Source organism: Oceanobacillus sp. FSL K6-0251, from assembly GCF_038004725.1.
Taxonomy (GTDB): domain Bacteria; phylum Bacillota; class Bacilli; order Bacillales; family Amphibacillaceae; genus Oceanobacillus; species Oceanobacillus oncorhynchi.
The window spans coordinates 545,687-661,029 of record NZ_JBBORS010000001.1 but is presented as its reverse complement, the minus strand read 5'-3'; the positions used below and the strand labels follow the sequence as shown (position 1 = coordinate 661,029).

The window sequence follows — 115,343 nt, the reverse complement described above, 5'->3', positions numbered from 1 at the left end:
CATAGAACCGATAAACTTAACTGCCTGCGGTCCATAAACACCATCAACCAGTAATCCATCTGCAAAAAGAGACATTGTCTTATTTACGGGACCACCAAAGTCAAAACTTGCCATCGCGCCAAGAATAGAACCCATAATAAAATTGGATCCACCTTCCATATTCTCAAGCATTGTTAATAATGTACCCTGCAAAGCAGATATAGGCTGTCCAATGATAGTAATCATTAGGAGCCCGCTGATAACGGTTGTAATTACTGGAATAATCATTACCGGCATCAGTCCAAGCATGCTTTTCGGTACTTTGATATATTTTTTGACCAAAAGGACGACATAGCCTACTAAGAAACCACCGATAATCCCGCCTATAAAACCACTTTCTATTTCATTGGCGATAAAACCGATGACGAGTCCAGGTGCAAGCCCGGGTCTATCTGAAATAGACATGGCTATAGCTGCTGAAATCAATGGAACCACTAACGTCATACCCCAACCGCCGATTTGATTTAAATAAAAAGGAATTGTCCCTTCCTTCTCTGCAACATCAATCCCGCCAAATATTTGGCCTAATGCTATACATATTCCCGCCGCTACGATAAGCGGAATCATATAAGATATTCCTGTAAGTAAATGCTTCTTGATTACAACACCAGCCTTTTTCACCATTTACCCTCCTATTCCGTCGCAGCATTTAGTTCATCTTCTATTTTCTTTACTAGTGCTTTAGGCGATTTCATAGCAATATGCGTAGGAATCTGGATTACTTTTTTGTCTTTAAATCTGTCTCTTCCTGTAATGCTGATGTCCGCCGCTATAATCACAACATCAGCTTCTGCAACTTCTTTTGTTGTTAACTCATCTTCAGTTCCAATTGTTCCCTGCGTTTCAATCTTCACGATGTGTCCAGCTTCTTCCGCAGCTTTCACCAGCTTTTCTTTCGCTAAATAAGTATGAGCTATTCCCGCTGTACAAGCTGCTACTCCAACAATCTTCATACATATGCCTCCTTGTGAATTAATCTTTTTTTAATAACTGAACAAGATTATTTTCTAGTTTTCTTTTTGCAAAGCACGAATAATTTCATTTGCATTATCGGCGTTCTTAACTTGATAACAAACGTTTTCATCTGCCAGTGCCCCTGCAATTTTAGCCAAAAGCTTTAAATGAAAGTTATTCTTATCATTTTCAGTAACCGCAAATAAGATAATTGTCTGAACAGGCTCTTCATCCAACGTTTCCCATTCCAAACCGTTCTTCGATCTTCCAATCGCTATGGAAGTTTTTTGGACACCTGTTGATTTCCCGTGAGGAATAGCAATACCATTGCCAATTCCAGTCAATCCTTGCTCTTCACGCTCAAAAACATCCTCCAAAAAAGTTTCCTTTGATTCGATTGCTCCGTTATAAATTAGCAAATCAGTCAGTTTTTCAATCGCTTCACTCTTTGACTGAACATCCATTTTTAAGTCGATAGCTGTTTCATCAATCAATTCGGACAAATCTATTTCCAATTCTTCCATCACACATAGCTCCTTTATAATTCGTTAGAATAAAATAGAAAAGGAATTTTTGTATTATTTTGCTCCTAAACAATAAAGAGAAGCCTTATTAGAGGAACCAAACAAATCCATTTTATTTCTTAATACTTCCTTCGCTGCCTTATTTGCTTCCGGGAATAGAATATCTGGCTCAAAATCATCTGGTTTTTCGGCTAATGTAGTACGCAGCTGATTGAAAAATGCCCGTTTCATGTCACTGGATAAATTAATTTTAGCAATTCCGTACTTTGTTGAGTTGCGTATATCCTCATCTGGATTATCAGAACCTCCATGTAGAACAAGCGGGATATCCAATTTATTATTGATTTTTTCCAAACGGTCTAATTGAATCTCTGGCTTTAAATTTTTCGGATAAAAACCATGCGAAGTCCCAATAGCAACTGCTAACGTATCGCAGTTCGTACGTTCTACAAATTCTTGCGCCTGATCAGGGTCTGTATATAAAATTTGGGCTGCTCCTCCTTCTGAGCTTCCTTCATTTTCTCCAATAGTTCCTAATTCAGCTTCTACCGAAACGCCTACTGCATGAGCAACTTCTACAGCTTTCTTCGTCAATTCTATATTTTCTTCAAATGGTAAATGCGACCCGTCAATCATTACAGAGGTATAGCCATTTCGAATCGCCCGCAGTGTCCCTTCAATGGTTCCGCAATGATCCTGATGAATGACAACGGGAACTTTCGCTTTATGAGCAGCTTCTCTTGCATAAGCAACAAAGTCATCTCCTACCAGATTAAGCTCATTGGGATGGATTTGAATAATTGCCGGTGAATTTTTTTCTTCGGCAGTTTCTATAATCGCTCTTAACAACTCACTGTTGGAAACATTGTAAGAACCCACTGCAAATTTATTTTTATATGCTACGTCTAGAATTTCTTTCATTGTCATTAACATTTTTATTCCTCCAATATATCATTGTAAATTTTCCATAAATTCTTCATATGAATTTGTAGATAATAGATTTTCAACTGTTGATTTATTTTTCATTAATTGATAGATTTCTCGATAAATATATTCATATTTCAATTTATCTTTTTCGCTTAAAATGAGTAAAAATACTAAACGAACAGAACGTTCTCCCCAGGCAATTCTTTGCTGATTTACTCCAATATAAATGTAAGATTCTTTTTCATTTGTTGAAAAAAGCGGATGTGGTAATGCAATTTCATTACCGATATCTGTAGGAGACAGATTCTCCCGATCCAGTATGCCATTGAAGTAACGCTGCAGGCGAAAATAATCAACCATCTTCTCTAAAAAAGCCTCTTTTGTTGACTCATTGAGATAGATTAATTTTTCCTCACTCACCCTATCTTTTAATATACCGAAAGTGATATTTTGCTTGATGGAGGCCAAATCATCTGCCTGCAGAAATTCATTGACTACGATTACTTTTTTATTGATATTTTTAATCGGTAATTGGGAAATAACCAAGGATACATTTTCAGGCAGCTTGTGCAGTTCATCGATAGAATAAATGTCAATCACTTCAATCTGTCTAAAGTGGTTTTCAATCTTCTGTTTACTTAGTGTAGCCAGAACGTGATTTTCTTTGAAAATAACAGCTGCCTTGATTTTCAGATCATTCATCCTTTCAATAGCTGCTTCAATATGAAGCGCAATATACCCCACCTCGTTTTCAGGAATATGGACAGAAACTCGGCTGCTTATTAACTTGGAAAAAACAACAGCCATTTGATAGGCTTGGATATATTCTGATTTAATAAAGGATAAAAACGGATTATTTATTAAAGCTTTATATGTTAATGGATAGATTATTCTTTTTATATGAGCCTGCAAACCATTAACCAGCTGGTGATCTTCCCAAAAATCATACCCATATTTATCACCTAAAACAGCTAGTGATTCATTAATTTGTAAGTCGATATTTCTAAACAGAAGATTATCCTTTATCCCATTGGAATCAGGAAATACCTTCCACCCTATTAGTTGAACCGCTAGAAATGAAGATTCTCTTAAAAGTAGTTCGCCATCTGGCATACCTTCTTTTTTCAAAATAGCTTGGGCTGCAGAATTCTCTTTCAATGATTGGTCGTCTTGACTCAGGTCTAATTCAAATTTAGAAATAGCTTTTTGATTTAAACGATATTTTTGTATTAAAACTGCCACAATCAGCATAGACTTAACTTGTATATTTAGGGATACACCATATTGTTCCAAAACCTCGTCTAAATGCGCCATGGTCTCGTCAATTTGTCTTTCTTCAAACCACCATTTTGTAAAAAGCTCTCTTAATTCATGTCTTAATTCATCTTTTGTCGCAAAATCTCTTTTTACAAAATGAGCTAATAATAAACGTTTATCTATTTCATTCCCAATCATACGTATGCCTGAGAATGTCTCTGTTTCAAGCGTAATCTCAAGTTGCTGACTGCTTATCAACTCAGTGATTCGATTCAAGTCAGAATTAATCGTCTGTGCAGAAACATGTAAACAATCCGCTATTTCCTGATAAGACATCCAAGAATCCGCTTCCATTAACAATTGGACAATATAAAAAGCACGTTGATTAAACTCAAAATAATCCTGTTTCTTAAAAACCTCCATTTTTCCTTCAAGCTTATAGCCCAGACGGTTATTTGAACTTATTTCCGCATCTGCAAGGTAATTTTCATTTAAATACCGAATATCACTTCTTATTGTCCTCGTGCTTACTCCCAACTTTTCACTAAGCACGTCTCCACCAACATATTTCCCCTCCTGTTCATACATTTTTAATAACTGGAGTAAACGGGCATGACGCTCCTTCACTTAGTTCGCCTCCTAAATTCATTATAAATACACCTTAATTTCCACCGCTATACTGAATCGTTTCCTGACTATTAAGGAAGCGTTTTCAACAATTACAAATATACGCTTCGTCAAATAAAAAGTAATTAGATAGTGTAAATAAAGGTTGTCGTATTCTATTTTGAATGATATAGAAATAAATTGAGAAATAAATTGTGCGCAGACTGAGAAGGTAAGCATTTCCACATTGCTCGTCTAATAGAGAAGATTATCAGGATTTCTATTAACCGGCGTATTTATCTGAATACACGACAGATATAAAAAGACATCCCTTAGGGTATCTCTCCTAGGAAAGTTCTTTCATTTACTATATGTGTAACTACAGTCATTTTTTAAGTTTTTCAATACTAATATCTCTTTCATATTCTTTCTTTTATGAATAGTATACTTAAATCAGTAACTAAATAAGCAAACCTGAGTTTCCCTCAAACTCGGCACATTAAAGTGCAACTATGCATCTTTTCTTATCTATGAAATAGACTATTTCCTTAAAATCAATTTGCTTTAATGTTTCCTGTACTTCCAAGTAATCATCATTTACTCTGGAAGGTACATGCGAATCGGATTCGGAAGGGATATCAATACTGGAATGGCATGCTCTTTCTAATATTTCATGGGAGGAATACCAGCCGCATCAATCCTTATTTTTACCAGATGTATTCACTTCAATAGCAATTACCTTTAATGTTTCTTCTACAACTGGTGTTTTGACATCATGAAACTCAAAGATATACTTTTCTCTAATGAAAAAGAGGCCATTTAACAATTTGCTATGCAAATTCTTAAATGGCCTCTTTACGTTTTATGATAATACTTTCCCGGTCATTTCCTCATAATCATTACGCATTATTTCCCATGATTTTTCAATATCTTCATTTAGTCCAAATAAACCGCTTCGACCTACAATATAGATATCAGGACCAGCCGCATCAATTCTTTTAAATGATTTACGATTAGATGAACCATCCATTTCAATGACGTATTGATAACCTTTTTCTTCCCGTAATTCTCTTAATGCCACAATTTTATCTAAGGTGCTTTCGATAAAACGTTGCCCTGCAAACCCTGGATCAATTGTCATAATTGTAATCTTATCGACTAACTCAATATAAGGGTTAATGGCATCAATTGGGGTTTCCGGATTCAGCACCACTCCTGCTTTTAGCCCAGCATCATGTATTTGATCAATTAATCGAAATGCTAAACCATCAAGTACTTCTGCATGCATACAAATCCATTCACACTTCATATCAACTAATTGTTGCACCCAAAAGCTTGGATCTTTTACCATAAGATGAGCAGACATAGGTAAATCACTTATTTTACGCACTTCTTCGATAAACCATGGAGATAGCGTAATATTAGGTACATAATGGCCATCCATAATATCAATATGGTAAGAGTCTACATGATTATTTAAAAAAGTAATTTGTTCTTTAAATTTATCTAAGTCCATCGTCATTAGTGACGGTGAAAATTCTACTTTTCTCATATTCTACTAATCCTCCGTTTATTTACGATTATATTGAAAAGTTCTCCAGTATCCCTTTAGTCTCTATAGCTTTTTTCAGCGTTTAGAAAAAGTTTCATTATTATATTAATAAATTTTAATATCATCTAAATCAATCTCTTCTTCTTCCACTTCTGTTTCTACGCTCGCTTCGTCTTTAGATACATCTTTCTTGATTAAAGCCAATGTTACTCCCGTTACAAGAATATTGACTAATAGTGCAATAACTCCCGACATCGGATTAGTCATCGTTGGTAACATTAATACTCCGCCGAATGGTACTGTTGCATCAGCTCCTAACATCATCGATACTGCTCCACCTGCAGCTCCGCCAACAGCTGTTGCAATCACACAACGAATGATATCATTCATAACAATTGGAATGACACCTTCCACAATATTAATAAAGCCCATTGGAACTGCCGATTTTAACGTCTCTGTTTCTAAAGGTTTATAGATTTTTTTCCCAAACAATTTTGCTATAAAATATGCTAATCCAAAACCGACCGGTGTTGCTGTGTTTACTAATTGTAATGCTGTAATCGGGCCATTGAGACCCTCTGCCTGCATGGTCAATACAAAGGCAAATACAGTTTTATTAATTGGACCGCCGTAGTCAACCCCGCTCAATATACCTACAACGCCACCAAATGCTAATAAAGAAGAAGATCCTAAATTATTTAAAGCACTCGTTAACATTGATGTAAAAGCAGCAATCGGTACACCAATAATGTAAACCATGATTAAACCGCCAATAATAGAAGTAAAAAATGGAACGATTAACGTCGGCATTAATCCTTTAGCCCACTTAGGCACTTTAAAGTATTTTAAAATACTTATAGCAAGATAACCTGATAAGAACCCGCCTAAAATTCCGCCAATGAAGCCAGCTTCAATGGCATTAGCAGTTAAACCGATAATAAAACCTGGAGCGATCCCTGGTTTTCCAGCAATGGAGTATGAAATCCCTGTAGAGATAACTACCGGTAATAAACCGAGACCTGCTCCTCCCATTGTTGCCAAAGCATCCCAAATAGAAAACTCACCTTGTACCAATATATCCTGGCTTGTACCTCCAAATCCCATACCAATTGCTATTAAGAAACCTGCTCCACAAACGATTGGAATCAGATATGAAATTGCCGTTAATAGATGACCTTTAAGGTTTAATTCTCTAAAAAATTTCTTCATTTGCCACCCTCCTATACCATTCATTGATTACTTTATCCAACAACTTCTTTTGCTTTTTCAATTAGTTTGTTTGGTGACTTTACAGCAATCTCTGTTGATACTTGAATAGTTCGCTTCCCCTCAAAACGTTCTTGCCCAGAAACTTTCACATCCGCTGCTATAATAACAATATCAGCTTCTGCAATCTGTTTCGCTGTTAATTCGTTTTCTATTCCAATAGTTCCTTGTGTCTCTATATGAATTTGATGCCCTGCTTTCTTTCCGGCATTTTCAAGTTTTTCTTGTGCAATATACGTATGAGCAATCCCTACAGTACATGCTGCAACTCCTACAATTTTCATCCTTTTCTCTCCCTTATATTAATTACTAAAAGCTTCTTTCGCTTCTTCCCTCTTTGAAGCATGGAGTAATTTTTTGATTACTTCATCATTACCTAATTTTCTTGCAAATAAAGATAATAATTTCAGATGATTTTGCGCACCTTCATTGTCGTTTCCTACAGCAAAGAGAATGATTCCTTTCACGCCATTTCCATCCAGTGTTTCCCATGGAATTTCTTCTTCACTAATTCCAATAGCCACTCCTAATTTCTGCACAAAATCACTTTTTCCATGAGGAATTGCAATGTAATTTCCGATTCCTGTCTGTCCTTCTGCTTCTCGATCATAAATATCTTTCATAAATCCTTCTATATCTGTGATATACTCATTTTCTAAAAGTAAATTTGCCAATTCTATTAATGCTTCTTCTTTACTTTTAGCATTCATATTTATTTTGATCGTATTTACATCTATAATGTCTTTTACATCCATACTTTCCCCTCCATTTAATAAAAAGTTTATTGATTTTTATTTACTACCTCTTCTGCTTTCTCAATAAGTTTATTTGGTGATTTCACAGCAATTTCTGTTGGTACTTGAATGGTTCGTTTCCCTTCAAAACGTTCTTGTCCAGAAATTTTTACATCTGCTGCCAAGATAACAATATCAGCTCCTGCAATCTGTTCTGCTGTTAATTCGTTTTCTGTCCCAATAGTTCCTTGTGTCTCTATATGAATTTGATGCCCTGCTTTCTTTCCGGCATTTTCAAGTTTTTCTTGTGCAATATATGTGTGAGCAATTCCTACAGTACATGCTGCAACTCCTACAATTTTCATCATGTTTCCTCCTCTAAAATGTAATGATTTCTTTATATAAACTTGATGGTTCTTCGGCATTTAATAAACGGTTTAAATAATCTTCATCTGCTAAAGATCTTGTAAATAAAGAGATTTTTTTCTTTATTTCCTCTTGTTCATCTGCCTTTAATAAGATAATAATGATTAGTCGAATATCTTCTATATTGTTATCCCAACACAATATTGGCTTTGTTAATCTAAGAAATACAATTTGACTTTCCTCAAGCAGATTACTTTCCATATGCGGCAGCAAAACATGTTCTGCTATTAATGGGCTTCCAACCTTTTCCCGCTCGTTCAATTGATGAATAATAGCTTGTCGTTGCTGATAAGAATGATGCGGACAGGCGATGGTAGAAATAAAATCATATACCTGCTCTTTCGTTTCTAAAGTACTATTGAAATAAACTTGGTAAAATGAATTATCGTTCATGATAAATCTCCTCTATTTTACTTTGAAGCCTTTTTTGGTCATCCATTGTAAACATGGCACTTACTAATAAAGAGTGAACACATATTGGGTCTCCAATATGAACCGTGCTTAGAATCAGTTCAATATCAGCATATTTTTCTTTAAACATTTGCATATTTCGGGAAGCTACGACATCTACAATTTCTAATTCAGGAAATTTTTTAGCTACTTTTGCTTTTAAGAGTTCTGAAGTTCCAATTCCTGTTGTGCACATGATAAGCGTTTTGATAGGGTGCTGATGCTGGCTTGTCTCAATAATTTTTGCGAAATATAGCGTGATAAAACCATTTTCATCATCATTTATTACCGGCAAATCAAGCTTCTCACTTACTAGCTCAGAAACTTTTGTTACCCCTGCGAATATTTCTTCATAGGTTATTTTAATTTGACTTAACAAATTGTTTTTAATTCTAATTTTATGTTCTAATCTATTCAGCATTGGTTTAATATGGTTAGCCAAATCTATAAAAATCGATTGGCTATCTATATTTATACCTAATTTGGTGCCCATTTCATCAATATACAATTTAGTCACTTTAATAACTTCTGAGGAAAAAGTTGACGTGGAACCAACAACCCCTTGCATTCTCGATGACACCAAGTATTGATAAAGGAAATAAATTTCAATTTCCGGCAATGTATTATTCAAATATTGTTCAATATGATGGACCGTAGTCTTCGCAACCTGATATAAAATATTATTTTCTCTCATATTCTCTATTTCTTCAGGGGATACCGCATCTGGAAACAATAGATATGGATTTTTCCTTGAACGACTTAGCAAGATATAAAGATGCGAAAAAATATTTACGTTATATGGATAAGGGATTGTTATATTTAAATCTTTTTCAATGCTCCTTATTTGGTCTAAAATAAATAAAACGTCATATTTATTAAAATTAAGTTCCGGGTTATTTTTTAAATCATCAATATCAATAATATTAAATATTTCAATAATGTCCTTAATTGCCTTTCTAATGTTAATTTCTTCTCCTAATATAGCCAGCTTTCTATTTTTTCGTTCTAACACCAAGCTGTACTTTTTAAGCTCTTCACTCATTATTTGTTCATCATTCGATACAACGGAGTCTCCCACATAATAGTTGCTATACAAGTGATAGATATTTATAGGTTTCGGAGAAGACAATAACAATTCTTCCATAATTCGTTTACGCCTCTCACGAGGAGAAAAAGCGTCTGCTTTGTATTGTTTATTTCTTTTTTGATAATTAATAAATTTTTCGTAATCCAGTTTGTAGCCTCTCCCTTTCTCAGAGAGAATTAAAGAACCGCTTTCATATTCATCATTAATTTTTTTTATTAAACGATAAACTGTTTTTTGAGAAGCGTTTAATATTTTAGCTATATCATCTGATGTAACGTAATCTTGATTTTTGGAAAGAAACAGTAACAGTTTTTGTTCACGATTATTTTTTGAACTCACAGCACCCCTCCTTGTCATATTTATATTAACTTAATTTGCAGAAAACGCTTTACTGATAATTGACCGTTGCAACGGTCAGTTATCTGACATCCTTTAGAGTTAAGGTAAATGAAATCAGCATTAAATAGAGGCAAGGAAGGATTTCCTTGTCTCTATTATCGCTATTTTAACCAATATTATAAGAATCCATAAAATGGGTTTTATTGTAAAGGGAAATACAATAATTAAAAAATATAGGATAATTAACAATAATTTAGTTTTATTTTAGAGGGAAAGGTTATCATATTCTATTTTGAATGATATAGAAATAAACTGTGCGTAGAATAAAAGGAAGTATTTCCACATTGCTCACATCATATAGGAGATTATCATAATTTCCATTAACCGGCATATCTCTTTTTATGTACTCTCTCTAAGTACCCGCCAGAAATAAAAAAAGACATTCCTTAGGAAATTTCCTTCCCAGGAATGTTCTTATGTCCAATTACTATCATATTCTTTCCTTTTGAATAGCACACTTAAAATTTATCATAAAAAACCATGTATAGAAGCAAACGTCTCCTTCCACTCCTCATCAATCTTTCCATTCGTACAAGTGAAATTCGGAAATTCAAAGCGAACATCACTTCCATCCAATTGGTAAACACTTCCCCCTGCTTCCTCGACAATCAATCTGCCTGCAGCAATATCCCAAATATTCACACCCCATTCCCAAAATGCATCCAAACGTCCAGAAGCAACATAAGCACAATGCAAGGCAGCTGAACCGAAAGTACGGACATTTCGAGTCAACGGAGCAATTTTCACATATCCCTCTAAGACATGATTACGGTCACTTTCATATTTAGCTGGGACTCCTGTTGAAACAAGGCTTTCAGCTAAAGAATTCTGTCCGCTGACATGAATTGTTTCTCCATTTAATGTCGCTCCTTTTCCACGTTCAGCAATAAATAGTTCATTTGCAACGGGATCATAAATAATGCCAAAAGCAGCTTCCCCTTTACGATATAAAGCTACTGAAATCGTATATCCCGGCAATCCGTGTACATAATTCGTCGTTCCATCAATGGGGTCAATTACCCATAGATTAGGGTGCGTTTCTAACATTTCTAGCATTTTATCATGACCTATCTCTTCCACTGTTTCTTCTCCAAAAACAGCATGCTCTGGGAAATCCCTCTTTATTTCCTCGGTTATATATTTTTCTGTTTTCTTATCCATTTCTGTAACTAAATCCATATCGCTACCCTTTGTTTCAACAGTGAATCTAGAATTCACCTTTTCTACCAGTTTTCTCCCTGCTACTATGACGATTTCACATACCTCTTCAAACATGACATCACCTTCTCTTCAGAATTTGAATTGTATCAATAATCTACTTTTATCACTTTAAAGCAACAGAATGACTTATATCTTCTATAATGCTTTGAATAGCATGATGCTCATGATGAACGGTTTCCCGAAAGTTCTGCTGCTTCAATAAATCAATGGCATTTTCAACCACATAGGCTGTATCAGCTGTTTGTAACATGGTCAAATCATTTTCATGATCCCCGACACAAGTGGTATGTAAGTCGGTTCGTTCTATATATTTGAGAAGTTCTTTCACAGCGTTTCCCTTGGAAGCATCCTTTGGTAAAATTTCTAAATAAATTTTATCTGAATAGACCATATCACAAGAAACATCACTGGATTGTACTAGCTGTTCACATTTTTTTAAATTAGCAGAGTCATTTGAAATAACAAGAACTTTTGTCACATAGCTTGTATCAAAATCAGCATCTATTTCCTTAACCTTCACTTTATCTTTTATCTCATTCTCTTTAACCAATTCATTGTAATCTAGCGTATAGGCTCTTTTATTTTGATAATAATTTATTCCAATTGAATAATCTTCACTGAATGTTTGTAATTGGTCAAATAATGGTGTGAATTGAGTAATCTTTTGTTCAAATATACGCTGTTTTTTCTGATAATCATAAATAACAGCTCCATTATACAAAATAACAGGAAGTGCAATCCCTAATTCTTGCATATAAGGATAAACAGATTCTTCAATCCTTCCGGTAGCAATGGTAAACAATCCGCCGTTCTTTATAAATTGCTTGATAGATGTTTTATTCTCCATACTTATTTTCTGCTTTCCATCAAGTAAGGTGCCGTCTAAATCAGAGATTAATAGATGATTTTTCATTCCATCGCGTCCCTTCGTAATTCTTTTTTACTAGACTATTTTATTTTTATCTTCATCAAACAGATTGAATAGGACATCTTATATTCTTGAACGATAACATCCTAATTTTAGAAAAACCCACATCCGCTAAAGAATGAGCGTATGCGGGTTTCTTCATACTCCACACAATTAAAGTGACACCGTACATCTTTTCTTGTTAACAAAATAGACCATTTCCTGAAAGCCAATTTGTTTTAAGGTTCCCTGTACTTCTAAGTAGTCATCTCCTACTCTAGAAGGTACGTGAGAATCTGAACCAAAAGATATATCCACACCGTAATGGCATGCCCTTTCTAATATTTCATGGGAAGGATACCATCCGCCGCAATCCTTATTTTTACCGGATGTATTCACTTCAATAGCAACACCTTCATCTGCAATGACTTTTAATGTTTCTTCTATCACTGGTGTTTTGACACCATGAAAATCTAATAAATATCCTTTCATCGCATCAATATGTCCCAAGACTTGAAACATACCGCTTTTGGCAGATTGTTGAATCGAATGGTAGTAGGTTTCTTTTTCCTCCAGACGCTCTCCTTCTGATAGCTGATCCCATCTGCCTTTTTGAAAAATACTTTTTTCGTGAACATGGTGCACGGAGCCGATGATATAATCAAATGGATATTTTTTATAAATATTCCTGTACATAGCTGCATATTCCGGAAAATAATCACTCTCCATCCCAAGTAAAACGTGAATTTTATTCTTATATTTTTCTTTCAGCGTCAATACTTCATTTACGTATTCATCCAGTTCACTCTTCGCCATGGCGATTCCTGGATACAGCTGGTCTTCCTCTGAATAAAAATAAGGAGAGTGATCGGAGATTCCAATATAATGTAAATTATGCTCTATTGCCGTTCGAATGTAATCCTCTATCTTACCTTCTGCGTGCCCGCATCTATCATGATGCGTATGTAAATCAAAAATAATATTTGTCACAATACATCTTCTCCTTTACTCTCTGTATTTGATAACCTCTTTAAAGTCTGATATTAAATCATACCGATGCTCGACTGCTTTTTTCTCATCGATAGGTATAATCAATAATTCATCCAACGATACGGACTGTGGCGGATTTACTGCATTCACATTGGTCAGCATATGATAATTTCCTATTCTTTGTCCTATTTCCTGTGCTTCCTTTGTTAATGACCAATCAATAAACTCCTGTGCAGCCTCTTGGTTTTGGGCATCTGTCGTCATAGCGATTGCTTCGACTTCATACGTTGTCGGTTCTGTCGGGTAGATAATATTCAACTCATTAAATCCTTCATTCTTCAGGCGCATGGCATCGTGAGCAAACATAATCGTTGCAGCACTTTCCTTATAACCTATAAACCTTCCAGTTGAATCTTCTGCCAAAGTGTAATCAGTCACATTTTGATTAATATTTTGCAGCACACTTCTTGTTCGCAAATCTCCATATAATTCATCAAAGAGAGCAATCGTAAGGTACCCTGCTTCTGTTGATTCTGGATTTGGCAATGTCAGCCAGTTCTTATATTCTACCCGTTGCAGATCACTCCACCGTTGCGGGTTACTTACCCCTTGTTCCACATGCCATTGACGATTGGTTACAATGGCCAAGACCCCTACACTAATTCCAGTCCAATACCCTTCTTCATCCTTATATATTTCGTCAATTTCTTCTCTATAGTCCGAAATATATGGTTCCAAGAGTCCTTGCTGTTTCGCCTCTTCCATTAAAAAAGACGAACCACCATACCAAATATCAAATTCCTCTTCTCCATTCTCCAATGATTGAAGAATTTCGAGATTACTTTTTCTTTGAAAAGAAATATGGATACCCGTATCTCGTTCAAACTGCTCTGCAATTCGGATCATATAAGCTGTATCCATTCCAGTATAAACCTGTAATACTTCTTTTTGCCCAGCCTTGCTGCAACCAGAAAGAAGGAGAAGGACTACGAACAATAGCATTGTTATTTTTCGCATAGCATCTCTCCCCTCCTTCTATTTAACCTTATGCCGGTACAACATGCAACGAACGTTGTGAAAATGTCAGGTTCACACTATCGCCGTCATAATAAACTTCTTTCCCGCCTGGATCAGCAACAACCGCATGCAATTGAATACCATTAAAATCTAACTCGTACTCTTGTATCTGTCCCATAAATACACTTTTTAGAACTTTCGCAGGCTCTGTTCCTTCCTTACTAAGATTGATTGCTTCTGGCCGAACAACAACAGAAACAGATTGCCCTTCATGAAATGTATCTGCATCCTGCTGTAAAACTTCGATGGTAGTTTGTTTCGTTTTTACAAAGAGACGATCCGATTCTTTCTTATCTACAACGCCTTCTAAGAAGTTTGCTGTCCCAATAAAGTCTGAAACAAATTTTGTTTTTGGTTTTTGATATACTTCCATTGGCGGTCCTACTTGTTCAATATGCCCCTCATTCATAACAACAATACGGTCACTCAAACTCATCGCTTCACTTTGATCATGTGTGACATAAATTGCTGTAATGCCAAGTTTTTTCTGGATACGGCGTATTTCATCACGCATCGTAATTCGTAGTTTCGCATCTAAATTGGATAACGGCTCATCGAAAAGTAGCACTCCAGGCTCCATTACCAATGCCCGGGCAAGCGCAACACGCTGCTGCTGACCGCCAGATAATTGGTTTGGCATCCTGTTTTTATTCACATGTAAGTTCATAATATCCATGACTGGTGTCACCCGTTTTTCAATTTCACTTCTACTTAACTTTTTTAGTTTTAATCCATAGCAGATGTTGTCATACACGGACATATGTGGAAACAATGCATAGGATTGGAACACCATTGTGCAGTCTCTTTTATTTGCAGGGATATTTTGAACATTATCCTCTCCAAACATAATTACACCATTCGATAGTTCTTCAAATCCGGCAATCATACGCAGTGTAGTTGTCTTTCCGCATCCGGAAGGACCTAGTAGTGTTGCAAATTCTCCTTTTTCAATATGCAAACTGACATCGTTAACTGCTGTCATTGTCTTTCCTTCATCATCGGTAAATTGTTTCGTTACATTTTCTAGCTTTACGGATTTTGCTGACATATGTTATCCCTCCACGTATTTAAGTCGTCACAGAATCTTTTGAAGCAATCTCTGCACCTGTTTGTTGATCTTTTCTTAGCTTCCACTTACCAGTAAATAAAGAAGTTAATCCATTTAAAATTAACATCGCAACGATCATTAAGATAATCAATAATGTACAATACGCACTTGCAACGCCAATTCTTCCTGACTCTACTTGCGCTAAGATAGAAGCGGTAATCAGGTTATATTTTGCAGAAACCAGGAAGATCACAGCGCTCATCGCTGTCATACTTTTTACGAAAGTGTATACGATTGAACTGAAAAATGCCGGTCGAATCAAAGGCAGTACGATTGAAAAGAAGGTCTTCGAACCGCTCGCTCCCAAATTTGTTGCTGCTTCTTCTATCGAAGGATCTATCTGCTGAAGGGAAGTAATACCGGACCGAATCCCTACTGGCATCGCACGAACAATAAATGCAGCAATAATAATCAATGCAGTACCGGTAATTGCTAATGGCGCCTGGTTAAACGCCAAAATGTAGGAAATACCGATTACAGTCCCTGGAATGGCCATGGAAAGCATGCTGATCCCTTCCATTAATTTTTTCCCTGCAAATCTTTTACGAACAATCAAGAATGCAAGAATCATTGCAAATAATCCTCCAATTGGCGTCGCAATAATGGATAGTCGTAACGTATCTGTCACTGCTTTTTGACCGATAGAAAACACATAATTATAATGATCTAATGTAAAGCTGTAATTGACGCCCCATAGCTGAATAAATGATCCGATTGGAACTAAGATATAGAATAAAATAACCGTTCCCGATAAACCGAAACAAATGGTAATCATCACTCGGCGAAACATACCTTGGGAAATCATTTTCCGAACTCCAGTCGGTTTCCCGGTAACGGTGACATAATTCTTCTTCCCAATCCAAAAATTCTGGAGTACGTATAAAATAACTGTTGCACTAAGTAAAACCATTGCAAGAGCTGCCCCAGCCTGCATATTATAGCTTCCGACTGCCTGCATATAAATCTCTCTTGCTACTGTATTATAGTCTCCCCCAATGGTCATTGGGTTCCCGAAATCAGCCATCGACTGAATAAATACAAGTAAAAAAGCATTTCCGATTCCCGGAACAGATAATGGCAACGTTACTTTCTTAAATGTCTGCCATTTCGTAGAACCAAGATTATCACTTGCTTCCTCCAGAGAAGGGCTAATCGATTGTAACAGCCCTGCCAGAACTAAGAAGGCTACCGGGAAATAGGTCAGGGTTTGAACAAGAATCAAACCATGTAATCCATAAATATTTGCTCCCTCTATTCCCAGCAATGTCTCAGAAATAAATCCTCCTCTTCCAAAAAGCAGAATCGCTGATAAAGCAATAACAAATGGAGGAGAAATAACTGGTAAAATTGCAATTCCATTAAATAATTTCTTAAATGGAACCTTGATATAAGCTAATGTATAAGCAAAGAAATAAGCAATTGCTGTTGATAAAATAGAAACAATGACTGCTAAAACCAATGAATTCGTTAAAGCACTGGTTAACTGTCCGCCAGCAAATACCCTTTTATACCCTTGCCAATCTATTTCACCATTTGATATAAAACTGGATAAAAAGATTTGGAAAAGCGGATAGACAATAAAAACAATGAGCGTCAGCATAACCAATACAACAAGTAATAACAGCATTGGCTGTTTGACTAATCTGCGTATGTTCTCCTTCATAAAAAGCTTTCACTCCTTTTATGTTGAAAAGGGAGCTGACAGCCCCCTATTTTCAACGTTTTCTATCTCTAGTTATTTACTTCATTATCCCAACGGTCAAGAATTTCTTGACGACGTTCTCCAGCCTCTTTCGGGTCTGAATCTAATAGGTTAATCTCTTCTAAATCTGGAGCTCCTTCAGGCGGAGTTGCATCGGGATGTGTAAGGCTCTGGAAATTATCTGTTTCTTGACCAACTTCCTGTGCTCCCGGCCCTGCAGCCCAATCTATAAATTCTTGCGCAAGCTCTTCATTTGGAGCTCCCTCAATAATACCTACCCCTCCAATTTCAAATCCTGTTCCATCATCCGGGAAGGAGAGAACAATATCGTCAAATCCTTCTTCTTGATATTTAACAATATCATGTGCAAATAGAATTCCTGCTCCTACTTCATTTAGTCCAACCATTCTGCCTGGCGCAGAGCCACTAGTCGTATATTGCTGAACTTGTGGGTGAAGTTCTTTTAAGTATTCAAATCCTTCCTCATCTCCGCCTTTCGCACGCAGAATGGAATATAATGCTGTATAGGCTGTACCTGATGAGCTTGGATGCGCCATTACTATTTGGTTTTGATAAGCAGGGTCTAACAGATCCTCCCAGCTTGTCGGTGCTTCCAGACCATTATCATCCAGGAAGTTCTGATTTGTTGCAAAACCAATTGCACCTACATAAACGCCTGTCCAATAGTGATCCGGATCTTTATACTCCTCTGGAATATCTGCTGCTACCGGCGAATCATACGCATGTAACAAGTCTTCCATTTTAGCAGCCTCAAATGTATCTGCCGGCCCGCCGTACCAAATATCTGCCTGCGGATTATCTTTTTCCGCACGTACCTTTGCCAAGATTTCTCCAGCTGACATACGAACCATATCGACATCAATTCCTGTATCCTGTTGGAACCTTTCAATTGCAGCAATCGCATGATCCTCTTGGAATCCAACATAAACTGTTAATGTTCCGCTTGGACTATCTCCGCCTTCTGCCCCATCTGAATCATTTGATCCGCACGCAGCTAGCAGAAAAACAGCTAATAATATAAATAATAAATTTATAGATTTCTTCAATGTTACTACCTCCTTTTTTCTTATGTCTTAAGTTTATGTGTATGCGCTTCCACATTCAACACCAAATGAATTCCTTTTGAAGCGGTATAGAATTGGTATGGAGAATTACATTTAAGATTCATATTTTATGGGAAATACTAACGCAGAGTAGTAAAGCTATAAACAAAAAGAAATCCGGCCTGCTTCTAAAATTTTTAATAGAAGTTTGAAGCAAGTCGGATTTCTTTTAATTATTCATGCTATTAACATTTTAATTATTCACTTCGTTATCCCAACGATCTAGGATCTCTTGACGACGTTCCCCAGCTTCTTTGGGATCTGAATCTAATAAATTAATCTCATCTAAATTTGGAGATTGTTCAGGTTGATTTGCATCCGGATGTACAGGACTTTGGAAATTATTTGTCTCTTGCCCTACTTCTTGTGCTCCTGGACCTGCAGCCCAATCAATAAACTCCTGTGCCAATTCTTCATTTGGCGCCCCTTCTATTATTGCAACTGCTCCAACTTCAAAACCTGTACCATCCTCTGGGAATGAAATAACAATATCATCAAACCCTTCTTCTTGAAATTTAACAAGTTCATGTGCAAATGTAATCCCTGCTCCTACCTCATTTAGTCCAACCATTCTTCCTGGTGCTGAACCACTGGTTGTATATTGTTGAACCTGTGGATGAAGTTCTTTCAAATACTCAAACCCTTCCTCATCTCCACCTTTCGCAAGAAGAACGGAATACAATGCTGTATAAGCTGTACCTGATGAATTGGGATGTGGCATAACTAATTCGTTTTCGTAAACCGGATCTAACAGATCATCCCAGCTTGAAGGTGCTTCTAGATTATTTTCATCTAAGAAATTTTGATTCGTTGCAAAACCAATTGCCCCCTCGTAGATACCTATCCAATAATGTTCTGGATCTTTATATCCCTCTGGAATATCTGCTGCTACCGGTGAATCATACGCATGTAATAAATCTTCCATTTTAGCTGCTTCAAATGTATCCGCTGGACCGCCATACCAAATATCTGCCTGTGGATTATCTCGTTCAGCACGTATCTTTGCTAATATTTCCCCTGCTGACATACGAACCATATCGACATCAATTCCTGTATCTTGTTGGAACCTGTCGATTGCAGCAAGTGCATGATCTTCTTGAAATCCGACATAAACCGTTAACGTTCCGCTTGGACTCTCTTCTTTGTCCGCTCCATCTGCTTCATTTGAATCATCAGAATTATTCGCCCCACATGCAACAAGCAGTAAAATAGCCAATAGGAAAAGCAATAATAGTAATGATTTCTTCAAAATAATCTCCCCCTTTTTTATGTTCTCATTTTATTTGCAACCGCTTACATTAACAACACCAAATATATTCCTTTTGAAACGGCATAGAATTGGCTTGATAATATAAATCATATTTTTATAATCTGATTTTGCATAATTGTTGGCTAACTCCAGTCACTTAAAGTCTAGATAAAAAATGAATTTTCATGCTTTCCTCTTGAAATAGTTATGTTGTCTTTTTTATTATGATTGTAACCGATTAATAAAGTCCGCAAAAAAGCCGAATAAATTCAACTTCAAAAATAAGAATGCTGAACCATTCGACTTTACTCACATAGAACTATGATATGTTTTAATTATTCACTTCATCTTCCCAACGGTCAAGAATCTCCTGACGACGTTCTCCTGCCTCGATTGGATCTGAATCAATTAATTCAATTTCTTCCAAGTCAGCTGCTTCCTCCGGCTCTACCGCATCTGGGTGAGTTAAATTATTAAATGCATTTGCTTCCTGACCCACTTCCTGCGCATTCGCACTTACAGCCCAATCAATAAATTCTTGTGCTAATTCTTCATTTGGAGTACCGTTAATAATCCCGACTCCGCCAACCTCATACCCTGTTCCTTCTTCCGGAAAACTTAAGACGATATTATCAAAGCCTTCTTTTTGGAACTTAATGATATTATGTGAGAATAGAATTCCAGCTCCTACTTCATTCATCCCTACCATTCTCCCTGGAGCTGAACCGCTCGTTGTATATTGCTGAACCTGATTATCCAGATCTTTCAAATAGTCAAAACCAGCATCATCACTGCCTTTAGCACGAAGAATAGAATAAAGCGCCGTGTACGCCGTACCTGAAGAGCCTGGGTGAGCAACGACTACCATATCTTTATATGCTGGATCTAATAAATCATCCCAGCTTGCAGGTGCCTCCAAGTTATTTTCATCTAAAAAGTCCTGGCTTGTCGCAAAACCAATAAGCCCTAAATAAATCCCTGTCCAATATCCTTCTTCATCCCGGTATTCTTCAGGGATTGCTTCTGCCTCTGGGGATTGATATGGCTGAAGTAAATCCTCTTCTTTCGCAGCAACAAATGTATCTGCTGGACCGCCGTACCAAATATCTGCCTGTGGATTTTGCTGCTCAGAGCGAATTTTAGCCAATATTTCTCCTGTAGACATACGAACCATATCAACATCAATTCCTGTATCCTCTGTAAATTGATTAATTGATGCAATGGCATGCTCTTCTTCAAGACCGACATAAACAGTCAATGTACCATCGTTTTCTGCTCCACCAATTTCTTCTGTATCATCAGAACCGCATGCAGCAAGAATCAATCCTAAAAATAAAAATAGCGGTATTATCTTTTTTGTAGTTTTCATACGATGAATTCCTTTCTTTCATTTTCTTTACTTTAATTCACAACTCCAAGCTTCTTCAGTCCGTTAAAAATGCCATTCTCCTCAACGGTTGTTGTTTGAAAATCTGCATATGGAACAAGCATCGAGTCCGCATTTCCCATTGCCACGCCTGCTCCAGCAAATTGCAGCATTTCCTTATCATTCATTCCATCACCAAAAGCAATCACTTCAGAAGGTGACAGATTCAAATGGGCTATCATTTTTTTAACTGCTTCTCCTTTATTCACGGAAGTACGAATTAGATCATAGGACTCTGTAGAATGTTTGATATTAACTTTAGACAGCTGATAACCTTCTATTAAACTAAAATCTCCTTTGCTGTCAAACACATTGATTGCCGTCGCAGCTACAATCTGATCAGCAACATCTTCTGTAAACAGTTTAAATTCCTTCATTTGCGAAACTTTACTAAAATAAATAACGTGTGCATCCTTTAGAGAAGTAAAATAATTATTTTCTGTGGTATAAAGCGCAAGTTCACTTTCTCCTTGGTAGGAGATAGAAATCATTTTCTCGACATCCTCTTTACGCATCGCAGCTTTAAAAATCATTTCATTCTCGTGCATTGCATAGGATCCATTATAAGTAATCGATGAGGTGATTCCAAAGTCATTTGTCAAATTAACAATATCCATTAAAGGTCTGCCAGTACATAGAAATACTTCTATACCTGCTGCTTTTGCTTGCCGAATGGCTTCCTTGGTTGAAGCATCGTAAGTGTGGTCTGGCTTTATAATCGTTCCATCAATATCTAAAAAAATTGCACGGTAGCTCATTTTGGCCTCCTTTTTTAGTTCCTTCCTCTAAAAGATAGATGAATTCTTATGCTCTTTTCTAATTATTACTATACTTTAAGACTATAATCATTTCATGGAACGCTCCACACCAAATTATTTCCGTTTAAAATGGTAGAATTTTAGCTTATGAATATTGCATCAAACATTCAGATAAAATTTCTAATAAGATATAAAGCAATGTCTTTGAGTGATTAACTTACATTTTCTTTATATGACTATTGATCATAAATTTCATTCTCCCATTTTTGAATAATCTCATCACGTGATTCTGCCGCATCGCTTAAAACAAAATCTATTAAATGATAATCTGAAAGTTCTATAGCTTGTTCCGCATCCGCAGCTTCTGGATGGGTTACATTATTATAGTTTCCAAAATCTTGTGCTGCTTCTTGCCCTGCTGGTCCTAATACCCAGTCAATAAATGCCTCAGCCAATTCAGGGTTAGGAGCATCTGCGATCTTAGCTACTGCAAATAATTCATATCCTGCTCCATCAACCACAGTAGGCTCTAAATTATCAAATCCTTCTTCCATACTTTTAACAGAATTATAGTAGAATAAGATCCCTGCTCCCGCTTCTTCCATTCCCACCATCCTCGCCGGAGCGACCCCGCTAGTTGTATATTGTTGTACTTGTCCATCCAATGCTTCCAAATAATCATAAGCCTCTTCTTCATTATCAAAGTACTGCAATATATTATAAAGTACTGTATAAGCCGTACCGGATGAAGCTGGATGAGGCATAACGATTTCCCCTTCATACGCTGGATCAAGTAAATCTTCCCAAGCTGTAGGTGCTTCTAGTCCATTGGCATCTAAGAAATTTTGATTAACTACAAAACCTAAAGGGTTAACTAACATTCCAGTCCAATATCCTTCATCGTCCTTGTATTCATCTGAGATATATTCCGCTGTAGGCGATACATATGGTTCAAGCAATTCCTCTTCCTTAGCTACTTCAAATGTTTCTGCCGGTCCGCCAAACCAGACATCTGCCTGCGTGTTCGCACTTTCCGCACGAACTCTTGATAGAATTTCCCCAGCAGATAACCGAACCATATCAACTTCAATTCCTGTTTCTTCTGTAAAAAGGTTCATTGTTTCGATAGCACGCTCTTCATCCGAACCAGCATAAACCGTTATTTTACCTTCTAACTTATCATCTGGCTCATCACTAGAATCGTCACTTCCACAAGCGGCTAGTATACTTACGATTAATAATAGAGATAACCTCCAAATACTTTTTCTCATTACGTCCTCCCTCCCTATATATTCTTTAAATATTGTTTTAATATGTATTCTTTGTTTAGAATAGCAGTCTATTAAATGGTTTATTGCTACAGGATTATGCTAAAAGCCAAAGCTTCAGTTACCTCATACCTTTACTTCCAATAACCTATCCACTCTTCCGCTCTAGCCATTAAATTAACTCCCTTGTTTTTCATTACTTCCTTATATTATGTATATAACTCTATATGTACACGCTTACACTATCAATAGTAATTAATTTCCTTTTTAAATGGCAGTAAATTGGTATTGAATATTTACTATAGACTATGTAATTTAAAATAGATGCCTTAAGGTATACAAAACAAAAAATCCTCTTTTATTATGCAGGTTAGAAATTTTCATCATTTTTCTCTGCTTAATAGAAGAGGACATATTAAATTCAGTTATTACTGCACCAGCCACCCAATCAAAATCCCAATCAACTGCAAATCCGTATCTCCAAACGTCGTCCGCGTATAACCTAAATCCCGCAAATAACTTAACAATGGAATCGGCAAAATAGTAATAACCATCCCATGCACGATACTCATACAAACCAGCGCCTTGATTCCCCGTAGCTTATAAGCAATTACCCCTGCAGCACCACCGGAGAAGAAATGTGGGATAACGCCTGGAATAATAATCGTATACTGCACTGCGGCCATGCCAAACATTACACCAAGTCCGCCCAAAAAGCTGAGGATAAATCCAACCATTGCAGCTAATGGAGCGTAATTAAATAATACCGGCGCATCTAACGCTGGGACAGAGCCTTTGATCCATCTGCTTGAGACTCCTTCAAACGCCGGCAGAATTTCTGCAATCATCATCCGTACACCGGTCAGAATACAGTACATTCCAGCTGTAAACCACAAAGATTGCACAATCACAAAAATGATAAAATTTTGATCATTAAACAAGTATTGAATCGCATCTCTTTGCGCAAAAATAGCCGCAATAAAAAAGAGCAGAAATGAAAATATACTAATGATCAGCACATGATCATACATAAAAGGCTCCAGTTTTCGGATGAATTTCGGAAAATCTGCTTTTTCTTCTTTTCTTTTAAATAGACTGGTGCTTAACATACCTGTCATAAAGTAGCCAACACTGTTAAAATGACCAATCGCAATCGAGTCATCCCCTGTCACACGTTTGACAAACGGCTGAACCAGCGCAGGCATGCAGGACATCATCAGCGCTAACACGAAGCCGCCGAAAATATACAGCCACCAGCCATATTGCGAAGCATGTAAAACAGCAACAATCACTGCGGACATAAAAAGGACCTGATGTCCTGACAAAAAGACATACTTCAATCTTGTAAAGCGTGCTATTAATAGGTGCCCGACCATTCCAATCGAGATGGTTATCGCAATTTCTCTTCCGTAATTAATCTGTACTAATGCCGTTATCGCTTCATTATGCGGGATCATGCCAATCATATTAAAGCTGTCTTGAATCATCACTGCTAAATTGGAAAGGGACACATTGGCAGCAGATGCTCCTATCTGTAACAATGTCACCCCTACCATGACTTTCACGGTTCCGCTGAGAACCCGAAAAAAACCTGCTCTGGCAAGTAATAGTCCAATACATGTTATCGCTCCTAATAAAATCGCAGGCTCTCCGATAAACCCCCTTGTAAAACTTTCAAAGATATTCATACACGTTCACGCCACCGCTTCACAGTATTTGCATTTTCCAAGCTTTCTTTTACTAAGGCTCTATCTGCAATAAAGGAGAGCCCAAGGATTTCCGTTTCTTTTACCTGCAAATGCTGTACCACCTGCTTTGCCCCGATAATCAAATCTGCTTTCATGAAGGAGGCAGCACTTACATCCGATTGTTCCACAATGACGTCATCTAATTCCCATTCTTGAAAATGCTGTTTTACTTGAAGCTTTAACACAAGGCTTGTCCCTAAACCGCCTGAACAAACAACTAGCACTTTTTTCATTTGCTACCCTCCTCGTACTCCAACATCCAATTCCATACCACGTCGATATTTCTTTCATGGCGCAGCTTGTCTAATAACTCCTTCGAATTAACAACCTCCAGCATCATCTCCACTGCAGTGACATGCTGGATTTTATCTTTGGCAGCAAGCAAAATAATCCACCATACTTTTTCCTCTGTTCCGCCGAAAGAAATCGGTTCCTCCAATGTCATAAAAGCAAAACCTGTTTTCTTAATCGCTGTACTGCTCAAATGAGGAAAAGCAACGCCTGGCGCCACGATAAAATGATGCTCCTGTTCATTGATGATTTGAGCCACTTCCGTTTCATATGTATGCTCCACGACATCTTGTTTTACTAAAGATTGATTCAATATAGATAATGCTTCTCTCCAATCAGAGACTTTTTCTCTTAAATGGATACACGAAGGCGCCGTTAATGAAGTAACCTCCGAACTCATTGCCCCTTGATTCCCGCTGAAATACCGGTATAAATCATTGAACAATTCTCCCTCATTCAACACCACCGTGTGCTTTTTAATAGACTGATAGATAGTCATTACTGTCTCGACAATCGGCAATTCGGTGTTTGCCTGATAGGTTCCTCTTCCAATAATCCGCTCCAGATTTTGCTGATCAGCTATCGACAATAACGGATTTACTTTCACATGATTGACTTGCAGCTGCTGGGTAAATGGAACTGTTGTAACAATCAAATCAGCATCTTTATCTGTCAGCCCATACGCCTCCTTTACGGAAAATTGCCCTGTTATAAATACTTGCGGGAACAGTCTTCTTACTGTCCGTTCAAGCAGTCTGGATGTTCCGAGGCCGGAGCTGCAGACAATCGCAATTCGTTTACTCGGCAGAAACGGTTCCTGCTCCAATCCGGCACATAAGTGAACTACAATAAAACCAATCTCATGTCTATGAAGTGTCGTTAAACCCCAATGCGGATTTTTTTCAATAAACGCTTTTACTTGTTCAATATATTTACGATATTCTTTTTCCAGATTATCGAAATAAGGATTATCAATATGAATATGATACTTCATGCGATACATCGCTGATTGCAAATGCGTCGACAGGCCAATAATAATATTCTCCCGATTGCTTAAACGAAAGCGGTTCGCCTGCTCGAAGGTCTCTACAATCTCCCGCGATAGCGACTGGCACTTCAGCCAATAATCTCCTTCCCCGCTTAAACGCCTTGCCCCCAGCAGATGCATGGATATGTAAGCTAATTCATTGGAGAGCTGAAGAGATGCATCTTCCAAGCCCATTAATCGCCTAAACTGTTCTCGTACTACAGTAAACTTTTCATCCTCAAAGATTTTTAATTCATCATCTTTATCAAAGTCTGCAATAAATTGCCCCGATTGGATTCTTTTCCATTGAACAGCGCAATTCAGAAACAGCTCGTATTTACTTGCATCGATAAAAGCAATCCCGCTTAGCTCCTCCACCTGCTCAATCCAAGATGCAATCCCATGAACATCCACATCTGCAATCATATCTTCTAAATCCGTTTCATTCATGGAAGCGGAGATTCGCCTTGTTACATACAGCTCCAGTATCTCCTCCTCTGTCCACTGTTCTTTCAAAAAATCTAAAAATAACATGCGTTTATTGTTCTCTTCCCCAACCAGCGAAATTTGTTTATTCTCTCTGGACAGCATTAAATGATAATCTTCCATTTCCGTCTTTAACTGATTATAATCATTCTGGAGCGTATTCATACTAATCTGGTAATCCTCACATAATTCTTCCACATGGATAGATGAATTTAGTAATAGAAGCTTTTGCATATCTTGCCGGCGCTGCACTGCACTTAAATAATCCTTCTGCTTGTACATTGCCTCCTGAAGCACCTGCTTCTGCTTCTCTCCTAAAATCAGCCGTGCCCCATACTTGCGATGTCTCTCCAGGCTAAACCCTGCGCCAATGTCCATCAGCCACGTCTCGATTTCAAGTAAATCCTGCCGAATCGTCCGCGGCGAAAGCTGATAGGCTTTATTCAAGTCAGCTAAGGAAACAAACGCTTCTTCTTCAATTAACCGTTCTAAAATTTTCTTTTGTCTGGATGAAAGCATGTTATCCCCTCCACATCACCGAAACCTCTCCAGCTCCTATGTACATTTGATTTAAAATTCCGAAAAAATAAAGAGATAATCTCGGAAATAAAATGAAACCCCTATCATTATTTTTGATAGTATATCATTTTTCGACAAGGAAATCTATATGATAACTTTTAAGTCAGAATGGTTTATACCTGGTGTGAAAGTGCCTGGGAAATAGGATTTCTATCATTAAAATCCCTCCTGAATAAGCTATTAAGTTGAATAGTTTATGCTGCTATCCCATGCTGTTCGCTAGAAACATGGCTTTTGTAAACATTATTTTCTTAAACAAAGGAGCTGTCTTCCCATATAAACCATTCAGTTAGCGACAGCTCCTTAAAAAACGTCCATTGATTTATTCACCGCTTCTTTATCTATAACCTGTCCTTATGTGCGATTCCAATCAAAACCATTCTCAAGTATAAGTGCTAAAATAATACCTACTAATAACCCGCTGCTTAACAACGGACGAAGAAAGTCAGGCAAGGTATTGAAATATGAAGCAGGGAAGGTCATAATAATGATACCGACAAATAAGGGAACAGCCGACCGATAAATATTGAGCGTATTAAATTCAACCTGACGAAAGAAACTTAATGATGAATTGAACAGCTGTAAATAAGAAACAAATAATACTGCACTGCCTATACTCAACGGCAGCATAGAAAAAAAGTGCCCGATTGGTGGAATAATGCCCATTAAGAAGAACATGAAACTGCCGAGAATAAAAGGTAACCGCCTAATAATCCCTGTCTGATTCAAAAAACCAATGGAAGAGACATACGGCGCATACGGGACAAGCTCAAGCACCCCAGACAGCCCGGTAAAAATCCCTGTTATCGTAAATGAGGAACGGTATTGGGAATCGCTTGTCTCTGCACGATAGATACTATCCGTCCCTTTTAACGCTCCAAACTTATTCGCTGTATTCAGCAGTCCAGCTAACACTGTCGTTATAACAATACCCGTATCCCACGTTGGTTTACCCAGCGGGAATAATGCCATACTCGATGAGGCAGTTTGGCTAACCGCTCCCTGTTGCTCAAAAGTGAGATTAAATGCAATCCAACCAATAACTATTCCGATTAATAACCCGTAGCGTCTAATGCTTGCTGGAGCTTTAATACTAATAATAGCCACTATGATTGCAATCATAATAGACAACAGCGAAATAGCTAAATCGATTTGGGCATTTTCGGCTTCGTTACCAAAAGGAATGCCCAGCATACCTTTTAAAAATATCCCGATTAATTGGCATCCAATTGAACTACTCCCACTTATCAACCTTAAAGGTTGCTTGAAGCAGGAGATTCCTAAGAACACCAACCCATTGGTCAGTTATGGATTAGGCTACCCCCGCAGTCCCTGCGGTTATTCGTAATGCTTCCTTGCGAAGATTCCTACTTGCGTTAATATCTCTTTGATGATGGCATTGACAGCTATCACACGTCCATGCACGCAAAGCGAGATTTTTAACGTCTGGGTTTTGGTGTCCGCAATTGGAACACAGCTGACTGGATGGATAGTTTTTAGCTACCGTAACAACCTGCTTTCCATACCAGGCCGCTTTATATTCCAGCATCGTTTGGAACGCTGACCAGGATACATCGCTAATTGATTTTGCAAGATTATGATTTTTCAACATGTTTATCACAGACAAATCTTCTATCCCGATAATATCGTGGTTTTTGACTATCTCGGTGGAGATCTTATCTAACATGTCTTTTCTTTTATTAGCGATTTTTTCGTGAATCTTGGCTATATTTCTTTTTTGTTTCTGCCAATTTGCTGAGCCTATTTGTCGTCTAGACAGAATCACCTGCGCTTTTGCCAGTTTCTTTTCTAATGTCCGGAAAAATTTGGGGTTTGCATACACTGTCCCATTGGAAAGAGTTGCAAAATCAGTTATTCCAACATCGATGCCTACTGAGGAACCTGTCTTTTCATAGTGCCTGACTTCCGTTTCAACTACAATCGAAACAAAGTACTTGCCTGAAGGGTTGCGCCGGATCGTTGCATTGATAATACGTCCTTCCACTTCCCGACTTTTGGCAAAACGAACCAATCCGAGCTTAGGCAGTTTGATATGTTTATCCAATACCGCAATGTTTCCATTGACATGTTTCGTGGTATACGATTGAACAGGATTCTTTTTTGATTTAAAACGAGGTGCCTTATTCTGCTTCTTATAATAGCGCGTATAGGAATCATTCACGTTTTCAACGGCTTTTTGAAGAGCAATGCTATCAACTTCTTTGAGAAAGGGATGCGCTTTCTTCAATTCTGGAACCGCTTTGATTGCCTTATTTTTATTGAAAAATTCGCCCTTCCAATTATGTTGAAGAAGCTGGCCGTTTTGTACCATTTCATTCACCGTATGCCAATAGCGGTCTTTTTCTTTTTGTTTTCCTGTAAAATAGTTGTAGACAAAACGGGAGCAGCCAATTGTCTTATGGATGAAGGTGATTTGCTTTTTGTTCGGATAGATACGAAAACGAAATGCTTTTTTTACTTTCATAGCTTCTTACCTCCTCCTGTCCATTATATCAGAAGAAGGATGATTTTGGAACGTTTGTTCGATTTAGTGTTGGACAGTCGAGACACTCCAAAGCAATCTTTTGTGTATTGGAGATTCATCTCCCCCTTACCTCTACGCGCTTGAAGAGGGAGTTTTCTCTCCTGTTTTTGATAAAAAAGAGCCATTGAAGACCCGAAAACCAATTGCTTGATTTGAATAACTCCTTCATCTTTAGTCCTGCCTTTCCTGCATTAAATAAAACAATTCTTATCCATATCCTTTTTACCGATAGTTTGGTTATACTCTTAACCCTATCAGAAATGGGGTTCTTTTTTCATTAGGCTATCATCATTTATTACCTATCTTCACCAGTTACTTGGCAGATAGATATAAGTTATTTCGTTTTTCTCTGAACAAGAGATTTGTCAGTCACTCATCCTCCAGTAAGATAACCCATGTTACAATGTAAAAAAATGAAGGAGGTATTTCCTTGTATAAAGATATCAGCCACAACTCATATGGATTTCGTTTTCAAAGAGCTTATCAAGATAACGTAGCAAATTTGCATGCGATTGGCTTCGAACATCATCAAAACCCCGCTAATTACAGCTGGCATGGGCTGGAAAGAGGCGAAAAGGATATTATTATCTTTCAATATACGCTGCATGGGAACGGTGCAATATCCATCGGGGATACCACGCATGAATTAACAAAAGGAGATGCTTTCTTTATTGATGTTCCGAGCGATCATCGGTATTATCTCCCTGCTGATGCAGAGGAATGGGAATTTATTTTCTTTACCATTACTGGTACAGAGGCAGCGAAGTTATATCAGCAAATAACGAAAAAGCATGGTCATTTATTCCAATTGTCCATTCATTCAAGCCCCGTTAATTATATTTTTAATACCTTAAAGAGAATAGAAACGGCAGGGATTTCTCATGGCTACGAGGCTTCCTCCTGCGCCTATTCTTTTCTGATGGAATTTCTCGGATACTTAGAATATAACCAGCAGCAATCTAAAGCAATCCCCCCTTCTATCTCGAAGGCAATCGACTTTATAGAGAATCATTATAGTGAAGATATTACATTAGATGAAATCGTCAGCGTATCCGGCTTATCAAAATATTATTTCACACGCCAATTTGTAAAGTCCATAAATGAGACACCAATCCGTTACCTGACAAAAATCAGAATGAAAAAGGCGCTTCACCTATTAATCTCTGAAAAGAAAAGTATCGAGGAAATTGCAACAGAAGTCGGGTATACATCCAGTAATTATTTTAGTAAAGTTTTTAAGCAAACCATTGGAGAAACCCCAAGTAATTACCGGCAAAATACAGATACCATGCCAGTCAACCAGTTATTTACGGATTAAAAAAGAGCAATATATTACTCATTTTCAATTTATTTTACGATTGAAAACGCTTTATGCATCTATTAATATGTACATAAGCAATAGCAATTTAATCGTACTCAAAAAGAGACCTTGTTTCTTTTTTTACTCTTTTTCAGTAAAAGTATTTACTAAAAAGAAAGCAACTATGTATTCAGTAGAAAGACATTCTCATATTACATTTTGATTCTACTTTAGGAGGAAATAGCTTATGTCCAAAATTACATTTTTAGGTGCGGGAAGTACCGTTTTCGCAAAGAACGTATTAGGTGACTGCATGACAGTCGATGCGTTGCAGGATTTCGAATTTGCTTTATTTGATATAAACGAAGAACGGCTTCAAGATTCTGAAATGATGTTAAATAACCTGAAGAAAAGCTTGAATGCTACAGTTACGGTAAAAGCGTATCAGGATCGTAAAGAAGCATTACGCGGCGCAAAATATGTTATTAATGCGATTCAGGTAGGCGGTTATGATCCTGCTACCATCACAGATTTCGAAATCCCGAAGAAATATGGATTGCGTCAGACCATTGCAGACACCTTAGGGATTGGAGGTATCTTCCGTAACTTAAGAACCATCCCTGTCATGCAGGAGTTTGCACGTGATATCAAAGAAGTTTGCCCGGATGCCTGGTTCCTTAATTATACGAATCCGATGGCTGTTCTAACGAATATCATGCTGAAGGAAGGCATTAAAACAGTCGGACTTTGTCACAGCGTACAGGTTTGTACTAGAGAACTGCTGGAGTCTTTAGAAATGCCGACAGATGATGTGCAGTGGAAAATCGCCGGCATCAATCATATGGCCTGGCTATTAGAAATCACGCGGCACGGTGAAGACCTCTATCCGGAAATTAAAAAACGTGCAAAAGAGAAGCAAAAAGAAAAGCATGATGATATGGTTCGCTTTGAATTAATGGATAAATTCGGCTATTATATTACAGAATCTTCTGAACACAACGCCGAATACCACCCATACTTTATTAAGAGTCAATATCCTGAATTAATCGAACGATTCAATATTCCATTGGATGAGTATCCGCGCCGTTGCGTGAATCAGATTGAAGATTGGAAAAAAATGCGTGATGACTTAGTAAATGACCAAAACCTGACACATGAGCGCTCTCGTGAATATGGCTCTTATATTATCGAAGCGATGGAGACAGACAAACCTTTTAAAATTGGCGGAAATGTATTAAATACAGGACGTTTAATCAGCAATCTGCCGGAAAATGCAGTCGTGGAAGTGCCTTGCTTAGTAGATGCAAGCGGGATTGCACCAACGTATGTAGGTGATTTGCCGGAACAGCTCGCTGCATTAAACCGGACAAATATCAATACCCAATTATTAACCGTGGAAGCAGCGCTAACGAGAAAGAAAGAAAAAATCTATCAAGCTGCCATGCTAGATCCGCATACATCCGCGGAACTATCCATGGATGACATTATCTCATTATGTGATGATTTGATTGAAGCGCATGGAGATTGGCTTCCAGCGTATGAATAAGTTAGATTCCCTCTCCTTGCTGTTGTGAGGAGAGGGAATCCTAAAAGCTTTCGTGTAGTATACAGGCTGACTCACTTTGTTTTTCCAAGAACATCAATGGACGCTTTTTTCTATTTATATTCCATCTTATTGAAAGCGTTTTACTCACCTGATAGTATATTAACATAATAAAGTTTAGTAAAAAAAGGTGGGGAACCTATGGCAACAATCAAAGATATCGCAAGTAAATCAAATGTCTCTATTGCAACTGTATCAAGAGTATTAAACCATGATGCATCCTTATCTGTAACGGAGGAAACACGCCAGCGGATTATCGAGGCAGCTAAACAATTAAATTATCAAACGATTCGCGGCAGGAAAAAACAGCTTCAAAACTCTAGTCCGACACATAAATTTGGAATACTAATGTGTCAGTCCCTTGAGGAAGAACTTAGTGACCCGTATTTTCTATCGATTCGACATGGGATTGAAAGTCAATGCAAGCATTTCAATATCGAAGTCAATGAAGTTTATCGGATGAGCGATTTCCATTTGCACCAGCTGAATGTTCAGTTAGATGGACTCATTATTGTTGGAAAAATCGATGAAGGAATTATAGAAACAATTCATGAGCAAATCAAGCATCTGGTCTTTGTCGATCATTCTCCGGATGAAAATCGTTTCGATTCTATTGTTATTGATTTTGAGAAATCCACTTGGATTGCTTTGGACCATCTATTCTCTCTGGGTTATACCGATATCGGTTATATTGGCGGGATGCAAGGAAAACATATCAAAGCAAATGAAAAGCGGGAGATAGATGATGAACGCTATGTATTTTTCACAAAGAAAATGAAGGAATTGGGTAAATATAATGATGCCCATGTATTTGTAGGAGAATTTACGATGTCTGATGGCTATCGGTTAATGAAAGAAGCTGTCCAAAAAGGAAATTTACCGGAGGCGTATTTTATCGCAAGTGACCCGATGGCAGTAGGTGCATTAAGAGCTTTGCAGGAAGCAGGAATAAATGTCCCAGAAGATGTCGCTGTTGTCAGCTTTGACAATGTGGAAATGGCTCAATTTGCCAGCTGCCCGCTGTCCACTGTTCATGTTCCGACAGATACGATGGGACAAACCAGCGTGAAGCTGCTGCTTGACCGATTACAAGGAAGAGACATTCCGCTGAAAGTGAACGTCCCTACGACGTTTATTCAGCGCAAAAGCTGTGGTGCACTAGCAAAAACACGACATGTTCAGAACTAGCTCTCAATATATCACGTGAATTTCTTTTCTATCAAGACGTATTTTTCAAAATTTGTACACAAGCAATAGACCTAGAATCGTTTTTGGCGGAACAGCTCTAGGTCTATTGATAGCATACCGATCGTGCAAGCGTACGCTATTTCATCTATTATAGGAAATATTTCGTACTCCTTGCAACTGTACCGATTCAAATTACTGATAAAAGGAGTATCCTTATGCGATTATGTCTTAAAACATTTCTGTTATTGATGCTAATAAGCCTTATTTTAGCAGGCTGTTCGAATGACGATGCTGAAAATGAAATGGGCTCAGAGGAGGAGAGTGCACAACCAGGAAATCAAGTCACGTTAACACACTTCTCTACTGCATCCAATGAAGCTGAGCAAGAAGCGATGCAACAGGTAGTCCGCGATTTTGAAGCAGAATATCCTGACATCCATATTAATTTAAATATGCCGGGACAAGATTATGAAAGCCAGCTCCGTATTCGAATGGCAGCAAATGATTTGCCCGATTTATTCGATACGCATGGCTGGGCTCAGAACAGATATGGAGAATATACCATGGATTTGCGGGACATGGACTGGGTAGACGACATGGATCCTACACTGGAACAAAATTTTGTAGATGAAGATGGCAAGGTATATGCCTATCCGCTCAATCAAGCGATGGATGGATTAACCTATAATAAAGAAATCCTTGATGCGTATGATATTGAGGTACCAGAAACATTCGATGAATTGATGGAAGCTTTAGAAACAGTAAAGGAAAAGAGTAACGGAGAAATCGCACCGCTCTGGTTCGAAGGTTCTAATGAAAATGCTTTTGGACAGTACTACGATCAATTTGCCAGTCCATTGCTCATCACAGATCCAGACCACGATTACAGTAAGGAATTATTAGACGGTACCTTTGACTGGGAACCTTATGATTATCTATCCGAAAAATTGTTAGAAATGCATGAAAAAGAGTTATTAAATATAGATGTGCTCACAGCCAGGCCTTACGAGAAAAATCAATTGCTCGCCCAGGGAAAAATTGCTTTTGTTATGCAAACCGTACCTATCCATGTCATTCAAGAGTTAAACCCGGATATCGAATTGGGCATTATGCCTGTCCCAGCTATTCATGAAGGAGATGACCCAACCTGGATTGGCGGCGAACGCCATACGGTTGCCATATGGGAGGATACAGCGCATCCCGAGGAAGCAAAAAAGTTTATTGAATTTTTAGCCAGACCTGAGAATGTAAAAGCTGTTGCAGAGGGAACTTCTTTAGCAGCAGGACTTACTAATGCTACTGCTGATATCTATTATCAGGACTACTATGAGCAATATGATGACATTGAAGTAGAGCCTTATTTTGATCGGATGTATTTACCGAACGGCATGTGGAAGCCGATGGGAATGAGCGGACAAGAATTATTATCCGGTGCCCTTTCTCCTGAAGGCGTCTCTCAAAAAATGAAAAATGAATACTTACGTTTAATAGAACAGGCGGGCTTTGAATAATTTAATCAATTTGTTTTTATAGGAGTTGAATATTAATGGCAGTAAGCACGAAAAAAATAAAAAGAACGAAACAAAATTCATCCCTTTGGTGGATGTATTTGCCAGCCCTCCTCTTTGTTGTCTTTTTTATCGTATACCCTTTCCTAAACGGGATTCGTATTTCATTTACAAACTGGAACGGCTTTTCACAGACTTTCGATTATATCGGGTTTAGACAATATACTAGAATGTTCACCGACCCAGATACTTGGACGGTTGTCCGCAACACATTGATATATGGTATCGGCAGTACCATTTTCCAAAATATTCTTGGACTTGCCTACGCCTTATTATTAAATCAAAGCGTTCATTTTAAAACCCTTACGCGAACCATTGTTTATTTACCAGTTATTATCAGCCCATTGATTATGGGTTATATATGGTACTTCTTCTTTTCCTATCAAGGAGGAGCTTTAAACGATGTCCTTATCGCACTAGGGTTAGAAAGAGTTAATGTTCTAGGGAATATAGATATAAACATATGGATTATCGTTTTCGTAAATACTTTCCAATTTGTTGGTATTGCAATGATTATCTATCTGGCCGGACTGCAAAGTGTATCCAGAGATTTTTATGAAGCAGCAGAAATTGATGGAGCTTCTGCATTCCAGAAATTCAAAAAGATCACGTTCCCATTATTAATGCCGTCCATTACCATTAATATGGTTCTTAATATTATCGGCGGTCTCAAACTATTTGACGTGATTATTTCATTAACTGGCGGTGGACCTGGTAATTCATCGCAATCGATGTCCACATTTATGTACGATTTATATTTCGGAAGAGAAGATGCTGGCTATGCTGCTACACAAGGCGTACTGATGATGGTCATTGTTCTCGTCCTAAGTTTATCCGCATTGGTCTATTTCCGACGTAAGGAGGTTGAAGCATAATGGATTATAGCTCAAGAAGAAAAAAGACCGCTTTATCTACATTCGCCTTATTGATTACAGTGCTTCATTTTCTTCCTTTTTATGTTTTGATTACAACTGCGCTGAAAGATAAAAGTGACTTTAGTTCAAAGTGGGTCTTCCCTACCAATATCAGCTGGTCCAATTTCAGGGAAGCCTGGGAGGCTGCAAATTTAGGGAATGCCCTGTTAAATACAGGCATCATCACTTTCTTTGCAGCAGTAATACTTATCATTGTCGGTTCTTTAGCTGCCTATCCGTTAGCACGAAGACAAACAAAGCTGAATCGATTTATGTATATGTTTTTTATCGCTATTATGGTCGTGCCGCCTTTGGCTGCGCTCGTACCACTGTATCAATTGGTCGTAAATTTAGGCTTGATGAATACACATCAAGTGGCAATATTTAATAATGTTGCTTCTTATCTGCCTTTGACCATCTTTTTATACGCTGGATTTATCCGATCCACCATTCCAAAGTCGTTAGAAGAAGCTGCAAGAATCGATGGAGCAGGAACATTTCGGATTTTCTTTCAAATTGTGTTTCCGTTATTAAAACCGATTACTGCATCGATTTTGATTATTGCTTGTGTCTATATTTGGAATGATTATCAATTTGCGATTTTCTTCCTTCAAGATGAGTCCGTTCAAACTATGACGGTTGCTTTATCACAATTCTTTGGAGAAAATGCGAATAACTTAAACTTAGTTGCAGCTGCTGCAATTATTGCTACCTTACCCATGGCAATCTTATTCCTCCTTCTGCAAAAGCACTTTGTACAAGGACTTGCTGCAGGATCTGTAAAAGAATAAAAGAAAGCTTCTTGCGATAATTTACATCGTAGGGAGCTTTCTTCGGGATATCTATTTTCAATTGAAGAATTTTTTAATAGAAACATTTGCAGAATAAGAGGAAAAACTATAAAATGAACTTAGTTAATTAAATTAATAAAGTTGTGATACGAAAATGAAAAGATAAAATTCAGGAGGTCCTTATGACAAATCTAACACAAGCATTTCAACAGATTTTTGATACTTCAGAAGCCCCTCGTTACTTTTTCGCCCCTGGGCGAATCAATCTCATTGGTGAACATACGGATTATAACGGCGGTTATGTCCTGCCTGCTTCTATCTCATTTGGAACATACGCACTTGCCCGAAAAAGAAATGATCAAAAACTACGTTTCTATTCTTTAAACGCTTCTGAAAACGGAATAATAGAATGTGGTCTCGATCATCTTTCTTATCAGAAAGCACATGGCTGGGCGAATTATCCAAAAGGAATGGTCCAATATATGAAACAAGAAGGCTATGCCATCACGTCCGGTGCAGATATCTTATTTTATGGAAATATCCCAAATGGGGCAGGTCTTTCTTCCTCCGCTTCTTTAGAATTAGCGACCGGTGTATTGCTGGAAGGACTTTTTAATTTGGAAATAGACCGGCTTCAGCTGATTCAAATCGGGCAAAAAGTAGAAAATAATTATATTGGGGTCAACAGCGGGATTATGGATCAGTTTGCTGTCGGGATGGGAAAAACAAATCATGCCATTCTCTTAAACTGCCAAACACTGGAATATAGCTATGCACCAATGCATTTACAGGATTATGAGATTATCATTATCAACACCAATAAACAGCGGTCCTTGGCGGATTCTAAATACAATGAACGGTTTGCGCAATGCCGGCAGGCGCTCCATGATTTGCAAAAGGAGCTTTCCATCCAGCACCTTGGTGAATTATCGACGGAACAATTTGAAGCAGCGAAGCACCTGATCACAGATCCAGTCCATCAAAAACGGGCAAAACACATTGTATATGAGAATGCACGGACACTGGAAGCATTAGAAAAACTGCATGACGGTGACTTATATGCTTTTGGTCAGCTTATGAATGCATCGCATCTTTCGCTCCAATCGGATTATGAGGTGACTGGAGTGGAATTAGATACGATTGCAGCTGCAGCTTGGGAACAGGAGGGTGTCATTGGCGCACGTATGACCGGCGCCGGATTTGGAGGATGTGCCATCGCTATTGTCCATCAGGATGCAGTAACGGACTTCAAACATCATATCAAGCAAATTTATCAGGATAAAATCGGCTATGAACCAACATTTTACACTGCTTCTATTGCGGATGGCGCCAAAGAAGTAACCGAGGAGGAGATAAAATGAGCATACTCGTTTTAGGCGGAGCAGGATATATCGGCTCTCATGCCGTCTATCAATTAATCGACCGCGGCGAGCATGTCGTCGTCGTGGATAGTCTGGAAACAGGACATCAAGAAGCCATCCCCCCTGAAGCTTCTTTTTATCAAGGGGATATCCGAGATATCGATTTTTTACGTAGCGTCTTTGCAAAAGAATCGATTGATGCCGTTGTTCATTTTGCAGCCAATTCACTCGTTGGGGAATCCATGGAAAACCCGCTTAAATACTTTGATAACAACGTTTACGGTACGCAGGTGCTGCTCCAGGCCATGGTAGAATTCGGAGTGGATAAAATCGTCTTTTCTTCCACTGCCGCTACGTATGGAGAACCGGAAACGATTCCGATAACGGAAAATTCACCTGCCAATCCGACCAATGCTTATGGAGAAACCAAGCTGACAATGGAAAAGCTCATGAAATGGACAGAACATGCACATGGCATCCGTTATGTTTCCTTACGCTATTTTAATGTAGCCGGAGCAAGAGAGACAGCAGAAATCGGCGAGGACCACTCTCCCGAAACGCATCTGATTCCCATTATTTTAGAGACAGCTCTTGGGCAGCGCGAAGCAATCACTATATTCGGAGACGACTACGATACACCGGATGGCACCTGCATACGAGATTATATCCATGTCGAGGATCTCATTCAAGCACATCTTCTGGCATTAGATTATTTAAAAGAAAACGGGCAAAGCGATATTTTCAATCTCGGAAGCAATCAAGGATTTTCTGTGAAGGAAATGATTGAAGCTGCTCGTAAAGTAACTGGAAAAGCAATTCCTTCCCAAATCAGCAGCCGCCGTGCCGGTGATCCAAGTGTTCTTATTGCCAGCTCTGAAAAAGCAAAGGAAATATTGCATTGGCAGCCTTCCCGCACCTCGATTGAGAAAATTATAGCAGACGCATGGAATTGGCACAGCAGTAATCCAAACGGCTATGCAGGAGGAGACGATTTAAAATGATTTACCATGATATCCAAGGATTAATCAACAAAGCGATAGAAAAAGAATTAATCGAAGGCTCCGATGAAATTTATGCACGAAATCAAGTCATGTCCTTGCTAAAAATAGCGGATTTTCCGGATCAGACAGTGGAGCCGACAGAAGATTCCATCCCTAATCTGGTGGATAAAATCGTAGACTATGCGGTAGAAAATCACATCATTGAGGACGTTTTCGATGCGAAGGAAATCCTATCCGCTAATGTGATGAATTGCTTTGTCGCCCGCCCTTCTGTTGTAAATGCTATTTTTAAAGAAAAATATGCAGCATCACCAAAAGCGGCGACGGATTATTTCTATGCCTTAAGCAAAAATAATAATTATATCCAGATGAACCGCATCCGTAAAAATATTCATTTCAAAGCGGAAACAGCCTACGGCAATCTTGATATTACCATCAACCTGTCCAAACCTGAAAAAGATCCGGAGCAAATCAAAAGAGAACGGGCGCTTAAGCAGACGATTTCCTACCCTAAATGTCTCTTATGTATTGAAAATGAGGGATATGCCGGACGGACCGGTTATCCGGCAAGAGCAAATCATCGTGTGATCAAGGTTCCTTTAGGAGATGAAAACTGGTATTTTCAGTATTCGCCTTATGTTTATTACAACGAGCACAGTATTTTGCTCGCAGAAGAGCATCGAGATATGAAAATCAATAAGCAGGCATTTGAACGCCTGGTTACGTTTACGGAGAAGTTTCCGCATTACTTTATTGGTTCCAATGCAGATTTGCCCATTGTCGGGGGCTCTATTTTAAGCCATGACCATTATCAGGCTGGAAATTATGAATTCGCGATGACCCATGCTGAAAATGCTTTTTCATTTTCGATTCCAGACTTCGACCATGTTTCAGCAGCTGTGTTAAAATGGCCATTATCTGTGATTCGGCTGCAAAGCGAGAATAAACCATTCTTGCTTGATGCTGCCGATCATATTCTGCAAACATGGAAAAACTATTCGGATGAACAAGCAGCAGTTCGCGCATTTACGGACGATACATCGCATAATACCATTACTCCAATTGCCAGAATGCGCGAAGGCAGCTATGAACTGGACCTGGTATTACGCAATAACCGGACATCCAGCGACTATCCGCTGGGGATTTTCCATCCGCATGCAGATGTCCATCATATTAAAAAAGAAAATATTGGTCTGATTGAAGTCATGGGGCTTGCCGTTCTGCCGGCAAGATTAAAGGATGAATTGCAGGAGATCAAAAATGATTTATGCGGAAAGCCAAGTAATATCGCTGACTACCATCAGGAATGGAGCCATCAAATAAAAGATAAATACGGTACGGTTTCCAGCGAGGAGCAGGCAGAAGATATATTGCAGCAGGAGCTCGGCTTGAAATTCAAGCGGGTATTGGAAGACGCCGGGGTATTTAAAGAAAAAGCGGCGTTTGACAGGTTTATTGCGGCATTGAATAAGTAAAGAATGGATATAAAAAACGGACTGCTGGTAAAATGCAGTCCGTTTTTTCACATTGGATTAAATAATTCAATCAAAAGTAAGGAAATAGCTCCCAGCACCGTGGCATTATCATAAAGATTCGTCGCCTCAACCTGTGTTTCTTTTGCTTTCCCTGTCAAGGCACGCTGATGAATGGTTTGTTTAATAACAGGAAGAAGTATTTCCCGGCTGTTCATAACGCCTCCGCCCAGAATAATTTTATCCGGATTCAGAATATGAATTAAATTGGTCAAGCCAATGCCTATGATTTCCGCAATTTCTTGAAAAACCTCGATATATTCTTGTTCGCCTGCTATCGCACGTTCATAGATAGCTTCCGCTGTATCTGCTTCCTGAGAAGCACCTTTTATTTTTTTATGCGCATAAGCAGCGATTGCTGAACCGGTCACAAAAGTCTGTAAGCATCCTCTATTCCCGCAGGTACAGCGTTCTCCATGAAGATCGATGGTCATATGACCCAGTTCGCCGGCAATATCCTGTGCCCCATGATACAGTTTCCCATTGATAACGATACCCGCACCTACACCGCGCCCAAGGTTAATGGCTACCATGCTTTCCACATTTGCATGCCCGCCAAACCAGGATTCTCCTAAGGCCATGGCACGACCGTCATTTTCCACTTTAACGTTCAGGTTGAATGCCTCCTCCAGCTCTGCTTTTATTTGAATATTTTTCAGCTCCAGGTTCGGTGCAAATAAAGCGATTCCTGTTTCAACTTCGACTACCCCATGCATGGCTACACCGATGCCGATAATTTTATCCTCTTCCACAGAGGAGACTTGTAATACGTTGCGAATACCGTCTTTTAGCATCGTTATAAAGGCTTGATTGGTTATTGGCTTTTGGATGACGGCAGATGACTGCTCCAAAATTTCTCCGGATAAATTAGAAAGGATACATCGGATTGTTTCTGGCCCAGCATCTACTCCTACAACGTAAAACGCACTGCTGTTCACATAAAGCAAGGTTGGTTTTCTTCCACCTTGTGAAGCGCCCAATTCTTTTTCAATCACCAGTCCTTCCTCTATCAATTCTTTGACAATACTGCTGACGGTCGGCGGGGTGAGTTTTGTTTCTTTCGCTATTTGTGCTCTTGATATCGGTTCAAAGGTACGAATTTTATTTAAAATAAGTGATTTGTTTACCGATTTCATTAATTGAAAAGTGCCTCGCTGCATCCAGATTCTCCGTTCATCTTTTTAGAAATATCATACCATAGTTAATTTAATTTATTAAGTGAGCTGGCCCCATCTATTTGGTTGTACACCTTTCTTCTGGAATTTCTATATCTTAAAGTTGCGGTGACGAAAAAGCCTTGAAAGATACAATGAAACTGTACCATTCAAGGCTTTTCTCCCTACTGTCTTACATCATATAAAAACTTAATCGAATGATTATCCGGATCAATCATTTTCTGAAATGGTTCTTCTTTGACCTCCAGCGGGCTCACTTCATGAATTAAGGCTTTTACATCGATTTTTCCGTCCTTCATATATTGTAAAGCTGCTGTCCATTCAAATCCTGGAAAAGGAGCGGAATAGGACATCCAAGAACCGTATACTTTTAATTCTGCTCTTAGAATTCTTTCAAATACATCTGCTGGGAATGTAATCTCTTTTTTGGCTGTGCCAACATATACAACCTGGCCAAGCTTCTCCACTACACTCAATGACTGAACTTGAGTCTGTGGCACCCCTGCTGTTTCGACTACGATTTCCGGTCTTTGATTTTCTTTAAAATAATCATCTAAATCAACTTCTAATGAATTGACAGTAACTGTAGCTCCTAACGCTTTCGCCATTTCCAGCTTTGCGTTATCAATATCTATAACCGTTATCTCTCCTGCACCCTTTGCCTGCAATGCAAGCAGTGACATCATGCCGATTGTGCCTGCTCCAAAAACAACGGCGCTTGCCCCGGCGTGAATATCGACTTTTTCAATTCCATGGATAGCAACGGTTAACGGCTCAATTAATGCCGCTTCCTGATCTGTAATTTCATCCGGTAATGGCAGAATATTTTTGGCATTAACCGCAACGTATTCAGCCATTGCCCCCTGCTCTCGGGAACCAATAAAACTATAATTCTCGCAAAGCGCCGGATGGCCGCTCGCACAGCTGGAACACTGTTCACACGGAACTAATGGAGCTACTGCGACGCGGTCTCCCTCTTTTAATCCCTGCACTTCGCTTCCTGTTTCCGTAATAACACCTGAAAATTCATGCCCTAAAATGGTTGGGTAATTATGCACCTTCCCATCAAAATAACGGGCTAAATCGGAACCGCAAATTCCTACATAAGCTACTTTTACTAACACTTGATTTGGTTTAATAACTGGTATTTCCATATCCTTTACGGAGAAGTTTGCTTTACTTTCCAGCACTAACGCCTTCATTTCAACGACATCTCCTATCTAAAATTTTCCTCATATTTTCTCTCTTTTAAATTGAACGTACGTAAAAATAATACTGAATACATAAATTCCGCCAATAATCAACAATGGGACTAAATTTTGAAGCTGGAATAATTCTTTCAAAATAAATGTAATTGGTGCTCCGCCTTGGTCCAGAGAAGCAACTTGGCCGCTTGAAATATTTCCTGTATCTGTTGCCAGCTTCGTATGCACGCCTACCATCATATTCGCTATCCAGATAGTGATACTCATGATAAACGCTCCGGAAATAACCGTCCGGAATAAGTTTCCTTTATGAATCCCTACTGCCATCGATACAAAGAATCCAATGGTTGCCAAGTCACCAAAAGGCAGGACTTGGTTGCCTGGAATCAAAATAGCAATAACCAATGTTAATGGAACAAAAATCAAGCTTGCTGCTACTACTTGGGAATTACCTAATAGTAATGCTGGATCCAGCCCAATATAGTATTGCTGTCCTTGGAAGCGTTTGTCTAATATAGCCTGCGCAGCTTCTGCTATCGGCATTAAACCTTCCATAATAAATTTAACAACTGTTGGCATCAAGACCATAACAGCAGCCATTTGAATACCTAACTGCAGCACGTCTGATACAGGGTAGCCTGCCAAAAATCCAATGACGATACCTAATACAGCGCCAATAATGACTGGCTCGCCGACAACCCCAAAACGCTCTTCAATTTTACTGGAATTAATATTTACTTTTTTTACACCTGGAATTTTATCGATAATGGCATCAATGACAACTGCAAATGGAGCGGACCAGGTTCCGGAACCATGCGGAATCGCTATCCCTTCCAAACCAAAATGCTTATTCACTGTCGGTGCAAACCAATCACCCAGCTTGTAAACAAAGGCAGAGTGAACAACAACACCAACAATGGCAAACCAGAAGTTTCCGGTTGCAGCCAAAATGATGGCTCCTGTAAACGTCATATGCCAGATATTCCAAATATCGACGTTAACCACACGGGTCATTTTCGTTACAAGCATCAGTACGTTTACAAGAATAGCTACAGGAATAGCAATCATTGCAATCGTTGATGACCATGCCATCGGCGAAGCTCCCGGCCAGCCGACATCAACAACGGAAAGACCTAAATTAAAACGGTCCGCCATTTCTTGTGCAGCTGGTCCTAAATTATCTGTTAAAAGACCAATGACCAAATTAATCCCGACAAATCCGACACCAATGGTTATCCCGGAACGAAGGGATTTTCCAATGCCTTGTTTTAAACAAATTCCCAATATAAAAATAACTAATGGAAGCATTACGGTCGGACCAAGATCTAATATATATTGTAAGATTTGCATGGACGGAATTTCCTCCTTTTAATGAAGAGATCGCTCTACTGCAGAACCTCTAAAATTTCTTTTTTAGTTTTGTCTAACCCTACTCCTGAGATAAATGCCAATCCATGAATAACCGGAACGCCGTAATCCTTGTCCACCTTAGCTGTGGTTACAATCAAATCTGTACCGCTGACTTTCGACCCTAATTCACTTACACGGCATTGTGATACATCTGCATCAATGTTATTTTCCTTTAATAAAGCTCTGATTTTATTTGCTGCCACCGTTGACGTTGCTACTGCTCCACCACATGCTACTAATACTTTTTTCATTTTAAATTCCTCCAATTTTGGTTAAATAGTTTTTTTATAAATCTAAATTTGATTCCAGTAATTGATACGCTTCCTCTACTGTTTGAAGCTGTAATAGCTGATCTAAAAATGCTTGCTGCTGCACCAGCTCCACTATTTTTTGCAATACTTGAATATGCTCTTCTCCATCAGAGCATCCAAGCAGAAAGACGACTTTCACTTCAATTTCGTCAGAATCGCTTCCCATAATCCGAAAAGAAACGGGCTCCTTCAGCGTCATTAAACCGATTTTACTTTCATTCACATAACTTGCATCTGTGTGCGGAAGTGCTACCCCGATTACACCCGTCGGAACACCTGTCGGAAATTCTTTTTCCCTTGCTTTTAATCCCTCGACATATTCACTGTTGGCATACCCTTTCGTAATCATAACGCTTCCAATCTCTTCAAAGATGGCAGCTGTTGAATCTGCGCTGCTATTTAAAAGAATCAACCCTTTATCAAGATAATTATTCATCTTTATGACTTCCCTCCGCTTCTACGGTATAGACTTTCGTTTGCAGTGATTTGATGGTTTCTACTGCTTCTGCATCAGATGTTGTGTCTGTAATTAAAACATCGACTTCATCAATAGCAGCTACTTGGTTCATCGAAGTAGAATGGAATTTGGAGAAATCAGCCATCATAATTTTCAGCTGGCTATGTTTCATCATCAACCGGGATACTTCCGACTCTCCCATATGCATATTGGTATAGCCTGCCTGCAAATCTAAACCGCCAATTCCAAAAAATCCTTTATCTACAAAAAGCTTTTCAATCCCACGATAAGCAATTGGTCCAAATAAAGAGTTTTCATTTTTCCTTACATTCCCGCCGATAATAATGACATCAAAATCAGAATAATCGATGAGTTCCTGTGCAATCGGCAACGAATTGGTAATAATCGTTAAATCTTTCTTGTTATTTATTTCTCTGGAGAAGTATAAAGCAGTAGTTCCATAATCTATATAAATGGTATCTCCATCTTCTACGAGTTCAGCAGCTCTTTTGGCAATTGCTTTCTTTTCTTCTTCATTTACTGTTTTTCTCGTTACATACTTTGTTTCCAGATTGGCTTTATTAAGTATCGCTCCCCCATGAACCTTCCGAACAATACCTTCCTGTTCCATTTCATAGAGATCTTTGCGGATGGTTTCCCGAGTTACTCCTAAATCATTACTTAAATCTGCAATTCTCACGCTTTTATTTGTTTGCAGATACTGCATGATAATTTCTTGTCGATCTTGTGAGAGCATCTAAACACCTCCTAAAGGATAACTTGCAAACGCTTTAAATTGATTATAAGACATAAAACAAAATAATGCAAACATATTTTTATTGTTTTTTTGCTTTATTTTAATTTTTCTTTGCTTTTTTTTGCTTTAGGATTTATGATAAAGCTATCAAACATGAAAATGAGGTGATAGTTTGTTGCATGTTGTTTGTCCGAACCCCGCATTAGATCGAACGATTTTTTTAGAGAAATTTGATGTTAACGGTGTCAGCAGGTCACATCAAGCGAAGGAGCTATTAGGAGGAAAAGGGTTTAATGTGATTCGTTCTTTTTCTTTTCAAAATCCAAACAGCGCTTTCACAGCACACGCTTTTTTAGGCGGATATATTGGCAAACATTTGCAAACCTTGGCAAATGACCAGAATATCTCTACGACAGTAACACCTATTAAAGAAAATACGCGTATCTGTTCCATTATTGTAGATAACGAAAAAGGGCACGCACATTTAATTAATGAAAAAGGACCGGTTATCTCCACACCTGAAAAACAGGCATTTGAGGATACCTTACTTGATTCGGTAAAACCGGAAGATTATGTTGTCTTTTCCGGATCGCTGCCAGGTGGATTATCCTCATCATTTTATCGGGATTTAATTATTTCTTTGCAGGATAAAGGAGCAAAGTGCGTGATAGACAGCAGCGGGGAAGCTCTATCCAAAAGCATCGAAGCGAAGCCATGGTTGCTAAAAGTCAATGAATCGGAATATTTAGAGTTAAAAAACCAAACAGCGGATACAACGGAAAAAATCATTACCCTCTTAAAGAATGATACAGCACTGGAAAATATCATTATTACATTGGGAGGAGATGGCTCCATTGCAAAAATTCACGGAAAATGCTATCGCGTTACTTTGCCAAACATCACAGCAAAAAATGCAACGGCCTCCGGTGATATTTTTCTTGGAAAATTGTTAGAAGCGTTTCAATCGAATAAAGAAATCCAAACTGCCCTCATTGAGGCAAGCAGTTTTGCTGCTTCAAACTGCTTATATTGGTACCCGCATATTGATATGAACGATGTAAATGAAATAAAAGAACAGATTACATTGGAAGAACTATAAGAGGATGTTCAAAAAGTCCAATAAAAATGACACGGCGAGAAGAGGAACTTCTGTTAAGATCGTCCACGTCCTGTGGACAACACAGAAGTCATCACATCCTGTGAAAGTCCGTTCCTCAAAGCTGCGCCGCCTTGAACTTTCGACGCACAGGACGTGCTAGTGTCGGCGTTGCAACAGGACGTTGCGACCTTAGCCGACTGGTCCTGTTTATCAGACTTTTTGAACTCGCACTATAAACTAATGAGGAGAGATTTCAATGACTTTATACTCTACAACATCAATGCTAAATAAAGCAAAAAAGGAAGGCTATGGTATTGTCGCATTTAACGTCCATTCCTTTGACAGTATTTTTTGGGTAGTGGAAGGAGCAGCTCAATTACATTCCCCTGTTATTTTGCAGACAACGATGGGAACGGTCAAATCCTTAGGCGCAAAAAATATTGTTGAAGCAGCAACTGCTGCATCAAACTATTTTGATGTTCCTGTCGGCTTACATCTGGACCATTGCACAGACTATGAGCTGATCAAACAATGCGTCCGTGCAGGCTATACATCTGTTATGATCGATGCCTCGATGCATTCATTTGACGAAAATGTAACGCGAACCAAAGAAGTAGTGGATTTAGCAAAATCATTACATGTCAACATTGAAGCAGAGCTCGGCAAAGTAGGCGGCGTAGAAGACGATATCGTGGTAGACGAGAAAGACGCTCAAAAAGCAGTTCCTGAAGAATGTGCTGCCTTTGTAGAACAAACTGGCGTACCAACACTTGCTCCAGCCATCGGTACAGCACACGGAATCTATAAAGGGGATCCGGATATTGATTTTGACCGTATCCAAAAAATTTCTGCCCTTGTCGACGTACCCCTTGTATTACATGGCGGTTCCGCTGTACCTGATAAAGATGTCCGTCAATGTGTCTCACTCGGCATGGCGAAGGTAAATGTTTCTACCGAATTAAAAAACGCTTATTCCCAAGCAATTGCTGATCATTTTAAAGAAAATCCAGACCAATTAGACCCAAGACAATATTTACAAAAAGCAAAAGATGCAGCAATAGAAATGGTTGCTTCTAAAATCAAAATGGTTGGCAGTGAAGGGAAACTGGTAAAATCATTTGTTTGATTGAGCTGCCGTTTATTCTCAATGCTTCATGATGAAAATGGCCCTTCGAGATACCGTTTTTCACACTGTATTTCGAAGGGCCTTTTTTTCGTTTTACAAATGATTTTATTTTTAATTTCTCCTCTTCCTTATCTACATCTTCATCCAAACTTCGCTTCTCTTTATCATTTTTCAAAAAATAATGAAATCCTTTCCAGGCCTTAAAATGCATTTCACCTATTTCTAATAACCCATTGACATTTTTTCCAAAGAGGCATACACTAAAAAATCATAACAAACTAACTTGATAGGAATTAGAGGTGTTTTACATGTCTACATTGGCACAACCGGTTTCCGAACAACCAGCAAAAGTGGAAGATGCACCAAAATTAAATCCGCCGCAGAAAAAACTGGTTGCAGGCGGAATCATTGTTACATTTATTTTGACGATTTATTTAGCAGCCACACAACATGTCGTTCAGCCATTGTTGTTATTGATTGGATTACTGCTTGGATATACATTGTTTCATGCACGTTTCGGTTTTACTTCAGCCTTCCGGAGACTAGCTTCAGTAGGGAATGGCCAGTCTCTGCGGGCGCATATGTTCATGCTGGCTATTGCATGTACATTATTTGCACCTATTTTAGCATTCGGTTTTTCCTTTTTTGGAGGAACACCTGCCGGTAATATTTCACCGATCGGCATTAGCCTGATTGTCGGAGCATTCATGTTTGGCATCGGTATGCAGCTCGGTGGCGGCTGTGCTTCTGGCACACTTTACGCAGTCGGCGGCGGCCGGACTGTTATGTTTATTACCCTGTTATTCTTTATTGTCGGCTCAACTATTGGTGCGGCCCATTCCACATTCTGGATGGACGATTTACCAGCTGCAGAACCTTTTTCTCTGGCAACCTCAACAGGCCTTGGTTATGGTGGAGCATGGATTGTTTCTTTATTAATTTTTGCCATCATTGCCGGGATAACTATTCTAATTGAGAAAAAACGCAAGCCTCCTAAAATGGCGGCACTTCCTTCCGAGAAGGGCTGGAAACGACTTTTCCGGGGCTCTTGGCCTCTTTTCGCCGCGGGTGCTGCACTGGCTGTTTTAAACGCTCTTACGCTGCTCACTCGTGACAGCCCATGGGGCGTGACAGCTGCATTTACACTGTGGGGTTCAAAAGCAGCAGGAGCACTTGGCTTTAATGTGGAAAGCTGGGGCTACTGGGCGGGAAATACAGAAGCTCTCCATGCTTCTATTTTCGCTGATACGACAACCGCTCTTAATTTCGGTGTCATCTTAGGTGCTTTCATTGCTTCCGCAGCAGGAGGATTATTTAAGTTTACAAGAGTTACAAAAGGAAACACTGCCGCTTCCATTATTGGTGGTCTTCTGATGGGTTACGGCGCACGCCTTGCATTCGGCTGTAATGTCGGCGCATATTTCAGCGGCATTGCTTCCTTTAGTGCACATGGTTACATTTGGGGAGTAATGGCTCTTGGAGGTACCTTCCTTGCTTTATATTTGCGACCGCTATTCGGTCTTTCTGTGCCAAAACCACGCGATTCATTTTGCTGACAAAGACGCGGCGATACAGGGAGCTCTCTTCCTTGTTGTTAATAGAAAAAACACGGGAATCCCCCGTGTTTTTTCTATTTCAAGTATTGTTTGACATCTTCTATGGTTTCCAATTCATCTATATGATCCACTATTGCTTCCAGTGTGCTTATTTCCTGTTCGTATATCTTTTTCTTTATATCTTCTGAAGGTGGAGTTACGAATTTTGTGATTAATCGAATTGTGGTATTGGCTAATGCTTCTGCTTTGCCTTCTACTATACCTTCTGCTCTACCTTCCGCTTTTCCCTCAGCTTTCCCTTCCGCTCTGCCTTCTTCCTTCCCTTCATTCCGAAAAATCTCTGCTAATGTCATTGTCAACTCGCTCCCTTCTTGATAAGTGTTTCCTATATGGTCGATTATATCATAAAATTGTTTTTTGGTAAGATGCCGCTGGACACTGAAAATATAATAAAACAACGTCTCCAGATACGCTATTGCCCTTGTTTGATCCTGCAGCTGCCGCAGGTAATCAACTGCCTGATAGATGGTATTTACCACGGCGTGGATATCCTTTTTGCGGATATCCCGAAACACCATCAGAATAATTCGCAGGAACACATTCAATTGGACATTTTCGTCTTTATAACCAGATACATCGTATAGAAAAAATTCATAATCAGGGACGTATTTTTGCAGATTGGGCGGGAAATCCTTATACCCTTCCAGCAAGTGATGAAAGGAAGTGCCTGCATACCAATCTGTATCGCCATGATACAGCACAATCGGCATAATAATGGGCAGCTTATTTTCTTCTTTATTATCCCGTTTGATTTCCCATATCTCCACCATATATCGCAGTAACTGCAAAGCAGTATAGTAATCATGATAGCTTTTATGCTCGAATAGAAAATAGATGTAGGCTGGTTTTTCATGAATTTTTGTCTGGAATAGTAAATCGGAGAAATATTCTTGAAGGTCGTGAGTGACGAAGCTGTCTTTTGGGGGCTGAATGGATGCTACATCAATGGTTTCGCGAACGGAAGGCGGTAAAAAGTGGGTAATAAAATCCTTTGCAACATCCACATTTGAAAATGTTTCTTTAAAAATTTTGTCATGCGGGTTTTGAATCTGCAAGCTTATCAAGTCCTTTCATCGGTATCATTGAATGACTGAATCGAAAGCAAGTTCTGAATTATATTAACACAGCCTCCCAAAAGAAACAAATGTTCTAAATTTATTTTTTAGGTCAGAAAATCCGCTATTTCTTTAACTTTTCGTTAAAGACAGCTATTGAAATATCCAAAAAAAATCAAAACCTCCTGTATATTTTTCAAATTTAATCCCAAACTAAGTATCGTTGTTGATTCACATTCTAAATGGATAGGGATGATAATTAATGATGAATAATAAAAAAGGAATGACCACGTCACTGATTGCTGCAGGTGTAGCAGGTGCGGCAGCCTATGGTATAAGCATGGGAATGCAAAATGGTTCCTTTCAAAACATGTCACAAAAGCTTTCCAATTCCATGAATAGCTCCACCATGCAGGATATTGCTAAACCGCTTCAGGATATGCTTGCAAGCGGCGGCCAAGCAATGAATCAAGGTGCTAGCGGAGGACAGAATCAAACACAATCGTCTTAGATGCAGGTGCAGAAGCATTTACTTTTAAGATGACAAAAGGGATGACATCAGCTTCGATGTCATCCCTTATTAAATTGTTATAATTCCCCTTCTTCTTCCCATGACTGCAATGCATGCAGAGACTTTTCAATAATCAAACCTTGGTCATTATCCAAGGTTGCTACATGATAGCTCTCCTTCAGGGTGACGATCTCTTTTGAATTAGCAGATATGCTGTCCAATATCATCTGAGCATTATCAGGTGAGACAACATGGTCTTCTTCGGAACTAAAAATAAGTGCAGGACAGGTTATTTTCTCCAGATTCTCCTTTGTTTCTTTTATCAGGCTTTCTAACTCTTTAATTGATTTAACTGGTATTTTTTCATAAGTGATTTCCATAGCATCTGCCTTTTTGATATCTGGTCCATCATCCGCAATAAAACGCTCTTTGAGATTTTCATACATTGCAGGTAATTCCACTGCTGCGTTGACAGTAATTATCCCGGCAAGCGGGTACTTTGCTGCCGTATATAGCGTCAATGTACCTCCCATGGATAAACCGCAAACAAAAATTTTATCGCATCGTTCTTCAAGCCAGTTATATGCTTCTTCAACAGAAGCTATCCAATCTTGGTATGTATATTTTTCCAGATCCTCAGGAGCTGTTCCGTGACCCTTTAACCTCGGTCCACAAACAGTATACCCTGCGTCTGCGAAAGCTTTTCCAATCGGATACATCGCTTGAGGCGAGCCAATAAAACCATGGATTATTAGAACCCCTGCACGATTCCCTTCAAAATAAAACGATTCTGCTCCATTGATAATAGGATACTGATTGCTCATCTATTATACCTCCTCTTAACGTAAACTTTACTTCTTATTGGAATAATTCAAATCATAACACTATCTTTTGAATTATAACAAATTGATTTCCTATAATTTGATTTATCTCATGAAGAAGATTATCTAAAAAAACTTGGACTTGTATGGTAAATGTATTTTCTTTTTCCATCTTCGCTGTCCCTCACCATCATTTATTATTTCCTTCTTATATAGTAAAATAAGCAAAAGCCTTCACTACAATCCATTATATAAGAAAGAAGGATTTCCTTGAATATAAACCTTCGTAAAGAACAACCAACAGATTATCAAAAAACAGAAGCGCTCATTGAACAAGCTTTCCGAAACGAAGAGATGAGTGATCAACAAGAGCATTTACTTGTACAACGTATCCGCAGGTCCAATGCTTTTATTCCAGAGCTTTCTATCATCGCAGTAAATCAACAAAATAACATCCTTGGCCAAATTCTTTTTTCAAAAATAACGATTGAAAACAACGGACAAACAACAGCATCGCTGGCTCTTGCGCCCGTCTCTGTTCATCCAGACTACCAAAAGCAAGGGATTGGGTCTATGTTGATAAATGAAGGATTAGAACAGGCAAAGGCAGCTGGATACCCTTCTGTGATTGTGCTTGGTCATGCCGATTACTATCCCCGCTTCGGCTTTAAACCGGCCAGTTTATGGGGAATTCAAGCTCCATTCGATGTTCCAGATGAAGCCTTTATGGCTTTGGAGTTAACACCGGGTGCGTTAAAGGATGTCAGTGGTGTGGTTCAATATTCCGAAGCATTTTCTGAATAGCATACTGCTTCACCAGCTTTCCGATAAAGTGAAACTTCCTTCAGCGGGGGTTTTCTTTCATTCCCCACTGAAGGTTAGTTGAACGAATCGGGCCGTTACTGGTTGTTGGATCTCCCACTTAGAAATATAATTTTTTACTCATTTCTTGAAGGGGAGTCTTACAAAAGCCCTTCAATGGGGCGAGTAATCGCAATCCCAGTCCCAACCAGTTACACTGCGACAAATTGGAACGCATATTGTCGGGAAACAGCTGATTTCAATTGGTATCCTTAAAATGAGAAGAGGAGGTTATCACATGGATACGCTTGATTCCATGAATGCTGCTATCGAATATATAGAGGAGCATTTAGATAAAAAAATCAATTACCAGCAGGCGGCTCAAATTGCCTGTTTTTCGGAACATCATTTCAAACGAATGTTTTCTTTTCTTGCCGGTATCCCTTTATCCGAGTATGTACGCAGGCGTCGACTAACATTGGCAGCATTAGAACTGCAGGAGAATAACAAGAAAGTGATTGATGTAGCATTGAAATATGGTTACCAGTCCCCTGATTCGTTCTCCAGAGCCTTTCAGGAATTGCACCATACCTTGCCTAGTACAGTAAAGCAGACAGGAGTTTCTCTTAAAGCTTATCCACCGATTTCCTTCCAAATTTCTATTAAAGGAGATGTTGAGATGAAATATCGTTTTGTCGAAAAAGATGCTTTTCACATTGTAGGGCATAAGGAAGTCATGTATCCAGGGGATGGAGATTTTAACCCTACTCTTTGGAATACACTTACCGATGCAGATTATGCAAAACTTGGAACACTTGAGAGAGAAGATCCGAATTTAAGCGGCATACTAAATATCACCGTCAATACCTGCCACGGTCCAGAGCAGAGCGAAGAAGCCTTGGAATACTATATTGCTGTTGTAACAAATCAAACTGCTCCAGATCATCTCGCTGCGTTAGAAATACCTAAACAACAATGGGCCGTTTTTGATGCGGAGGGTGAGATGCCTCAAGCCTTAACAAGCACTTGGAGTAGAATTTACACAGACTGGTTTCCAACATCGGGATATGAACTTGCAGAAGCTCCTGAGATTGTAAAAAGCATCCATGATATGAAAACGGAGATTTGGATTCCTGTACAAAAAAAGTAAATTCGCTTTTATCTTTATAAAATAGCCGTTAGCTGTGATTTTTTATCGTACTGCAGCTAATGGCTATTTTAAAAACCTCACAAAGTCAAATAGTCAACTCTGCAAGGCTCTATATAAATAATGACATATTCTACTCCTTCAATACCTGCTTCGTAAAATCAATATCATCCGTGAAAATCCCATCCACTCCATACATCATGACACGCTGCTGTTCAACGAGCTGCGTACGCTCATCCGTAAAAAACACATGAACTTCCTTCCCTTGCTGATGAAGCGTATCAACAATGCATTTCGTCACATTTCTTGATTCGATTCCAATTACATCTGCATCTGCTTCAAGCGCATCCTCTAAATCAAATTTATCTGTGCCATATAACAGCGTCGAACGGATTTCCGGTGCGAATTCCCGCAATTTTTTCAAGCTCTCCTTAGAAAAGGATTGAAAGCTCACATATTTGGGATCCAGCAAATCATTTTCCTGAAGCAGGTTGATTAACGGTTCTTCCATTTTTGTATCGTCATCCACCAGGCGTGTCTCGATATAATAATGCTCTTCCTGTTTAAATGCCGTAACAATTTCTTCTAATGTCGGGACGGGCTCCTTATAGGTTTTCTGCCCGAACACGGCTACGGTATCGAATTGCTTGATTTCGTTCAACGTAAATTCTTCTGGGACGCCTGATCCTGTTGTTGTGCGATCTAAGGTCGTGTCATGAAGTGCGATTAATTCCTGGTCTTTGGTCATTCGTAAATCAATCTCTATCGAGTCTGCATCAGCCTCCGAAGCAATTTCGTAAGCAGTCAGCGTATGTTCATTAAAGAAATTATTCGCACCACGATGGGCGATCACCTCTAAATCAGTTGAAACTGCTTCAGGCCTTCCTGCTGCACTTGCATATAATGTCTCCGCACCATATGTTTCCGAATCCTTAAGTACCTGCGGCTTTGCTTCAAAAAATCCAGATATTATAAAGACGGCAATTACCAAAGTAAGTAAGATACTACGCCATGGCATAGCGCTCACACCGATAAAAGATGGCACGATCCGGATAATCGGTCACAATGGCTTTCACTTTCACGTCCAGCAATTGCTTCAGCGTATCCTTATCATTGACAGTCCAAACACGCAGCAGTCTCTTCCATTTACTCCAATGATAAATATGCTTTAAAAATGTATCCGCCTCAACATGCAGTGCCTCTAAACCCAAAATATCAATATAATCCTCCGGGTGAGAAATCGGCTGGTTAATAATCCATGCCAGGCGGGCATCCCGGTCATAATGACGTAAACGAATCAGTGTAGGCAGATGAAAGCTGGAGTAAATAACACGATGCTTTACATCCGGATATTTAGCAACGTAGTCTAGCAGCCTTTCTTCGATATTTTCATATAAGTTTTCACATGTTTTTAATTCAATATTCAATGCAACATCTGGATATGGACTAACCAGCTGAAGGACTTCTGCTAAGGAGGGGACCTTTTCTTCCTCCCAGCTCTTATCATAAGTTTGGAATGAAGACAGATAGGCTGGATTCCATTGTAATTCCCGAATTTCTGAAAAGGTATATTCTGCTATGGATCCAATTCCGTTCGTTGTCCGATTTAGTGCAGCATCATGCATTACCGCGAATTCGCCATCCTTTGTCATGTGTACATCTATTTCCAAACCATCCACTCCAGCTTCCAGTGCCTTTTCAAAACTTAGCAGTGTATTCTCCGGATATAACCCCATCATGCCGCGATGTCCATATACTTTTGTCAAGAAAATCCCTCCTGAAAATTGAGTTGTTATCATGAAGTATCCTTTTATTCAGCGGAGGCTTCCCACTTCTGTTCAGTCTCAAACCTCCGCTAAATAAATCCCTTTCCTTACATCTTGCTTTCCAATCCCTTACTCTCCGCGTGCTTTATTCGCTGTTTCAATGGCGGCATTCAATTGTTCGATTGCTGTCTGATACGTGGTATCTACATCTCCGCCATTAAATACGCTCTCCAATGCCGTTTCAATAATCTTACGTTCTTCCGGTATCATATCCATGACAGCCCCCTGTGTCGCATAAGAAGGGTTGGTTGCTTGCAGCTGTTCCACCGTCACCTTTAATTGCGGGTTTTCTTCATGCATTTCTACAGCCAGATCCTCTTCGTAGGCTGCCGGATTAATGGCAAAATAGCCTGTATCTGTATGCCACTGTGCCTGAATTTCAGGCGATTGCAGATACTTCATAAAATCCCAAGCTGCTTTTTGCTCCGCTTCCTCCTTGCCCTCACTCATCCAAAGACTTGCTCCGCCGATAACCACACCTTCCCGTTCCACATTTTCCGGATGCGGTAAAAACGCGACGCCTACCTCAAATGGTGCATTATCAATTAAATCACGGGAGTTGGCAGAGGATTGCAGGAACATCGATACATCTTCCGCTAAGAATCCAGCCAGCATATTATCGCCATTGGTGCCATAGTTTGCAAATGTTCCATCTGCATTCATCCGCTCTACCCACTCAAAGATTGATTTTCCTTGCTCTTCGGTAAAGCCGATTTCTGTTGCTACTCCTGAACGTCCATTATCTTCATTCAATAATAATGCTCCTTGGTTTGCCAATAATTGCTCAAATAACCAGCCATACGCCTGAAGCGCAAAACCTTTCATTTCAGGGTTAGACTCGACAATCGCTTTACTAGCTGCTTCCACCTCTTCAAATGTCTGCGGCGGATTTTCCGGGTCTAAACCAGCTTCCTCAAAAGCATCTTTATTATAGAACATCACCGGCGTCGAAGAGTTAAATGGCATCGAGTAGAATTGATCGTCTATTTTATAATAGTTGACGATATTCTCTTCTAAATGCCCCATATCATAGCCGTCCTCATCAATAAACTTTTGAATCGGCTCAATATGACCGCTGTTTACCATCGACATCGTGCCTATCTCAAATACTTGAATCATCGTCGGCGCACTATCTGTCCCTGCTACACTATGAAACTTCGTTAATGCCTCATCATAGGTTCCCTGAAACTCGGCCCGGACCTCTACCTCATCCTGCGATTCATTATAAGATGCGACAATTTTGTCCAACGCTTCTTGTGAAGCACCTCCCATGGCATGCCAAAAGGTGACGATTTGCTTACCATCTTCTGTCTCTGTTGCTTCACTGGAGCCTTCTGCATCATTAGAACTGCAGGCAGCCATAAAAATAGTCATACTCAAAACGACGAATAACAACATTTTCTTCAAAAAAATCGACTCCTTTTTCACATTTATTTTTATTTTAATGCTCCCTCTGTTAAACCACGCTGCAGCTTCTTCTGTCCTAAAAATAATAGAATCAATGTTGGAATAATGACAATGACCGCTCCCGCCATAATCACTCCCCAATCGTTCATCTGCTCTTGTGATTGCAATTGCCGCAGACCAATCTGTACGGTTCTGACATTGTCATTGGTTGTAGCTAGCAGCGGCCACAGATACATATTCCAGGACGTTAAAAAGCCATACACGCCTAAGGTGATCAGGCTTGTTTTCGCTACCGGCAGAACCACTTTCAAATAAAACTTCACATCTCCCATACCGGCAATCTGACTTGCTTCGCGCAGCTCCTTAGGAATTTGTTTGAAATTCTGCCGTAACAAGAACGTTCCAAAAGCCATCGCAAAGAATGGAATCGTCAGTCCGGTATATTGATCAATCCAGCCAAGGTCGCGAATCGTATGGAAGTTCGGAATAATCGAAGCTTCAAATGGCACCATCATTGTTGCGATAAAAAGATAAAACAAGAAATCCCGGCCTTTAAATTCTAAAAAAACAAAGGCGTACGCTGCTAAGCTGGCTAAAATCAGCTGGCCAATCATGATGGCAATCGAAACTAAAAAGCTGTTGATGACATAATGCAGCAGCGGAAATTGTTCAAATGCCCGACGATAGTTATCGAGTGAAAAAGCAGAAGGCAAGCTTCCCGTCATAATATCCTGATTTGTCATAAAGCTCATGACAACAGCCATCATCGTCGGTGTGAAAACAAGAAATGCTGCAGCAATCAATAAAAGATAGGTTACGATTTTTCGTCCGAAAGGAATTCTCATTGATAATGAACCTTCCTTTCTCCCAACTTAAATTGGATGATTGTCATTAATAGGATGATAATAAACAAGATGATTGCCTGCGCACTCGCCGAGCCAAATTGATAGTTAGTAAAGGCTTCCCGGTAAATCGAGTAGACCATTAAATTGGTTGCATTTTGCGGACCGCCCTGCGTTAAAATATCCACCTGCCCAAACGTTTGAAAGGCATTGATAATTGTTACCGTCACAACAAAGAACAGGGTTGGTGACAGCATGGGAATCGTAATCCTTCTTAATTTATAAAAATACCCTGCACCATCCACATCCGCACTTTCATAAAGATATTTATCAATCGATTGTAATCCGCCCAGCAATATCAAAAAGGTAAAACCGATATTCATCCATATGGTTGTCACAGCTACCGCAATCAGTGCCCAGGAAGGGTCTGTCAGCCAGCCAACCTTCTCCAATCCAAAGGTGTCCATGATAATATTTAAAAAGCCGATTGTCGGATGAAATAAGTACAGCCAGAATACAGATGCCGCGGCTACGGAGATTCCCATGGTAGAGGAAAATATCGTCCGAAAGAAGCCAATCCCTTTTAATTTTTCATTTGCAATAATAGCTAGAAATAAACTGATAACAATGGTCAGCGGCACTGTATAAAAAACAAATAGAAACGTCGATTTGATGCTTTGCTGAAAAATAGTTGATTGAAATAATGTCACAAAGTTATCCCATCCTACAAATACCGTTGTGGCCCCGCTCGCATCGGTAAGGAAAAAGCTTAAATAAATCGTCCGGAGCAGCGGATAGAATAAAAATACAGAAAAAAGAACAATGGATGGCAATAGAAATAGGATACCCTTGATAAATTGCTTGTAGCGCTGTTTCCGCTTCGTCCGCACAAATAAAGCTTGGTCCTCTTGTGTAATGACCGCAGTCATATTCGTCATATCGCCTGAACCTCCCCATGCCCGCTGAAGGAAGCTGGACGAATTAATGCTTCCGTCTGTGCATCAAAGAAACTCAGGTGCTCTGTCGATATATACACCTCCAGCTGGTTACCTGCTGTGATATCCCATTGCCCTGGCCATTTTGCTGTCCATAATTCGCCGCCGACATCCAAAGCGAGCGATGTCTCATTCCCTAACTGCTCTACATGAATCACTTCTAAAGAATGCGTTGCTTCCTGATGGATTGCCGGCTGGATATGCTCCGGTCTTATTCCTGCGATGATGTTTTTATGTACCTGAAACGCCTCCTGCAGCCTGGCATCTGCTGAAAAGGACAGTGTCTTGTTCACAAGAAAATTCGAGACATCCTTTATTTCCGTTTTTCCCATATTCATTTTGGGAGAACCGATAAAAGAAGCGACAAATAAATTGGCCGGCTCATTATATAATGTAATTGGTTTACCTACCTGTTGGATTTCTCCATCATTTAAGACCATAATCCGGTCTCCCATCGTCATCGCTTCGACCTGATCATGTGTTACATAAATCAAGGTTAAGCCTAATTGCTTCTGCAGCCTTCTAATTTCCACACGCATCTGCGCACGCAATTTAGCGTCTAAATTAGATAGCGGCTCATCCATTAAACAAAGCGGCGCTTCACTGACAACCGACCTGGCCAAAGCAACTCGCTGTCGCTGTCCTCCTGAAAGCTGACGCGGCTTCCTGTCTAAAAGCTCCGATAATCCCATCATTTCTGCTGTTTCCTTCAGCCTTTTCTGCTGTTCCGCTTTAGAAACCTTTTTCGCCTTCAAACCAAACAGGATATTTTGTTCGACCGATAAATGCGGATATAAAGCATAATTTTGAAAAACCATCGAAAGATTTCTGTCTTTCGACTGCAGGTGATTGACTACTTTTTCATTCATTTTCAATACGCCGTCTGTAATATCCTCCAGTCCGGCAATCATCCGCAGCAAGGTACTTTTCCCAGATCCGGAGGGTCCTACCAATACAAAGAATTCCCCCTTCTCGATTGTTAAGTTGATTTGCTCTAATATGTTATTTCCCGCATGATACGACTTCGTGATATCTTTTAACTCGATATAACTCATTCTTTTCCTCCCTTCATTCAAGTACATTAAAACATATCTTTTTCATGAAATCGGGAAATTTACCAAACCAATACCAATACTTCATTTTTCATTAAAGGAACTTACAATAGCTTAATAAAACGAACCTCCTTTGACGGAAGTTTCACTGAAAATAGTTCATGATAAAGTAAAGCTTATCCCAGGCTCTAAACCGCTAAATCCAGTAATATCCAAAACAAACCAAATTTCATAATGAACATCCAAAAAAAGCAAATAAAACCTACTTCAAGCGCAGGATAATAGTCTAATTCTTTATTTTTTATCCAATTTGCTTTGACTTTGACTGTTTAATTCGGTACGCTAATTTTACAAATAAATAGATTGGGGCAAATTTCATAATGAAAAAAAGAATTTTTAGAATTACCGGATTATTATTTTTATTCATTGCTATAGCTGGACTAATGGCTTGCGGGAAGGAAGAAACAGTAACACTTCAAGGGGAACAAATGGGAATGACAATGGAAGTAACCATGGATGCAAAAGATGATGAAATGACAAAACAAACGGTTAAAGCTAACATTCCTTATTCTATGGTAGGTGCCGCTTCACAGGAAGAAGCAGAATCGATGGATGAGCTTTTCCGTTCAGAATTTGAACCATTTGAGGATATCGATGGCATCGAATTTGATTTGGATTATGGTGAAGAAGAATTAACTCAAACAATTTCTGTTGATTTAACTGTTGCCGATATTGAAGAAATTAACAGTATTCCTGGCGCTAGTTTCCCAGACACTGGAGATGATGAGTATATTAGTCTGGAAGAAACAGTGAGCGATTTTGAAGAGCAAGGATTTGAAGTAGTAGAAGAATAGTTTGAGAGTAAAACCGTACCCGTGCGGAGGTACGGTTTTCGTTTGACTTTAATCGTTTAATTCGGTACGATGGCAACTGTATTAAAAAATGGATAGGAGCAATGACACAGATGAAAAAGAAAACTTTCAGAATTACTGGACTATTAGTTTTATTGATTGCTATTTTTGGATTGGCAGCATGCGGATCTAACGAAACGGTAACGCTTCAAGGAGAAGAAATGGGGCAGCAGCAGGAAATTACATTAGAGGCAAAGGGCGATGAAGTTCAATCCATGGCAGCTGAAATGACCATACCATATGCCTTAATCGGAGTCGAGTCAAAGGAAGAAGCAGAGTCTATGGATGAGATGCTTCAATCCGAATTTGAGGATGCAAATGAAGCAGATGGTGTAGAGGTTGAACTTACTTATGAAGAAGAAGAAATTGTGGTAGCCATCAATATCGATCTGACAACAGCTGGCCCAGAAGAACTGAACACGCTAGGCTTCGGTATCGATGAAGATGCTTTTGATGAGGAAGATTTAAGCTTAGAAAAAATGGTCAGCGAATTGGAAGATAACGGTTTAGAAGTAGCAGAAGAAGAATAGGAAGAAAGTAAAGCCGTATCTGAGCGCAGATACGGCTTTATTTTTATCTTTCCACTATTTTTACTAGTCTATTATTCACGAATTTCGATTTTGACTTTCCTATTCTAATTCGATACGATTAGCTTAATTACTCAACTTTCGCACCTAAGAATAAGCAAATATATCTTATATTCCAAGATGAACATGTTCTTCATTACCATGCTTGCATTTTGGTGAGGTGTTTTCCATGTACAGAATATCCTACTAGCGGAGGAAAAACACGGAGACTCCTATGGGAAAGCGCAATGTTCTTCGGTGGGGCGAGTAATCGTAGTCCCAGTGGGAAGACCCCGCAGAAAAAAGCGAACTTCTTTTTTTGAGGAGGCTGAGCGCAAGCCCATGGAAAGCGTAGTGTTTTTCCGCAGCGGTGCTTTACACTTCACCTTCTGTTCTTTGTCAAGGGTGTTATCGAAGGAACGATTGACTCCTGTTTCTATAGAGATAAAGTTACTTTTAATGTGCGAAAGTTGAGTTAATTACATAAGAATAGGAGAAACAAAGATGATACAGAATAATAACTTTAAAATGACCGGTTTTTTCGTCTTGTTGATTTCCTTTCTCACCTTGGCTGCCTGCAGCTCCGAACAGGAAACCGTAACATATAAATTAGAGGAAGACAATAATTCGATCGAAACAACCTTTGTAGCTGATGATGGAGAAATCATTGAACAATCCAGTCAGAGCATCACCTCTTATGATAGTATCGGAGGCATTGAATCAAAAGAGGATGCAGAGGCGCTTCTTGTCCCTTCTGCTGAACCATTACAAGGGATTGAGGGGCTGGAATATAGCCTCGCTTTTGAAGAAGATCATTTCACTGAAACAATTACCATTGATTTCGCCGTGGTAGATATTTCAGAGCTGCCGGGGCTTGATGAACTGCTAGAAAATGAAGAAGGGAATTTAAATTTGGATGATGCGGTAGAAACCTTGGAAGAACAAGGCTTTGAAAAGGTAGATTAATAACTTTAAAAGCAGGCTGTATCGAGACAGCCTGCTTTTATTAAATACACAACTATATTTTTCCTGTTACAAAGAAATCACTTTTTCCGTCTATCGTGACATCCTTCAAAATACCCTTTATCACTTCCTCGGTTAATGGTACTTTCCGCAAGAAATGAAGCTTATCAGCATGACAGGTCTTTTCTTCATCATGCGGATTAATCATATAAATGGTATATTCCTCATCTGTAAAACGAAGCATTCCTAACATATCATCGGTATGAAAAAGAACAAAATCACCGTATTTTAACGTACTGTTTTGTTTTCTTTCCGTAATCCACCTTTGACAATGCTTGAAAATATCCTGGTCGATATCCTCCCATGGGAAGAATTTACGGTTATCGGGGTCCTGTTCTCCTGTCACACCAGCTTCATCCCCATAATAAATACAAGGAATTCCCGGAGCAATCAATAAAAAGCTCAGCGCAAGCTTCAGCCTTGCCTTATCCTCTCCAAGAAATGTATAGATTCGTTTCGTATCATGTGTCCCGATATTATTTAAATTATTAAAAAGAATATCTTTGGGATAATTTTCGTGAAGCTGCGTTAATCGCTGACAGAGCTCTTTTGGCGTTTTTTCTAATTGCAGCAAATCTAAGACCGTGTTTCGGAACGGATAGTTCATTACACCATGCAAATGATTTCCCAGGATATATTGCCTGCGTTCGTCATAAGAAATCTTATTTGATGCGTCCTCCCAAACCTCGCCAATCAGCACTTTTTCTGGATATTGTTCCAGCTTATGACGGATGCCGGCAATAAATTCATCCGGGAGCTCATCAGCTACATCTAAACGCCATCCATCTACACCCAGTTTGCTCCATTTATCAATTACACTGCCGTCATCCTGATAAATATAATCTTGAAATTCTTTATTAAACTTATCCACTTCCGGCAGGTCATCAATCCCCCACCACGACGCATACTTATTCGGATAGTCAGTGAATGTAAACCAGGGATAATACGGACTCTCTTGATTTCGGCAGGCTCCCTCATCCTCTCCATACGTACCATCATAGTTGAAATAAATGCTATTTCTTCCTACATGGCTGAATACGCCGTCCAAAATGACATGAATGCCTTCCGCATGCAACTTTTCTATGATTTCTTTAAATAGCTTCTCATCACCGAGCATTGGATCGATTTTCATATAATCTGCCGTATCATAACGGTGATTACTTGCTGCTTGGAAAATGGGATTCAGATATATGGCATTGATTCCTAAATCCTTCAGGTAAGGTATCTTTTGCCGGATTCCTTCTAAATTCCCGCCGTAAAAATCCCAACGGAGAATCTCTCCTTTTTGACCGCGCACATACAGCGGTGTATCACGCGTATCCCCATATAGGAAACTATTCCGCTTTGGCGCATTTACTTGCCCGTCTGGATTGCCATTATAAAAGCGGTCAGGAAAAATCTGATAAAAAACAGCCTCCCGATACCAATCCGGTGTATTTTCTTCTTTTTCAAAGCAGGTCAGCTGGTAAGGAATCACCTCATGCAGATTATGATATAGTTTCCCTTCCCCTTTTACAGATGACGCACCCCAAAAAGCAGACATTTCCTCCCCTTTATCATCCTTCCACTTCACAGCAAAATAGTAAAAATAGAGACCCTTTCCTTCATGAGGCGCATAGCTATAAGAGAAACGATTATCGCCTATACCCTTCATTAAATAAGCTTTTTCATCATGCGCCCCATTTTCTTTTCGAACCATAAATTGTACTTCGCTTCTATGACTTTCATGGACATCCACTTGAAAGGTAATCTTTTCGTTCGGCTGTACCGCTCCAAATGGTTTTTTATAATCGCTTATCCATGAATTATAATAAACATGTGGCATAATACTATCCTTTCTCAGTAACAAATGAATCTTTTGACTCGATTTTCCAAATATCCTCTGCATAACGGCTGACCGTCTCATCAGAGGAGAATCTGCCGGCATTCGCAATATTGATGAGGCTCATTTTCTGCCAGAAGGTTTGATCTCCATAAGCTTTATCAATTTCTTCCTGCGCTTCTACATAAGAATCAAAGTCGCGCAGCAGGAAGTACTCATCATTATATTTTATGAGGGAATCAAAAATTTCACGTCCTTCATAAACAATGTTTGGAATCGTACCATCAATAAATGCATTTAATACACGGCGGATAACGGCATTTTCATCATATAGCCTTTGGGCGGAGTACTCCTGATTCTCATAATATTCATAAACCTCTTTCTCGGTGAGACCGAAGATATAAATATTATCATCGCCGACTGCATCTCTGATTTCAACATTAGCGCCATCCAGCGTCGCAAGTGTAATCGCACCATTCAGCATCAGCTTCATATTACTCGTACCCGAAGCTTCCTTTGATGCAAGGGAAATCTGCTCACTGACGTCTGCTGCGGGGATAATTTTCTCTGCTAGGCTGACATTGTAATTTGGCAGGAAAACAATTTTAATCCGGTCTTTGATATCCGGGTCATTATTAATTAGATTCGCTGTTTCATTAATACATTTAATAATTACTTTGGCATAATGATAGCTTGGCGCTGCCTTTGCCCCGAAAATAAACACACGCTTTTGCATTTCTAAGCTTGGATTTTCTTTTAAATCCTGATACAGCTTAATAATATGCAATAGATTTAACAGCTGACGTTTATAGGCATGCAGTCTTTTAATCTGCACATCAAAAATGGCATCTGCGGAAACCTCAATATCTGTTGTTTCCAAAATATAATCAGCTAATTTTTGTTTATTTATTTTCTTTGCTTCTGCCAGTTTCTCTAAAACGGCCTGATCCGATTGATAGTTCCTCAGTAATTTCAAATCGCCAGAATCCTGTCTCCATGTCTTTCCAATCGTTTCATCTAACACGTTTGACATCGGTTCATTCACAATTTGTGACCATCTGCGCTGTGCAATTCCATTCGTCTTATTATTAAACCGGTCGGGATAAATAATATAGAAATCATGCAGAACAACTGATTTGAGCAAATCAGAATGCAATTTGGCCACACCATTTGTACTATGGCTGCCAATAATAGATAAGTGCGCCATATGTACCTGCCCGTTACGGATAATCCGCGTACGTTCTACTAAATCATGCGGGTGCAGCTCCTGCATCGTCTGCACATAACGTGCATCGATTTCTTCCATAATTTGATACATCCGCGGCAATGTGCGCTGCATTAAATCAATGGACCATTTCTCTAATGCTTCCGCCATAATGGTATGGTTCGTATAACTCATTACTTTTACAGTAATATCCCAGGCCTGTTCCCAGGACAATTCTTCTTCATCAATCAAAATCCGCATCATCTCCGGCACGCATAAAGCAGGATGTGTATCATTGATATGGATAGAAACATATTCGCTGAGCTTGGAAATCGGTTTTTGAAACCACTTTTTATAATGACGGATAATACTTTGGATGCCTGCTGACACAAAGAAATATTCCTGTGTTAAACGGATTAAGCGTCCCTGCTCATTGGAATCATCCGGATAAAGAACAGCTGTTAAATCCTCCAATTCTCTGCGTCCCTGAATACTTTGGTATTTATCCTCTTCCGAATCAGGAATCTCTACTGCCCAGAGCCGTAGTGTGTTGACAACATTATTTTCATAGCCTACCATCCCGGTATCGTAAGGGACGGCCCGGAGAACTCTTTCATTCTCATACACCGGCTTTAATTTCCCATCGTTTGTCTCTGCTAAATAAACATGCCCGCCGACACGGACATCTACCGCTTTACTTTCTCTGCGAACTTCCCAGATATTCCCGCTCTGCAGCCACTCATCCGGAAGCTCTACCTGGTATCCATCTACGAAGCGTTGTTTAAAAAGCCCATAGTCATACCGGATGCCATTTCCGTTACCTGGAAATCCGCCAGATGCGATCGAATCCATAAAACAGGAAGCCAATCGTCCAAGGCCACCGTTTCCTAATGCCATATCCTTTTCCACTTCTGCCAGATCATCTAAATGAATACCAAAATCCGTTAAAGCCTCTCTTGCAGTGTCCAATATTCCCAGATTCAATAAATTACTTTTCAGCATTCTGCCAGGTAAAAATTCAATGGAAAAATAATAAACCTGTTTTTTATTTTTATCCACATAATACTTCCATGTATCTCTCCATGCATCCGAATAACGTGCTTTTACCAGCGCTCCTAATGTATAGAAAATCTCTTGCTCGCTTGCGTCCTCCAATTCCATTGCATAATTCTCTCTCAGTCTCTGTTTCAATTCTTCTTTGAAAATTTCCTTATCTAAAGCCATGTATTAAGCTCCTTCTCTGCATTATCTAAGTTTAGCTTAAAGTTCTTCTTCCCTGAAAATGTAATTACACACTACATTTTAGGGAAGAAGCTGCTCATCTCACTTAAACCGATGCGTTTATGTTTTGGGCCTATAAGAAGGTGTTCAAAAAACTCAATAACATGCATTATTTCTTGAGCTCTTTGAACACACACCGCTTCCTATAAAATTTCTTTATAAAGCAAATAGTACTGCTCACTGGACGTCTCCCAGCTGAAGTCCTGTACCATTGCAGACTGAATCAGGCTGTCCCATACATCCTTCTCTTCCTGATAGACATGGATTGCTTTTTTCAATGCTTCCATCATGTAGTATGGTGTAAATAAGGAGAAGCCAAACCCTGTCCCTGTTTTTTCAATCGGATTATATGGTTCTACCGTATCTTTCAATCCGCCTATTTCATGAACCACCGGCAACGTGCCATACCGCATGGAAATCAGCTGTGATAATCCACATGGCTCGAATTTTGAAGGCATCAGGAAGATATCCGCGCCGGCATAAATCTTTTGAGCCAGTGTTACATCGAATGTAATGTTCACTGCGCACTTATTTGGATACCATTCAGAAATCAGCTGGAATGGATGCTCTAAGGCTGGATCTCCGGTCCCTAACAGAACAAACTGGACATCATATTGTAATAGATTCTCCAGCTCTTCCAAAACAAGATGAAAACCCTTCTGATGTGTCAGACGGCTGACCACCGCAATGACCGGAACATCCTTCTTCACAGGAAGTCCCATTCGTTCCTGTAATTCTTGCTTACACTCTTTTTTGCCTGATAAGTCAGCGGAAGAATAGGTAGACTTGAGCGCCAGATCTGTTTCCGGATTATTTATCTCATAGTCTATCCCGTTCACAATACCTGACAGCTTTCCCTGCTCCTGTCTGAGAATGCCTTCTAAGCCATTGCCAAATTCAGCAGTCTGGATTTCTCTTGCATAAGAATGGCTGACCGTATTTACTCTGTCTGCATATACAATACCCGACTTCAGAAAATTAATGTCATCTTTGAAGCGAATGGTACCATCATGATATTTTCTGTCGCCGACTCCGAATAAATCAGACAGCACTTCCGGGTGATACCGACCTTGAAACTCAATATTATGAATGGTCAGCACGGTTCGAATGTTTTGATATGCTTCAATCCAATGATATTTTTCTTTTAAGAGAAATGGTACCATTGCTGTATGAAAATCATGTACATGAAGGATATCCGGAATATAATCAACTGCCTCCATCATTTCAATCAGAGCCATCTGAAAGAAAGCAAAGCGTTCCCCATCATCATAAAAACCATATAAATCATCGCGGTCAAAATAGTAGAGATTATCGATAAAATAATAGGTGACATGATCCATTTTTAAACGTTCGATTCCACAAAATTGACTTCTCCAGCCGACGTCTATCGAGAAGGACGTCACATGCTCTAAGTTCTCTCTATATGCAGCCGGCATTTTTTTGTGAAGCGGCAGTACAACTGCCACTTCCACATCTTTTTTTGCTAATTCTTTCGGGAGTGCACCAATAACGTCTCCGAGTCCGCCTGTTTTGAAAAACGGTGCACACTCTGCACTAGCAAATAATAATTTCATATTTTTCCTCCTATCTCTCTATATCGCCAACTGCTACCCCATTCGCAAGGATATCATTGGTTACGTGCTGATATTTTTCAATGACTACCGGATTTTCTCTTGTCCCTATTATTTGTACCCCTGGATCCACAACAACTTCCTTATCCAAGATAGCGTTTTGCACCCTGGCTCCGGCACATATTTTTGCACTTGGCATAATGATTGAATCGATGATTTCTGTCCCTTTATCTATCACTGTTCCACGAGAAATAGAGGATCCTTCTACTTTTCCTTCAATGATACATCCTGTTGCAAATTGGCTGTTATTCACCTCAGAAGACTCTGAGTAATAGGTTGGAACTTCATTTTTTAATTTTGTATATATTTTTTGATTAGAATAGAGAAGCGAACTGAATTTTTGCTGGTTCAGCATATCAAGTGATGCATTATAGTATGAATTGATATCAAAAATATTACTTAAATAACCCGTATGCTCGTAGGTAGAGCTTTTTACGGTATGGATTTTTTTACGCAGAAAATCTTGGATATCCGCGGGAGTTCCTTCCTGCTGTCCTTCTTTTAATTCCCGAATCAGCCAATCTGTCTGGACGATATAAATATCCATGCAGAGATTCTCCTGCTCGGATGTCTGCAAATGCTCCATATATGGGCGCACTTCGGTAATTTGGCCATTATCTGTCAGAGATAATACAGCATCTGTCTGGCATATTTTTTCAGATTCTACCTTTTTATAAACTACCGTCATTTCATTGTTTTGCTGCTGGTGAATTTTTAAAACAGCTCGCAAGTCGATATTACAAATCATTTTACTGCTCATATAAACCGTATACTCTGATTTTGATTTTTCAAGATAGTCGATCAGCGGACGATAATAGCTTTGGTTATGTGCTTTTAATTTCAAAAAGTCTTGATAGAGGTGGATAAAGAAACGATTATGCACGCCGTCTAAATTCCATTCTTTCCCTCCGCCGATATGATCAAATACAGATTGTGTTTCTCCTTCATTAAAAATCATATAAACCGTATTTATATTCGCATTGACAATGCTGGAAAGCGGAAAATCAATCAGTCTGTATTTACAAGCAAACGGCAAGGTTGCCAGTGGTCTCTCATTTGTTAATGGAAGTAAAGCATTATAGCGTTGAATATTCCCTAAAACCGCACAAATTTTATTAGCCCTCATCCATCGTCACTCCAATCACTTCAGAATAGCCTACTACGCCGACCTCTTCCGTTCCGTCAATTACTGTATTGTCACCCACGACCGCGCCTTCTCCAATAATTGCCCGATGGATGGTTACGTCCCTGCCGATACTTGCTCCCGGCATAATAAAACTATCCGTTATTTTCGAGCCTTCTTTTACCTGCACATCATTCGATAGAATACTATTTTCAATCTGCCCAGCTACATAGCATCCATCAACGATTAGAGAGTCTGTCACCGAAGCGGTATCTGTTAAAAAGTTTGGCGGTGAAATTGTATTTCTGGAATAGACACGCCATGATTTATCCCGGATATCCAGATTCATTTCAGGATTAATAAATTCCATGTTTGCTTCCCAGAGCGAATCAATGGTTCCAACATCCTTCCAATATCCAGCAAATCGGTAGACAAATACATTCTCCCCGCCTTCTAAATAAGAGGGTATAACGTGCTTGCCAAAATCCAGCATATGGTCATCTTTGGAATAGCTGCTTAACAGCACCTCCCGTAACCGGCTCCAGTCAAAAATGTAAATTCCCATCGAGGCCAAGTTACTTTTAGGATTTTCCGGTTTTTCTTCAAATTCTATAATCCGGTCATTTTCGTCTGTATTCATAATTCCGAAACGAGATGCTTCTTTTTCAGGGACTTCCAGCACGGCAACTGTTAAAGAAGCTTCATTTGCTTTGTGTGTCTCAAGCATCTCTTCATAATCCATCTTATAAATATGGTCTCCTGATAATACAAGTAAATATTCGGGGTTCATCTCATCGATATAAGCAATATTCTGGTAAATCGCATGTGCAGTTCCTTCAAACCATTTACCGCCTTCTGAACCAGCATAAGGCTGAAGAATCGTGACGCCGGAATTAATTCCATCCAGCCCCCAGCTTGTCCCATTGTCTACGTGGTTATTTAAAGCGAGTGGCTGATATTGGGTGACTACACCCACATTTTTAATCCCAGAGTTGGCACAATTACTTAATGTGAAATCAATAATACGATATCTTCCTCCAAAAGGAACAGCTGGTTTAGCGATATTTTTTGTCAGTTTTCCTAATCGCGATCCCTTACCTCCTGCAAGAATCATTGCTAGCATCTCATTTTTCATATATTCGGTGAAAGCAGCCTTTCACCTGTCCCCCTTTCGATTACTTCTTCAAAAATTTACGTTAAAAAGTAAAACCTGGTGTGTTTCTATAATATATTTTTAGAGGATACAAAAAATTCCAATAAAAATGATATTTCCCATGATGAAAAATTACTTAGCAGATGGACGTTTTCTTGGTATTTTTATTTTATCAGGCTGTAAGATCAACGCTCCCAATGCCGGTACAACCGTTTTAATACGATAAGGATATTCCTTAAAAGGAACTTCCTCCGTTAATTGGTCAGGATTATGCTCTTTCCACGTCCCGCCGAATTCTTGCATTTCTGTATTCCAAATTTCCTTGTAGCTCCCTTGGTATGGAACACCAATCGGAAAATCCTGACGCTCTACAGGGGTCATATTTAAAATAATAATCAGAAAATCCTTTTTCTTCTTACTTTTCCGGATAAAACTAACAACCGAATCATTTCGATTGTCGGCATCGATAATTGAAATCGTGTCATAGCTTTCCTCCAGTTCCCATAATGCCGGCTGTTCTTTATACAAAGCATTTAAACTAGTAGTAAAATGCTGCATGCTGTTGTTCATTGGATCATCTAAATCACGCCATTCCAATCCTTCATCGTACTTCCACTCTAAGAATTGTCCCCATTCACTTCCCATGAATAAAAGCTTTTTTCCAGGATGAGCAATCATATACGTATATAAATTACGCAATTGCGAAAATTGTTTATACCTGTCTCCCCACATCTTATGCATTAAACTCCTTTTTCCATGTACAACTTCATCATGAGAAAGCGGAAGGATATAGTTTTCCTGCATCATATACATAAAGGAGAAGGTGATTAAGTTAAAATGGTCCTTCCGAAAAGCTGGATCCATTTTATAAAAGTCCAGCACATCATTCATCCAGCCCATGTTCCATTTATAATCAAAGCCCAATGCGCCTGATTCAATTAATCCAGTAATCTGTGTGTCAGATGAACTCTCCTCCGCAATCATAATCACTTCCGGATGAGCCAGCTTGACAACTGCATTCAGCTTTTGCAGGAAGTAGTATCCTTCATAGTTACGATTCCCGCCTTCATGGTTCGGTTCCCAAGGCCCATCGTCATAATCTAAATAAAGCATACTGGAAACCGCATCGACACGTATTCCATCAATATGGTACATTTCTAACCAGAATAGAGCACTGGAGATTAGAAATGATTGTACCTCTGGTTTACCTAAATCGAAATTAACAGAGCCCCAGCGAATATTTGCTGCCCGATCCGGATTCTCATATTCAAATTGAGGTGTGCCGTCATATTTCGGAAGAGCATCATCATTAATACAGCAGTGACCGGGGACCCAGTCCACAAATACTCCTATATTTTCCTTATGACATGCTTCCACAAAATCTTGAAATTCTTCCGGCTTGCCGTAATAAGAGCTTAAAGCAAAATAACCTATCAATTGATATCCCCAAGACGCCCCGAGAGGATGCTCCATTAACGGCATAAATTCAATATGGGTATATCCCATTTTCTTGACATATGGAATTAATTCTTCCTTTAAATCCGCAAAGGAGTAAGGCGTCCCGTCCTCATGATGCTTCCAGGAACTGGCATGTACCTCATAGATATTTATGGGACGCTGAAAGAAATTAGAACGCTTCTTTCTCCCGTACCATAAACCATCCTTCCATTTTTTCTCCGGAACATGATGAATCACAGCTGCATTATCCGGACGCTTCTCAAATGCAATGGCAAATGGATCAATTTTATAAACTACTCTGCCGTCTGCCTGACGCACCTTGTATTTATACAAATCATTCTCGGAAGGCTTGCCGGTGAACACTTCCCAATAGCCATATACTTCATTTTTTTCCATTGGCAAGGATTCGTCCCAGTCATTAAACGTTCCTACCAACCATATCTGCTGTGCATTCGGAGCCCAGACACGGAAGACAAATCCTGTCTCCCCGTCCTGGTCTTCCTGGTGATATCCGAAAACATGCTGACTATAAAAGTTCTCACCCGAGTGAAATCTTTTTATTGCATCTTCTGTTTCCAATTCCAAATACTCATTCGTTTGCATTTCTTCATTCACCACCTATTGAAGTGCGTGTTCAAAAAGCTGCCGATGCTTTCGATTACTCCCCTCATCGAAAGGAGCTGATGATTTTTGAACATCCTCTTGAAGCTTGTCCCTGAAGTGATTTTCAGCTGGTTACATTGGTTATTTCCGAAATAGCTGCTGAAAAGGCTTTGATTTTTTCTTCAGCCGCTTCTTCACTCCCAGCTTTAACACCGATATAAAACTTAATTTTAGGCTCTGTTCCGGAAGGGCGTGCAGCTATCCAGCTTTCGTCTTCCAAGAAATATTTCAATACGTCTGAGGGCGGCGTGTTCAACGCAGTTACGGAACCATCTGCATGTACTTTTTCCTGTAATTTATAATCCTCTGTGCTGACAACCTTTATCCCTCCAAAAGTTATCGGAGATTCTTCACGAAGCTGTCTCATTAAGGAAGCTATTTTCGCCGAACCTTCTAAACCGCTCATGGTAATAGAAATTGTTTTTTCCTGATAATAGCCATATTCCTCAAAAATCGTTTGTAATGCGTCGTAAAGGTTTTCGCCCTTTTGCTTGTAGAAAGCAGCTACTTCGGCAATCAACACCAGCGCCTGAATGGCATCTTTATCTCTGACAAAGGGTTTTACCAGATAACCATAGCTTTCTTCAAAACCAAACAGAAATGTCTGCGAGCCGTCCTCTTGATATGCCTGAATTTTTTCAGCGATAAATTTAAAGCCTGTCAGTACATTAACCATTTTAGTTTGATAATTTTCAGCAATAGCAGTGGAAAGCTCGCTGGAAACAATTGATTTCAATGCCACTGCATTGTCTGGCAGTGTACCATCATCTTTTCGCGCTTTTAAAATATAATCCAGCATCAAGGCTCCAATTTGATTACCGCTGAGAACTCTATAGGTTTCGTCCGGCAGCTTCACAGCAACACCTAAGCGGTCCGCATCCGGGTCTGTTGCCACCAGCAAATCAGCACCGTCTTTTTCCCCCAGGGAAATCGCATATTCAAATGCAGAGTGTTCCTCCGGGTTAGGAGATTTGACAGTCGTAAAATCCGGATCAGCAATACTTTGCTCAGGGACGAAAGAAAATCCTGTAAATCCTGCTTGCTCCAACGCTTTTTCACCAAGCATTTTTCCGGCGCCATGCAGCGGTGTAAAAACAAGCTTTAAATCTTCTCCTTCTTTCGCTACCAGCTCTCTATTAATCGTTACTGTATCTACTTCCTGTAAATAGGCATCATCCACTTCTTTTCCGATAATTGTCAGAAGCCCTTTTTCTTTCGCTTCTTCTTCGGATAATACATCTATTTGCAGCGGATTTTCTACAGAACGGACATATGATGTTAAAGCATCCGCATCTTTCGGCGGCATTTGTCCACCGCTCTCTCCATAAATTTTGTAGCCATTATAATTTGCAGGATTATGGGATGCCGTGATCATAATGCCGGTAAACGTATTTAAGTGTCTCACCGCAAAGGAGAGCTCCGGTGTCGGACGCAATGATTCGAATACATAGGACGGAATCCCGTGGTTTGCGAGTGTTCTTGCCGCTTCTAACGCAAACTCAGGGGACTTATGTCTGGAATCATAGGCAATCGCCACTCCCCTTTTTTTATCCTCTTCTGACTGACTTTCCATAAATCGGGCCAGACCTTCTGTAGCTTGTCTCACCGTATAAATGTTCATCCGATTGATGCCCGGGCCCAATATTCCGCGCATACCCGCAGTTCCAAATTCTAAAGGGTGTGAGAAAGCATCTTCCAATTCTGTTTCATTGTTTAAAAGACTCTCTAATTCTGTTTTTAGTTCTCTATCCAGAGTCTCTTCATTCTTCCATTGTTCATAGGTATCTTGATATGACATAAACATGCCCCCTTCTACATTAAAATCTATGATCTTACTGCCAAGTAACAGTAACTCTATATTCCTGCGCAGACAAATAAAATTGATATAAAAAAACATCGCTGTAACCCATCATTATATATTGCATATATATGGAATGGTTCTATGTTATAAATTGATAACACATGACTGCGATGTTTTTATTTACGTTTATATAATAAATGTCTATTAAAATATAGTCTATTCTATTGTCTGCTGCTGTTACTTTCACTTTTATTTACGTTCTAGATGAAATAACTAAATTTTCTAAAATCTGATTTTGAAAACCAACTTATCATATAACTAGAATCTATTCATTTTTATATAGCAGTAAGGAGGTTACTTGAGTTCATTATACTATAGATCCTTACATAATTATACATTGAATTTAAGAAAAAGGAGTAAAGTTCATATTTTTATCATAATCCATTGGAATCAATTTACTTTTATTATCTTACATAACAGCAACCGACTTTTATCGTATATTTTCTACAAATTTTCACAGTACACTTAAAACATTTTTCGCCAAAATCTATCGTTGACAAATTCGATGTCATTATGGTTTTTAGCAGCCGTCTCAAAAATACTAGATATTAACTCAACTTTCGCACCTAAGAATAAGCATATATATCTTGCTATTCCAGGGTGAACATGTTCTCCATTACCGTGCTTGCATTTTGGTGAACTATCCGGCCATTTTGAAATTGGTGATGGTGCATAGCTCCGCTCCGGACAACCACTCCGCTTTCCGCCGCAGCGGCGCTTTACACTTCGCCTTCTATATCTTTGTCAAGGGTGTTATCAAAGGAATGATCAACTCCTGTTTCTATGGAAATGAAGTTACTTTTTAATGTGTGAAAGTTGAGATATTAATGTAAAAAACCTTCATTCCAAAAAGAGTCTCTTTTTGGAATGAAGGTTCTTTTTATTTATATGCTAATGCTTGCTTTTGAGCAGAAGCGGCTTTTTTGCCATGTAAAATGGTATACAGCCCTGCTGTTACAAGTACAACCAGGCCTAACACGATATAAAGCGTGCCAAACCCAATGGCTGGCGCAATAAATCCGAGGATATATGGTCCAAAGCCTAATCCTCCATCTAAAAAGATGAAGAAAGTAGATGTTGCCAGCCCCATCCGATGCGGGGGCGTCAGTTTGACTGCAATCGCCTGTGTACAGGATTGCATATTACCAAAACCAAGGCCAATCAATACACCCGCTAATAATAGTGTAAAGCTGCTATGTGCAAACCCTAAAACAATCATACCAATCGTAAACAGGACAAATGCAGGATACATTACAATATTTGACCCTTTTAAATCAATTAAACGGCCAGTAAAAGGACGGGAAAGTAATACAGCAATGGAATAAACAAGGAAGAATACACTTGCTGCGCTTACCAAATCCAGTTCTATCGCATAGGAATTAAGGAAAGACAGCACACTGGAGTAGCAAAGAGCTAAAATCAATGTGATAATTGCAATCGGCACAGCTCTAGGCTCTACAAATTGAGCAATAAAATGCTTTTCTTCCTCTTTTTCTATCTCTTTTTCCGCTTTTGTTTCCTCAATAACCGGGATTTTCACAAAAAAGACTGTAAAGAAACTGATAACACCAATTGCTAAACAGAGCCCAAAAATTCCTTGCATGCTGGTATGCTGACTCATATACAGACCGACAAACGGTCCTAATGCAGTAGATAAGGTCGCACTCATACTATAATAGCCGATTCCCTCTCCCTTGCGTGCTGCCGGAATGATCTGCGCTACAATCGTACCCGTTGCCGTACTTCCAAAACCAAGTCCAATCCCATGAATAAATCGGTTAAAGAGTAAAAAGCCGATACCAAAATTAAAGAAATATAAAGATGTAGCTACAATAAATATAATAACCCCGATAAACAGTGTTTTTTTCTGACCAAATTTTTCAATATAACGACCAATAAACAGGCGTCCAATCAGTGCACCGACAATAAAAATCCCGACTACTAGTCCGGATTGACTTGCAGTTGCATTAAATTCTTCTGCTGCGTATACTCCCATCACAACGACAAGCAGATAAAAAACAAGTGTTAATAAAAAATTAACTGCGGACACAATAATAAAATCTTTTGTCCATAACTTCGATTCACTACTCACTACGAAACCCTTCTTTACTTAAAATATTATCTTGGATTTTCATTAAAAATTGAAAAGCAATTTGCTTCTCTTCTTCTGTCAACCCTTCGGAAATGCTATGCTCTAATGCCGTAATCTCTTCTCTGCATACTTGATAGACACGCTTTCCTTCCGAGGTCAGCTCAATAATTTTTTCTCTGCGGTTGGTACTTGGTACTTCCTTAATCAGGCCAGATTCCTGCAGGCGATGAACCCGCCTGGTAATACCCGGTTTTTCTACTTGATAATAATTGGAAATATCAACGAGCGTTGAAGTACCGCTATCCTTTAAATAAACAATAACCTGCCACAGGGAATAAGAAAGCTGATATTTTTCTAAAAGGTCATTCAAATGTTTCATTAACAACCGGTGTGTACGTATATAATGCCGAAATAATCCTTCCATTTGCTAACCTCCACACATAATTAACAAGAGTAACTATTAACCTAGGTAACTATACATTTTATTACTGAAATTGTCAAGGGGGGATTGGATAAAAAATAATGGCTCTCCTTGTTTGGAAAGCCATTATTTTTGTCCGTTGCTTTTATGATGAAAAGAAGTCTGATTTCTACTGATTTCCCCTCAATATCTTATGGATACCTCTAATATCCTCTGGTCCTGTCCGGCAGCAGCCGCCGATAATTTTCGCTCCTTTTTTAGCCCAATCAGCAGCCGCGGCATCCATATGTACATCGTTATCTCCATTCCATGTTTTCGTTTCCGGATTATAATGTTCGCCAGAATTCGGATAGATGATAATAGGTTTTTGTGTACTGGCATGCAATGCTTGAACGGCATCACTGACAAATTCCGTTGTCACACAGTTTACCCCTACAGCTGCAATCTGGCTGCATGCGTTTAAAACTTCTGCACATTCTTTCAGAGACGTTCCTTCACTTATATGAACCGCATCTCTCAACGAAAACGTCATCCATGCAGAAATATCAGGAAATTCTTTCAGTACATCACAGATAACTCGAGCTTCCTGAAGTGATGGGATGGTTTCCACCGCTAATAAATCCGCTCCCGCTTCCACCAAAGCTTCTATACGCGGCTTGTGAAACTCATATAAAAACGAATCACTTACGCCGTAGTTCCCGATGTACTCTGATCCATCTGCAAGATAAGCACCGTATGGCCCGACAGAACCGGCTATCAATGGGTAGGGACGGAATGCTTCTTTTTTTTCCATCCAGTAATCTTCCCGCGCCTGTTGTGCTAATTCTACTGTTTTTTTCATAAGTGCTCTCGCATCCGCTTCACTTATTCCGCGCTTTTTAAAACCATCTATACTTGCCTGATAGCTTGCTGTGATTGCAATATCTGCCCCCGCCTCAAAATAAGCATAATGAACCTTTCTGATTTTTTCAGGCTCGTCCAGCAAAACACGAGCTGACCACAAGGGATCCTCTAAATCACAATCCAGTTTTTCTAACTCTGTTGCCAATGCACCGTCTAAAATTAATGTATCAAATTGATCCAGCAGCTGTTCAATTGGATTAACTTTTACCATTACCTGCAACCTCCATCTCTCTTTTATTTACTAGCTTATCGTATTCTCTCCTTTCTGCAAATTTTCCCTGTTTTTTTCAGAAATTTTTTAGAAGTTATTCCTTCGCATAATGTGTAAATCCTTCCAAACAGTGGTATGTTATATGTAAAAGGATAGTGAGGGATTATATATGAAGCTTGTACTGATCAGACATGGACAAAGTGAATGGAATTTGGCCAATCTTTTCACTGGATGGACAGATGTGGATTTAACAGATCATGGAGCTGCAGATGCGAAGCATGCAGGTCAAGCATTGAAGCAGCATGGATTCCACTTTGATGTGGCCTATACATCCTATTTAAAAAGAGCCATTAAAACACTGAATTATGTTTTAGAGGAAACAGACAGCCTGTGGGTCCCCGTCCATAAATCCTGGAAGCTGAACGAAAGGCATTACGGCGCTTTACAAGGATTAAACAAGCAGGAAGTGGCAGAGAAATACGGAGCCGAGCAGGTGCATATCTGGCGCCGCAGCTTTGATACAGCTCCTCCGCTTTTAGAAAAAGAAGATGAACGTTATCCTGGACATGAGCAAAAATATAAAGAAATACCCGAAGATGAAATCCCTCTCGGTGAAAGTCTGGAAACTACCATCAAACGCGTTATCCCTTACTGGGAGGAAGTAATAAAACCATCTGTAAGAGCAGGGAAAAGTGTTATTATCGCTGCACACGGGAACAGTTTAAGAGGTTTAATGAAATACCTTGAAGATATCAGCGATGAGGATATTGTAAATGTTTCCATCCCTACCGGAGTTCCACTTGTTTATGAATTAGATGACAATTTAGAACCTGTTTCAAAATACTTTATAGATCAGGAAGAATAAAACTTCATTCAGCAGAGAATCAACGTCTCTGCTGAATGAAGTTTTATTTTATAATCTGCGTGCGCTCGTATCTGGTCCAATATAAATATTACGTCTTCCCCGGCCTGTTTGAATCGTCACGACATTTGGATACGGCTCTGCTAAAATCGTATAAGTCAAGCCTCCAAAAGCTGACGGTGTAAGGCTCCAATCACTGTTTTTCTTTACAGGAGTAACATTTAACGGATACGTTCGCCAGGTGGATGCAGATGCTGGCAAATGAACACGTTTGGCTGAGGAACCGGTAGAAGTATTACCAGAATTCCCTCCAGATCGGATGGCATTTAATAGCCGTGTATTCTGTGCAGCTGTTCCCGTATAATTTTGAATACCATAAGAGCCAGCCAGCCTGGCACGATTGGCAAAGCTGGAATCTGCTCCAATGGATTTCAAGTAATCTACAATGGAATTTGTTTTGCCTGCACCTGATGAAGCGCCTCCCTGGTTATTACTGGAGCCGCCGGAATTACCGGAAGACCCTGAGCTGCTTTTAGAGGATAATTGAAATAACCTCGCGATTCCTCTTGCATGTCCTAAAGCAATTTGCTCCAAAAATGCATCCGATTTCAATTTTGCTGCATCTGCCGCATGATCGATGAATCCATTTTCTGTTAAAACAGCTGACATTGCCGACTCGCGCAGTACATGAAAATTCGCTTGTTTTCTTCCTCGATTTTGAAAGTTCACCTGCTTCATGACTTCTTCATGCATGATTTGCCGATATCTTCCGGTTGATCCTTGATTAGAAAGACTGGAGTGAATAAAGTCTTCGTACCCAGAACCTCCCCCAGCATTGATATGAATGGAAACAAAATAATCTGCGCCCCACTGGTTCGCATCATTGGTCCGTGCAGTCAATGAAACGGTTCGATCCGACGTACGACTCATCCGAATTTGATGCCCCTGATAACGATTGTTCAAGATATTTCGTATTTTCAAAGCAATCGCCAGCGTGACATTTTTTTCTTGGAGTCCTTGCCCTACAGCTCCTGTATCACTTCCTCCATGTCCAGGATCCAAGTAAATCTTCGCCATATAGAATTCCTCCCTCCATTTAAGATATAGAAAAAAGAGCTTGCCCGTATGGACGTGCTCCTTACGTGATTTGCTGATTTTTATTACATGGCGATAAATAGAGGCATCTTCCTTCTGTAATTTTCCAAAAATTCGTATAGAATTAAGCACTTATTTGTGCTATTCTATTATCTATATATCAAGCATACATACGGTTTTTCAAAAATTCGGACAAGTGCTGGTACTTAATTATGAAGGGGGAAATATTAATGAGAAAGAAAAAAAGTCTGTTATGGATGGCACTCTTAGCATTGCTAGTTTTGCTTGCTGCCTGTGGAGATAATGCATCTGGTACAAATTCGGATGATGCACAGCAATCGGACTCAGAAGGATTAACTACTGTTGAACTCGGAATGCTAAAACTGACGAGCTCAGCACCACTATTTATTGGAATAGAGCACGGATTATTTGAAGAAGAAGGAATCGATCTTCAAGTAAATTGGTTCGATGCGGCACAGCCAATTGCTGTCGCCGTAACCGGCGGGGATATTGACGTCGGTGCAACGGGAATTACTGCAAGCCTATACAATATGGTTGCGGGCGGAGAGGAATTATTAATCGTAGCTGATAAAGGAAGAGAACAGGAAGGCTATTCCTCCACTGCATTATTAGTACATAATGATTCAGATATCGAATCTGTTGAGGAACTGAAAGGGAAACAAATTGGAATTACTCAAACCGGGTCAACTTACCACTACATGGCCGGGAGATTGCTTGAGGAACACGGTCTGACAACAGATGATGTGGAACTTGTTCCATTAAACAGCATTCCTGGATTAATGGAAACATTGGAAAGTGAACAAGTAGATGCTGTCCTTTTAAATGAACCGAATATTTCGCTTGTGCTGGAAGAAGGCTACGGGAAAGTGATTGAACAAATTGGCGATGCTTTTGACTATCAGACATCCGGAATCTTTTTCTCCAATGCCTTTGCAGAGGATGAGGAAACGGCAGTTAATTTCATGAAAGCTTATGCAAAAGCAACCCAATATTATTATGATGCTGTTCTTGTCAAAGAAGACGGGGAAATCGTTCCAGGGGAAAATTATGAGGAAGTCATTAATATTATTGCAGAATATACAGATCAAGAGCCGCAATTGATTGAAAGCGGGCTGCCTTATATGGATCGGGACGGCGTACTGCTCTCAGAAGATATCCAAACACAAATCGACTGGTACGCAAAGGAAAACTTAATAGATGCGAATGTCAATGCCGAAGATATCGTAAATACCGAGTTCCTTGAACAAGCTTTAAACGAATTGGAGTAGTGACCGTATGAAAATCGTCATTGAAAATGTTATAAAAAAATTTATCGATGCCAAAAAAAATGAAGTGACCGCATTGAACGATATCAATTTCTCCATCAATGAAGAGGAATTCGTCGTACTGGTCGGACCAAGCGGCTGTGGAAAATCGACGCTTTTGAATATTGTAGGCGGCTTATTGTCGCCTACTTCCGGTGATGTATACTTTGATGGAATCGAACAGGACCCAACACTTGGCATCGTGTTCCAGGAAAACGCCCTATTTCCTTGGCGAACCGTTTTTCAGAACGTTGTCTATGGACTGGAAGAACGGGGTGCAAGCAAAAAAGAGCAGAAGGAAATCGGTAATCACTACCTTGATATGGTCGGCTTAGCTGACTTTAGAGATGCCTATCCTAAACAGCTGTCCGGTGGGATGAAACAGCGGGCAGGAATCGCCCGGGCTCTTGCTGTAGAACCGGATTTACTCCTGATGGATGAACCATTTTCTGCGCTCGATGCTCAGACAAGGACATTAATGCAGGAAGAATTACTTACCATTTGGAATCGCACCCGTCTAAGCACGCTTTATGTAACGCATAACATCCAGGAGGCTGTCTATCTTGCCGACCGTGTTATTGTTTTATCCCGGCATCCCGGGCAAATAAAACAAATTATTCATATTGATCTGCCAAAGACAAAACGAAATAGCGAAGAGCATATACAGCAATTTAACCGCTATTCCGAAGAGATTTGGGAGCTCATCCGGCACGATGCCCAGAAAGCCTTGAAGGAGTGATTCGTTATGGAAAAATCAATAGAACAAACATCTCAAAAAACAAATCGAAAAGTCATTAAAAACCGTGTTGCTTATCTCGATAAACAAGTTCCTTTCTACACTCCTTTTGTAGGTATCCTTGGATTGCTCCTATTGTGGGAGCTGATTGCGCAGCTGGAATTTGTTTCCCCGCTCTTTCTACCTGCCCCGTCAGTGATTATAACAACTGGGTGGGAAATGCTCACTAACGGGGAAATTATAAGTAACTTGAGCGCCAGTTTATACCGGATTCTAATGGGGTATGCGCTTGGTTCCGTTTTCGGTATTTTAGTTGGGTTAATTCTTGGTTTCTTTCGAACTGCTGATGCTATCGGAACGCCAATTGTCTATTCCATTTACCCGATTCCCAAAATTGCCTTACTGCCATTATTTATCCTGTGGCTTGGAATTGGCGAGCTATCCAAGGTAACCATTATTGCGCTTGGGGTCTTTTTCCCAGTTGTTATTAATACCTTTTCCGGGGTAAAGAATGTTGACCCGCTCTTGGTTAAAGCTGCTGTCACATTCGGTTCCAGCCGTTTCAATGTTATTCGCAAGGTGATCCTTCCCGGTGCATTGCCGATGATTTTTGCAGGACTCAAGCTTGCTGCCGGGACTTCCCTGCTTTTACTTGTATCTGCTGAAATGATTGCTGCTCAGGAGGGGCTTGGATCCATGGTTCTCCACTATGGAAACCTGATGATTATATCAAAACTGATGGTCGGCGTTTTGATTTTATCATTACTAGGATTGACCTTTAATAAAGTTCTTAAATGGCTGGAAGGTAAATTAATTCCGTGGCAATAAAAAAGTTTAAATAAAAAAAATGCAGATAAATCATGCTTCATAAACTGGCCCCTATAACACAGATACGGTAAAAAAACAACCACTCTATTCTGTTTTATAGGGTTCTTTGCCATATATTTATTTTAGAATGATTGTACGCGGGAGTTGATTATATGGGGGCATTATTTTTCCGTTAACGATTCTAAACATCCCCTCGTCCAATTGGGGTGAATTCCATATCTAGTTTTTTTAGAAAACGGAAAACGCGAATGCTTTCAATGTACCCTTCACATGGGACCGCTTTACTAAAACAGGGAGGAAACTTTGCACTATCCTTTCTTATAGCACAAAAAATAAAAATGAAACTTACCATCCTGACAAACGTAGATGTAGTAGGAAGGGGGAACCTTATATGGTATTTCCGTCAAAAAAAGATTGGTGGATGAGAATTGTTATCTGGGGAGCGGCTCTGCTTCTTATTATACCGCCTGTTTTCTTCCCAAACTTCGGTGTTTGGATGACTCCTGCATTTTTAGATAAGCAATGGATAAAAGTAATCATCTTGGGCTTTACTGGCATTCTTTTATTATGGATTTGGTTCAAAACCAATTACACGGTTGAAGAAAAAACACTAAAAATAACTTGCGGACCTTTTAAGAAAAAAGTAAAAATAGATGATATCCGCAGCATTCGGCAAACGAAAGATCCATTTACTGCTCCAGCTCTATCTATGGACAAACTTGAAATTAATTACGATTCATTTAAGGTTATTGCCATTTCTCCCAAAGATAAGCAGACATTAATCCATCATTTATTAAAACAAAACCCCAATATAGAAATAAAGTGAGCCTTTAAACAACCAGGTTCTTATAAAAAACCTCTGCTTTGGCGGTTCCGGATGGCTGAACAGCGATAACAGATGAAAAGCAAAAGTCCACAGACATGATTCGCCTGTGGACCTTTCAATTATAAATCCTCTTATTTTGCACTGACCAGAATTTTAGATTGACTTTTATCGTTAAGAAGTAAGTCAAATCCTTCTTCTACGATATTATCTAATTTAATTTTATTCGTCACTACTTTTTCAGCAGGGATTTGTCCGCTGGCAATTAAATTAATCACACGATCGTAGATATTGGAATATGCCAGGGAAAATTTAATGTTAGCTTCTTTAATTGTTGATGCAAAGGCATTGATTTCCGGATTTTTCCCAAAAATCGCTAACACACAAACGGTACCTGTACGTTTAATAGCTTCCAGACATGTATCAAATGTCGGCTGAACGCCTGCACATTCTAATGCCACGTCAACACCATCACCATTCGTATCTTCCATAATTGTGCCAATCACATCATCTTCCGCTGGATTTAATGTTTTTACAAACCCAAAGGTCTCCGCTAGTGCTAAACGTTCTTTCGAAACATCACTGACAAATACTTTACTCGCACCTGCTGCACGAGCTGACAAAACCGTTAATAGGCCAATTGGTCCTGCACCAGTAACCAGTACCGCATCCCCTGCTTTCACACCTGCCATCTCAACCCCATGATAGGTTACTGCAGTCGGCTCTACAAGCGCTGCCTGCTCCAATGTCATATGATCCGGGATTTGATGACAATATTGTTCTTCCATGACACAGTATTCTGCGAACCCGCCATCATCAGCAAGGCCGATAAATGCGGCATTACTATTTCTGCAAAGGTGGTAATTTCCTTCCCGGCATTCCTTGCATTCTCCGCAGCGAAGGTTTGGCTCGATACAAACGCGGTCGCCAGGCTTGAACGAGGTAACACTGCTGCCTACCTCTGTCACCGTTCCGCTAAACTCATGACCCAATGTCAGCGGAGCTTGTCTTTTTGATATTGGATGCTCTTCTGTCGGAATACCAACAAAATGAGAATAAGCATGTAAGTCTGAACCACAGATACCAGTCCATGCTACTTCTACTTTCACATCTTTTGCCCCGACTTCTTTTACTTCGACATCCTCTACACGGACATCTTTTTCGGCATAAATTCTTGCTGCCTTCATAGAAACTCTCTCCCATTCTATAATTTTTCTTATAAAAGGCAGAGTTTGCTTTCACTAAATGAAATACACACCTAGTTAAATACACCTATTTTTTTCAGCAAACACACTCTGTCTACCAATCTATTATACCATATGCCCAGTAAGAATTAACTGCAAACGCTCATGCGACCATAAAACGAAACTTCATTCAGCGGGAATTTTACGGGCGGTTCTCCGTGATAAATTATAAAATCACCCGAAAAAGACAAAATAAATGGTTGAAATTATGAAATAAGTCAGCATCCCCAGCAAAAATACCAAAATATATTTTACCGCTTTTCTCATCACCGCTCACCATCCTGTCCGGAGTCATTCGTCTATTAACTTTTCCAGCACAACCGCAATGCCATCCTCTTCATTCGTTAAAGTAATTTCATCTGCTGCACGTTTCAGTTCATCCTTTGCATTCCCCATGGCGATACTTCTGCCAGCGTACTGCAGCATCGTATAATCATTTTGTCCATCACCGAATGCGATAGTATCTTTTGCCGCAACCCCTAAGGAAGAAAGTGACTGCTCAATCGCGTTGGCTTTATCAATATCCTTGTCCGTGAATTCAAAATAAAATGGAGCAGAAAATGCTGCTGTTACTTCGCCTTGAAACGGCTCTTGCATTTGCTGGTAATGGGCTTGCAGGTAATCCTGCTCCCCTGCTACTAAGATTTTATGTACTGGAAAATCCACAAAATCAGCTAAATCTTCCACCTCACACAATTTCAGGCCAGCCCCTCTGGCTTCATATCTAATAATATTGATAGCTTCTCCTTCATAATGAATCATATTATCATACACATCTTCTACATACAGATAATCGTCCTTATCAATCATTGTTTTTACAGTAAAATTCCGCAGATGCTCTAAAACAGCTTTTGTATATTTGACAGGCAAAGGCTGGCTGAATAATTCTTTCCCTGTTTCACACTCAACTACTCTCGCTCCATTATAAGATACTATCAACCCCTGATAAGCACTCATTTCTAATTCATGCGCAATATCTTTCATCCCTTTTGATGGTCTTCCGGATGCTAAAACAAGCTTTATCCCTTGCCTCTGCGCCGCCATTAATACTTTCTTTGTTCTTGGCGAAATTACTTTTTCACTTGTCAGTAAGGTCCCGTCTAAATCTAATAGTATGGCTTTTGGTTTCATGATTTGTCTCCTCAGTTCTGCTTTTTTATTTTCAAATTATGTTTCCACATTTCTAAATTTACGCAATGTTATTTAGATTTCTTCTTCTATCTTTTCCAATACATAGCTATTGTTCCATTATATTTTAAAATAAGCTGTTCATCTATGTTTTAATGTGACAAAAGTACCTTCCCCTTTTTTAGCTGCTTCTTTATCATAGAACGTAATCGTTTATAGCGGAAGGGTAATGTACTGGTACGCTGAAAATATCTTCAAACACAAAAACTCGTACCTGCAAAGACGCAGATACGAGTTTTTATATCTATTCTAGTTTTCTCCATTTAATTCAATGGCCTGCTTCAGAACTTTATCCCCCTGCATCATTCCGTATGCCATCTGATCAATGACAGCTACCTTAACACCTTGAGGTTCTACCTTTTCTTTGATTTTCCCCTCTAGATAGCGAACTTGGGGCCCGATAAGAACAACATCTAACTGATCTAAATGATTCTTCAGCTGCGATTCTGCAACCGCTTCAATATCAGCAGCTACATTCTGTGCTTCTGCTGCTTCCTTCATTTTCTTTACAAGCATCGACGTAGACATCCCCGCTGAACAAACTAAACGTATTTTCATATTATTTCTCCTCCAGACGAATTATTTTTTGATGCATATCTATCATTTCAACGGCTAAATCCTTCACCGTTAATGCGTTCATTAAATGGTCCTGCGCATGAATCAGGATTACGGAAAGCGGAGTTGCTTTCCCATTCGCCTCGTCATGCAACAGGCTTGTCTGCATATAATGCGCCTCTGCAAATGCCTCATCCGCTGCATCCATTTTTTTAGCCGCTTCTTCAAATTCCCCTTTTTTAGCTAGCAATAACGCCTCCATTGCATCGGATTTGGCATTCCCTGCATGTAAAATAATTTGAAAGGAAAGCATTTGCACTTCTTCTTTTGTCATTGTCATGTTTTATTGACCTCCCATTTTCTCTTTCATCGCACGTACGCCTGCCATAATGAACGGGATATAGATAACCACCGCAACAGTCAGGTTAATAAGCTGAAGAATAATTCCTCTGGCGCTGCCGCCCGTTACCAGATATCCGCTTAGAATCGGTGGAGTCGTCCACGGCAGAATAGCCACTGTTTTTGGTACCAGTCCTGTGGATAACGCGATATAAGAAATAACGGTTAATGTAACTGGTACAAGAATGAACGGAATCAAGAAAATTGGGTTTAAAACGATCGGCAGCCCAAAAATCACCGGTTCATTGATATTAAACAACCCTGCTGGAGCAGATACCTTGGCGACCTCCCGATATGGATGGTTCTTTTCTCTTCTTATCACAATAAAGATAGCTATCAAGAGCGCAATCGTTGTACCTGAACCTCCCATGAAGACAAAAGAATCTAAAAATGGCTTGGTCACAACATTCGGTACATCAAACGCAGACATCCCCTGCTGGAAAAGGCTTGCATTTTGCTCAATCAACGGCAGATAAACCGGCTCAATAACCGATCCAATAATATTGGTACCGTGTAAACCAAAGAACCAAAGCAAATGATTTAAGAACGAAACAACCAGTGCTGCAGGTAATGTATTTCCCAGACCTTGCAGCGGTTCTTGTATTGCATTAAAGATAACCTCAAACATGCTGATTCCTACGAATACACTGATAAGTGCCTGGAATAAACCGACTAATGCAAGAATAATCATTGCTGGAATCAATGCAGCAAAGGAACGGGTTACCCCTTCCGGAACGCCATCCGGCATTTTGATTGTAATATTCGCCTTCACCAGAAGACGGAATAACTCGGTTATCAGCAGCGCAATAATAATGGCTACAAATAATCCTTGCGCACCCAGCCAGGCAAAATTCAATCCCCAATCTGCTGTTTCTGGTACTAAGATAATATAGGAAGCAATAGAGATTAAACCTACCGATAATCCATCTATTTCATATGACTTAGCTAAATTATAAGCGATTGTAAAGGAAATGAGTAGTCCAATTACGGCAAATGTTCCATTCCAAACACTTCCGCCCAGCGTCTGCCAGTTCCCTTCCCCAAAAATATTATTTAAAATCTTCACCATATCAAAGCTTCCAAAGGCAGGGAAATTATTAATCAATACGGCTAACGAACCGATAATAATTAAAGGCATAATCGCTACAAAACCATCACGAACAGCAACTAAATGACGTTGTGAGCCGATGCGGCCGGCAATTTCAATAAATTTTTGCATAAATGTATTATTCATTTTTCTTCCCCCTAGCGTTTAAATTGTGGCAAGTAATCTTCATGTGCTTCCAACAGTTCATCTAAAACCACTTTTGCTTTTTTCTCATCTTGAATTAACGGATTTACCAGAAAGGCATTGTAGGCGTCCTTGTAATCTCCTGACATACTCGCCTTGATTACCAGCTCTTCCATTGCTTTCATATTTTGAATCATCCCCCGCATCGGTGCAGGAATTTCCCCAATCGCAATCGGCTTCGGACCATTCTTTGTAATCACGCAATTTGCTTCAATCACTGCGTCATAAGGTAAATCAGGAATCGTGCCATGATTCCACGTATTTACCGTTTGGATATCTTCTTTGTTATTATAAATAGAATCCATTAAACTACAGGCAACTTGACTGTAAAATGCACCGCCGCGCTGTTCCAGCTCTTTTGGCTTCTCTCGGAGACTTTCTTGTTTATATAGATCAAACAGAGATTCTTCTAACGCTTGAACAACTTCCGCACGTGTCCCATTCTCTTCATAAGCTTTTAGATCTTTTTCCAATACTTTTTCTGATTGAAAGTAATATTGATGGTATGGATTCGGCAGCAGTCTGGCAGATTGAATAAATGTTTCCGACCAATCTAATGGCATAATATTCGCCGGACTGTAATCAAACTCTTTTTGAAGCAGCTTTTGGAATACATCTTCTGTCCGATCCTCTCCGCTGACATAGACCTTGTCTCCAAACACAAAATGATTCAGCCCGATAAATTGAATCCATACATCCTCAGGAGGGACCTGTAATAGTTCAGCCGTAGAATGTCGCATATTAAATGGAATATTACAGACACCAATAACCTTTTTATGTGCCGAATGATTCAGCAGCGCTTCCGTAACGATACCTGCCGGATTGGTAAAATTAATCATCCACGCATCTGGACAAAGCTCCTGGACTTCTTTAGCTACTTCCATTAATACTGGAATCGTTCGAAACGCTTTCATTATTCCGCCAGCACCGTTTGTTTCTTGCCCAATCATTCCATGCTTCAACGGAATTCGCTCGTCTTGGGCTCTTGCTGCTAATCCGCCAACCCGAATCTGTGTCGAGACAAAATCTGCTCCTTTTAAAGCACTTCTCCGGTCCAGCGTCCAAGTTAACTCAATAGCTGCACCCGCCTCTTCTATCATCCTGTTTCCTAATTGACAAATTGTAGCTACCTTTTCTTTCCCGGCTTCCACATCCACCAGAACAATTTCTGAAACAGGAAGTGTCGGCTGCCGCTCGATAAGTCCTTCTAAAATTTCTGGCGTATAACTGGAACCTCCACCGATAATTACTACTTTTAAAGACATAATCGACTGCTCCTTTAATTCTATTTTGTAATCGCTTTAATTGTTTTATCTGTATTACCTGTTTTAAATGTATCATACAAATTTTTATTTGTCTATATAAAATAAAATATAATTGTTGTAACAATTGTGTTTTTATCAATTATCTAGTAAACTATCTTTATAGTAGAAACTTTCATAAGAATTTAGATACTGATTTCTTAAAGAATGCTATGGATAAAATCACTTTTTCGTGTCTTTAGTCCTATTCATTGCTTTATCCCTTGTACTTTTACACTTAAAAGGGTATGATTTTTTAAAAGTGTCGCTAAAGGAGTACGGAATCTATGGAAAGAAACCAATCGCTACACACTTATATCAAAGAAGAATTGTTACATCGTATTAAGACAAATCAATATCAGCCCGGCGAGAAAATCCCTCCCGAACTGGAATTATGTAAGAGCTTTAATGTCAGTCGTACCACGGTTCGTACCGCTTTAAATCAGCTTACATTAGAAGGATATTTAGTTCGTCAGCAAGGACGGGGCACGTTTGTTGCAGATAAGAAAGTAAAACAGGCTTTATCCCAGACAGTCAGAAGATATAGTGACCAATTAGCCGACCAGGGGAAACATCCGGAAATTGAAGTATCAGATATTTCTGTCGTTGCTGCAAATGAATTATTATCTGATCAGCTAAATGTGAATCTCCAGGATCCTATTCAACGTATTGAGCGTGTCCGTAAAGCGAATGGAGAGCCTACACAGTATGAAGTAGCTTATGTCCCCTGGTCTGTTGCTCCGGGGATTACTGCAGAACATGCCGGCCATTCTCTATATAAATCATTAAATGAATTTTTTGATGTGTGGATTGCGAAAACCTCAGAAAATATCGAAATAGCTTTTGCAGATGAGCAAATTTGCAAATTTTTGAAGTGTGAGCAAGGTCTGCCCTGCTTTTACATTGAAACACTGGCGGAAGATAAAGACGGAAATAAAGTTGAGTTTTCCAGATCTTTTTTTCGGGGAGATAAAACAAACTTCTCGATTGAACGTACTTATTCGAAGTAATTAAAAAATCTATCAGGAGTGGTTTTCATGCGAATAGAAATCAATGCAGACGATTTCGGATTGACAAAAGGAGTGACAGATGGAATCATCCAGGCGCATCAAGACGGCTGCGTAACATCAACAACCTTAATGATGAATGGACTTGCAACCGATTACGCTGTCGAAAAGGCGCTGGAAAATCCCGATTTAAAGGTTGGCATTCATCTTGTATTAACTTGGGGAAAACCGCTTCATTCATCTGTGCCAAACCTCGTTAAATCCGATGGCACCTTTCGATTCACCAGCGGCTATCGCGATATGGAAGCTCCGAATATTTCAGAAGTCGAATTGGAATGGCGCGCACAGCTGGATGCTTATTTAACAACAGGTTTGCCACTTGATCATATCGACAGCCATCATCACGTTCATGGCTGGCCTCCTTTAAAAAATCTAGTCATCCAGCTTGCCAAAGAATACGATGTTCCTGTGCGTTATGTTGATTCCATAGCGGATCATCCGGAAATATGCTGGACAGATACGCTGTGGACTGGTTTTTATAAAGAAGGAATCACTGATGATTTATTTGATGTTCTTCACGAAGAAAATGGAACATCAATTGAAGTAATGACCCATCCCGGGCAAGTGGATGACGATTTAAGGAAAGTCAGCTCGTACACGGATGACCGCGAGAAGGAAATAGAAATTCTCAGCAGGATAAAAGTTCCTGATTGGGCAGAGAAAAAATAAAGCGTCCCCCCATTCATGAGGGGTTTCACGGCCAATTCTCTTTGATAAAAAAAGAAATCCAAACATCTCAAATTCTGTAGAAAGAATGTTGATAACGTTTGGATTTCTTTTTTTATGAAGTATGTTCTCAGGTAAAAAAAGAGCTGATAATGGATAAAAGCAACGCAAAGCCCATAATACAGCTGACTGCCATAAAATGACGGCGGCGTCCCATGACAACAACAGCAATATATTCCCTGACCATGGCATTTGGCCAATAATAAAATGCTGTTTTTGAACCAATCCCCTGGCTGTCCAATCCAGCTTTTCGTGCATAAATCCCAGCACGGAATAAATGAAAATTATTCGTTGCGAAAATACTCTGGTACGTTCCTTCTCCACTCAAGTTATCCATGATTCTTTTGGAAAACCTCATATTTTCATACGTGCTGACTGATTTGTCTTCTTGAATCGTATCTTCCACTGGTATTCCTTTTTCTACAGCATAGTTTTGCATGGCTTCGGCTTCTGGAAGTCCTTCATCCGGGCCCTGTCCCCCGGAAAAGATAATTTTCGGCGGAACCGTAACTTTTTTCTGCTGATGATAAAATTCAATCGCTTTATCAATTCTGCTGGCCAACAATGGAGACACCCGGTCATTAATCAAGCCGCTTCCTAACACAATGATAAAATCTTGGTTTCGTTTTGGACGGCTCCATTGATTCAGTCCATAAGCTGTTAAAAAGTTAAACATATGCAAGAAAACATAGATAACAACCAAGCTGGCTCCTCCAAATAACGGATGCAAATACTCCGGGAAAAACTGTGTCGGATTGACCATATTGAAAATAATCAATGTAAGTATGCCTATGGCCATGATCAATGTTAAGGAGTTCCTGAATCGTTTCCCCTCCTTCTCCATTAACACTTTGGCATTGTAAAATAACCCGGCGATTAATGCGAGCACGCCAAACGGAATCATCAAAATCAAAAGTAAAGCAGGAAAAACCAGCACGATATACTGATAAGGCCCATCGATGTAAATATAAAAGAATGCGCAAAAGAAAAAGAAAGTGATTAAAAACCCATTAAACAAAAACCCGTTAATCAACTTACGCGGGTCCCGAAGATAACTGATTAGAAATAGAATTAAAAATAATAGCGGTATGGAAGCAATAAAATATATCAAATACACGCACCTCTTTCCATCTGTTCTCATTGACCTTTCTACTATCTAAGAAGAAGGAAGTTCTTTCATTATAATCTTTTCTATAAATGAAAGCATTATTTGTTTCAAAATAATTATGTGGTAGAATGTATCTAATTAACAGCTAAAGGCGGAGACTTCTATGCATAAACTAACCTACTTTTTCATCGCCCTTTTTCTTTTAACAGCATGTACACCCGCTACTGATTCGAATATAAGCAGCCCTCACTCTCATAGAAACATCTCACTGAGCGAGAAGGAAACGGATTGGATTCATTCACAAATTACAGTTTCCGCTATTGGAGATATTTTAATCCATGACCGTGTATACGACGATGCCTGGGATGGGAAAAAATATAATTTTAAACCGATGCTTGCTGAAACTGCCGATTATTTAAGAGAACCGGAAATCACTGTTGCCAATCAAGAAACCATTATGGGCGGGGAATCTATCGGCTTATCAGGGTATCCTAATTTCAATAGTCCAGTCGAAATTGGAGATGCTTTACAGGATGCTGGCGTCGATATCGTCACCATGGCCAATAATCATACATTAGACAGCGGCGAAGAAGCGATACAAAACGCCATTGCCTATTATCAAGAAATAGGAATGCTTTACACGGGAAGCTTCCAAAGTAAAAAGGATCAGTCTGAAATCAGAGTAATAGAAACAGATCAGAACATTTCAGTTGCTTTTCTAAGTTATACATATGGAACGAACGGCATGCCTATCCCAGAGGGAAAACCTTATCTCGTTAATTTGATCCAACGGGAGCAGATCAAACAAGAAGTTGAAAAAGCAAACGAGCTGGCAGATGCAACAATTATCAGTCTGCATTTTGGCGAAGAGGAAGCGCGAATGCCTAATCAGGAACAAAAGGATTTAGCACAGTATACTGCGGATCTTGGCGTGGATGTCGTGATTGGTCATCATCCGCATGTTCTTCAGCCGATAGAATGGCTGGAAGGAAAAGAAGGAAACCAGACATTGGTAGCTTATTCTTTAGGAAACTTCCTTTCCGGTCAATATCAGTTTTACAATCGTATTGGCGGAATTTTTGAATTTGATTTGGTGAAGAAGGCAGATGAAGTACACGTCGAGGCTCCCCGCTTCCTGCCGACCTTTGTGGAGTTTGAAGAAGATGGTGGTACCATGAAAGATATACAAGTTGTTCCATTAGAACAAACAGCGAAGGAGCAGATAGAGAATCTTGATGACATTTATTCTGAAATGCAAGCCCATATGACGCAGTGGATGCCTGAATTGGATTGGATGAATTTGTCTAAATAGCAATAAGGGTTATTAAAAATAATGGCGGCTAGAATGTTTAACTCTGTCACATCCACTGAGTAAATTAACTAAAGACAGCGATAAAAGTGACCAACTCATGAAAACGCTTGAATCTCTGTTGACTTCATGATGTAGTCGTGATAGATTATATGTGTTAATTAAAAATAATTTATATAATTTTAGGAATGTTACCTATTTGGGCATAACCTGAGCGAAATAGAAGGATGCAATCCCTTTGCGTCTATTCTTATTCGTTCAGGTTTTTTATTTGTAAAAATGATCATCTCATTAGCTCAGAATAAGGAATCATCTTGGAAGTTGTGCATAAAGACATTAAACGGCTGAATTATTCGCCTCTTCACTTTCATCTGTTGTATCTCTAAATAAGCCTTGATTAAATAGTTAAAACCCATGTTGTAAGATTTATGCGTGTTTTCTCGACTGCTGTAATGGTTGGTCAGGAACGGCATTTCTTATATTCAAACAGATAAAGCTTACATGTTTTTTGTCTCAAAAAAAACATTATGTTCGCTTCCTAAAAAAGGAAAGCGCTTCCATTTAAATCCAAAAAAGGATGATGACTAGATTCATGCGCAGAAAATTACTTGTGAAAGGAGGTAAGATTCATTTTGAATGCCAAGCCTTCGTTTGTGAAGCTATTCTGAGCAAAAGAGATATTCATTATATAAAATATAAAAAAGGATGGTAGCTATGAAGAATAAAAAGTTAATTCTTTTTTTAATTGGTTTATTGGCAATAGCAGCAGTATTAGGAGCTTGCACCAATCCATCTTCTGATGATGCAGAGACTGACAGTCCAGAAGAAACGGAAGCAGCAGAGAAAACGGAGACCACGAATAAGAGTGCCACTTCGCTAGAGTCATTATTTGATACTGATATTACAAGCTTGGAAACTGTTAACGTGGTGGATGAAGATATGGAATGGCGCTATTACGATGATGACAAGGACCCAAATGCCGGAACTTGGTATGAAGGTTGGAATAAGCGTAATGGCTGGGCATATCCTGAAGGCTGGTTAGACTGGGGCACCATTCCAATGGAGTTTACAGAAGAAGATTGGCCAACCTATGAAGGAACTGTATTTAGTACCAGCCCCGAAACAGATGGACAAGTGTTAGCGACAACGGAGGATAGTAAAGCAAAAAGTACTTACTTCTTACGCCATACGTTCACACTAACCCAAGAACAAGCGGAGAGTATTTATGCACTTGAAATTACCGCTCGTTACAATGATGCAATGACAATGTATATCAACGGAAGTCCTGTAGGGGGGTTCCACAATATCCCAACTGATAATTATTCTGAAAATATGGAATACGGGGCACAAGAAGAAGTTGCTGATGGGGAATTTATTGAAGAAACCTTTATTGTAGATGACGTTTCAAGTATTACCAATGGTTATGTACCCGGTGAGTATGAAGAAGTTTACGATGAAGAGAATGATATGATAACGCATGAATTAAGTGAAGCAACAACAGATGATGATGGCAACACCTTTATGAACATTACTATCGCTGTTGAATTACATGCGTATGACCCAGATGATAACGAAGCCAGTTTTGAATTAGTGGACGTCATCCTTAATCCGGATGAGACCGAGCTGGCAGCAGACAGTGAAGCTGTGAAGAATGTTTCTGTCAATACAGGGGCAGACGAAGACAGCATTAATTTCACTTGGAATGCTTTATCCTCTGAAACAGGATATGTAGAAGTTGTTGAAGGAACAGATCCTGAAGCATTTTCTATAGAAGATGCCACTGTTTATGAAGCAGATTCCACAGAACTAGCTTATACGAAATTTACAGAGACAGATTATTACACTAACAAAGCAACTGTCGAAGTGGAACGTGATACCGATTACCTCTATCGTGTCGGTAACGAAGACGGCTACTCGCAAGTCTTTCCACTGCGTACACAAGATATCACGGATGGTTACGAGGCAATTTTCTTAGCAGATGCTCAGATTGGTACCGGCACGATTCCAACCGATGTTTTTGGATGGGAAGAAACATTAGCGCATGCGTTTGAAACTGCGCCAGATGCTAGTATGATTCTAAACGCAGGTGACTTTGTAGATGCACCAGATAAAGAAAGTGAATATGATGCATATTTTGAGCCAGAGATTCTAGCTTCTTATCCAACTGCATCCGCCGTAGGAAATCATGATGTTGCTCCAAACTATAAAAATCACTTTAATGAGCCCAATTTAACGTCATATGGTGAAGATGAGGCAGGCAGTGATTACTACTTCACTTATGGTAATGTTTTATACTTGGTGTTGAATGCCAATAATATGAATAACGAAGAACATGTCCAATTCTTGGAAGAAACAATGGAAGAGACAGCCGATCAAGAATTTGACTGGAAAGTGTTGATGTTCCACCAATCTATTTACGCAGCCGGCAAACAATCGGAGAGTGAGGACGTGCCTATTCGACGTGATGTTTTAGTCCCTGCTATTGATGAGTCAGGCATTGATGTTGTATTAATGGGGCATGATCATGCTTATGCCAGAACCCATCAAATGCATAACTTTGAACCGGTTGAAGATGTTGAATTTGAAGATGAGAATCAGACAGCTGCTGTGAATCCAGAAGGAACATTGTATATAACAAGCAGCTCTGCCAGCGGCAGTAAGTATTATGATTTAGTAGAAGAATACGACTACTTGGCTTTCAGAGAGCAATTTTATGTACCAACCTTCTCTCATATCAGCTTTACTGAAGACACATTTGCGATCACATCTTACCGCACTGATACAATGGAAGAATTTGATTCTTATACGATTAGAAAATCAGAATAGGTTATATAAAAGTCGCGGTTCCTTTCATTCAGGGACCGCGGCTTTTATATTCAATCATCCCTCCTTCTCTGCCGCTAGATTAAAAGAAGTTTAAAATTCATTTTATAAGTATTAAAGATATAATCGCGACAAATGGTGAAAAACTCCGGATAAGAGAATAACTCCTTTTGAAGGAATCTATATTGGCGTATTTTCGGCTGAATATCTTTCTCATTTATCAAAGCTTTAGAGCATTTTTTCCATTCTTCAACCGTCAAACTTCCAAGATAATACTAAAAGTAACCAATTATTGAAAACGCTTAAAAAATTGTTGACTTCCTATAAAAGCCATGGTAAGTTATAGTTGTTAATTAACAACACAATTGTATATACAAATTTAGGAATGTTACCTATTTTGGGCATAACCTGAACCGGATTGAAGACGCACTATCTCTGTGTCTACATCAATTGGTTCAGGTTTTTTATTTGGAAAATTTCACTATAAACCAGAAAGCAGGGAGAGACATGAAGTACGAACAATTAGCTAAAGATATTATTGAAAATGTCGGCGGAAAAGAAAACGTTTACAGTGTTGTGCATTGTATTACCCGGTTACGTTTCAAGCTGAAAGATGAAAGTAAAGCACAAACAGAAGTTTTGAAGAACATGGATGATGTTGTAACCGTTATGAAAAGCGGCGGACAATATCAGGTCGTTATTGGGAATCATGTGCCTGATGTGTATCAGGCAGTAGTGCAGGTTGGCGGCTTCGAAGCACGGGGAGAAGTTGATCCAGATGATGGCAATCAAGAGAAACAAAGCTTATTAAACCGTTTTATTGATTTAATTTCTGGAATATTCACTCCAATACTTGGTGTTTTAGTTGCAACAGGAATGATAAAAGGATTTAATGCCCTGTTTCTTTCTGCAGGCTGGCTGGAGGATACTTCAGGTACTTACCAGCTACTAAACGCAGCAGGCGATTCATTATTTTACTTCCTGCCTATTTTCCTAGGTTATTCAGCCAGTAAAAAGTTTGGTTTAACTCCTTTTATAGGAATGGCAATTGGTGCATCCCTTGTTTATCCAGCATTGTCAGGATTAACAGAGGGAGAACCGCTTTATACACTTTTTACGGGGACCATCTTTGAATCCCCTGTTCATATCACCTTTTTGGGGATACCAGTTATTTTAATGAGTTATGCATCATCCGTTATACCAATTATTATCGCAACTTTCTTTGGCTCTAAAGTAGAAAAAGGTTTAAAAAAGGTTATGCCAAGTGTTGTCAAAGCATTCTTAGTTCCATTTTTCACTATCTTAATTGTCGTACCTATTACTTTTCTCGTAATCGGTCCAATCGCTACCTGGGCAGGCCAAGCATTAGGTGCAGGTATTACTTGGGTTTATGATTTAACACCTCTTGTTGCCGGACTTCTTCTTGCAGGATTTTGGCAAGTGTTCGTTGTATTTGGATTACATTGGGGAATTGTTGCAGTTGGAATCAATAATCTGGCAGTTGCCGGACAAGATCCGCTTCTCGGAATCACATTCGCAGCTTCCTTTGCTCAAATCGGGGCTGTATTGGGAGTATGGATTAAAACAAGAAAACAATCGTTAAAAACGCTTAGTTTCCCAGCGTTTATTTCAGGTATATTTGGGATAACAGAACCAGCTATTTATGGTATTACCCTTCCATTGAAAAAGCCATTTATTATGAGCTGTATTGCTTCTGGTATTGGCGGAGCCATTCTTGGACTTGCCGGTACAAAGATTTATATGATGGGCGGCCTAGGAGTGTTTGGTTATATCAACCGCATTAATCCGGAAGGCATCGATTTTGGATTCTGGGGAGCTGTTATTGCTACTATTGTAGCCTTTGTATTAGGCTTTGTTTTAACCTACCTGTTTGGGGGCGTACGTGCCAACGAAGAAAAAACTCCTGTAACAGATGCTGTAGATCTAGATCAGCCAGAGGACAAATTACCCGAGCCTGGCATGGAATTAAAAAAACAAATGATTGCAAGTCCATTAACTGGAGAAGTAAAAGCATTAGAACAAATTGAAGACACTGCCTTTTCATCTGGAGCGCTCGGTAAAGGGGTAGCTATCGAACCAACTGAAGGAAAACTGATTGCTCCTGTGTCTGGTACAATTTCAGCAATATTTCCAACCAATCACGCGGTAGGAATTACCTCTGATCAGGGCGTAGAAATTTTGATTCATATCGGCATGGATACGGTACAATTAGACGGAAAATATTTTACCGGTCACATTGAACAAGGTGCTAAAGTGGAACAAGGCCAATTATTAATTGAATTTGATATCGAACAAATCAAAGAAGCCGGCTATCCGCTGACAACACCTATTATCATAACAAATACCGAAAATTATGCTCGCGTCTTATCGACGGAAGAAAAAAATATTCAAAGAAAAGATCATTTGATTACTGTAGAAAATTAAAGGTTTACCGAGGAGAGGAAAGTGATTATTCTTCTCCCCTTCTAACAATATTTAAAAGGAGTTTTTTGATATGACGAATACATTTCCAGAAGATTTTTTATGGGGCGGAGCAATCGCTGCCTGCCAAGCAGAAGGTGCATGGAATGAGGGAGGAAAATCATTAACCATTCCAGACATCATGAAATATGAAGTAATCGATAGATCCAAACCTACAAAACAAAAAATAATCAACAGAGAAACCATTGAAGCTGCTAGAAATGACGAAGATCCTACCTATTATCCGAAAAGACGAGGGATTGATTTTTACCGCACGTATAAAGAAGATATCGCATTATTTCATGAGATGGGTTTTAGTGTTTTTCGGCTTTCGATCTCATGGGCCAGAGTTTTCCCTAATGGAGACGACGCTGAGCCGAATGAAGAAGCATTACAATATTATGACCAAGTCATTGAAGAATGCTTAAAATATGGAATAGAGCCTTTAGTTACCATCTCTCATTTCGACATGCCAATCGTATTGATTGATAAATTTGGCGGCTGGTATAACAGGAAATTAGTTGATCTCTATGTAAATTATGCGGAGGTTCTATTCAAACGGTATAAAGGAAAAGTAAAATATTGGATTACGTTTAATGAAATCAATATGAGTATTAAAGCAGGACCAAAAACATTAGGAATACTCAATGAAGGACAAGCGAATTATGAAGAAATGCTGTTCCAGGGGTTACATCATCAGTATGTAGCAGCGGCCCTGTCTACAAAAATAGCGCATGAGATTAATCCCGATAATCAAATCGGCTGTATGGTAGCGTACTTTACAACGTATGCCCATACGTGCGCACCTGAAGATGTTCTGGCTATGCAGGAGGATGACCAGCTTCGAAATCTGATATATTTAGATATTCAGGCAAAAGGATATTATTCTCTTTTCGCTAAAAAATATATGCGAGATAATCATATTAAATTAAAGATGGAAGAAAATGATTTAGAGCTATTAAAAACATATACCGCTGACTTTATTGGTTTCTCTTATTATATGTCCATGGTGTCCAGTGCCAATGCGGAAAATCTTGAATTAACAGCTGCCAATGTGACCAATGTGCTTAAAAACCCTCATTTAGAAGCAAGTGACTGGGGCTGGCAAATCGATCCTAAAGGCTTACGATACACATTAAATCATCTATATGATCGTTATGAAAAACCATTGTTTATTCTTGAAAACGGAATTGGAGCACTTGATAAATTAAATGAGGATGGTACGGTCCATGACGAATACCGGATTGCATATCTCGCGGAACACTTTAAACAGATGCGGGAAGCCATCAACGACGGAGTCGACCTTTTCGGTTACACGATGTGGGGGCCAATCGATATTATCTCATCAGGCACCTCGGAAATGAAAAAACGCTATGGTTTTATTTACGTGGATCAAGACGATTTAGGCAATGGAACAAAGAAAAGATATCGCAAGGATTCGTTTTATTGGTTTAAAGATGTAATTGCGTCAAATGGTGAAGTACTCTAAATGGGGCAGAGAGAAAGCTAAAATGCAAACCTTTAAAGGTGTATCATTGCAAACAAAACATAGATAAGAGAAATTCCGAATAAATTTACGGTGATCTATCTTTCATGTTTGCAATGGTACACATTTAGCTATAGCAATCTATACAGAAAGTACCTGAGATGGATGATGATTTATCAGCTTCTGATTAGGCAAAAATCTTTTACTTGCCAGAGTTTATGAAAACGATTAAAAAATTTATTGACTTCCTATAGCACCCGTGATAAATTATAGGTGTTAATTAACAAAACAATTATATATACAAATTTAGGAATGTTACCTATTTTGGGCATAACCTGAACGGAATGGAAGGATGCAATCTCTTTGCGTCTATTCTAATTCGTTCAGGTTTTTTATTTGCAATCAGTCATTCAAATAAAATTAGAAAGCGGGGAAAAAGATGAAGTACGAGCAGTTAGCTGAAGAGATTATTGAATTAGTCGGCGGCACAGAGAACGTAAATAGCGTAACACACTGTGTGACAAGACTCCGTTTCCGATTAAGGGACTCCCAAAAAGCGGATCGAAAGGCATTAGAGAATCATGAGGATGTCGTCACTGTCCGGGAAAGTTCCGGACAATATCAAGTCGTCATCGGCAACCATGTTCCGGATGTTTACAAAGCAGTCGTTGCTGTAGGCGGGTTCGAAAATGAGAAACAAGAAGATGACAATGAAGCTAAGGATGACGAGAAAAAAGGGTTATTCTCCAGCTTCATCGATATTATTTCGAATATCTTCATCCCAGTTCTTCCTTTACTGATGGCAACAGGTATTATCAAAGGATTTAACTCAATGTTCATCGCGCTGGGCTGGTTAGAAGATACCAGTGGTACGTCGCAAATACTGAATGTGATTGGTGATGGCTTCTTCACATTCTTACCTATATTCTTAGGTTACACAGCCATGAAAAAATTTGGCGGCACACCTTTCCTTGGTATGGCCATTGCTGCTGCGCTTGTTCACCCGAACCTCGCAGGAATCGGAGAAAGCGAACCATTCATGACATTATTCAGCGGGACGATTTTAGAATCACCCGTACAAGTATCCTTTTTAGGAATTCCAATTATCTTAATGAGCTATACCGCTTCCGTGGTACCGATTATTTTATCCACTTACTTTGCGGCGAAAATAGAACGCTGGTTTGCGGCGATTATTCCGCAAGTGGTGAAGTCGTTTATCGTGCCATTCTTAACATTGCTTATCATTGTTCCATTAACATTTATTGTTATTGGTCCTATCGCAACATGGCTGGCACAATCCATTGGATATGCCATCCAAACAGGCTATGAAGCCGTCCCGGTCATTGCCGGTATCGTTGTCGGCGGGTTCTGGCAAGTATTAGTTATTTTCGGTATTCATTGGGGTATTATTCCAATTTATTATAATAACTTAGCTGTGCAAGGGTTTGATATGCTCATCGCGATGACATTTGCTGCTTCCTTCGCACAAATCGGTGCAGTACTTGCTGTCTGGATAAAAACAAAGAATAAAAAACTAAAAAGGCTCAGCTTCCCTGCCTTTATCTCCGGGTTCTTTGGTGTAACAGAGCCTGCGATTTACGGGATTACCCTGCCATTGAAAACACCATTTGTTATGAGCTGTATCGGATCTGCCGCTGGTGGTGCGATTATTGCTATGACAGGTGCAGCGCTTTACAGTGCAGGACCTTTGGGTGTATTTAAAATCCCGACATTTATCCATCCGGAAAACGGGATTGACGGCGGTTTCTGGGGTATGCTGGTATCCATCATTGTAGCATTTATCGTTGCCTTCGTATTAACATACTTCTTCGGACGTATTAATCAAAAAGAAAATACCGAAGCGGTCGTCGGCGATGAAAAAATGCAAGAAGAAGTTCAAGACCAAGCATTGGTTGAAGATGATGTGAAGCAGACCAATCAAGAGATTACCGTCCAAAACGAAAATATTTTAAGCCCTGCAAATGGAGATATCATTCCATTAACGTCCGTTCCTGATGACGTATTCGCTTCCGAAGCAATGGGTAAAGGCGTTGCGGTCCAACCAAGTGAAGGCAGGATGTATGCTCCGGCAAATGGGGTCATTACCACACTCTTTAAAACGAATCACGCTATCGGTATGACCACAGACAATGGCGCAGAAATTCTGATTCATATTGGAATGGATACCGTAGAATTAGATGGAAAATTCTTTGAAGCACGTATGAAGCAAGGGGATACAGTAAAAGCAGGAGATTTGCTGGTTGAATTTGATATCAATCAAATCAAACAGGCTGGATATTCTGTCGTCACCCCTATCGTCATCACGAATACAAAGGCTTATAATGAGCTTGAAATTGTGTCGGGTGATACAATAATGAAAGAAGATGTATTAATTATTACAAAAGTGTAAAAAGAATATTTATAAAAATGCAAGGAGGAATTTTCATGACAAATAACAAACGATTTCCAGAAGGTTTTCTATGGGGCGGCGCTATTGCTGCTAACCAAGTAGAAGGAGCTTATCTTGAAGATGGAAAAGGACTGACAAACGTTGACTTACTCCCTACCGGAGAGAAAAGAAGAGGGATAATGGAAGGCCATATTACCGATCTCAAGCCGAATCCAGAAGATTTCTACCCTAGTCACGAAGCGATTGATTTTTATCACAACTATAAAGAAGATATCGCATTGTTCGCAGAGATGGGCTTCAAATCATTTAGACTCTCTATCTCATGGGCACGTATTTTCCCGAATGGAGATGACGCAGCTCCTAATGAAGCTGGTCTTCAATTTTATGATGATTTGTTTGATGAGTTACGTAAACACAATATTGAACCCGTTGTAACCATCGCACACTTTGATGTACCTGTATCCCTGATTGAACGGTATAACAGCTGGGAAAGCAGAAAACTCGTTGATTTATTTGAAAAATATTCGATTACGATTTTCGAGAGATACAAAGATAAAGTAAAATACTGGATGACATTTAATGAAATCAATATGCTGCTGCACCTTCCATTCATGGGAGCAGGCATCGTCCTTAAAGAAGGAGCTAACCGCGATCAAGTACTTTATCAGGCTGCCCATCACCAGCTTGTAGCAAGCGCCAAAGCGGTAAAAGCATGTCATGAGATTATTCCAGATGCACAAATCGGCTGTATGCTGGCTGCGGGTATGTTCTATCCATATACAAGCAATCCAGATGATGTTTTCAAAGCAATGGAAAAAGACCGTGAATCTTTCTTCTTTATTGATGTACAGTCACGAGGAGAATATCCGGGCTATGCGAAACGTTTCTTTAAAGATCATAACCTGAATATCAAAATGGAACCGGAAGATGAGCAAATCTTAAAAGACAACACTGTGGATTATATTGGATTTAGCTATTATTCCAGCCGGACAACCAGTACCGACCCTGAAGTTCTAAAAAATGCTACAAGCGGCAATGTCTTTGGTTCCGTTTCGAATCCATATGTTTCTAAATCGGAATGGGGCTGGACCATTGATCCAAAAGGCTTCCGCATTACAGCTAACCAGCTGTACGACCGCTATCAAAAGCCATTGTTTGTTGTAGAAAATGGCCTTGGCGCGAAGGATGAAATAAATGCAGATGGCACTATCACCGACGACTATCGCATCGATTATTTGAAAAAACATCTTAACGAAATGGGAGAAGCAATCGAGGATGGCGTGGACATCATCGGTTATACCAGCTGGGGCCCCATTGATATTGTCAGTGCATCCACTGGTGAAATGAAAAAACGCTACGGTTATATTTATGTAGACCGTGACAACGAAGGTAACGGCACATTAAGCCGTAAGAAAAAGAAAAGCTTTGACTGGTATAAAAATGTCATTGCGACCAATGGCGAAGAGCTGTAATAACGATAAAACCCCCGAATGGATTTCGGGGGTTTTTTGCGCTTGAATTTCTTATTTTGCAGGTAAAGCTGAAAAAGGAATCGTTATCTTTGCCTGAATTTATCACAGACAGCATCACCAGTGATCCTGCCGCTTTTTTAAATAAAGTAGGCAAATGAAGAAGAAATACCTTACGTATTTTTTTCAATCAACATCCCCAAATATTTTTCAAAATTGATCCCTTCTATTTCAGGAACCTTTTCTTTCGATGAATCCTGGATAGCTTCTTTGAGGAATGCGACAGCAAGCTGTACAGCATTTTCCAGGCTATCTTCACGCATGATGCTCCCCATCATGACGGAAGCAAATAAATCGCCAGTACCTGAATAGCTTTTCCCGTTATACTCCATCTCATGGTAAAACGTTTTATTCTTATCTAAATACAAGTTACCGATAAACTGCTCTTTTGAATCAATTGACGGAGGATTCACGCCAGTAATAATGACTTCAGCACCCGTTGCTTGCTGCAGGTTATTTCCTGCTTCCTTCAACGCTTGTATATAATCCTTGCCATTTGAATAGCTATGTAACTTCTCATAAGATAATCCAGACAATAAACAGCATTCTGTCACATTTGGTGTAATCACATCTGCATGTCTCACTAATTCTTTCATTTCCTCCAATAATCCCCCGGTAAAAATCTTATAGACTTCTCCATCATCCCCCATGACCGGATCTACCAGCAACCTTGTTTCTTTCGTATAAAACGTATCTAAAAAATGAAAAATATTTTTAATTTGCTCTCCGCCAGTTACAAATCCAGTAAATATCCCATCAAATGTTTCCCCGAGCTTGTCCCATTCCTCTGTAAAATAGTTCATTCTAGAAGTGAAATCTTCCCAAAAATAACTCGGATAAGCCGTTTGTGCAGATAAAACTGCTGTTGGCAAAGGGCAGGCTTGAACACCCATGACGGAAAGAACAGGGATTGCAGCAGTTAAAGAGCATTTCCCAAAGGATGATAAATCTTGAAGCACAGCAACTTTTTTCATATGAACCTCCTTGAACGAACTGAAACTTTTTCTATTTTATCATTTGAAGATTGGCTTGTCATTAAAGGTAATAGGCGATATTGACGGGAACGGATCGTTTATTTCAGATTACATGATCGTTTTCAGCTCATCGTTTAACTGACCCTGTTATTTTTTCATGAATTGACACTTAAAGATAGGTCAATATTCTGCTAAAGTAATAAAAATAATTCAAGTAAGGAAGGTTTAAATATGGAGAATACACCAGCTTATTTAATGACACGTAAAAAAACACAAGACTTAATCATTACTTCTATGCTAATCGCACTCATTTTTATTTCTACCGCATTCCTAAATTTCAGACTGCCGATTGCTGCAAATGGAGGGCTAGTACATATGGGTACAGCTATGCTTTTTATTGCCTCTATTTTATTCGGACCAAAAAAAGGTGCCTTGGCCGGAGCAATCGGAATGGGATTATTTGATATGATCGGGGGCTGGCTATTGTGGACTCCTATAACAATTATAGCGCGCGGGCTGCAAGGTTACATCGTTGGTAAAATTGCCTGGTTTCAAGGCCGCAAAGGAAATAGCATCGCTTTAAACATGACAGCGACAATTGTTTCTGTTCCATTTATGATTGCTATTTATTACATTGGTGAGTCCATTCTATACGGAAACTGGATTACACCACTGGCTTCTATACCTGGGGATATCGTCCAAAGTGTCCTGGGCATTCTGATAGCTATCCCAATTTGCGTTGCTTTAAAGAAGGTCTATTATTTTAAATAAATCAAAGAGGCTGTTGCACAATCGGTTACCTGATCGTACAGCAGCCCCTTTTCCCTTCTCATCTATTTATATAATTGTAGTCCAGCCTAACCCAGCCTTTAAATGTCCTCTACTCTGTAACCTTTGTACTTTCCTGCAAAGCTAATAATTGAATAATTGTTCTCATCACGGCATCCTCTTCATTAGAACGCGTGATAAAATTGGCAGTATCTTTTAATTCTTGTACTGCATTTTGGACGGCGAAACTATATACTGCCCTGTTCATCAATTCTATATCATTATAACCATCACCGAAGGCAAGCGTTTCTTCCGGAGAAACATTTAACATCCGCTGCAGCTGTTCGACAGTCGTTCCTTTATGAACATTTGCATCTGCAATATCAATCCAGGCTGCTTCGGAAGCCACAATATAAGCTGATTCAAAAAAAGGTGCTAATTTTTCTCTTGTTTCAAAACAATTCAAGGAAGGGTCATGAATCGTTATCTTAACAAAATCATCCGTTATTTCCTTAAAATCAGCAACCTGCCTGACCTGCGCATAGGACCCTCTGACAATTGCTGCTTCTTCCTGTGAAATGTCCTGTTTAACGACTGCTGCCTCTTTTGTGCATGCAATAATCGTATGCTCCAGACTTATTTCCTCAAGCAGCTGGATAATTTCCAACCCTAATTTATTGCCCAGCAATGATTCATAAACAAATTCGCCATTGTGCTTAATTCGTGTGGCACTATCTCCTAAAATCCATAAATCATTTACATCATCACCAAACAGTTCCTCGACACGCTCGCATTGTTTGCCCGTAACAGGAGCAAAAAAACGTCTTTTTCACGCATTATCTTTTTTACATCATTGTACAAATTTCTATTAAAATCACCGCGGTTATTTAAGAACGTTCCATCCATATCCGTCAGTACTAATTTAATCATGTGAATATCCCCTTACTTTACGCAACTATTACAACGTGGCGGAGATTTGTTTTTATCCATTCATGCAAGAAAAAGTGCAGCATTTTGCTCTGCACTTTTTCTCACCTTTCAAATCCTGGCACCTGTATTAATTCACGCTTACTTCTTCTTGGAAAAATTGAGGAAGATGTGCTTTATGCGCCTCCATCATCTCATCAATAATTTCTTTCGCAATCTTATCACTTGGCGTTAACGGATTAATTGTTAAAGCAAGTACCGCTTTATTATAATCCCCTGTCACAGCTGCCTCTGCTGAAATACGCTCAAAGGACTTAATTTGCTGTACAAGTCCGCGGGCAGCAACAGGAAGATCTCCAACTGCCAATGGAACAGGACCGTCTTTTGTAATCACACAGCTGACTTCAACCGCTGATTCAGCAGGGATACTCGCAATGGCACCACGGTTCATTGTGTTTACTGGTTGAATATCACGTTTGTCATTGTAGATAGATGTAATCAACCGAACTGCTGCATCCGAATAATATGCTCCGCCTCGCTCTTCTAATTGAGGTGGTTTGATACTAAGGTTTTCATCTTTATAAAGTTCAAATAAATCTTTTTCCAATGCCTGAACAACCTCAGCACGTGTCCCCTCTGTCTTAGAGCTTTCGATCGCTTTATCTAACATTTCTTTCGATTTATAATAATACATATGATATGGGCATGTTAAGGCATCTAACGCTTGAATAAATTCAGGCTCCCAGCCCATGCCATCAATATTTTTAACAAAGCTGGAGTTTTCCGGATCAGATAATTTTTCAATTACCTCTTTCTTCACACTCACTCCATCCAGATAAACTTCTAACCCATATACCATATGATTCAGTCCTGCAAAATCAATCCGAATTCGTGAATGATCGACATCTAATAATTTAGCGACCCCCATCTCCATACCAATTGGCACATTACATAGACCGACTACTCTATCAATATTGGAGTAGCGTAATACAGCTTCGGTAACCATGCCGGCCGGGTTCGTAAAGTTGATCAGCCATGCATTCGGGCAAAGCTCTTCCATATCTTTTGTGATTCCCAAAATCACTGGAATTGTACGTAACCCTTTAAACAGTCCGCCAGCTCCATTTGTTTCCTGACCAAGTACACCATACTTCACTGGAATGCGCTCATCCTTAGCACGTGCATCTAAACCGCCGACACGAAATTGAGTTGTTACAAAATCAGCATCCTTGAGAGCCTCTCTGCGGTCCAATGTTAAATGTACATCGATTGGAAGACCAGCCTCTTTGATCATTCGTTTTGCAAGGTTTCCGACAATCTCCAGCTTTTCTTTTCCTGTTTCCACATCAACCAACCACAGTTCACTTAATGGAAATTCATCATACCGTTTAATAAATCCTTCTACTAATTCCGGAGTATAACTTGATCCGCCACCAATTGTTGCAATTTTTATACCTTTTGCCATCCTTTACACCTCCAAAAATTTTAAAAAACATTTCAATCTATTTAACTCTATTAAAGAAGAAACTGAACTTATATATTAATTGTACCAATATTTAATCAGATATAAATAGAAAGGAAGCATTTCGTTTTTAATAACAAGAGAAGTCATTTGTTACAAGGATGTAACAACCTGTGTTATACTTGTTTATAGAGTTAATTTCTTATTAAAAGGAGAAGTGTGCATCATGTTTACACACGAGATGATTGCTTCATTCAATGAGTTAGAGACTTCTTTGTATAACTATATCAGTAAAAATAGTGAAAAGGTTGCTTATATGCGCATTCGCGAGCTTGCTGATGAAACCCATGTATCCACAGCTACTATCCTGCGCTTTTGCAGAAAAATAAATTGTGAAGGTTTTTCCGAATTTAAAGTAAAGCTGAAAATGTATCTGGAAGAAAATAAAAAGACAATTTTAAAGGATACACAGCATGCTGTAACAGAATTTTTTGATCGGACACTGAAGGGCGATATCGAAGAAGACATTAAAGAAGCTGCTAAGCTGGTAAGTAAAGCAGATAGTGTTATTTTCATTGGAATAGGCACCTCAGGGATCCTGGCCGAATATGGGTCAAGGTATTTTTCAAGCTTAGGTAAATTTTCGATGTATATTAAAGACCCGCTTTTCCCGGTCCATTCCAGTCTGCGATATAATAGCACTGTCATTGCTCTATCTGTCTCTGGAGAAACAAATTTTGCAGTTACGCATCTTAATCAAATGAAACAAGAAGGAAGTAAAATTATTAGCATTACCAACAACAAACACTCCACGGTTGCTAAAATATCAGATATCAATATCCCTTACTATGTAACGGAAGAGTGGTTTGAGAACGCAAATATTACCACACAGGTACCTGTGCTTTATATTTTGGAATCAATGGCACATGAGACATATAAGCTGAATGGCTAATGCAGGATAAACTTGAAAGGCGTAGTCGATAACGACAACGCCTTCACAATATTTCTTGTTAAATTATTTCTTGTGCTAAATTAAATCAACGCATCTTCCCCTTTTTCCTGATCAACTAATTTCTTATCATACATTTTAATGAATGGAAGCCAGATCAGAAATGCTACAAAAGCACAAAGCACGGAAACAATTGCCGCCATATAACTTCCGCCTGTACTAATAAATCCGCTGATACCAACTGGAGTAGGCCAAGGCATCATAGCGATAATCGATTCAACAAACCCTAATTTAATTGCCCAATAACCGATGGAAGCTGATACCATTGGAGCTAAGAAGAACGGAATAGCTAAGAATGGATTATAAACTATCGGTAATCCAAATATTAATGGTTCGTTGATATTAAAAATCCCCGGTGCAAGTGCCGCTTTACCTAAAACACTCAATTGCTTCGATTTTGCCATAAATGCAATAAATATACATAAACCTAATGTTGCTCCAGATCCGCCAATCGTTACAAACGCATTATTAAATTCCCCTGCCAGCGGAATGTTCGCACCATCGATATTAGATTGAATATTGGAAAGAAAGATTGGTGTCAAGAATCCAAATACAATGGTTGCTCCATGGATACCTACAATCCAAAGCGCATGCACAACAAAGTAAATAACCAGTATACCTAACCAGCTGTTTGTAATATTCACTACAAATCCAAACGGAATTGCTACTAATTTAAATATATCCGTGCCTAATGCAATTAAAATACCATTGACCACCAATACAGCAAAGGCAACTAAAAACGCCGGAATCAATGCAGTGAACGATCTGGATACACCCTCTGGTACCGCTTCAGGCATTTTGATAACCCAATTTTTCTTCACACAGAGCCGGTATATTTGCACAGCTAAGACAGACATCAGAATTGCTGTGAATATTCCTGTCGCCCCTAGACGGCTGACACCGTCTTCAACCATTTGCCATCCATGAACTGTTGTATTATTTTCATCAATCTGATGCACGAGAGACATCATGCCATTTTCTAATACGATTTCCGGAATAGTGATGAAAAAGGCAAACATAGATAGTAAAGCTCCGTTTAAAGGACTTAGATTAAGCTCTTCCTCCTCGGCATAAATTTTTGTATATTCGTAACCGATAACAAGACCGAAATAGATTGCTAATATTCCCATCGTTGCTTTATTCGCTAACATATATAAATCACTGATTCTAAAAAATGTATTATCGAAAAAGCCTTGTAAAAATGTAAGTGTCTGCGGCAATACGTTTAACACTAAAAACATCGAACCTACAATTACAAACGGAATCGAAGCCATCCCTGCAGCCATAATGGCACGTACAATACGAAAAGATGCAACTTTCCCCATGGGACCCATCAAATATTTTTCCAAAAAAGCAAATACTTTATTTTCTCCGTTTTCTGAAGCCATCGTACTCCCTCATTTCTTTTTATTAATTGACAGCCCTTTCAAAACTTTTAATTCGTTCATAATGCTTGTCTTCATTATGTTTAATCTTGTTTAAACGATAGAGAATCAACGTACTCAGTAATACACCGGCAATCAAAATACTTAAAACCAATATTTTAGATTTCTCTTCCGCTACAAGAAAGGGGAATAATTGATTGAATGATGAAGTAAAGCATGCCGGTACAATTAAAAGCATATTTGTAACAAGTAAAATGGTAAAGCAATACTTTGTATATTTGACAATATTAGAATGATGACCATATATTTTCACTTGCTCGATGGTACTGATAACCAATACAACCATTAATATCAACGGGATAAAATACAGTGATGAATCACTCATCAACAATGACATGAACCAGTATAAATTAGTAAAAAAGAATAATGCGGAAACATATCTAACTAATAAATACCGATTAAAGTACATCGATTTAATACTTAGCTTTTTCCTATTTAGTTCGATTTGTGCCCTCGCATCGTTTTTCATATTCAAACCCCTCATTTATCTTTGTCGAGTTTTTCATATAGATATAACATTTCTAACGCAACTTCTCTTAATGTCATCGTAGTCATTAAATGATCCTGTGCATGAACCATAATAATTTCCATATTGATTGTTTCTCCGGATGAATACTGCTGCAATAACGCCGTTTGGGACTGGTGCGCTAATAATACTTCTTCATTTGCTTCATCCAGCTTGTCTGCAGCATTTTTAAATTCGTTATTTCGCATCATTGCAAAGGCTTCATGTATCATGGTTCTCGATGACCCGCTGTGCAAAATGATTTCAAAGGCTACGCTCTGTATTTGTTCCTGATTCATTGAATATCCCCCTTTATAGTTGATATAAAGCAATATAAATATTTATTAATAACGAATGATTATTCCGGCAGCTCCTGCAAAATTAAATTACCTAATTTTTCTATCCCCATTGGAATCGGAACATACGCTTGAGGCGGAATATTTACCACTGGTTTACCAACGCGATCGCCAGCCTTTTTCAGATTTTGATAATACATTTTTGTTTGTGGACTCACTAAGAATAAATCAAAATCACTATTCTCTATTTTCTTCCCGCCCTCTGTCGCTGAAACAGCATCCACTTCAATATCATGCTCTTTTCCTTTTAGATATTCTGTTGCTTTTTTTGCTAATAAAGAAGATGACATACCACCTGCACAAATAATTAACGCTTTTTTCATTTTACATTCCTCCATGAAATTCTATTTTTTAGCACCTTGCTCTATTTCTATCGTCAGGAAATTCATAAAGGACTTAAACAGCAATCTCATGCCTTTCATCTAGCTTTTACCTTTATAAATTTCTTACTTAAATTATAATATGTAAGCGCATTCAATTACAGAGACTCTTTTTCCGCTGGTACAGGAAATAACTAACACCAAGTTTTGAATAGCACGAAAACACCCCGGACAGTGTTTACCCCGGGGTGTTCTAGTGCTACTCTATTTGATTATCTCAATTAATTGTTCATACGTCTTACATTGCACTATTTCTCTCACCATATTTTTATCGTCCAACAGTTCCATTAATCCCTCATACATTTGTTTTAAATCATTTTTTATATCTTTGCTGATATTTAATTGGACAATTAATTGCACATACTTATCTCCCCATTGAATCGGTTTTTGAAGTGTAACAATTGACCAGAATGTATCCTCCGTCTGCGGTTCAATCGGATGAGGAATGGCAACCATATTGCCAAAACTCGTTGGAGAAAAGCTCTCCCGTTGAAGCACCGATTCCAAATAGTGCGCATCCACTTCTCCATCAGATTCCAGTGCTTCACAGATAAAGCGTAAAACCTCTTCTTTCTCAGCAAAGCCCTTTTGTAGATACGTATATTTTTCCCGCAGATACGTATTGGAAATAACATCTCCCTGAATTACAAAATGATTGATTTTATTTAAATCTGTTTCTCCTAAAATCGTGCTTATATGAATAACAGGGACTGGCATCTTTTTCTCAATCGGAATCGTGCTGATAATAAAATCAATGTTATCAAACGAATGCTGGGATAAATTATAGTATTCGGTTGTACCCATAATATTTAACTGATTCCCAAACTCATTTTGCAGTTTATACATTAAAAGCTGAGCACTGCCCAGGCCAGATGCACAGACAATTAAGCAGCCCGGTACGTCTTCTTTATTCTTCTTTTTTCTTTCCTGCGCTACCTCAATATGAAGCGCCAGGTAACCAACTTCATTCTCATCTATTGCAATGCCCATTCTTTCTTGTACGGCTTGCGCTCCAATTAATGCTGCATCAAAAGATAATCGGTACTTCGATTTGATTTCTTCCAGCATTGGATTTCGAATATTCATCTTGAATTTATATCGGCTTATTGCTGGTTTTAAGTGCAGACTCATCGCCAACAGCAGTTCTTTGTCATCAGCTAAATGAAATCCAAATTCTGCATCAATCCGTTTCAGCATTTCTTTGACCATTTCTTGAATCTCATCATCAATAACAGAAATAACCTCTGTATGATGAATCGAAGAATCGGTAATCTTTGTTCCTTGCAAATGAATCGCCAGGTATGCAATCTCGTGTTCAGTAAAGGAAATATACAGTTTTTCCTGAATAGCATTTGCAATTTCTTGAGCAACTAAAAAAACCTTTGATGTCTCTATTTCTTGAAAATGAGGATGAATCATTTGAACAGAATGACTCTCACGAATCCGCTTACAAGCAATTGCAATATGTGTGATTAGATTTTGCAGGCTAATATCTGAAATAATAATATGATGCTTTCTCAGATTAAACAATACACTGTTTTTAATCATCTCTAACTCTTCTTCAGGTAAAATACCTAACCAGTCAGCCATATTGTCTTTTAAGACAGATTGTTGATTAAACAAATACTCAGAGATGCAGTATCTGATCTGCGTTTCATCGCCTATAATTTTAATCCCATGATACGGCTTATGCTCCAAAGCCAGCTTATACTCTTTCAGTATAGCACGGATATATTTTAAATCATGCTGCAGGGTAGAGCGGCTTATAAACAACTGCTCTGCTAAGTCATCTATTTTAATATAATCGGAGGTCATCAGCAGTTTCTCCATCAGATATTTGACACGATCTGGATGATTTGAGGGAACATCATCTTTTTTGTAATTTGTTTGCTCCTGAATGAATTCATAGAATAAGCGTTCATTCCGAATGGTAAGCTGATAGCCTTTCCCTTTTAAAGATACGATATGTGTCCCGTACGGCTTTAAAAGTTCATTTAATACTTTGATATC

At 39.2% G+C, this 115,343-nt stretch carries 100 protein-coding genes and 2 pseudogenes (2 of these 102 running past the window's edge); 33 read left to right on the top strand and 69 right to left on the bottom strand.

All coding sequences use genetic code 11. The features are described 5' to 3' along the window. From MKY45_RS03375 to tnpB, 29 genes are all read right to left on the bottom strand, one after another. Positions 1-663, bottom strand: the 5' portion of a protein-coding gene (locus MKY45_RS03375) for a PTS fructose transporter subunit IIC (protein WP_341172506.1). The gene continues 417 nt to the left of window position 1, outside the view; 663 of the gene's 1,080 nt are visible here — the first part of the coding sequence; it begins with the start codon at positions 661-663; its stop codon lies off the left edge, out of view. 8 nt (positions 664-671) lie between these two features. Further along, a complete protein-coding gene (locus tag MKY45_RS03370) occupies positions 672-992 on the bottom strand; it encodes a PTS fructose transporter subunit IIB (RefSeq protein WP_212928707.1) in 321 nt (106 codons plus the stop codon). Between the two features lie 54 nt (positions 993-1,046). Further along, the gene (locus MKY45_RS03365; RefSeq protein WP_341172505.1) at positions 1,047-1,517 is read right to left on the bottom strand and encodes a PTS sugar transporter subunit IIA; all 471 of its coding nucleotides are present in this window, start codon (positions 1,515-1,517) and stop codon (positions 1,047-1,049) included. A gap of 54 nt (positions 1,518-1,571) precedes the next feature. Next, a complete protein-coding gene (locus MKY45_RS03360; protein ID WP_339182426.1) occupies positions 1,572-2,450 on the bottom strand; it encodes a ketose-bisphosphate aldolase in 879 nt (292 codons plus the stop codon). Positions 2,451-2,468: 18 nt separating this feature from the next. Next, positions 2,469-4,328 (bottom strand): BglG family transcription antiterminator, encoded by a 1,860-nt coding sequence (locus tag MKY45_RS03355; RefSeq protein WP_341172504.1) that lies wholly within the window; start codon positions 4,326-4,328, stop codon positions 2,469-2,471. Between the two features lie 673 nt (positions 4,329-5,001). Beyond that, positions 5,002-5,145, bottom strand: a complete 144-nt coding sequence (locus MKY45_RS03350) for a hypothetical protein (protein ID WP_341172503.1) — start codon at positions 5,143-5,145, stop codon at positions 5,002-5,004. Between the two features lie 24 nt (positions 5,146-5,169). Beyond that, positions 5,170-5,859, bottom strand: coding sequence for a D-allulose 6-phosphate 3-epimerase (gene alsE / locus MKY45_RS03345; protein ID WP_212928710.1), 690 nt, complete (start codon positions 5,857-5,859; stop codon positions 5,170-5,172). Between the two features lie 105 nt (positions 5,860-5,964). Next, a complete protein-coding gene (locus MKY45_RS03340; protein ID WP_341172502.1) occupies positions 5,965-7,068 on the bottom strand; it encodes a PTS fructose transporter subunit IIC in 1,104 nt (367 codons plus the stop codon). A 32-nt stretch (positions 7,069-7,100) separates the two neighbouring features. After that, positions 7,101-7,409 carry a PTS fructose transporter subunit IIB gene (locus MKY45_RS03335; RefSeq protein ID WP_341172501.1) on the bottom strand — a complete coding sequence of 103 codons (309 nt, stop codon included), beginning with the start codon at positions 7,407-7,409 and terminating at the stop codon, positions 7,101-7,103. A gap of 18 nt (positions 7,410-7,427) precedes the next feature. Further along, a complete protein-coding gene (locus MKY45_RS03330) occupies positions 7,428-7,880 on the bottom strand; it encodes a fructose PTS transporter subunit IIA (RefSeq protein WP_212928713.1) in 453 nt (150 codons plus the stop codon). A 26-nt stretch (positions 7,881-7,906) separates the two neighbouring features. Continuing rightward, positions 7,907-8,224 carry a PTS fructose transporter subunit IIB gene (locus tag MKY45_RS03325; protein ID WP_341173466.1) on the bottom strand — a complete coding sequence of 106 codons (318 nt, stop codon included), beginning with the start codon at positions 8,222-8,224 and terminating at the stop codon, positions 7,907-7,909. Positions 8,225-8,237: 13 nt separating this feature from the next. Next, positions 8,238-8,678: a PTS sugar transporter subunit IIA gene (locus tag MKY45_RS03320; protein ID WP_212928715.1), complete on the bottom strand. Its 441-nt coding sequence runs from the start codon at positions 8,676-8,678 to the stop codon at positions 8,238-8,240. Next, on the bottom strand, positions 8,668-10,161 hold the full coding sequence (locus tag MKY45_RS03315; RefSeq protein ID WP_341172500.1) for a BglG family transcription antiterminator: 1,494 nt from the start codon (positions 10,159-10,161) through the stop codon (positions 8,668-8,670). Before MKY45_RS03315 ends, MKY45_RS03320 begins: the two co-directional genes overlap by 11 nt. Before the next feature lie 528 nt (positions 10,162-10,689). After that, positions 10,690-11,496, bottom strand: coding sequence for an inositol monophosphatase family protein (locus MKY45_RS03310; protein WP_341172499.1), 807 nt, complete (start codon positions 11,494-11,496; stop codon positions 10,690-10,692). A 49-nt stretch (positions 11,497-11,545) separates the two neighbouring features. Further along, on the bottom strand, positions 11,546-12,355 hold the full coding sequence (locus MKY45_RS03305) for a Cof-type HAD-IIB family hydrolase (RefSeq protein ID WP_341172498.1): 810 nt from the start codon (positions 12,353-12,355) through the stop codon (positions 11,546-11,548). Between the two features lie 168 nt (positions 12,356-12,523). Next, a complete protein-coding gene (locus tag MKY45_RS03300; protein WP_341173465.1) occupies positions 12,524-13,330 on the bottom strand; it encodes a histidinol-phosphatase in 807 nt (268 codons plus the stop codon). 24 nt (positions 13,331-13,354) lie between these two features. Continuing rightward, positions 13,355-14,356 (bottom strand): extracellular solute-binding protein, encoded by a 1,002-nt coding sequence (locus MKY45_RS03295; protein WP_341172497.1) that lies wholly within the window; start codon positions 14,354-14,356, stop codon positions 13,355-13,357. A 28-nt stretch (positions 14,357-14,384) separates the two neighbouring features. Beyond that, a complete protein-coding gene (locus tag MKY45_RS03290; RefSeq protein ID WP_193062808.1) occupies positions 14,385-15,464 on the bottom strand; it encodes an ABC transporter ATP-binding protein in 1,080 nt (359 codons plus the stop codon). A gap of 19 nt (positions 15,465-15,483) precedes the next feature. Beyond that, the gene (locus tag MKY45_RS03285) at positions 15,484-17,187 is read right to left on the bottom strand and encodes an ABC transporter permease (RefSeq protein ID WP_193062806.1); all 1,704 of its coding nucleotides are present in this window, start codon (positions 17,185-17,187) and stop codon (positions 15,484-15,486) included. Between the two features lie 68 nt (positions 17,188-17,255). After that, positions 17,256-18,293, bottom strand: a complete 1,038-nt coding sequence (locus MKY45_RS03280) for an ABC transporter substrate-binding protein (RefSeq protein ID WP_193062804.1) — start codon at positions 18,291-18,293, stop codon at positions 17,256-17,258. Between the two features lie 250 nt (positions 18,294-18,543). After that, positions 18,544-19,599, bottom strand: coding sequence for an ABC transporter substrate-binding protein (locus MKY45_RS03275; protein WP_341172496.1), 1,056 nt, complete (start codon positions 19,597-19,599; stop codon positions 18,544-18,546). 331 nt (positions 19,600-19,930) lie between these two features. Then, the gene (locus tag MKY45_RS03270; protein WP_341172495.1) at positions 19,931-20,968 is read right to left on the bottom strand and encodes an ABC transporter substrate-binding protein; all 1,038 of its coding nucleotides are present in this window, start codon (positions 20,966-20,968) and stop codon (positions 19,931-19,933) included. A 32-nt stretch (positions 20,969-21,000) separates the two neighbouring features. Beyond that, positions 21,001-21,783 carry an HAD family hydrolase gene (locus MKY45_RS03265; protein ID WP_042531662.1) on the bottom strand — a complete coding sequence of 261 codons (783 nt, stop codon included), beginning with the start codon at positions 21,781-21,783 and terminating at the stop codon, positions 21,001-21,003. A gap of 236 nt (positions 21,784-22,019) precedes the next feature. Next, positions 22,020-23,054: an ABC transporter substrate-binding protein gene (locus MKY45_RS03260; protein ID WP_341172494.1), complete on the bottom strand. Its 1,035-nt coding sequence runs from the start codon at positions 23,052-23,054 to the stop codon at positions 22,020-22,022. Positions 23,055-23,479: 425 nt separating this feature from the next. Further along, complete coding sequence (locus MKY45_RS03255) at positions 23,480-24,739, bottom strand: PTS ascorbate transporter subunit IIC (RefSeq protein ID WP_339182399.1); 1,260 nt, start codon at positions 24,737-24,739, stop codon at positions 23,480-23,482. Next, positions 24,736-25,032 (bottom strand): PTS sugar transporter subunit IIB, encoded by a 297-nt coding sequence (locus tag MKY45_RS03250; protein ID WP_193062798.1) that lies wholly within the window; start codon positions 25,030-25,032, stop codon positions 24,736-24,738. Before MKY45_RS03250 ends, MKY45_RS03255 begins: the two co-directional genes overlap by 4 nt. Further along, complete coding sequence (locus MKY45_RS03245) at positions 25,029-27,122, bottom strand: BglG family transcription antiterminator (RefSeq protein WP_341172493.1); 2,094 nt, start codon at positions 27,120-27,122, stop codon at positions 25,029-25,031. Before MKY45_RS03245 ends, MKY45_RS03250 begins: the two co-directional genes overlap by 4 nt. A gap of 414 nt (positions 27,123-27,536) precedes the next feature. Beyond that, complete coding sequence (locus MKY45_RS03240) at positions 27,537-28,472, bottom strand: purine/pyrimidine permease (RefSeq protein WP_341172492.1); 936 nt, start codon at positions 28,470-28,472, stop codon at positions 27,537-27,539. A gap of 22 nt (positions 28,473-28,494) precedes the next feature. Continuing rightward, positions 28,495-29,667 (bottom strand): IS200/IS605 family element RNA-guided endonuclease TnpB, encoded by a 1,173-nt coding sequence (tnpB, locus tag MKY45_RS03235; RefSeq protein ID WP_042531654.1) that lies wholly within the window; start codon positions 29,665-29,667, stop codon positions 28,495-28,497. Between the two features lie 490 nt (positions 29,668-30,157). Here tnpB and MKY45_RS03230 point away from each other — a divergent pair, with 490 nt between their 5' ends. The 9 genes from MKY45_RS03230 (at position 30,158) to galT (ending at position 40,928) form a co-directional block, all read left to right on the top strand. After that, positions 30,158-31,045: an AraC family transcriptional regulator gene (locus tag MKY45_RS03230; protein WP_332093904.1), complete on the top strand. Its 888-nt coding sequence runs from the start codon at positions 30,158-30,160 to the stop codon at positions 31,043-31,045. A 229-nt stretch (positions 31,046-31,274) separates the two neighbouring features. Continuing rightward, positions 31,275-32,573, top strand: a complete 1,299-nt coding sequence (locus MKY45_RS03225; protein ID WP_341172491.1) for an alpha-glucosidase/alpha-galactosidase — start codon at positions 31,275-31,277, stop codon at positions 32,571-32,573. A 198-nt stretch (positions 32,574-32,771) separates the two neighbouring features. Next, on the top strand, positions 32,772-33,818 hold the full coding sequence (locus MKY45_RS03220; protein ID WP_341172490.1) for a LacI family DNA-binding transcriptional regulator: 1,047 nt from the start codon (positions 32,772-32,774) through the stop codon (positions 33,816-33,818). A gap of 215 nt (positions 33,819-34,033) precedes the next feature. Continuing rightward, positions 34,034-35,329 carry an ABC transporter substrate-binding protein gene (locus MKY45_RS03215; protein WP_341172489.1) on the top strand — a complete coding sequence of 432 codons (1,296 nt, stop codon included), beginning with the start codon at positions 34,034-34,036 and terminating at the stop codon, positions 35,327-35,329. A 35-nt stretch (positions 35,330-35,364) separates the two neighbouring features. After that, entirely contained in the window at positions 35,365-36,261 is an 897-nt protein-coding gene (locus MKY45_RS03210) for a carbohydrate ABC transporter permease (protein ID WP_341172488.1), read from the top strand. Further along, entirely contained in the window at positions 36,261-37,091 is an 831-nt protein-coding gene (locus tag MKY45_RS03205) for a carbohydrate ABC transporter permease (RefSeq protein ID WP_341172487.1), read from the top strand. The genes MKY45_RS03210 and MKY45_RS03205 overlap by 1 nt, the downstream gene beginning before the upstream one ends. Before the next feature lie 182 nt (positions 37,092-37,273). Beyond that, the gene (locus MKY45_RS03200) at positions 37,274-38,452 is read left to right on the top strand and encodes a galactokinase (protein ID WP_341172486.1); all 1,179 of its coding nucleotides are present in this window, start codon (positions 37,274-37,276) and stop codon (positions 38,450-38,452) included. Continuing rightward, entirely contained in the window at positions 38,449-39,453 is a 1,005-nt protein-coding gene (galE, locus tag MKY45_RS03195; protein ID WP_341172485.1) for a UDP-glucose 4-epimerase GalE, read from the top strand. Before MKY45_RS03200 ends, galE begins: the two co-directional genes overlap by 4 nt. Beyond that, positions 39,450-40,928, top strand: coding sequence for a UDP-glucose--hexose-1-phosphate uridylyltransferase (galT, locus tag MKY45_RS03190; protein ID WP_341172484.1), 1,479 nt, complete (start codon positions 39,450-39,452; stop codon positions 40,926-40,928). Before galE ends, galT begins: the two co-directional genes overlap by 4 nt. Before the next feature lie 47 nt (positions 40,929-40,975). Here the strand turns inward: galT and MKY45_RS03185 are convergent, their stop codons facing one another. From MKY45_RS03185 to MKY45_RS03160, 6 genes are all read right to left on the bottom strand, one after another. Beyond that, positions 40,976-42,145: an ROK family transcriptional regulator gene (locus MKY45_RS03185; protein ID WP_341172483.1), complete on the bottom strand. Its 1,170-nt coding sequence runs from the start codon at positions 42,143-42,145 to the stop codon at positions 40,976-40,978. A 179-nt stretch (positions 42,146-42,324) separates the two neighbouring features. Further along, positions 42,325-43,362, bottom strand: coding sequence for a galactitol-1-phosphate 5-dehydrogenase (locus tag MKY45_RS03180; RefSeq protein WP_341172482.1), 1,038 nt, complete (start codon positions 43,360-43,362; stop codon positions 42,325-42,327). A 30-nt stretch (positions 43,363-43,392) separates the two neighbouring features. After that, positions 43,393-44,715 (bottom strand): PTS galactitol transporter subunit IIC, encoded by a 1,323-nt coding sequence (locus tag MKY45_RS03175; RefSeq protein ID WP_341172481.1) that lies wholly within the window; start codon positions 44,713-44,715, stop codon positions 43,393-43,395. Positions 44,716-44,750: 35 nt separating this feature from the next. Further along, complete coding sequence (gene gatB / locus MKY45_RS03170; RefSeq protein WP_042531629.1) at positions 44,751-45,026, bottom strand: PTS galactitol transporter subunit IIB; 276 nt, start codon at positions 45,024-45,026, stop codon at positions 44,751-44,753. Positions 45,027-45,060: 34 nt separating this feature from the next. Continuing rightward, on the bottom strand, positions 45,061-45,522 hold the full coding sequence (locus tag MKY45_RS03165) for a PTS sugar transporter subunit IIA (protein WP_042531627.1): 462 nt from the start codon (positions 45,520-45,522) through the stop codon (positions 45,061-45,063). Next, positions 45,515-46,300: a DeoR/GlpR family DNA-binding transcription regulator gene (locus tag MKY45_RS03160; protein ID WP_341172480.1), complete on the bottom strand. Its 786-nt coding sequence runs from the start codon at positions 46,298-46,300 to the stop codon at positions 45,515-45,517. Before MKY45_RS03160 ends, MKY45_RS03165 begins: the two co-directional genes overlap by 8 nt. 172 nt (positions 46,301-46,472) lie before the next feature. On the opposite strand from MKY45_RS03160, the gene MKY45_RS03155 reads away from it, so the two are divergent. From MKY45_RS03155 to MKY45_RS03145, 3 genes are all read left to right on the top strand, one after another. Beyond that, positions 46,473-47,399 (top strand): 1-phosphofructokinase family hexose kinase, encoded by a 927-nt coding sequence (locus MKY45_RS03155; protein ID WP_341172479.1) that lies wholly within the window; start codon positions 46,473-46,475, stop codon positions 47,397-47,399. Between the two features lie 256 nt (positions 47,400-47,655). Then, the gene (locus tag MKY45_RS03150; RefSeq protein WP_341172478.1) at positions 47,656-48,525 is read left to right on the top strand and encodes a class II fructose-bisphosphate aldolase; all 870 of its coding nucleotides are present in this window, start codon (positions 47,656-47,658) and stop codon (positions 48,523-48,525) included. Between the two features lie 308 nt (positions 48,526-48,833). Then, positions 48,834-50,081, top strand: a complete 1,248-nt coding sequence (locus MKY45_RS03145; protein WP_212929447.1) for a YeeE/YedE family protein — start codon at positions 48,834-48,836, stop codon at positions 50,079-50,081. A 74-nt stretch (positions 50,082-50,155) separates the two neighbouring features. Here the strand turns inward: MKY45_RS03145 and MKY45_RS03140 are convergent, their stop codons facing one another. Further along, entirely contained in the window at positions 50,156-51,196 is a 1,041-nt protein-coding gene (locus tag MKY45_RS03140; RefSeq protein WP_341172477.1) for an Rpn family recombination-promoting nuclease/putative transposase, read from the bottom strand. Between the two features lie 262 nt (positions 51,197-51,458). Between MKY45_RS03140 and MKY45_RS03135 the strand changes: the two genes are divergently transcribed. Further along, positions 51,459-51,707, top strand: coding sequence for a hypothetical protein (locus tag MKY45_RS03135; RefSeq protein WP_042531617.1), 249 nt, complete (start codon positions 51,459-51,461; stop codon positions 51,705-51,707). 77 nt (positions 51,708-51,784) lie between these two features. Here the strand turns inward: MKY45_RS03135 and MKY45_RS03130 are convergent, their stop codons facing one another. Continuing rightward, a complete protein-coding gene (locus MKY45_RS03130) occupies positions 51,785-52,531 on the bottom strand; it encodes an alpha/beta hydrolase (RefSeq protein ID WP_212929444.1) in 747 nt (248 codons plus the stop codon). 267 nt (positions 52,532-52,798) lie between these two features. Here MKY45_RS03130 and MKY45_RS03125 point away from each other — a divergent pair, with 267 nt between their 5' ends. Next, positions 52,799-53,332 carry a GNAT family N-acetyltransferase gene (locus MKY45_RS03125; protein ID WP_212929443.1) on the top strand — a complete coding sequence of 178 codons (534 nt, stop codon included), beginning with the start codon at positions 52,799-52,801 and terminating at the stop codon, positions 53,330-53,332. A gap of 295 nt (positions 53,333-53,627) precedes the next feature. Beyond that, entirely contained in the window at positions 53,628-54,479 is an 852-nt protein-coding gene (locus tag MKY45_RS03120) for an AraC family transcriptional regulator (protein ID WP_341172476.1), read from the top strand. 130 nt (positions 54,480-54,609) lie between these two features. Here MKY45_RS03120 and MKY45_RS03115 read toward each other — a convergent pair whose 3' ends face one another. From MKY45_RS03115 to MKY45_RS03090, 6 genes are all read right to left on the bottom strand, one after another. Beyond that, positions 54,610-55,494, bottom strand: coding sequence for a glycerophosphodiester phosphodiesterase (locus MKY45_RS03115; protein ID WP_341172475.1), 885 nt, complete (start codon positions 55,492-55,494; stop codon positions 54,610-54,612). Next, on the bottom strand, positions 55,481-56,242 hold the full coding sequence (locus tag MKY45_RS03110) for a glycerophosphodiester phosphodiesterase family protein (protein ID WP_339182343.1): 762 nt from the start codon (positions 56,240-56,242) through the stop codon (positions 55,481-55,483). The genes MKY45_RS03115 and MKY45_RS03110 overlap by 14 nt, the downstream gene beginning before the upstream one ends. 129 nt (positions 56,243-56,371) lie before the next feature. Beyond that, entirely contained in the window at positions 56,372-57,700 is a 1,329-nt protein-coding gene (locus MKY45_RS03105) for an ABC transporter substrate-binding protein (RefSeq protein WP_341173464.1), read from the bottom strand. A 38-nt stretch (positions 57,701-57,738) separates the two neighbouring features. Next, complete coding sequence (locus tag MKY45_RS03100; protein WP_042531606.1) at positions 57,739-58,554, bottom strand: carbohydrate ABC transporter permease; 816 nt, start codon at positions 58,552-58,554, stop codon at positions 57,739-57,741. Next, a complete protein-coding gene (locus MKY45_RS03095; protein ID WP_341173463.1) occupies positions 58,551-59,480 on the bottom strand; it encodes a carbohydrate ABC transporter permease in 930 nt (309 codons plus the stop codon). Before MKY45_RS03095 ends, MKY45_RS03100 begins: the two co-directional genes overlap by 4 nt. Positions 59,481-59,485: 5 nt before the next feature. Continuing rightward, positions 59,486-60,601: an ABC transporter ATP-binding protein gene (locus MKY45_RS03090; protein ID WP_341172474.1), complete on the bottom strand. Its 1,116-nt coding sequence runs from the start codon at positions 60,599-60,601 to the stop codon at positions 59,486-59,488. 377 nt (positions 60,602-60,978) lie between these two features. On the opposite strand from MKY45_RS03090, the gene MKY45_RS03085 reads away from it, so the two are divergent. The 3 genes from MKY45_RS03085 to MKY45_RS03075 all read left to right on the top strand — a co-directional run bounded on the left by MKY45_RS03085 (position 60,979) and on the right by MKY45_RS03075 (position 63,041). Continuing rightward, entirely contained in the window at positions 60,979-61,452 is a 474-nt protein-coding gene (locus MKY45_RS03085) for a DUF1307 domain-containing protein (protein WP_212929435.1), read from the top strand. 110 nt (positions 61,453-61,562) lie between these two features. Beyond that, positions 61,563-62,039 (top strand): DUF1307 domain-containing protein, encoded by a 477-nt coding sequence (locus MKY45_RS03080; RefSeq protein WP_341172473.1) that lies wholly within the window; start codon positions 61,563-61,565, stop codon positions 62,037-62,039. A 540-nt stretch (positions 62,040-62,579) separates the two neighbouring features. Beyond that, positions 62,580-63,041: a DUF1307 domain-containing protein gene (locus MKY45_RS03075; RefSeq protein WP_332093909.1), complete on the top strand. Its 462-nt coding sequence runs from the start codon at positions 62,580-62,582 to the stop codon at positions 63,039-63,041. A gap of 52 nt (positions 63,042-63,093) precedes the next feature. On the opposite strand, the gene MKY45_RS03070 is transcribed toward MKY45_RS03075, so the two are convergent. The 10 genes from MKY45_RS03070 to mmuM form a co-directional block, all read right to left on the bottom strand. Further along, positions 63,094-64,923: a glycoside hydrolase family 13 protein gene (locus MKY45_RS03070; protein WP_042531593.1), complete on the bottom strand. Its 1,830-nt coding sequence runs from the start codon at positions 64,921-64,923 to the stop codon at positions 63,094-63,096. A gap of 4 nt (positions 64,924-64,927) precedes the next feature. Further along, positions 64,928-67,348 carry a glycogen/starch/alpha-glucan phosphorylase gene (locus tag MKY45_RS03065; protein WP_341172472.1) on the bottom strand — a complete coding sequence of 807 codons (2,421 nt, stop codon included), beginning with the start codon at positions 67,346-67,348 and terminating at the stop codon, positions 64,928-64,930. 200 nt (positions 67,349-67,548) lie between these two features. Beyond that, positions 67,549-68,979, bottom strand: a complete 1,431-nt coding sequence (gene glgA / locus MKY45_RS03060) for a glycogen synthase GlgA (protein ID WP_193062782.1) — start codon at positions 68,977-68,979, stop codon at positions 67,549-67,551. A 10-nt stretch (positions 68,980-68,989) separates the two neighbouring features. Further along, positions 68,990-70,162 (bottom strand): glucose-1-phosphate adenylyltransferase subunit GlgD, encoded by a 1,173-nt coding sequence (glgD, locus tag MKY45_RS03055; RefSeq protein WP_042531586.1) that lies wholly within the window; start codon positions 70,160-70,162, stop codon positions 68,990-68,992. Beyond that, on the bottom strand, positions 70,152-71,294 hold the full coding sequence (locus MKY45_RS03050; protein WP_042531584.1) for a glucose-1-phosphate adenylyltransferase: 1,143 nt from the start codon (positions 71,292-71,294) through the stop codon (positions 70,152-70,154). The genes glgD and MKY45_RS03050 overlap by 11 nt, the downstream gene beginning before the upstream one ends. Before the next feature lie 150 nt (positions 71,295-71,444). After that, positions 71,445-73,373 (bottom strand): 1,4-alpha-glucan branching protein GlgB, encoded by a 1,929-nt coding sequence (glgB, locus tag MKY45_RS03045; protein WP_341172471.1) that lies wholly within the window; start codon positions 73,371-73,373, stop codon positions 71,445-71,447. A gap of 124 nt (positions 73,374-73,497) precedes the next feature. After that, positions 73,498-75,231, bottom strand: a complete 1,734-nt coding sequence (locus tag MKY45_RS03040; protein WP_341172470.1) for a phospho-sugar mutase — start codon at positions 75,229-75,231, stop codon at positions 73,498-73,500. A 943-nt stretch (positions 75,232-76,174) separates the two neighbouring features. Further along, positions 76,175-77,386: an MFS transporter gene (locus MKY45_RS03035; RefSeq protein WP_341172469.1), complete on the bottom strand. Its 1,212-nt coding sequence runs from the start codon at positions 77,384-77,386 to the stop codon at positions 76,175-76,177. After that, on the bottom strand, positions 77,379-77,810 hold the full coding sequence (locus MKY45_RS03030) for a MarR family winged helix-turn-helix transcriptional regulator (RefSeq protein ID WP_193062778.1): 432 nt from the start codon (positions 77,808-77,810) through the stop codon (positions 77,379-77,381). Before MKY45_RS03030 ends, MKY45_RS03035 begins: the two co-directional genes overlap by 8 nt. Before the next feature lie 166 nt (positions 77,811-77,976). Beyond that, a complete protein-coding gene (gene mmuM, locus MKY45_RS03025; protein ID WP_042531574.1) occupies positions 77,977-78,921 on the bottom strand; it encodes a homocysteine S-methyltransferase in 945 nt (314 codons plus the stop codon). A 169-nt stretch (positions 78,922-79,090) separates the two neighbouring features. On the opposite strand from mmuM, the gene gpmA reads away from it, so the two are divergent. Next, positions 79,091-79,786, top strand: a complete 696-nt coding sequence (gene gpmA, locus MKY45_RS03020; protein ID WP_042531572.1) for a 2,3-diphosphoglycerate-dependent phosphoglycerate mutase — start codon at positions 79,091-79,093, stop codon at positions 79,784-79,786. A 519-nt stretch (positions 79,787-80,305) separates the two neighbouring features. Here gpmA and MKY45_RS03015 read toward each other — a convergent pair. Next, a pseudogene (locus MKY45_RS03015) lies at positions 80,306-80,860 on the bottom strand (N-acetylmuramoyl-L-alanine amidase family protein); the annotation flags it as partial. 248 nt (positions 80,861-81,108) lie between these two features. Here MKY45_RS03015 and MKY45_RS03010 point away from each other — a divergent pair. The 4 genes from MKY45_RS03010 to MKY45_RS02995 all read left to right on the top strand — a co-directional run bounded on the left by MKY45_RS03010 (position 81,109) and on the right by MKY45_RS02995 (position 84,593). Next, positions 81,109-82,167 (top strand): ABC transporter substrate-binding protein, encoded by a 1,059-nt coding sequence (locus MKY45_RS03010; RefSeq protein WP_193062772.1) that lies wholly within the window; start codon positions 81,109-81,111, stop codon positions 82,165-82,167. A 7-nt stretch (positions 82,168-82,174) separates the two neighbouring features. Beyond that, entirely contained in the window at positions 82,175-82,942 is a 768-nt protein-coding gene (locus tag MKY45_RS03005; protein ID WP_042531568.1) for an ABC transporter ATP-binding protein, read from the top strand. 6 nt (positions 82,943-82,948) lie between these two features. Next, entirely contained in the window at positions 82,949-83,767 is an 819-nt protein-coding gene (locus MKY45_RS03000) for an ABC transporter permease (protein ID WP_341172468.1), read from the top strand. A gap of 391 nt (positions 83,768-84,158) precedes the next feature. Further along, entirely contained in the window at positions 84,159-84,593 is a 435-nt protein-coding gene (locus MKY45_RS02995) for a PH domain-containing protein (RefSeq protein ID WP_042531564.1), read from the top strand. A gap of 131 nt (positions 84,594-84,724) precedes the next feature. Here MKY45_RS02995 and MKY45_RS02990 read toward each other — a convergent pair whose 3' ends face one another. The 6 genes from MKY45_RS02990 to MKY45_RS02965 form a co-directional block, all read right to left on the bottom strand. After that, positions 84,725-85,777, bottom strand: a complete 1,053-nt coding sequence (locus tag MKY45_RS02990; RefSeq protein WP_042531562.1) for a 2,3-butanediol dehydrogenase — start codon at positions 85,775-85,777, stop codon at positions 84,725-84,727. A gap of 348 nt (positions 85,778-86,125) precedes the next feature. After that, positions 86,126-86,965 carry a Cof-type HAD-IIB family hydrolase gene (locus tag MKY45_RS02985; protein WP_341172467.1) on the bottom strand — a complete coding sequence of 280 codons (840 nt, stop codon included), beginning with the start codon at positions 86,963-86,965 and terminating at the stop codon, positions 86,126-86,128. Between the two features lie 306 nt (positions 86,966-87,271). After that, on the bottom strand, positions 87,272-87,580 hold the full coding sequence (locus MKY45_RS02980; protein ID WP_042531558.1) for a PTS sugar transporter subunit IIB: 309 nt from the start codon (positions 87,578-87,580) through the stop codon (positions 87,272-87,274). A gap of 1 nt (position 87,581) precedes the next feature. Beyond that, positions 87,582-87,917, bottom strand: coding sequence for a PTS lactose/cellobiose transporter subunit IIA (locus MKY45_RS02975; RefSeq protein ID WP_042531556.1), 336 nt, complete (start codon positions 87,915-87,917; stop codon positions 87,582-87,584). Positions 87,918-87,920: 3 nt separating this feature from the next. Then, positions 87,921-89,210 (bottom strand): PTS sugar transporter subunit IIC, encoded by a 1,290-nt coding sequence (locus MKY45_RS02970; protein ID WP_084612899.1) that lies wholly within the window; start codon positions 89,208-89,210, stop codon positions 87,921-87,923. Positions 89,211-89,221: 11 nt separating this feature from the next. Further along, on the bottom strand, positions 89,222-90,532 hold the full coding sequence (locus tag MKY45_RS02965) for a 6-phospho-beta-glucosidase (RefSeq protein WP_212928526.1): 1,311 nt from the start codon (positions 90,530-90,532) through the stop codon (positions 89,222-89,224). 323 nt (positions 90,533-90,855) lie between these two features. Here MKY45_RS02965 and MKY45_RS02960 point away from each other — a divergent pair, with 323 nt between their 5' ends. Beyond that, positions 90,856-91,578: a GntR family transcriptional regulator gene (locus MKY45_RS02960; RefSeq protein ID WP_341172466.1), complete on the top strand. Its 723-nt coding sequence runs from the start codon at positions 90,856-90,858 to the stop codon at positions 91,576-91,578. 27 nt (positions 91,579-91,605) lie between these two features. Next, a complete protein-coding gene (gene chbG, locus MKY45_RS02955) occupies positions 91,606-92,304 on the top strand; it encodes a chitin disaccharide deacetylase (RefSeq protein WP_042531551.1) in 699 nt (232 codons plus the stop codon). Positions 92,305-92,431: 127 nt separating this feature from the next. On the opposite strand, the gene MKY45_RS02950 is transcribed toward chbG, so the two are convergent. Continuing rightward, the gene (locus tag MKY45_RS02950; RefSeq protein WP_341172465.1) at positions 92,432-93,472 is read right to left on the bottom strand and encodes a YdcF family protein; all 1,041 of its coding nucleotides are present in this window, start codon (positions 93,470-93,472) and stop codon (positions 92,432-92,434) included. Between the two features lie 160 nt (positions 93,473-93,632). Here MKY45_RS02950 and MKY45_RS02945 point away from each other — a divergent pair, with 160 nt between their 5' ends. From MKY45_RS02945 to MKY45_RS02920, 6 genes are all read left to right on the top strand, one after another. Next, a complete protein-coding gene (locus MKY45_RS02945; protein ID WP_341172464.1) occupies positions 93,633-94,781 on the top strand; it encodes a CapA family protein in 1,149 nt (382 codons plus the stop codon). Positions 94,782-95,492: 711 nt separating this feature from the next. After that, positions 95,493-97,604, top strand: coding sequence for a metallophosphoesterase family protein (locus MKY45_RS02940; protein WP_341172463.1), 2,112 nt, complete (start codon positions 95,493-95,495; stop codon positions 97,602-97,604). Positions 97,605-98,108: 504 nt separating this feature from the next. Continuing rightward, on the top strand, positions 98,109-100,046 hold the full coding sequence (locus tag MKY45_RS02935; protein WP_341172462.1) for a beta-glucoside-specific PTS transporter subunit IIABC: 1,938 nt from the start codon (positions 98,109-98,111) through the stop codon (positions 100,044-100,046). A 70-nt stretch (positions 100,047-100,116) separates the two neighbouring features. Further along, a complete protein-coding gene (locus tag MKY45_RS02930) occupies positions 100,117-101,571 on the top strand; it encodes a glycoside hydrolase family 1 protein (RefSeq protein ID WP_341172461.1) in 1,455 nt (484 codons plus the stop codon). A 436-nt stretch (positions 101,572-102,007) separates the two neighbouring features. Beyond that, positions 102,008-103,978 (top strand): beta-glucoside-specific PTS transporter subunit IIABC, encoded by a 1,971-nt coding sequence (locus tag MKY45_RS02925; RefSeq protein ID WP_341172460.1) that lies wholly within the window; start codon positions 102,008-102,010, stop codon positions 103,976-103,978. A gap of 35 nt (positions 103,979-104,013) precedes the next feature. Continuing rightward, on the top strand, positions 104,014-105,450 hold the full coding sequence (locus tag MKY45_RS02920; protein ID WP_042531541.1) for a 6-phospho-beta-glucosidase: 1,437 nt from the start codon (positions 104,014-104,016) through the stop codon (positions 105,448-105,450). A gap of 170 nt (positions 105,451-105,620) precedes the next feature. Here MKY45_RS02920 and MKY45_RS02915 read toward each other — a convergent pair whose 3' ends face one another. Continuing rightward, positions 105,621-106,481, bottom strand: coding sequence for a pyridoxamine kinase (locus tag MKY45_RS02915; protein ID WP_256705603.1), 861 nt, complete (start codon positions 106,479-106,481; stop codon positions 105,621-105,623). Between the two features lie 231 nt (positions 106,482-106,712). On the opposite strand from MKY45_RS02915, the gene MKY45_RS02910 reads away from it, so the two are divergent. Beyond that, positions 106,713-107,252: an ECF transporter S component gene (locus MKY45_RS02910; protein WP_193062754.1), complete on the top strand. Its 540-nt coding sequence runs from the start codon at positions 106,713-106,715 to the stop codon at positions 107,250-107,252. A gap of 109 nt (positions 107,253-107,361) precedes the next feature. Here the strand turns inward: MKY45_RS02910 and MKY45_RS02905 are convergent. Together MKY45_RS02905 and MKY45_RS02900 are read right to left on the bottom strand one after the other, a co-directional pair. Beyond that, positions 107,362-108,179: pseudogene (locus tag MKY45_RS02905) on the bottom strand (HAD family hydrolase). 127 nt (positions 108,180-108,306) lie between these two features. Beyond that, a complete protein-coding gene (locus tag MKY45_RS02900) occupies positions 108,307-109,641 on the bottom strand; it encodes a 6-phospho-beta-glucosidase (RefSeq protein WP_289584727.1) in 1,335 nt (444 codons plus the stop codon). 223 nt (positions 109,642-109,864) lie between these two features. On the opposite strand from MKY45_RS02900, the gene MKY45_RS02895 reads away from it, so the two are divergent. Then, positions 109,865-110,590, top strand: a complete 726-nt coding sequence (locus MKY45_RS02895) for a MurR/RpiR family transcriptional regulator (RefSeq protein ID WP_042531525.1) — start codon at positions 109,865-109,867, stop codon at positions 110,588-110,590. An 80-nt stretch (positions 110,591-110,670) separates the two neighbouring features. Here MKY45_RS02895 and celB read toward each other — a convergent pair whose 3' ends face one another. The 5 genes from celB to MKY45_RS02870 form a co-directional block, all read right to left on the bottom strand. Continuing rightward, the gene (gene celB, locus MKY45_RS02890; protein WP_193062748.1) at positions 110,671-112,035 is read right to left on the bottom strand and encodes a PTS cellobiose transporter subunit IIC; all 1,365 of its coding nucleotides are present in this window, start codon (positions 112,033-112,035) and stop codon (positions 110,671-110,673) included. A 22-nt stretch (positions 112,036-112,057) separates the two neighbouring features. Continuing rightward, entirely contained in the window at positions 112,058-112,561 is a 504-nt protein-coding gene (locus MKY45_RS02885) for a hypothetical protein (RefSeq protein WP_042531521.1), read from the bottom strand. An 11-nt stretch (positions 112,562-112,572) separates the two neighbouring features. Continuing rightward, positions 112,573-112,896, bottom strand: a complete 324-nt coding sequence (locus tag MKY45_RS02880; protein WP_042531519.1) for a PTS cellobiose transporter subunit IIA — start codon at positions 112,894-112,896, stop codon at positions 112,573-112,575. Between the two features lie 59 nt (positions 112,897-112,955). Beyond that, complete coding sequence (locus tag MKY45_RS02875) at positions 112,956-113,276, bottom strand: PTS cellobiose transporter subunit IIB (protein WP_042531517.1); 321 nt, start codon at positions 113,274-113,276, stop codon at positions 112,956-112,958. A gap of 261 nt (positions 113,277-113,537) precedes the next feature. Beyond that, positions 113,538-115,343: the 3' portion of a BglG family transcription antiterminator gene (locus MKY45_RS02870; RefSeq protein ID WP_256705600.1), read on the bottom strand. Its footprint extends 111 nt past the window's final position; the window shows 1,806 of its 1,917 coding nt (coding positions 112-1,917); its start codon lies beyond the right edge, outside the window; it ends in the stop codon at positions 113,538-113,540.

Coding starts and splice junctions, on each gene's coding strand:
- tnpB (WP_042531654.1), bottom strand. CDS start 29,667: ATGAAAGTAAAAAAAGCATTTCGTTTTCGTATCTATCCGAACAAAAAG.
- mmuM (WP_042531574.1), bottom strand. CDS start 78,921: ATGGTAAAAGTTAATCCAATTGAACAGCTGCTGGATCAATTTGATACA.
- MKY45_RS03180 (WP_341172482.1), bottom strand. CDS start 43,362: ATGAAGGCGTTAGTGCTGGAAAGTAAAGCAAACTTCTCCGTAAAGGAT.
- MKY45_RS02945 (WP_341172464.1), top strand. CDS start 93,633: ATGCATAAACTAACCTACTTTTTCATCGCCCTTTTTCTTTTAACAGCA.
- MKY45_RS03200 (WP_341172486.1), top strand. CDS start 37,274: ATGACAAATCTAACACAAGCATTTCAACAGATTTTTGATACTTCAGAA.
- MKY45_RS02925 (WP_341172460.1), top strand. CDS start 102,008: ATGAAGTACGAGCAGTTAGCTGAAGAGATTATTGAATTAGTCGGCGGC.
- MKY45_RS03215 (WP_341172489.1), top strand. CDS start 34,034: ATGCGATTATGTCTTAAAACATTTCTGTTATTGATGCTAATAAGCCTT.
- MKY45_RS03225 (WP_341172491.1), top strand. CDS start 31,275: ATGTCCAAAATTACATTTTTAGGTGCGGGAAGTACCGTTTTCGCAAAG.
- MKY45_RS02915 (WP_256705603.1), bottom strand. CDS start 106,481: ATGAAAAAAGTTGCTGTGCTTCAAGATTTATCATCCTTTGGGAAATGC.
- MKY45_RS03320 (WP_212928715.1), bottom strand. CDS start 8,678: ATGAACGATAATTCATTTTACCAAGTTTATTTCAATAGTACTTTAGAA.
- MKY45_RS03145 (WP_212929447.1), top strand. CDS start 48,834: ATGTCTACATTGGCACAACCGGTTTCCGAACAACCAGCAAAAGTGGAA.
- MKY45_RS03090 (WP_341172474.1), bottom strand. CDS start 60,601: ATGAGTTATATCGAGTTAAAAGATATCACGAAGTCGTATCATGCGGGA.
- MKY45_RS02995 (WP_042531564.1), top strand. CDS start 84,159: ATGGTATTTCCGTCAAAAAAAGATTGGTGGATGAGAATTGTTATCTGG.
- MKY45_RS03050 (WP_042531584.1), bottom strand. CDS start 71,294: ATGAAAAATGAGATGCTAGCAATGATTCTTGCAGGAGGTAAGGGATCG.
- MKY45_RS03005 (WP_042531568.1), top strand. CDS start 82,175: ATGAAAATCGTCATTGAAAATGTTATAAAAAAATTTATCGATGCCAAA.
- MKY45_RS03115 (WP_341172475.1), bottom strand. CDS start 55,494: ATGCCATGGCGTAGTATCTTACTTACTTTGGTAATTGCCGTCTTTATA.
- MKY45_RS03070 (WP_042531593.1), bottom strand. CDS start 64,923: ATGCCACATGTTTATTATAATTCATGGATAAGCGATTATAAAAAACCA.
- MKY45_RS02930 (WP_341172461.1), top strand. CDS start 100,117: ATGACGAATACATTTCCAGAAGATTTTTTATGGGGCGGAGCAATCGCT.
- MKY45_RS03075 (WP_332093909.1), top strand. CDS start 62,580: ATGATACAGAATAATAACTTTAAAATGACCGGTTTTTTCGTCTTGTTG.
- MKY45_RS03150 (WP_341172478.1), top strand. CDS start 47,656: ATGACTTTATACTCTACAACATCAATGCTAAATAAAGCAAAAAAGGAA.
- MKY45_RS03290 (WP_193062808.1), bottom strand. CDS start 15,464: ATGTCAGCAAAATCCGTAAAGCTAGAAAATGTAACGAAACAATTTACC.
- MKY45_RS03165 (WP_042531627.1), bottom strand. CDS start 45,522: ATGAATAATTATCTTGATAAAGGGTTGATTCTTTTAAATAGCAGCGCA.
- MKY45_RS03030 (WP_193062778.1), bottom strand. CDS start 77,810: ATGGAAGGATTATTTCGGCATTATATACGTACACACCGGTTGTTAATG.
- MKY45_RS03250 (WP_193062798.1), bottom strand. CDS start 25,032: ATGAAAAAAGTGCTAGTTGTTTGTTCAGGCGGTTTAGGGACAAGCCTT.
- MKY45_RS03185 (WP_341172483.1), bottom strand. CDS start 42,145: ATGCAGCGAGGCACTTTTCAATTAATGAAATCGGTAAACAAATCACTT.
- galT (WP_341172484.1), top strand. CDS start 39,450: ATGATTTACCATGATATCCAAGGATTAATCAACAAAGCGATAGAAAAA.
- MKY45_RS03330 (WP_212928713.1), bottom strand. CDS start 7,880: ATGGATGTAAAAGACATTATAGATGTAAATACGATCAAAATAAATATG.
- MKY45_RS02880 (WP_042531519.1), bottom strand. CDS start 112,896: ATGAATCAGGAACAAATACAGAGCGTAGCCTTTGAAATCATTTTGCAC.
- MKY45_RS02900 (WP_289584727.1), bottom strand. CDS start 109,641: ATGGCAAAAGGTATAAAAATTGCAACAATTGGTGGCGGATCAAGTTAT.
- MKY45_RS03360 (WP_339182426.1), bottom strand. CDS start 2,450: ATGTTAATGACAATGAAAGAAATTCTAGACGTAGCATATAAAAATAAA.
- MKY45_RS02895 (WP_042531525.1), top strand. CDS start 109,865: ATGTTTACACACGAGATGATTGCTTCATTCAATGAGTTAGAGACTTCT.
- MKY45_RS03335 (WP_341172501.1), bottom strand. CDS start 7,409: ATGAAAATTGTAGGAGTTGCAGCATGTACTGTAGGGATTGCTCATACG.
- MKY45_RS02985 (WP_341172467.1), bottom strand. CDS start 86,965: ATGAAACCAAAAGCCATACTATTAGATTTAGACGGGACCTTACTGACA.
- chbG (WP_042531551.1), top strand. CDS start 91,606: ATGCGAATAGAAATCAATGCAGACGATTTCGGATTGACAAAAGGAGTG.
- MKY45_RS02970 (WP_084612899.1), bottom strand. CDS start 89,210: ATGAATAATACATTTATGCAAAAATTTATTGAAATTGCCGGCCGCATC.
- MKY45_RS03205 (WP_341172487.1), top strand. CDS start 36,261: ATGGATTATAGCTCAAGAAGAAAAAAGACCGCTTTATCTACATTCGCC.
- glgD (WP_042531586.1), bottom strand. CDS start 70,162: ATGAGGGCTAATAAAATTTGTGCGGTTTTAGGGAATATTCAACGCTAT.
- MKY45_RS03080 (WP_341172473.1), top strand. CDS start 61,563: ATGAAAAAGAAAACTTTCAGAATTACTGGACTATTAGTTTTATTGATT.
- MKY45_RS03265 (WP_042531662.1), bottom strand. CDS start 21,783: ATGAGCTACCGTGCAATTTTTTTAGATATTGATGGAACGATTATAAAG.
- MKY45_RS03105 (WP_341173464.1), bottom strand. CDS start 57,700: ATGTTGTTATTCGTCGTTTTGAGTATGACTATTTTTATGGCTGCCTGC.
- glgA (WP_193062782.1), bottom strand. CDS start 68,979: ATGAAATTATTATTTGCTAGTGCAGAGTGTGCACCGTTTTTCAAAACA.
- MKY45_RS03010 (WP_193062772.1), top strand. CDS start 81,109: ATGAGAAAGAAAAAAAGTCTGTTATGGATGGCACTCTTAGCATTGCTA.
- MKY45_RS03285 (WP_193062806.1), bottom strand. CDS start 17,187: ATGAAGGAGAACATACGCAGATTAGTCAAACAGCCAATGCTGTTATTA.
- MKY45_RS02965 (WP_212928526.1), bottom strand. CDS start 90,532: ATGTCTTTAAAAGTAGTAATTATCGGTGGAGGTTCCAGTTATACGCCA.
- MKY45_RS03095 (WP_341173463.1), bottom strand. CDS start 59,480: ATGACTGCGGTCATTACACAAGAGGACCAAGCTTTATTTGTGCGGACG.
- galE (WP_341172485.1), top strand. CDS start 38,449: ATGAGCATACTCGTTTTAGGCGGAGCAGGATATATCGGCTCTCATGCC.
- MKY45_RS03135 (WP_042531617.1), top strand. CDS start 51,459: ATGATGAATAATAAAAAAGGAATGACCACGTCACTGATTGCTGCAGGT.
- MKY45_RS03340 (WP_341172502.1), bottom strand. CDS start 7,068: ATGAAGAAATTTTTTAGAGAATTAAACCTTAAAGGTCATCTATTAACG.
- MKY45_RS03000 (WP_341172468.1), top strand. CDS start 82,949: ATGGAAAAATCAATAGAACAAACATCTCAAAAAACAAATCGAAAAGTC.
- MKY45_RS03085 (WP_212929435.1), top strand. CDS start 60,979: ATGAAAAAAAGAATTTTTAGAATTACCGGATTATTATTTTTATTCATT.
- MKY45_RS03130 (WP_212929444.1), bottom strand. CDS start 52,531: ATGAGCAATCAGTATCCTATTATCAATGGAGCAGAATCGTTTTATTTT.
- MKY45_RS03040 (WP_341172470.1), bottom strand. CDS start 75,231: ATGTCATATCAAGATACCTATGAACAATGGAAGAATGAAGAGACTCTG.
- MKY45_RS03210 (WP_341172488.1), top strand. CDS start 35,365: ATGGCAGTAAGCACGAAAAAAATAAAAAGAACGAAACAAAATTCATCC.
- MKY45_RS03245 (WP_341172493.1), bottom strand. CDS start 27,122: ATGCTTTCATCCAGACAAAAGAAAATTTTAGAACGGTTAATTGAAGAA.
- MKY45_RS03255 (WP_339182399.1), bottom strand. CDS start 24,739: ATGAATATCTTTGAAAGTTTTACAAGGGGGTTTATCGGAGAGCCTGCG.
- MKY45_RS03100 (WP_042531606.1), bottom strand. CDS start 58,554: ATGAGAATTCCTTTCGGACGAAAAATCGTAACCTATCTTTTATTGATT.
- gatB (WP_042531629.1), bottom strand. CDS start 45,026: ATGAAAAAAGTATTAGTAGCATGTGGTGGAGCAGTAGCAACGTCAACG.
- MKY45_RS03120 (WP_341172476.1), top strand. CDS start 53,628: ATGGATACGCTTGATTCCATGAATGCTGCTATCGAATATATAGAGGAG.
- MKY45_RS02935 (WP_341172462.1), top strand. CDS start 98,109: ATGAAGTACGAACAATTAGCTAAAGATATTATTGAAAATGTCGGCGGA.
- MKY45_RS03065 (WP_341172472.1), bottom strand. CDS start 67,348: ATGGCTTTAGATAAGGAAATTTTCAAAGAAGAATTGAAACAGAGACTG.
- gpmA (WP_042531572.1), top strand. CDS start 79,091: ATGAAGCTTGTACTGATCAGACATGGACAAAGTGAATGGAATTTGGCC.
- MKY45_RS03325 (WP_341173466.1), bottom strand. CDS start 8,224: ATGAAAATTGTAGGAGTTGCAGCATGTACTGTAGGAATTGCTCACACA.
- MKY45_RS03370 (WP_212928707.1), bottom strand. CDS start 992: ATGAAGATTGTTGGAGTAGCAGCTTGTACAGCGGGAATAGCTCATACT.
- MKY45_RS02960 (WP_341172466.1), top strand. CDS start 90,856: ATGGAAAGAAACCAATCGCTACACACTTATATCAAAGAAGAATTGTTA.
- MKY45_RS03160 (WP_341172480.1), bottom strand. CDS start 46,300: ATGCTCTCACAAGATCGACAAGAAATTATCATGCAGTATCTGCAAACA.
- glgB (WP_341172471.1), bottom strand. CDS start 73,373: ATGCAAACGAATGAGTATTTGGAATTGGAAACAGAAGATGCAATAAAA.
- MKY45_RS03365 (WP_341172505.1), bottom strand. CDS start 1,517: ATGGAAGAATTGGAAATAGATTTGTCCGAATTGATTGATGAAACAGCT.
- MKY45_RS02885 (WP_042531521.1), bottom strand. CDS start 112,561: ATGAAAAACGATGCGAGGGCACAAATCGAACTAAATAGGAAAAAGCTA.
- alsE (WP_212928710.1), bottom strand. CDS start 5,859: ATGAGAAAAGTAGAATTTTCACCGTCACTAATGACGATGGACTTAGAT.
- MKY45_RS03295 (WP_341172497.1), bottom strand. CDS start 14,356: ATGCGAAAAATAACAATGCTATTGTTCGTAGTCCTTCTCCTTCTTTCT.
- MKY45_RS02875 (WP_042531517.1), bottom strand. CDS start 113,276: ATGAAAAAAGCGTTAATTATTTGTGCAGGTGGTATGTCATCTTCTTTA.
- MKY45_RS03220 (WP_341172490.1), top strand. CDS start 32,772: ATGGCAACAATCAAAGATATCGCAAGTAAATCAAATGTCTCTATTGCA.
- MKY45_RS02990 (WP_042531562.1), bottom strand. CDS start 85,777: ATGAAGGCAGCAAGAATTTATGCCGAAAAAGATGTCCGTGTAGAGGAT.
- MKY45_RS03270 (WP_341172495.1), bottom strand. CDS start 20,968: ATGAAAACTACAAAAAAGATAATACCGCTATTTTTATTTTTAGGATTG.
- MKY45_RS02980 (WP_042531558.1), bottom strand. CDS start 87,580: ATGAAAATACGTTTAGTTTGTTCAGCGGGGATGTCTACGTCGATGCTT.
- MKY45_RS03305 (WP_341172498.1), bottom strand. CDS start 12,355: ATGAAAAATCATCTATTAATCTCTGATTTAGACGGCACCTTACTTGAT.
- MKY45_RS02920 (WP_042531541.1), top strand. CDS start 104,014: ATGACAAATAACAAACGATTTCCAGAAGGTTTTCTATGGGGCGGCGCT.
- MKY45_RS03175 (WP_341172481.1), bottom strand. CDS start 44,715: ATGCAAATCTTACAATATATATTAGATCTTGGTCCGACCGTAATGCTT.
- celB (WP_193062748.1), bottom strand. CDS start 112,035: ATGGCTTCAGAAAACGGAGAAAATAAAGTATTTGCTTTTTTGGAAAAA.
- MKY45_RS02910 (WP_193062754.1), top strand. CDS start 106,713: ATGGAGAATACACCAGCTTATTTAATGACACGTAAAAAAACACAAGAC.
- MKY45_RS03260 (WP_341172494.1), bottom strand. CDS start 23,054: ATGAGAAAAAGTATTTGGAGGTTATCTCTATTATTAATCGTAAGTATA.
- MKY45_RS02940 (WP_341172463.1), top strand. CDS start 95,493: ATGAAGAATAAAAAGTTAATTCTTTTTTTAATTGGTTTATTGGCAATA.
- MKY45_RS02975 (WP_042531556.1), bottom strand. CDS start 87,917: ATGACAATGACAAAAGAAGAAGTGCAAATGCTTTCCTTTCAAATTATT.
- MKY45_RS03310 (WP_341172499.1), bottom strand. CDS start 11,496: ATGTTTGAAGAGGTATGTGAAATCGTCATAGTAGCAGGGAGAAAACTG.